General features: G+C 73.6%; 65 protein-coding genes and 1 pseudogene (1 of these 66 only partly in view). 36 read left to right on the plus strand and 30 right to left on the minus strand.

Going from position 1 to position 90,145, the window contains the following annotated elements; translation table 11 throughout:
- The 6 genes from ACFWZ2_RS07420 to ACFWZ2_RS07445 all read right to left on the minus strand — a co-directional run.
- Nucleotides 1-856 carry the 5' portion of a family 2B encapsulin nanocompartment shell protein gene (locus tag ACFWZ2_RS07420; protein WP_384543200.1) on the minus strand. Its footprint begins 557 nt before the window's first position, so only the first 856 of its 1,413 coding nucleotides appear in the window; it begins with the start codon at nt 854-856; its stop codon lies off the left edge, out of view.
- A gap of 197 nt (nt 857-1,053) precedes the next feature.
- A complete protein-coding gene (locus ACFWZ2_RS07425) occupies nt 1,054-2,103 on the minus strand; it encodes a MerR family transcriptional regulator (protein ID WP_384543202.1) in 1,050 nt (349 codons plus the stop codon).
- Between the two features lie 6 nt (nt 2,104-2,109).
- Entirely contained in the window at nt 2,110-2,781 is a 672-nt protein-coding gene (locus ACFWZ2_RS07430) for a HEAT repeat domain-containing protein (RefSeq protein WP_384543205.1), read from the minus strand.
- A 97-nt stretch (nt 2,782-2,878) separates the two neighbouring features.
- Complete coding sequence (locus tag ACFWZ2_RS07435; RefSeq protein ID WP_384543207.1) at nt 2,879-3,877, minus strand: DUF3048 domain-containing protein; 999 nt, start codon at nt 3,875-3,877, stop codon at nt 2,879-2,881.
- Between the two features lie 194 nt (nt 3,878-4,071).
- Nucleotides 4,072-4,557, minus strand: coding sequence for a MarR family winged helix-turn-helix transcriptional regulator (locus tag ACFWZ2_RS07440; protein ID WP_384543210.1), 486 nt, complete (start codon nt 4,555-4,557; stop codon nt 4,072-4,074).
- Between the two features lie 36 nt (nt 4,558-4,593).
- Nucleotides 4,594-4,755: a hypothetical protein gene (locus ACFWZ2_RS07445; RefSeq protein WP_384543213.1), complete on the minus strand. Its 162-nt coding sequence runs from the start codon at nt 4,753-4,755 to the stop codon at nt 4,594-4,596.
- A gap of 46 nt (nt 4,756-4,801) precedes the next feature.
- Between ACFWZ2_RS07445 and ACFWZ2_RS07450 the strand changes: the two genes are divergently transcribed.
- The 7 genes from ACFWZ2_RS07450 to ACFWZ2_RS07480 all read left to right on the plus strand — a co-directional run bounded on the left by ACFWZ2_RS07450 (nt 4,802) and on the right by ACFWZ2_RS07480 (nt 12,568).
- Nucleotides 4,802-5,758 carry an SDR family NAD(P)-dependent oxidoreductase gene (locus tag ACFWZ2_RS07450; RefSeq protein ID WP_384543216.1) on the plus strand — a complete coding sequence of 319 codons (957 nt, stop codon included), beginning with the start codon at nt 4,802-4,804 and terminating at the stop codon, nt 5,756-5,758.
- Nucleotides 5,759-5,784: 26 nt separating this feature from the next.
- A complete protein-coding gene (locus ACFWZ2_RS07455) occupies nt 5,785-6,654 on the plus strand; it encodes an amidohydrolase family protein (protein ID WP_384543218.1) in 870 nt (289 codons plus the stop codon).
- 10 nt (nt 6,655-6,664) lie between these two features.
- Complete coding sequence (menE, locus tag ACFWZ2_RS07460; protein WP_384543221.1) at nt 6,665-8,170, plus strand: o-succinylbenzoate--CoA ligase; 1,506 nt, start codon at nt 6,665-6,667, stop codon at nt 8,168-8,170.
- Between the two features lie 41 nt (nt 8,171-8,211).
- Nucleotides 8,212-8,676, plus strand: coding sequence for a MaoC family dehydratase (locus tag ACFWZ2_RS07465; RefSeq protein WP_384543224.1), 465 nt, complete (start codon nt 8,212-8,214; stop codon nt 8,674-8,676).
- Nucleotides 8,677-8,814: 138 nt separating this feature from the next.
- Nucleotides 8,815-10,194: an MFS transporter gene (locus ACFWZ2_RS07470; protein WP_384543226.1), complete on the plus strand. Its 1,380-nt coding sequence runs from the start codon at nt 8,815-8,817 to the stop codon at nt 10,192-10,194.
- Entirely contained in the window at nt 10,182-10,961 is a 780-nt protein-coding gene (locus tag ACFWZ2_RS07475) for a PTS sugar transporter subunit IIA (protein ID WP_384543229.1), read from the plus strand. The genes ACFWZ2_RS07470 and ACFWZ2_RS07475 overlap by 13 nt, the downstream gene beginning before the upstream one ends.
- Before the next feature lie 26 nt (nt 10,962-10,987).
- Complete coding sequence (locus ACFWZ2_RS07480; protein WP_384543232.1) at nt 10,988-12,568, plus strand: PTS ascorbate transporter subunit IIC; 1,581 nt, start codon at nt 10,988-10,990, stop codon at nt 12,566-12,568.
- A 25-nt stretch (nt 12,569-12,593) separates the two neighbouring features.
- Here ACFWZ2_RS07480 and ACFWZ2_RS07485 read toward each other — a convergent pair whose 3' ends face one another.
- The 9 genes from ACFWZ2_RS07485 to ACFWZ2_RS07525 all read right to left on the minus strand — a co-directional run bounded on the left by ACFWZ2_RS07485 (nt 12,594) and on the right by ACFWZ2_RS07525 (nt 23,426).
- Nucleotides 12,594-13,442: an endo alpha-1,4 polygalactosaminidase gene (locus ACFWZ2_RS07485; RefSeq protein WP_384543234.1), complete on the minus strand. Its 849-nt coding sequence runs from the start codon at nt 13,440-13,442 to the stop codon at nt 12,594-12,596.
- A 32-nt stretch (nt 13,443-13,474) separates the two neighbouring features.
- Entirely contained in the window at nt 13,475-14,350 is an 876-nt protein-coding gene (locus ACFWZ2_RS07490) for an SGNH/GDSL hydrolase family protein (protein WP_384543237.1), read from the minus strand.
- A 157-nt stretch (nt 14,351-14,507) separates the two neighbouring features.
- On the minus strand, nt 14,508-16,316 hold the full coding sequence (locus tag ACFWZ2_RS07495) for an ABC transporter ATP-binding protein (protein WP_384543239.1): 1,809 nt from the start codon (nt 16,314-16,316) through the stop codon (nt 14,508-14,510).
- A complete protein-coding gene (locus ACFWZ2_RS07500) occupies nt 16,309-18,174 on the minus strand; it encodes an ABC transporter ATP-binding protein (protein ID WP_384543241.1) in 1,866 nt (621 codons plus the stop codon). The genes ACFWZ2_RS07495 and ACFWZ2_RS07500 overlap by 8 nt, the downstream gene beginning before the upstream one ends.
- A gap of 5 nt (nt 18,175-18,179) precedes the next feature.
- On the minus strand, nt 18,180-19,373 hold the full coding sequence (locus ACFWZ2_RS07505) for a lanthionine synthetase LanC family protein (RefSeq protein ID WP_384543243.1): 1,194 nt from the start codon (nt 19,371-19,373) through the stop codon (nt 18,180-18,182).
- 219 nt (nt 19,374-19,592) lie between these two features.
- Complete coding sequence (locus tag ACFWZ2_RS07510) at nt 19,593-19,793, minus strand: hypothetical protein (RefSeq protein ID WP_384543245.1); 201 nt, start codon at nt 19,791-19,793, stop codon at nt 19,593-19,595.
- A gap of 28 nt (nt 19,794-19,821) precedes the next feature.
- On the minus strand, nt 19,822-20,007 hold the full coding sequence (locus ACFWZ2_RS07515) for a hypothetical protein (RefSeq protein WP_384543248.1): 186 nt from the start codon (nt 20,005-20,007) through the stop codon (nt 19,822-19,824).
- A 78-nt stretch (nt 20,008-20,085) separates the two neighbouring features.
- Nucleotides 20,086-22,515 (minus strand): lantibiotic dehydratase, encoded by a 2,430-nt coding sequence (locus tag ACFWZ2_RS07520; protein WP_384543251.1) that lies wholly within the window; start codon nt 22,513-22,515, stop codon nt 20,086-20,088.
- Complete coding sequence (locus ACFWZ2_RS07525) at nt 22,512-23,426, minus strand: thiopeptide-type bacteriocin biosynthesis protein (RefSeq protein WP_384543254.1); 915 nt, start codon at nt 23,424-23,426, stop codon at nt 22,512-22,514. Before ACFWZ2_RS07525 ends, ACFWZ2_RS07520 begins: the two co-directional genes overlap by 4 nt.
- Before the next feature lie 182 nt (nt 23,427-23,608).
- On the opposite strand from ACFWZ2_RS07525, the gene ACFWZ2_RS07530 reads away from it, so the two are divergent.
- Complete coding sequence (locus ACFWZ2_RS07530) at nt 23,609-24,385, plus strand: LuxR C-terminal-related transcriptional regulator (protein ID WP_384543374.1); 777 nt, start codon at nt 23,609-23,611, stop codon at nt 24,383-24,385.
- A 25-nt stretch (nt 24,386-24,410) separates the two neighbouring features.
- On the opposite strand, the gene ACFWZ2_RS07535 is transcribed toward ACFWZ2_RS07530, so the two are convergent.
- Nucleotides 24,411-25,319: an alpha/beta fold hydrolase gene (locus tag ACFWZ2_RS07535; RefSeq protein ID WP_384543256.1), complete on the minus strand. Its 909-nt coding sequence runs from the start codon at nt 25,317-25,319 to the stop codon at nt 24,411-24,413.
- Between the two features lie 151 nt (nt 25,320-25,470).
- Complete coding sequence (locus tag ACFWZ2_RS07540) at nt 25,471-27,567, minus strand: tetratricopeptide repeat protein (protein ID WP_384543259.1); 2,097 nt, start codon at nt 27,565-27,567, stop codon at nt 25,471-25,473.
- Between the two features lie 445 nt (nt 27,568-28,012).
- On the opposite strand from ACFWZ2_RS07540, the gene ACFWZ2_RS07545 reads away from it, so the two are divergent.
- Nucleotides 28,013-31,135, plus strand: a complete 3,123-nt coding sequence (locus ACFWZ2_RS07545; protein WP_384543261.1) for an AAA family ATPase — start codon at nt 28,013-28,015, stop codon at nt 31,133-31,135.
- A gap of 208 nt (nt 31,136-31,343) precedes the next feature.
- Nucleotides 31,344-32,111: an aminoglycoside adenylyltransferase family protein gene (locus ACFWZ2_RS07550; RefSeq protein WP_384543264.1), complete on the plus strand. Its 768-nt coding sequence runs from the start codon at nt 31,344-31,346 to the stop codon at nt 32,109-32,111.
- Here ACFWZ2_RS07550 and ACFWZ2_RS07555 read toward each other — a convergent pair.
- A complete protein-coding gene (locus tag ACFWZ2_RS07555; RefSeq protein WP_384543267.1) occupies nt 32,074-33,306 on the minus strand; it encodes an MFS transporter in 1,233 nt (410 codons plus the stop codon). The two genes, ACFWZ2_RS07550 and ACFWZ2_RS07555, sit on opposite strands and share 38 nt — an antisense overlap.
- A complete protein-coding gene (locus ACFWZ2_RS07560) occupies nt 33,303-33,818 on the minus strand; it encodes a GNAT family N-acetyltransferase (protein ID WP_384543269.1) in 516 nt (171 codons plus the stop codon). The genes ACFWZ2_RS07555 and ACFWZ2_RS07560 overlap by 4 nt, the downstream gene beginning before the upstream one ends.
- A gap of 26 nt (nt 33,819-33,844) precedes the next feature.
- On the opposite strand from ACFWZ2_RS07560, the gene ACFWZ2_RS07565 reads away from it, so the two are divergent.
- From ACFWZ2_RS07565 to secD, 10 genes are all read left to right on the plus strand, one after another.
- A complete protein-coding gene (locus tag ACFWZ2_RS07565) occupies nt 33,845-34,381 on the plus strand; it encodes a CGNR zinc finger domain-containing protein (RefSeq protein WP_384543272.1) in 537 nt (178 codons plus the stop codon).
- 107 nt (nt 34,382-34,488) lie between these two features.
- Nucleotides 34,489-35,775 carry an ABC transporter substrate-binding protein gene (locus ACFWZ2_RS07570; protein ID WP_384543275.1) on the plus strand — a complete coding sequence of 429 codons (1,287 nt, stop codon included), beginning with the start codon at nt 34,489-34,491 and terminating at the stop codon, nt 35,773-35,775.
- Nucleotides 35,772-36,752, plus strand: coding sequence for a carbohydrate ABC transporter permease (locus ACFWZ2_RS07575; RefSeq protein WP_384543277.1), 981 nt, complete (start codon nt 35,772-35,774; stop codon nt 36,750-36,752). The genes ACFWZ2_RS07570 and ACFWZ2_RS07575 overlap by 4 nt, the downstream gene beginning before the upstream one ends.
- 13 nt (nt 36,753-36,765) lie before the next feature.
- Nucleotides 36,766-37,578, plus strand: coding sequence for a carbohydrate ABC transporter permease (locus tag ACFWZ2_RS07580; protein WP_384543279.1), 813 nt, complete (start codon nt 36,766-36,768; stop codon nt 37,576-37,578).
- Between the two features lie 30 nt (nt 37,579-37,608).
- Nucleotides 37,609-40,794, plus strand: a complete 3,186-nt coding sequence (locus ACFWZ2_RS07585; RefSeq protein WP_384543281.1) for an alpha-mannosidase — start codon at nt 37,609-37,611, stop codon at nt 40,792-40,794.
- A gap of 75 nt (nt 40,795-40,869) precedes the next feature.
- Entirely contained in the window at nt 40,870-42,570 is a 1,701-nt protein-coding gene (locus ACFWZ2_RS07590; RefSeq protein WP_384543284.1) for a class I mannose-6-phosphate isomerase, read from the plus strand.
- Complete coding sequence (locus tag ACFWZ2_RS07595) at nt 42,567-43,421, plus strand: ROK family protein (protein ID WP_384543286.1); 855 nt, start codon at nt 42,567-42,569, stop codon at nt 43,419-43,421. Before ACFWZ2_RS07590 ends, ACFWZ2_RS07595 begins: the two co-directional genes overlap by 4 nt.
- Before the next feature lie 56 nt (nt 43,422-43,477).
- Complete coding sequence (locus tag ACFWZ2_RS07600; RefSeq protein ID WP_384543288.1) at nt 43,478-44,485, plus strand: LacI family DNA-binding transcriptional regulator; 1,008 nt, start codon at nt 43,478-43,480, stop codon at nt 44,483-44,485.
- A 137-nt stretch (nt 44,486-44,622) separates the two neighbouring features.
- Nucleotides 44,623-44,997, plus strand: coding sequence for a hypothetical protein (locus tag ACFWZ2_RS07605; RefSeq protein ID WP_384543291.1), 375 nt, complete (start codon nt 44,623-44,625; stop codon nt 44,995-44,997).
- 88 nt (nt 44,998-45,085) lie between these two features.
- The gene (secD, locus tag ACFWZ2_RS07610) at nt 45,086-47,419 is read left to right on the plus strand and encodes a protein translocase subunit SecD (RefSeq protein ID WP_384543293.1); all 2,334 of its coding nucleotides are present in this window, start codon (nt 45,086-45,088) and stop codon (nt 47,417-47,419) included.
- Nucleotides 47,420-47,466: 47 nt separating this feature from the next.
- Here the strand turns inward: secD and ACFWZ2_RS07615 are convergent, their stop codons facing one another.
- Nucleotides 47,467-48,309, minus strand: coding sequence for a DUF1206 domain-containing protein (locus ACFWZ2_RS07615; protein WP_384543296.1), 843 nt, complete (start codon nt 48,307-48,309; stop codon nt 47,467-47,469).
- Between the two features lie 145 nt (nt 48,310-48,454).
- Here ACFWZ2_RS07615 and ACFWZ2_RS07620 point away from each other — a divergent pair, with 145 nt between their 5' ends.
- Together ACFWZ2_RS07620 and ACFWZ2_RS07625 are read left to right on the plus strand one after the other, a co-directional pair.
- Nucleotides 48,455-49,279, plus strand: coding sequence for a MerR family transcriptional regulator (locus tag ACFWZ2_RS07620; protein WP_384543298.1), 825 nt, complete (start codon nt 48,455-48,457; stop codon nt 49,277-49,279).
- A 63-nt stretch (nt 49,280-49,342) separates the two neighbouring features.
- Nucleotides 49,343-50,293 carry a hypothetical protein gene (locus ACFWZ2_RS07625; RefSeq protein WP_384543300.1) on the plus strand — a complete coding sequence of 317 codons (951 nt, stop codon included), beginning with the start codon at nt 49,343-49,345 and terminating at the stop codon, nt 50,291-50,293.
- Nucleotides 50,294-50,328: 35 nt separating this feature from the next.
- Here ACFWZ2_RS07625 and ACFWZ2_RS07630 read toward each other — a convergent pair whose 3' ends face one another.
- Nucleotides 50,329-50,715 carry an STAS domain-containing protein gene (locus ACFWZ2_RS07630; protein WP_384543303.1) on the minus strand — a complete coding sequence of 129 codons (387 nt, stop codon included), beginning with the start codon at nt 50,713-50,715 and terminating at the stop codon, nt 50,329-50,331.
- A gap of 226 nt (nt 50,716-50,941) precedes the next feature.
- On the minus strand, nt 50,942-51,898 hold the full coding sequence (locus ACFWZ2_RS07635) for a GlxA family transcriptional regulator (RefSeq protein ID WP_384543306.1): 957 nt from the start codon (nt 51,896-51,898) through the stop codon (nt 50,942-50,944).
- A gap of 127 nt (nt 51,899-52,025) precedes the next feature.
- On the opposite strand from ACFWZ2_RS07635, the gene ACFWZ2_RS07640 reads away from it, so the two are divergent.
- Nucleotides 52,026-52,340, plus strand: coding sequence for a cupin domain-containing protein (locus ACFWZ2_RS07640; protein WP_384543377.1), 315 nt, complete (start codon nt 52,026-52,028; stop codon nt 52,338-52,340).
- Here ACFWZ2_RS07640 and ACFWZ2_RS07645 read toward each other — a convergent pair.
- Entirely contained in the window at nt 52,325-53,770 is a 1,446-nt protein-coding gene (locus tag ACFWZ2_RS07645) for a PLP-dependent aminotransferase family protein (RefSeq protein ID WP_384543309.1), read from the minus strand. The two genes, ACFWZ2_RS07640 and ACFWZ2_RS07645, sit on opposite strands and share 16 nt — an antisense overlap.
- A gap of 165 nt (nt 53,771-53,935) precedes the next feature.
- On the opposite strand from ACFWZ2_RS07645, the gene ACFWZ2_RS07650 reads away from it, so the two are divergent.
- Together ACFWZ2_RS07650 and ACFWZ2_RS07655 are read left to right on the plus strand one after the other, a co-directional pair.
- Nucleotides 53,936-55,189, plus strand: a complete 1,254-nt coding sequence (locus ACFWZ2_RS07650; protein ID WP_384543311.1) for a Tm-1-like ATP-binding domain-containing protein — start codon at nt 53,936-53,938, stop codon at nt 55,187-55,189.
- Nucleotides 55,190-55,248: 59 nt separating this feature from the next.
- Nucleotides 55,249-56,070, plus strand: coding sequence for a phosphoenolpyruvate hydrolase family protein (locus ACFWZ2_RS07655; protein WP_384543314.1), 822 nt, complete (start codon nt 55,249-55,251; stop codon nt 56,068-56,070).
- Between the two features lie 24 nt (nt 56,071-56,094).
- On the opposite strand, the gene ACFWZ2_RS07660 is transcribed toward ACFWZ2_RS07655, so the two are convergent.
- Entirely contained in the window at nt 56,095-56,748 is a 654-nt protein-coding gene (locus ACFWZ2_RS07660) for a M23 family metallopeptidase (protein WP_384543317.1), read from the minus strand.
- Between the two features lie 363 nt (nt 56,749-57,111).
- Between ACFWZ2_RS07660 and ACFWZ2_RS07665 the strand changes: the two genes are divergently transcribed.
- The gene (locus ACFWZ2_RS07665) at nt 57,112-58,209 is read left to right on the plus strand and encodes a hypothetical protein (RefSeq protein ID WP_384543319.1); all 1,098 of its coding nucleotides are present in this window, start codon (nt 57,112-57,114) and stop codon (nt 58,207-58,209) included.
- A gap of 13 nt (nt 58,210-58,222) precedes the next feature.
- Here ACFWZ2_RS07665 and ACFWZ2_RS07670 read toward each other — a convergent pair whose 3' ends face one another.
- Nucleotides 58,223-59,803, minus strand: a complete 1,581-nt coding sequence (locus ACFWZ2_RS07670) for a sigma-70 family RNA polymerase sigma factor (protein ID WP_384543322.1) — start codon at nt 59,801-59,803, stop codon at nt 58,223-58,225.
- A 164-nt stretch (nt 59,804-59,967) separates the two neighbouring features.
- Complete coding sequence (locus ACFWZ2_RS07675) at nt 59,968-61,164, minus strand: alpha/beta hydrolase family protein (protein WP_384543324.1); 1,197 nt, start codon at nt 61,162-61,164, stop codon at nt 59,968-59,970.
- 146 nt (nt 61,165-61,310) lie between these two features.
- On the opposite strand from ACFWZ2_RS07675, the gene ACFWZ2_RS07680 reads away from it, so the two are divergent.
- Entirely contained in the window at nt 61,311-61,487 is a 177-nt protein-coding gene (locus tag ACFWZ2_RS07680; protein ID WP_384543326.1) for a hypothetical protein, read from the plus strand.
- 221 nt (nt 61,488-61,708) lie between these two features.
- Complete coding sequence (locus ACFWZ2_RS07685) at nt 61,709-62,425, plus strand: MIP family channel protein (protein WP_384543328.1); 717 nt, start codon at nt 61,709-61,711, stop codon at nt 62,423-62,425.
- Between the two features lie 31 nt (nt 62,426-62,456).
- Here the strand turns inward: ACFWZ2_RS07685 and ACFWZ2_RS07690 are convergent, their stop codons facing one another.
- Together ACFWZ2_RS07690 and ACFWZ2_RS07695 are read right to left on the minus strand one after the other, a co-directional pair.
- Nucleotides 62,457-71,702, minus strand: coding sequence for an amino acid adenylation domain-containing protein (locus ACFWZ2_RS07690; RefSeq protein WP_384543380.1), 9,246 nt, complete (start codon nt 71,700-71,702; stop codon nt 62,457-62,459).
- Nucleotides 71,703-71,710: 8 nt separating this feature from the next.
- Complete coding sequence (locus tag ACFWZ2_RS07695; protein ID WP_384543331.1) at nt 71,711-75,700, minus strand: amino acid adenylation domain-containing protein; 3,990 nt, start codon at nt 75,698-75,700, stop codon at nt 71,711-71,713.
- Nucleotides 75,701-76,219: 519 nt separating this feature from the next.
- Here ACFWZ2_RS07695 and ACFWZ2_RS07700 point away from each other — a divergent pair.
- The 8 genes from ACFWZ2_RS07700 (at nt 76,220) to helR (ending at nt 88,927) form a co-directional block, all read left to right on the plus strand.
- On the plus strand, nt 76,220-77,209 hold the full coding sequence (locus ACFWZ2_RS07700) for an ArsR/SmtB family transcription factor (protein ID WP_384543383.1): 990 nt from the start codon (nt 76,220-76,222) through the stop codon (nt 77,207-77,209).
- A 211-nt stretch (nt 77,210-77,420) separates the two neighbouring features.
- Entirely contained in the window at nt 77,421-78,107 is a 687-nt protein-coding gene (locus tag ACFWZ2_RS07705; RefSeq protein WP_384543333.1) for a peptidoglycan-binding protein, read from the plus strand.
- A 96-nt stretch (nt 78,108-78,203) separates the two neighbouring features.
- Nucleotides 78,204-78,920, plus strand: a complete 717-nt coding sequence (locus ACFWZ2_RS07710; protein ID WP_384543336.1) for a C39 family peptidase — start codon at nt 78,204-78,206, stop codon at nt 78,918-78,920.
- A gap of 220 nt (nt 78,921-79,140) precedes the next feature.
- Nucleotides 79,141-80,232 carry a GNAT family N-acetyltransferase gene (locus ACFWZ2_RS07715; RefSeq protein ID WP_384543339.1) on the plus strand — a complete coding sequence of 364 codons (1,092 nt, stop codon included), beginning with the start codon at nt 79,141-79,143 and terminating at the stop codon, nt 80,230-80,232.
- A gap of 340 nt (nt 80,233-80,572) precedes the next feature.
- Entirely contained in the window at nt 80,573-81,103 is a 531-nt protein-coding gene (locus ACFWZ2_RS07720) for a TetR/AcrR family transcriptional regulator (RefSeq protein ID WP_384543342.1), read from the plus strand.
- 79 nt (nt 81,104-81,182) lie between these two features.
- Nucleotides 81,183-84,404 (plus strand): amidohydrolase family protein, encoded by a 3,222-nt coding sequence (locus ACFWZ2_RS07725; RefSeq protein WP_384543344.1) that lies wholly within the window; start codon nt 81,183-81,185, stop codon nt 84,402-84,404.
- Nucleotides 84,405-84,503: 99 nt separating this feature from the next.
- The gene (locus ACFWZ2_RS07730) at nt 84,504-86,570 is read left to right on the plus strand and encodes an ATP-binding protein (RefSeq protein ID WP_384543347.1); all 2,067 of its coding nucleotides are present in this window, start codon (nt 84,504-84,506) and stop codon (nt 86,568-86,570) included.
- Between the two features lie 179 nt (nt 86,571-86,749).
- Nucleotides 86,750-88,927: an RNA polymerase recycling motor ATPase HelR gene (helR, locus tag ACFWZ2_RS07735; RefSeq protein ID WP_384543350.1), complete on the plus strand. Its 2,178-nt coding sequence runs from the start codon at nt 86,750-86,752 to the stop codon at nt 88,925-88,927.
- Nucleotides 88,928-88,958: 31 nt separating this feature from the next.
- Here the strand turns inward: helR and ACFWZ2_RS07740 are convergent, their stop codons facing one another.
- The gene (locus ACFWZ2_RS07740; RefSeq protein WP_384543353.1) at nt 88,959-89,816 is read right to left on the minus strand and encodes a class I SAM-dependent methyltransferase; all 858 of its coding nucleotides are present in this window, start codon (nt 89,814-89,816) and stop codon (nt 88,959-88,961) included.
- Between the two features lie 67 nt (nt 89,817-89,883).
- A pseudogene (locus tag ACFWZ2_RS07745) lies at nt 89,884-89,997 on the minus strand (VOC family protein); the annotation flags it as partial.
- Nucleotides 89,998-90,145 lie beyond the last annotated feature (148 nt).

Raw genomic sequence — 90,145 nt, forward strand, 5'->3', positions numbered from 1 at the left:
TGAGTTGCTCCTCGGTCTGGTTCATCGGCCCGTTGTAGAGGTCGGCGACCCGGGTGTGGACACGCAGGATCGTCTGCGCGACGGAGAGTTCGTACTCCCGTGGGTGGAGTTCGTAGTCGACGAACGTGCCCGGCAGTTGGGCCTCGCCCGTGTGACCGGCCGACATGGCGATCTCTGCCTCGCCGTGCCGGGTCTGCCGGTTGCGGGAGAGCGAGCGGAACCGCTCCAGGTGGGCCTGGAGGCTCGGCGCCGTGGCCAGCACCGCGGCGAAGTCGGCGCGGGACAGGGTGAGCAGGGTGCCTGCCGTCTCCGCGGTGGCCGTGGAGTCCCATCGCGCGTCGGCGTCGAGCAGCGCGTGCTCGCCGAACTGGCCTCCGTCGGCGAGCACGGAGACGGCGACCTCGTCGCCGTACTTGCCGACGGAGCTCTGGTTGATCCGGCCGTGGGCGATCAGATGGATCTGCTCGGCGGGGGCGCCCCGCATGGCCAGGACCTCACCGGCGCGGAAGTCGCGCTGGGTGCAGCGGTCGGCGAGGGCGGTCAGGACGTCGACGTCGTCGAAGCCGCGCAGCAGGGCCAACTCGCCCAGCTCGCGCGGGATCACACGGACATCCGTACCGTCCTGGACGAAGTCGATGTGCCCGTCGCCGACGGTGTAGCTCAGCCGGCGGTTCACCCGGTAGGTGCCGCCCTTGGTCTCCACCCAGGGGAGGATCCGCAGCAGCCACCGGGAGGTGATCTCCTGCATCTGCGGGGCGGACTTGGTGGTGGTCGCGAGGTTGCGGGCAGCCGCAGTGCTGAGGCTGGACTGCCGAGACGGCTCCAGCCGCGGTTCCGGGCTGGTCTCAACGGTCATCGGGGCGAGATCTCCTTAGGTCCGACAGCGATCGATCCGTCCAGACCGGAACGCTAACGACCGGTGTGCCCCGCTCGCCCGGAGAGGCCGATGAGTTACCTCGATGTAGCGATCTTGCTCTCCGGCAGGTTTATCCGCACAGCCGACGGTCCGACTGTGCGATCGATCATGTGTCCGAGAGTCCTCGTGGAGATCTCTTATCGCGCGTCGTGCGCTGTCGCGTCGTGGCTCGCCGTGTCGTGCGTCGTCGCGTCGCGCATCGTCAGGAGGTACGTCGCCGTGACCGCGACGCCGCGGTCCCCGTCCCGTGTCAGATCGGCGAGGGCGCGGGACGCCGTGGTCCCCGGAATGTCCCCGAGCGCCTGCGTCAGCCGTCGTCGCGCCGACGCGTCGTCGGCGCTCGCGGCGAGGCGGTCGACGAGCCTGCGGGCGATCTGCTCCGCCGGAGCGGGGCTGTGTGCCAGCGCGCTCAACGCGTCGGCCGCATCGACGTCGTTCGTCGCCCCGGCGATCATGTCGACCAGCGTCGGGACCCCGTCGGGCACCCCGCGGGCCCCGAGTGCCAGCGCCGCACACCCGCGGACCACGGCGTCGGGGCCGGCGAGGGCGTCCCGCAGGACCGCGGTCGCCGCATCGTCGGGCATCTCGGCGATGGACTGCACGGCACGTTTGCGCACGTTGGCCGACGGTGAGCCGAGGCCCTCCGCGAGCAGCGCCAGTGCCTCCCCGCCCGACTGCGCAAGGGCCCAGCGGAGGGCTCCGGCGACATGCGGCTCCGCCTCGCTCAGCACCGCCTCGACCAGGGCCTCCACCGGCACGGGAGCCTCGTCGACCGAGGAGAGGGCCGCGCGCTGACGCTTCCCCGCGCTCTCCGACCTGAGCCCCTGGAGGAGCGCGACGGTCTGCAGGACGCTCTCCCAGCCGACCGGTTCCGCGGCGCCGATCCTGCGCAGCCGCGTGAGCAACTCCGTCTCGACTGCGATGCGTTCCTGCGTCTGACGGATGAGGTCGTCGACGAGCCCCGAGGGCGTGAAGCCCGGATCGTCGAGCGCGCGCCCGATGTCACGCAGCGAAAGCCCCAGCGACCGCAGACTCTCGATGTGGAAGATCCGCCGGATGTCCTCGTCGGAGTACTCGCGATAGCCCGCACCGGTACGACCCGTCGGCCGCACCAGGCCGAGCGACTCGTAGTGCCGGAGCATGCGGGCGCTGACCCCGGACCGTCGTGCCACATCACCGATCAACACGGCCCGTCACTCCTCCTTGTCCGCCGCCGTGCCGAGGGCCACGACGCGCTTCGCTTCCTCGATCGCGGCATCGAATCCGGCATCGGGGTCGCGCAACAACTGCTGTGTGGCGAGCGCGTGCTCACGTACGCGAGGGTCGGGATCCGCCGCCGCGGCACGCAGCCTGGGCAGGATCATCTCACCGAGCGCGATCAGCGACCGGCTGAGGCTCAGCCGCATCTCGCGGTCGCCGCGCCCGAGCTGGGTCGCCAGCACCCCTGCCAGCTCGGCCTCCTCCCCCTCGGGCACCAGGACGACCGCGGCGCGCCAGGCGCTCCGCGCCACCTCGTCGTCGGCGTCGGTCAGCAGGGCCCGGGTGATCGCCGGCCACGCCTGCCGGTCGCCGATCTTGGACAGGGTGTGCAACGCCTGGCTGCGCGCCTGCGCACGCTCCGAGCGGAGTTCGTCGAGCAGACCCGGGACCGTCATGGCTGCTGCATGGCGGGTGAGCGCCCACGTCAGCATTTCGCGGACAAAGAACTCGGGTTCGATCGCGCAGCGCTCGATGAGCTTGGCGACGAACCGCGGGTCGGGGGCCGAGCCGACCGCAAGGGCCGCCCGCAGCCGCACCGACCCGCGACTGTCCTCCAGCCACTGAAGGGTGCGCGTGGTGTCCGTCTCCTGTGCCGACATGGTCATGGGGACCACCTCCTTGGCCACAGTGAAGACCTTGTCACTGTGTCAAGGTCAACCAGAGGCACGCCGCCCTCGCCCCCCTCCGAGGCGCTGGACGCGGTCAGTGGCGGTCCGCGTAGACCATCCAGACCTGGCCGGGGGCGAACGGCATCGGCCTGCCGTCGGCGAGTGTGAAGGACGTGCCGCCGGTGACCGCCGACCGCTTCCAGCGGGTGGGGTAGCTCTTGCCGTCGCGCAGCACGAGTGCCTTGCCGCTGCCGACCGTCTCGATGTACGGCGTCACCGCGCCGTTGACGTCCTTGTAGCGGGAGGGGCGCATGGTGACGTACTGGATCACGATGGTCCGTGCCCCGAGCCGCGCCCCGGACGTGCTGCGGGCCGGGGCGCCGTCGAAGGACGCGAGCCAGCGGCCCTGCCGCGGCGCCCAGCGGAAGGTGTGGCTGGCCGAGGCGTAGCTGACGGTCCTGCGCTCGGTGGGGGTGCCGCCCGCGGGGGCGGGCCCGAAGCGGAAGCCGATGTCGGTGGGGCGGTCGGCCCGGGGCGCGGTGCGCATCAGCGCCTTGGGGCGCAGGAAGAGGTTGTGCGGGGCGGGCCGGTAGCCGTTGCGGAAGTAGGCGCCGGGGACGCGGCCGTGCGGGCGGGCGTAGAGCGGGGAGTTCCTGAGGACCTTCTGCAGCGAGCTGCGCACCCCGGAGTAAGAGAGGGCCGGGCGGCCGAACTGGCGCAGCAGCTCGATGTCGGACTCGCGCGCGCTGCGCACCGGCCCGACCGTCCTGGGCAGTCTGCTGGAGTACACGCCCATCAGGCGGCTCATCCCGCCCTCGACCTTCTCCACGTAGACGATGTCCGCCTGGTCGAGTCCGGTGTGCGGCCGGGCCCGTCGCGCGTTGTCGAACTTCACCGCGAGGACCTGGCCCTGAGGTGCCATCAGGCCGGTGAAGGGCGAGCGGGCGCGGGGCGGTGGGGCGTCCGCGCCCGCGGGGGCGGTCGCGTGGGAAGGGGCGCCCACGGCGAGCGCGGCCGTGGCGGTCAGCGCGAGTGCTGCGGCGCGGATGCGGGTGCGGGTGCTGCGGCGGGACCGGGCTGTCGTTGGTGCCATCGCGGCGTCTCCATTCGTGTCCGGGCACGGGTGTCCGTGCGGGGAACCTGTCGTCGCCGCGGCGCGGCAGGCGCAGTCCTACCTCGCGAAGGCACCGCACGAATCACCGCTGGGGCCATCCAACCGGCCACGTCACTCTTTCCGGGGGGCGCGCCGCGTGGCTCCGGCGGGGGAGAGCCGGCCGTACCGCGGCCCTAGGGGTGCGCGACCCGCAGCAGCAGGGCGTGCAGCGTCTCGCGTTCCTCCGCCGAGAGGGGCGCGGTGAGTTCGTCGGTGATCCGGTGGCTCATCTCGTCGCTGTCGCGCAGGTGGGCGCCGCCCTTGTCGGTGAGGACGACGATGCGGGTGCGGCGGTCGCCGGGGGCCGGGCGGCGTTCGACGAGGCCGAGGCGTTCGAGGTCGTCGACCAGGCCGACGATGGCGCTCGGGTCGTAGCCGAGCGCGGTGCTCAACTTCCGCTGCGGCGCGCCGTCGACGGTGGCGAGGTAGCGCAGCAGCGCGTAGTGGCGCAGCCGCATGCCCGACTCCTGGAGTGCGGAGTTGAAGAGCTGCCCGGAGCGCAGGCCGAGCCGGTAGAGGAGATAGCCGGTGTCGGCGTGCAGCTCGCGCATCCACGGCTCGTTCGCGTCGACGGGCTTGGCGGGTGACGTCGTGGAGTGCGGGCTCCTGGAAACGGTCATGGGTCCAGCATGCCTCACCATTAAGTGCGACGACAATCATTGACGACGACAATGATGTGTCTTAGCTTCCTTCCGGAGGCCGGTCCCGATCCCGGCCTCGATCACGGCTTCGGCCGGTCCGTACTGGTTCACGCCGGTCCGTTCCGGTCCATTCCGAGCTGCTTCTTTGCCGTTGAACTCCCTGTTCAGCGCTGCCATTTACCTGTCTGTACGCCGTTCTGCGCGTCCGCCGAAGGGAACCCCCATGCCTGATCCCGCCATCGATCTCACCGGCAAGGCCGCCGTCGTCACCGGCTCGGGCCGGGGTCTCGGCCTCGCCTACGCCACCGCGCTCGCCGCGTCCGGCGCCGCCGTCGTGGTCAACGACGTCGACCCCGAGGCCGCCGAGCGGGCCGCCGCCACCCTGCGCGGCCAGGGCGCACGCGCCGTCGCCGAGGCCGTCGCGGTGGGCACGTCCGAGGCCGCCGACCGTCTGGTCGCCCGCGCCGTGAGCGAGTTCGGGCGGCTCGACGTCCTGGTCACCAACGCGGGCATCCTGCGCGACCGCGTGCTGTGGAAGATGACCGACGAGGACTTCGACGCCGTCGTCGCCACCCACCTCAAGGGCACTTTCACCTGCGCGAGGGCCGCCGCCGTCCGCATGCGCGAGCAGGGCGAGGGCGGCAGCCTGATCCTGGTCGGCTCCCCCGCGGGGCAGCGCGGCAACTTCGGGCAGACCAACTACGCGGCCGCCAAGGCGGGCATCGCCGCGATGGCCCGCACCTGGTCGATGGAGCTGGCGAAGGCGGGCATCACCGTCAACGCGATCGTGCCGGTCGCCGCCACCGCCATGACCGAGACCATCCCCGCCTTCGCGCCCTACATCCAGGCGCTGCGCGAACGGGGCGAGGCGCTGCCCGACTTCCTGCGCAAGGGCGAGGGCTTCGGCACCCCCGAGGACTGCGCGGCCCTCGTCCCCTTCCTCGCCTCGGACGCGGCCCGCGACGTCACGGGCCAGTGCGTCGGCATCGGCGGGGACCGGATCACCCTGTGGTCGCATCCGCAGGAGGTCAACGCGGCGTACGCGGAGGGTGGTTGGCGCCCTGAGGCGATCGCCGCCGCCTGGCACACCGGCGTCGGCAGCGTCCCGCAGACCGTCGGGATCCCCGCGCCCAAGGTGCCGTCCGCGCAGACGCCCGCGACCGAGGCGCCGGCCGCGTGATGGGCGGCCCGACACCGTCCCCCGCGATGGACCTCGACCAGCTCGTCGCCATCGACGTCCACACGCACGCCGAGGTCTCCGCCAAGGGCACCGCCTCCCTCAGCGCCGAACTCGACTCCGCCTCCAGCGCGTACTTCAAGGTCGAGGGCGACCGGAAGCCCACCCTGCCCGAGATCGCGGCGTACTACCGCGAACGGAACATGGCCGCCGTCGTCTTCACCGTCGACGCCGAGTCCGCCACCGGCACCGAACCCGTCCCCAACGACGAGGTCGCCGAGGTCGCGGCCGCCCACCCCGACGTCCTCATCCCCTTCGCCTCCATCGACCCCTTCCGCGGCCGGGCAGGGGTGCGGCAGGCCCGGCGCCTGGTCACCGAGTACGGGGTGCGCGGCTTCAAGTTCCACCCGAGCATCCAGGGGTTCTTCCCCAACGACCGGGCGATCGCCTACGCGTTGTACGAGGTGATCGAGGAGACCGGCGCGATCGCGCTCTTCCACACCGGGCAGACCGGCATCGGCGCAGGCGTCCCCGGGGGCGGTGGGATCCGCCTCAAGTACTCGAATCCGCTGCACGTGGACGATGTCGCCGCCGACTTCCCGGACCTCAAGATAATCCTCGCCCATCCGTCCTTCCCCTGGCAGGACGAGGCCCTGGCCGTGGCGACCCACAAGCCGGGCGTCCACATCGACCTCTCCGGCTGGTCGCCCAAGTACTTCCCGCCGCAGCTGGTCCGGTACGCCAACACGCTCCTCAAGGACAAGGTCCTCTTCGGCTCCGACTACCCGATGCTCACGCCCGACCGCTGGCTGGCCGACTTCGCGCGGCTCGACATCAAGGACGAGGTCCGCCCCAAGATCCTCAAGGAGAACGCGGCCCGGCTGCTCGGGCTCAAGTAGGGAGGGCGCCATGCGTAACGAAGGAATCGGATCCTGGCCCGCACGCCGGGCCCGCAAGACCCCGCACCGCACGGCGTTCCAGCACGAGGGGGCCACCACCTCGTACGCCGAACTCCATACCCGCACCACACAACTGGCCCGCGCGCTACGGAAGTCGGGCGTGCGGCGAGGCGACAGGATCGCCTACCTCGGCCCCAACCACCCCGCCTTCCTGGAGACGTTCTTCGCCGCGGGCGTGCTCGGCGCGGTCTTCGTGCCGCTCAACACCCGCCTGGCCGTCCCCGAACTCGAGCACCAGCTCGACGACTCCGGTGCGGCCACCCTGATCCACGCCCCCGCCCACGCCGAGGCGGCCGAGCGGCTCACCGGGCTCGCGCCCGCCCTGCGCACCCGCGTCGAAGTGGGCCCGCGCTACCAGGAGTTGATCGCGTCGGCCGTCCCCGACCCGCTCGACGAGGCGGTGACCGGGGACGACGTCAGCATCATCATGTACACCTCGGGCACGACGGGCCGCCCCAAGGGCGCCATGCTCACCCATGCCAATCTCACCTGGAACGCCGTCAACGTCCTCGTCGACACCGACCTGACGGCCGACACCACCGCCCTCGTCACGGCCCCGCTGTTCCACACGGCGGGCCTGAACATGCTGACCCTGCCGACCCTCCTGAAGGGCGGCACCTGCGTCCTCGTCGAGTCCTTCGACCCCGAAGCGACACTCGGCCTCATCGAGCGGCACGCCGTCACCGCGATGTTCGGGGTGCCCACGATGTACGAGCAGATGGCGCGCCAACCCCGCTGGGACGTCACCGACTTGAGCACCCTCGCCGTCCTGATGTGCGGCGGCGCCCCCGTCCCGGCCCCGCTCATCGCCGCGTACGCCGAGCGCGGCCTCGCCTTCCAGCAGGGCTACGGCATGACCGAGACGTCACCCGGCGTGCTCTACCTGGACGCGGAACACGCCGTCAGCAAGGCGGGCTCGGCCGGGGTGCCGCACTTCTTCACGGACGTCCGCGTGGTCCGCCCCGATCTCACGGACGCGGAGGTGGGGGAGGCGGGCGAGGTCCTGGTGGACGGCCCGAACGTCATGTCCGGCTACTGGGGCCTCCCGCGGGAGAGCGCCGCCGCCTTCGCCGACGGGTGGCTGCGCACGGGGGACGCCGCGCGCCGGGACACCGACGGGTACATCACCGTCGCCGACCGACTCAAGGACATGATCATCTCGGGTGGCGAGAACATCTACCCGGCCGAGGTGGAGAGCGCCCTGCTCGCCCACCCCGACGTCGAGGAGTGCGCCGTGATCGGTGTGCCCGACGAGAAGTGGGGCGAGGTGCCGCGCGCGGTGATCGTCGCGCGCGAGGGAACGGCCCCCGACCTCGACGACGTGCTCGCCTCGCTGGCGGGGCGCCTCGCCAAGTACAAGATCCCGAAGTCCGCGGTACTCGCCGACGAGCTGCCGCGCACCGCCTCAGGGAAGCTCCTCAAACCCGCGCTGCGCCGCCGCTACGGCGCCTCCTGAACCGCACCCGCCTCCCTCAATCACGCCTGGAAGAAGGACACATGAGCACCACCACGACCACCGTCAACGGCCTCGACGAGCTCAAGAAGCTCGCCGGGAGCGACCTCGGCGCGAGCGACTGGATCGAGGTCACCCAGGAACGGATCGACACCTTCGCCGACGCCACCGGCGATCACCAGTGGATCCACACCGACCCGGCACGCGCGGCCGAAGGCCCCTTCGGCGCCCCGATCGCGCACGGCTACCTCACGCTCTCCCTCTTCATCCCCCTCTTCACCGATCTGCTCGACGTCCAGGGCGTCACGACGAAGGTCAACTACGGCCTGGACAAGGTGCGTTTCCCCGCACCCGTGAAGGTCGGATCGCGCATCCGGCTGCGCGCCGTGCTCGCCTCCGTGGACGAGGTGCGGGGCGGCGTGCAGATCGCCGTCGACGGCACCGTCGAGATCGAGGACGCCACCAAGCCCGCCTGCGTCCTGCGCAGTCTGTCCCGCTTCTACAACTAGGGCCTCCCCACAGCGTTGCCGCCCCCCTCCGCCGTGCATCTGCACGCATCAGACCCCGCCCACCAGCACCGAAGAGTGGGCGCCACCCGCACGCGGCCTGATCCGCCGGACAGGCCCTGGCCGCCACGAGGAGCAGTCATGCCCGACGCCCCACCGGCGCAGCGAAGTACCCCGCAGCTGCGCAGGGTCGCCCTGTCCGGTCTGCTCGGCACGGCCGTGGAGTTCTACGACTTCCTGGTGTACGGAACGGTCGCCGCCCTCGTCTTCGGCGACCTGTTCTTCCCCGAGGCCGACTCCGCGGTCGGCACCATCGCCGCGTTCGGCACCTTCGCCGCCGGGTACGTCGCCCGCCCGCTCGGCGGCATCGTCTTCGGACACTTCGGCGACCGCGTGGGCCGCAAGTCGATGATGCTCATGACCATGGTCATGATGGGCGCGGGCAGCTTCCTCATCGGCCTCCTGCCGACGTACGACGTCATCGGCGTCTGGGCGCCCGTCCTGCTCGTCCTGCTGCGCGTGGTGCAGGGCATCGCGATCGGCGGCGAGTGGGGCGGCGCGACGCTGATGGTCGCCGAGCACGCGGGGGAGCGGCCGCGCGGCCTGTGGACCAGCTTCACCCAGCTGGGCGCGCCGCTGGGCACCCTGCTCTCCACGGCCGTCGTCACCCTCGTCTCCACGCTGCCGGACGAGCAGTTCCGGGCGTGGGGATGGCGGGTGCCGTTCCTGCTCAGCCTGGTGCTGCTCGCCGCCGGGCTCTACATCCGCCTGAAGGTGGAGGAGAGCCCGCTCTTCGCGGCGGAGCGGCGGGAACGCGGCGAGCGGCCCCAACAAGGCACCGCACGGCCGCCGTTGCTCGAAGTGCTGCGCAGGCCCCGCTCCGTGCTGGTCGCCGCGTGCGTGGGCATCGGCCCGTTCACCGCGCAGTCCCTGCTGACCAGCTTCCTGATCTCGTACGCGGTCGACCACGGATACACGCGCTCGCAGGTCCTGACCGGAGTGACCGTGGCCTCCGCGACCGCACTGGTCATGATGCCGCTGGCCAGCATGGCCTCCGACCGCTTCGGGCGCAGGCCCGTCGTCTTCACCGGCGCGGCCCTCTCCGCCGCCACGGCCTTCCCGGTCCTCGCGCTCGTCGACTCCGGGCGGCCCGGCCTTCTCGTCCTGGCCTGCGTCATCGGCCACGGCATCGCCCAGTCCACGATGTACGGCCCGCTCGGCGCGCTGCTCACCGAGATGTTCGGCACCCGCGTGCGGTACACGGGCGCCTCCCTCGGCTACCAGACGGCGACCCTGCTCGGTGCCGGCTGCTCCCCGCTGGTCGCGAGCGGCCTGCTCGCCACGTACGACTCCAGCACCCCCGTCGCCCTCCTGATCACCGGCGGCGCGGCCATCACGGCGCTCACCGTCTGGCTGATGCGGGAGACGAAGGACGACACACTCGGTGCCCGGCCCCCGAACGGCGCCCAGGAGGTGCCGGGCCGCGCACGTCGGAGAGAATCATGGGCATGGCAGCGCTGAGTGAACTCCTCCCCGTGGCCGCCGTGGTCGTCGACGCCCCGGCGGCCGACTGGCGCGAGGCCGTGCGGCGCGCGGGTGACCTGTTGGTCGCGACGGGCGCCGCCACGGACACGTACACCGCCGAGATGATCGAGAACGTCGAGCAGAACGGGCCGTACATCGTCATCGCGCCCGGGCTCGCCTTCGCGCACGCCAGGCCCTCGCCCGCCGTCCTGGACACCGGCATGTCCTGGGTGCGCCTCGCCGAACCCGTCGCGTTCGGGCACGAGGCCAACGACCCCGTCGAACTGGTCGTGGGCCTCGCCGCCAAGGACGCCTCCGAACACACCGCGGCGATGGGAGCGCTCGCCCGGCTGCTCGCCGACCCCGACCAGGCGCGGGCACTGCGTGAGGCGCCCACCCCGCAGGCCGTGCACGCCCTGCTGAGCGGCGGTCGGCAGGACGAGGAGCCACGGAAGGCGGCGGCCCGCGGCGGCGGCGAGCTGCACAAGATCCTGACGGTGTGCGGCAACGGCGTCGGCACCAGCCTCTTCCTCAAACAGACCGTCGAGGGCGTCCTGGACCGCTGGGGCTGGAGCCGGTCCGTCACCGTCGAGGCGACCGACACCATCTCGGCCAAGGGCAAGGCGAACGAGGCCGTCGCCATCCTCACCTCGCGCGAGATCGCACGGACGCTCGGCGACGTCGGCGTCCCGGTCAAGGTCGTCGAGGACTTCACCAGCACGGCGGAGGCCGACCGCGTGCTCAGAGACACCTACGACGTCTGACGGCGCGGGCAAGGAGAACCACCACCATGGACTGGCTCGTGTCGATCGCGGAGTTTCTCGTCAACGAGATCCTCAGCCAACCCGCGTACCTCATCGGCCTCATCACCGCCGCGGGGCTGATCGCGCTCAAGAAGTCGGCGGGACAGGTCGTCGGCGGCGCCATCAAGGCGACCCTCGGCTTCCTCCTGATCGGGGCCGGCGCCACCCTCGTGGTCGGCGCCCTCGCCCCGCTCGGCGAGATGATCCAGGGCGCCACCGGGGCGCACGGCGTGATCCCCACCAACGAGGCGATCGTCGGCATCGCCCAGGAGAAGTACGGCGCCCGCGTCGCCTGGCTGATGATCCTCGGCTTCGCCATCAGCCTGCTCCTGGCCCGCTTCACACCCCTGCGCTATGTCTTCCTGACCGGCCACCACATGCTGTTCATGGCCACGCTGCTGACCATGGTCCTGGCCATCGCGGGCCAGCCGTCGTGGCTGGTCGTGGTGGTCGGCGGCGTCCTGCTCGGCATCATGCTGGTGGCGATGCCCGCCTTCGCGCACCCCTGGACGAAACGCGTCACTGGCAACGACTCCGTGGCGATCGGCCACTTCGGGACGGCCGGGTACATCGCGGCGGGCGCCACGGGGCAGCTGGTGGGGCGCCGCAGCCGCAGCACCGAGGAGATGAACCTCCCCGAAGGGCTGCGCTTCCTGCGCGACTCGATGGTCGCCACCGCCCTGTCCATGGTGCTGATCTACCTGATCATGTCGCTCGTCTTCCTCGGCAAGGTCGGCAAGGAAGCGGCGTTCAAGGCCTTCGGCGAGGACGGCGCCGCGGGCGCGAGCGGCGTCGGCGACTACGTCATGCAATCCGTCATGCAGGGCCTGCAGTTCGGCATCGCCGTCGCCGTCATCCTCTTCGGTGTCCGCACGATCCTCGGCGAACTCGTCCCCGCCTTCCAGGGCATCGCGCGCAAGCTCGTGCCCGGCGCCGTGCCGTCCCTCGACGCCCCGATCGTCTTCCCGTACGCGCAGAACGCCGTCCTCATCGGCTTCATCTCCAGCTTCATCGGCGGACTCATCAGCCTCGGACTGCTCGCCTGGGTCTTCCACCCGGCCTTCGGCCTCGCGCTCGTCCTGCCCGGCCTGGTCCCGCACTTCTTCACCGGCGGCGCCGCGGGCGTCTACGGCAACGCGACCGGCGGACGGCGCGGCGCGGCACTGGGCGCCTTCGTCAACGGCGTCCTGATCACGTTCTTCCCCGCGCTCCTCCTGAAGGTCCTCGGCGCCTTCGGCGAGGAGAACACCACCTTCGGGGACGCCGACTTCGGCTGGTTCGGCACGCTCATCGGCTACTCCGCCAAGGCGGGGGAGGCGGCGGGCATCGTCCTGATGCTGCTGATCGGCGCGGTCGTCCTGCTCGGGGCGATCGTCGTCCAGAAGCGGGTCGTGGAGACCGGCTGGGACCCCGGCGCCCGGCGCGACGCGCTGCTGCCGCCCGCCGAGACACCCGCACGGGCCGCCGCGAGCGGGGCGGGGGCGGGGTCCCCGGTGACGTACGCGAAGATCGCACCTCCGCGCGGGGCACCGGCACCGCCCCCGCCGCCGGACGACGGCAGGGGCTGAGCGCGGCCGCGGCGGCCGGTGCCGGTCAGCAGTGCCGGTACACGTAGCTGTCCTCGCCGGGGGTGCTGACGTCCCGGTCGCGCAGGGTGAGGGAGAGCTTCTTGCCCCAGGTGCGGCAGGCGGCGTCGAAGGCCTTCGTCTCGTACTCGATGTCGAAGACCTTGCCGTTGTACGCCTTCTCGTAGGCGCCGCACTCCTTGTACTGGGCGCACTCCTCGGTCACGGCGAAGTCGAAGCCGATCCTGCGGCGCTCGCCGATGAGATCGGTGGTGTTCTTCTGCGCGATGGCCAGCCCCCCGCGGTGCGCGCGCTCGGCGAGCAGGCGGGCGAAGGCCGCCGCGTCGTCCGCGGTGAGCAGTCCTTCGGAGCGTTCGTAGGAGTCGAGGTTGTCGGGCTCCACCGCGTCGAAGCCCGCGGTGCCGCAGCCGTCGATCCAGCGGCCGACGACCTCGGCGAGCGCCGCGCGCTTGTCCGCGGTGGAGATGTCGAGCAGCGGTTCCTTCCAGTCCTCGTCGACGACGGTCTCGCCGTCCTTGTCGCGCAGCACCAGGTCGGGGTGCTCGCGCTGCCACCAGCGCGCGGCCTTGGCACCCGGCTGGGCCTGGAAGGCGTTGACGTAGCAGATGTTGTAGCGGCCGGGTACGGGGTCCGCGGTGCGGTCGCGCGAGACGGCGCGCACCTTCGCGGGCGGCGGATAGGCGCCGCCCAGCTGGTAGTCGAAGGCGGCGTCGACCGGCGGCTGCCGGACGGTGTCCCCGGCCGGTTCGGCGGCGGAGCAGGCGGCGAGCAGGGTGAGCAGCAGCGCGCCGCCGACGCCTGCTCGAAGGGTCCGCGTGGAGCGGTTTGTGCGGGTACGCCACTTGATGCCGGTCACGGATCAAGGATCGCACCAGGGCTGGTGCGGGGTTACGGCAGGCCGAGGACCTTGGACGTGTGCTCGGCCATGCCCGCCTCGCCCGCGGCGTTCGGGTGCACGGGGACGTAGTCCGTGCCGAACAGGACGGGCTCGATCCAGCGCTGGTCCGCCGGGCGGCAGGCGTCGTGGGCGTCCGAGGCCGCCGCCATGTCGACGAACGTCGCGCCGCTCTCGCCCGCGGCCCGCTCGGCCGCGCCGTTCAAGTGGGCCTGGAGATCGCGGAGATAGGGCACGTCGCCCTCCGCGATCGGCATCTTCGCGAAGCAGCCGGGCACCGCCTGCGCGGGGGTGATCCACGGGTAGCCGAGGATCGCGACCTTCGCCTTCGGGGATCTGGTCTTGATCTCGTTGAGCGCGGCCTTGAGCGCCGGATAGGTCTTCGTGTCGATCTGGTCCTTGAAGGAGTTCCCGTAGAGGGTCTTGCAGGGGCTGCCCTGGCCGCCCGTGGCGATGCCCGCGCTGCCGCAGGCGAGGATCGCGCTGATGAATGTGTTGTTGTCGTTGCCGCCGATGGTGAGCGTCACCAGGTCGGTGTCTGCGCTCAGCGCGTCGAACTGCGGGGCCACACCCGGGTATGGGGACTGGGTGAAGTCCTTGGTCTGGGCGCCGCCGCAGGTCACGTCCTTGAGGGTGGCGCCGGTCGAGGCGGCGATGAGGTGCGGGTAGTTCTTCGAGGTGCGGGCGCAGATCAGGGGTGCGGCAGGGTCGAGGGGCAGGACGCCCGATCCGGCGCTGTAGCTGTCGCCGAGGGCCACGTACCGCAGGGGCGCGGTCGGCTCGGCGGCGGCCGGTGCCGCGCCGAGACCGAGGGCGGCGAACGAGGCGGCGGCGACGGCCGCCGCCGCGGTGCGATGCTGTGCGGGCATCCGCATGAGCGTTCTCCTCCGGGCGGGATCGGTGAGGGATCCGGGGCCCGGCAACGTAATTCACTTCTCGACCGCCCACTACGCCTGTGGATGCGCGTCCTGGTGAGGGGATTTGGCATCCGTGTGACAAGGGGGGCGGGGCGCGCCGCGCGGTGGATCAGGCGTTCCCGCGGGTGCCGAGCCGGTACAGCTCCGCGTAGAGGCCGCCGCGGGCCAGCAACTCCGCGTGCCCGCCCGTCTCGTGGACCCGGCCGCCGTCGAGCACCACGATGAGATCGGCCGTGCGCACCGTCGCGAAGCGGTGCGAGACGAGGACGGTGACGGGCGGCGTGGCCGAGGCGCGGGACGCGGCGGTGTAGCGGGCGAACAGCTCGTGCTCGGCGGCCGCGTCGAGGCTCGCGGCCGGCTCGTCGAGGATCAGCAGCGCGGGCCGCTCCCGCATCGTCGTACGGCTCATCGCGGTCTGCTGCCACTGGCCGGTGGAGAGGTCGACGCCACCGGGGAACGAGGGGCCGAGCTGGGTGTCGAGCCCGTGCGGCAACTGCCCGGGGAGCCCGGCGCCGCCGCCCCTGGCCAGCGCGTCCGTGACGGCTCCGGGGAGTTCGGCGCGGGGCAGGTCGCCGATGCCGACGGCCGTGCGCAGCGTCAGTTCGAAGCGCTGGAAGTCCTGGAAGCACGCCGTCAGGGCCGTCCGCCAGGCGTGCACGTCCAGGTCCGCGATGTTCTCTCCGGCGTACGAGATGGTCCCCGATGTCGGCTCGTACAGCCTGCACAGGAGCTTGACCAGAGTGGTCTTGCCCGCGCCGTTCTCGCCGACGAGCGCGAGGACGGTTCCGGCGGGGACGCGCAGGGACACGTCGTGCAGGACGGGGCGGCGCGCGCCCGGGTAGGTGAACGACACGCGGTCCAGGACGAGTTCGGCGCCGGGGGCCGGTGCGGCAAGGTCCGCCCCGGGGGCGGTGGGCGTGTGCTCCGCGCGCGCCGCGTGGTCGGTCAGCCAGAGGAAGTGGCCCGCGGCGCGCAGGGCGTGCTGCAGCCAGGAGCCGAGCGCGACCAGCCCCGAGACGGATCCCAGGAGTTGTGCGCCGAGGACCAGGGTCAGGACCACGTCGCCGGGGGTGCCGTCACCCCGCGCCACCGCGACGAGGGCCAGCAGGACGCCGCCGAGATACCCGGTGGCGAAGACCAGCCAGCCGCCGCCCGACCAGAGCGCGGCCGAGGTGTCGGCCCTGTCGCGGCCGCGGCGGACGGTGTCCTGGAGGGCGTCGTGGCGCCGGGTGAGCTCGTCGGCCAGGCCGTAGACGCGTATCTCGCGCGCCGCGGCGGGGGAGCAGGACAGTTCGAGGAGGGTGCGGCGCAGCCGGTCGGGCTCCGCCGTGTCCCGTTCGGCGCGGCCGACGAGGACGTTGCCGCGGTGGGCGGCGAAGACGGTGGGCAGGGCGAACAGCGGCAGGGCGAGCAGCGCGGGGTGGACGGTGCCGAGCAGGGCCAGCGTCGTGCCGAGGCCGAACAGCGCCCGCAGGTTCTCCACGAGGGCGCCGAAGGCCCCGCCGAGCTCGCCGCGATGGGTGCGCAGCAGCTCCATGCGGTCCAGGTAGTCGGGGTGTTCGTGGTGGGTCAGGGTGGGGATGCCGCCGGTCAGCTCCATCAGGCGCCGGTCCAGGAGCAGGCCGACGTGCTGCTGGAGGTGGATGCGCAGGCCGGACACGAACGCCCCCGCCGAGTACGTCGTGACGACCGCGGCGACGAGCAGCGCGGCCGCCGTCAGAGCGGCCCTGATGTCCTGGCGCAGCGCGGCGTCGGTGGCCTCGCGGATGGCGAGGCCGCTGAGGACCCCGCAGCCGCCGACGACCGGGGCGAGGACCAGGACGAGCAGTGCCCTGCGGGCGTCGGCGCGGAACGCGGTGGTGATCAGGAGGGCCGCGGCCCGCGACCTGGCGCGGGGTTCCCGCGGCGTGTCACGCATGGGTCCCCCCGGCGTATGCGGCGCTCTGCAGGGCGAACGCCCGGGCGTAGCGGCCCTCTTGGGCGATCAGCTCGTCGTGGCTGCCCTGTTCGACGACGCGGCCGCCCTCGACGTAGCAGATGCGGTCGGCGAGCCGTACGGTCGCGAACCGGTGGGAGATCAGGACGGTGGTCAGGCCCCTGGTGAGGTCGAGGAACCGTTCGTAGAGGTCGGCCTCGGCCCGCACGTCCAGGTGGGCGGTGGGCTCGTCGAGGACCAGGACGCGGGCGCCGTGCTCCACCGCGTACAGCGCGCGGGCCAGCGCGAGGCGCTGCCACTGCCCGCCCGACAGGTCCGTGCCGTCGGTGAAGCGGCGCGACAGCGGTGTGTCCCAGCCGTGCGGGAGCGCGGCGACGGCCGGGCCGATTCCGGCGAGGTGCGCGGCCCGCGCGAGGGCGTCGTCGTCGCGCGGCGCGCTCACCGCGCCGAAGCCGACGTTGTCCCGCGCGGGCAGTTCGTAGCGGACGAAGTCCTGGAATACCACCGCGAGTTGGTGGCGCCAGCTGTGTACGTCGAGGTCGCGCAGGTCCGTGCCGTCCACGGTGACGCGCCCTGCCGAGGGGTCGTGGAGCCGGGCGAGGAGCTTGACGAGGGTGGTCTTGCCCGCGCCGTTGGCGCCGACCACGGCGAGCGAACCGGCCGCGGGCAGCCAGAGGTCGAGCGCGTCGAACACCGGACGGCGCGCCCCGGGATAGCTGAACGCCACCCGCTCGAAACGGATCCCGGTCGCGGGCAGCCCGGCGGCGGGCAGCACTCCATTGACGACGGAGTCCCGCTCCGGGAGCGCGGCGACCTCGAGTGCGGGCGGCACGGCGGCACTTGCCCTGGCCAGCGTCCACTGCAGGTCGCCGAGCCAGCCGAGCGCCGCGGTGCCGACGACGGCCTGGAGGTACACGGTCGTGCGGGCCACCCCGATGCCGCCGTGGGCGGACTCGACGGCCAGCGGCACGAGGACGGCCGCGTGCGCCGCGACGAGGAGCAGGGCCGCGGCCACGTCCCTGGCCACCGCATCGCGCCGGTTCCCGCCGATCCTGCCCACCCCGGCGAGCCACGCCCGGGTGAACCGGTCCACCAGCCAGGGCGCGAGGCCGAAGACCCGGATCTCCTTGGCCGCGCCGCCGTCGAGCGCCACACCGCGCAGATACTCCGCCCGCCGCAGCTCGGTCGTCGCACCGGCCTGGACGTCCACCGCCCGACGGACCTCCCGGTCCCGCCAGCGGCCCGACACCGTCCACGCGGCGATCAGCGGCAGCGGCGCCCACCAGTGGAAGCCGAGCAGCAGCACGGCCGATGTCACCCCCGCGGCCCTGGCCGAGAACAGCGCGGGCAGCGCCGTCACCGCCCGCGCCACCGGCAGCATCCCGGTGCCCTGCCCCTGCGCGAGCGTCAGCCGGTCGGCCACCGCGGGATCGTCGAGGGCGGCGATCCCCGCGGGGCGCAGCGATCCGCGCAGGACGAGCCGCGCGGTGCGCGCGGTGACCTGCCTGCCGAGGCGCCCCGCGGTGGTCTCGACGGCAGGCTCCACCAGGACACTGGCCACATAGACGCCGCACAGCACGGCGAACGCCGTCAGGACACCGTGCCCCGCCGCCGAGCCGAGCCCGGCGCCCGCATCGGGCAGCCTGCCCATCAGGACCCCGACGCTCAGCATCAGCACGGGCGACAGGGCGGCATCGATCAGCGCGAGCGCGGCGAGCGCCGCGGTCAGCGGCAGCGACGCCTGGGGCAGCAGCCGCAGCAGGGCGCGCACCGGCGCGGCGGCGCGGCCGCGCCCTCGCGGGCGCGCGGGTCCCCACAGCAGGGCGCGGCGCGTCGGCATCCCTGTCACCGCAGCCCGAAGGCGGCCAGCCAGGTCCGGTCGCCGGACTCCAGGGTGAGCAGCGTGGCGCAGGCCCCGGTGGCGCCGGTCAGCAGCGTGCCGTCGTACGCCGCCAAGTCGGCGACCTCGTCGAGCCGTTCGACGAGGCTGCCGACGAGCCGGTCGCGCAGCGCCGCTGCCCCGGGAAGGTCCGTGTACCGGTCGAAGGCGTCGCACACCAGGGCCAGGCCCGGCAGCCCGTGGCAGATGCTCAGATCGGGCCGGTCCGCCGCCTCGTCGTAGCCGCGCAGGAACGAGTCGGCGGTGTGCAGCGCGAACTCCCGCAGCGGCGCGTCGTCGATGACCCGCCCGGTCTCCCACAGCGCCCAGGCGATCCCCGGCGTGCCGTAGCACCACGTCACGGGGCGCCCCGGCAGATGCGTCAGGTCCCCGGCGGGCGGCCAGGTGATGACGCCGCGCGGGCCCGCGTCGTAGCGCGTGAGATACCAGGACGCCAGGTGGTCCAGCGACCGGGCGATCTCATCGGTGAGGCCGGTCGCGTCCGCGGCCCTGCACAGCGCGGTGGCGACCCCGGCCGCGCCGTGCGCGACACCGGAGTTGACGCGGCCGTGGTTCCAGCCCCGCATCTCCTCGCCCTTGTACCGGCCCACCCGCAGCCCCGGCAGATCGGCGTGCGCGCACAGCGCGGTCAGATGACCCACCGCGTGCGTGACGTCGTCCCGGGTGCAGGCCGGGTCCGCGGCCAGGGCGAGGAGCGTGCCCGCCGTCCCGGTCACCAGGTCGTAGTCGCACCAGGCGAGCCCTTGCGTACGCCACCTTCCCGAGCAGGCCGCGAGTTCCCGGAAGGCGGTGCCCGCGAGCCCGCCGAGCCCGGGCCAGACGGCCGCCGCGCTGCGCAGGCCCAGCAGATAGCCGCCCAGGCCCCAGCCGAACAGGCCCGGGTGGGTGCAGCCCTGGCGCAGCTGCCGCAGCCAGGCCGCGACGGCGCGCGCCGCGGGCGCGGGCGGCGGCTGCCGGGGATCCGCGGCGGTCGCGGCGGCCGCGGTCAGGGCGGCGAGCACCGCGGGGCCGAAGTCGATGCTGTACTCCTCGCCCCGCGCGCCCAGCGGCGCGAGGTCCGCGAACGCCGTCAGGACGCGCGTCGACATCGGGCGCGGCAGGTCGGGGGCCGGGGGCGGGATCCGGTGGGTGGTGGTCATGGAGCGGCGGCCTTTCGCGGAGGAGGAGCGGCGGATGGAACGGCACGGAACGGGGGCCGCCGGTGCCGCGGGCATGGGCGGCTCCGGCGGCCCGTGGTGGGCGGGGTGGGGAGGTACGGACGGCCACTCCGGCGTGGGCCGACGGGTCACCCCGGCATGGATCGACAGGTCGTCCTGTCGCTACCTGGACAAGTCACCTTGTCCCTGGTGGAGGCGCCCCTACTGGGTGCAGGGGCAGGAGCCGGTGCACTTCGTGGCGGCGGTACACCCCTGGGTCGTGCCCATCGTGCCGACCTTGAGGAGCTGCGCCTCGTCGAACTGGATCTCCAGCTGATCGATGAGCGCGTCCACGTCGTCGACACTGTCGAGCCCTTCGAGCACGAAGCCCTCGGTGCCGTTCACGTCGTCCATTGCTGTCACCTCCCTCCTTCCGAGAGGAGCCATGTGCCTACTGAGTGCACGGACAACTGCCCGTGCAGCCGCCGACCTTGGTGCACCCCGAGGTCGTGCCCATCGTGCCGACCTTGAGGAGCTGCGCCTCGTCGAACTGGGCCTCCAGCTGCTCGATGAGCGCGTCCACGTCGTCGAGCCGTTCGACCAGGTACGCGTCGGGTGCGGTCATCTCACCGTCCATCGCCTTTCACCTCCCTTCACTGCGAGCGGAGTTGCACGGCTGCCACCCGTCATCGCGTGACAGCGATCGGGGCTCCGGTCAGGCGGAGCGGGCGATGCGGACCATCAGCTCCGCGGTCACGGGCCCGCCGGAGGGGTCGGAGAGGTCGGCGACGGTCAGCTCGACCGGGGAGGGGAGCATCTCCTCGGCCACCGCCACGCCGCCCGCCGCGAAGGCGAGGTCGCCCATGCGCTCAAGGACGGGCAGCGCCCCGAGGCTCTCCAGGTCGCACGGCAGCGGCGAGTCCGCGCCGGGCGCGGCCGACAGGAAGACCCAGCGGGGCAGCCCCAACCGGGCGCGCAGGGCGGTCAGTTGTCCGGCCCTGTCCAGTTCGGTGGCGCCCACCGTGGGCAGCGCGGTGACGGGAAGTCGCCACTGCGCCGCGGACAGCACGAGCGATCCCGCGACGGTGATCCGGGGCACGTGGTCCCGTTTGGGCAGGGCCGTCAGGGAGTGCCGGAGGCGGCGTCGGCGGGCGGCGTGCTGCGGCGAGTCGCGCAGCAGCAGCGAGGCCACCTGGTCCCAGGGGCGCGGCGCGTTGCGTGCCGAGTGGTAGAGCGGGCGTACGGGTCCCGTGCGGTCGCTGATCACGACCCGCCCGCCCGTCCAGCGGGCGGTCAGCTCGTCCAGCGGCACGAAGCGCGGACGGCCGCCGTACGTCTCCTCGCAGTACCCCGGCAGATCCGGGTCGCCGGTCCAGGAGCCGGTGTACAGCGGCCTGCGCACGGCGTTGGCGGCGAACCGCGACAGGGCGGGGAAGAGCAGCTCGACGGAGGGCACTCCGGTGTCGCGGTCCAGGCGCCGCAGGAAGTCGCGGTACGCCTCCACGTGCGGCAGCGGACCGTGCAGCAGCTCCAGGGCGCCGACGAACCGGGCGTCGTACACACCGGCGGGCGCGATGATGTCCAGGGCCCAACTCCGGTCGGGCAGCGGCCGTACGAGGCAGTCGAGCGGCCAGTCGGGGCGGACCTCGGGGGCGCCGAAGCGGTCGAGGACCTCCGTGCTGATGTCGACGGACCCGGTGCGCGGTGTGCCGTCGATCCGGCGGTCGAGCCAGTCGAGGAGCCGGGCGTACCCCGACCCCGGCGAGCGGGCCTCGGGCCATTCGGCGGCGGGGATGTGCGAGCTCACCGGTGTGTCGCCCTGCGCGGTGATCCGGTCGCGCAGGATGTCGAGGACCGGCCGGTCCCGCCCGTGCAGGAAGGGCGGCGCGGTGCCCGCGGGGCCCGTCGCGGCGTCCTCGTCGATCAGCGCGTGCAGACGCAGGGCCTGCCCGATCGACGCGCGCAGGACCGCCAGGTCCGCGGCGGGCAGGGACTGCGGGGCGCGGCGGTAGACGTCCAGATAGCCGCCGTCGACCCGCTCCACGGGCACCGCCGGATCGGGCGCCGGGCGCTGCCAGCCGTGCCTGCGCTGCGGAACGGGCTCCTGCAGCTGCAGCACCCCCAACTCGTGCAGACCCACCAGGAATTGGCGCAGCACGTCGCTGCGCGTCCCGGTGCCGGACGGCGGGGCGAGGACGGCCTCCAGCTCACCGAGCGGCAGCGCGCCGCCCCGCAGCAGTTCGTAGAGCCGGTTCACCAGCGGGGTGCGCCGGATGCGGACGGGGGTGAGCAGGATGTCGTCGCCCGCCTGCAGCGCCAGGGCCTCCAGGCGGTCGGGTGTGACGTGCAGGAACGGGTTGAAGGAGACACGGGTGGCGGCGGTCGGGGCGGCCGGGCCCCGCTCCTGGAGGTTCTCCCGCCAGTCCGTCGCCACTTCGTCGGTGAGCGTGAACGGACGGTCCGGCGCGGCCGGTCCGTCCGCCACGCCCACCACGGCCACATGGCCGAGCCAGCCGCGCGGGGTGACCTTCACCGCGCCACGGGCGATCATCCGCCACAGGTAGTCCGCGCGCTTGCGCATCTGACGGTCCGTCCAGGGACGTCCCGCGGCGAGTCGTTCGGCCACCTCGATGCCGACCGGCAGCGTGCCGTCCCGCAGGGCGCGCCGGCCGACGGGCGAGCGCATCAGCAACGCGTGGCCCGCCGGTGCCAGGCGGCGCTTCTCCTCCTCGTACCGCCGTGTCACGGCGGTCCGCACCTGCCTCAGCTGCGCCGCTGACGCGTGCGCGCCCAGGAGCACCTGGGCCAGCGGCCCTTCGGGGGACACGCGGCGTGCGACGGCGACGAGGCGCCGGTGGTCGGCGTCGGGGAGCGGCCTGCCGCGGTACAGGCGGCGCCGGGAGGAGAGCGCGAGTCGGCGCTCGGTGACCGTCAGCTGCGGGTGGGGGACCAGCGTCGTGCCGATGACGTCGGCGAGCCGGGCGCTCATCCGGGCGAAGTCGCCCTCGGTGCGCTCCAGTTCGGCGATCAGCCGGAACAGGCCGGGGGAGCCGCCGGCGCACCACAGCCGCATCGGCAGGCCCGCCGTGCGCAGCAGCACCGTGTCCTGGGGCGGCTCGGTCCCGTACGCCCCTCGCCCGGTCACCGGTGCTCCCCGCCGGGACGCGCCGTCAGCGCCTCCGCGATGAGCGTCTGGCGCAGGACCGAGAGGCCCGCCCTGTTCCAGTGGAAGACGATGACGAACGCGGCGGCCTCCCGCGGCCCGATGAGCGCGTTCCCCGCGGTGAAGTACGTCCGCAGCCACCGCTCACCGGCCCGCGCCACGGCCGCCCGGTACTCCTCGACCCGGCGCTCGGCACCGGCGGGCAGTGCGGCGGCCAGGGTTTCCTGGTCCGCCCACGCGGCGCGCAACGCGGCCTCGATCCTGGCGACCTGGGCGAGCGGGCCCGCGGCGCCCGCCGCGCGCAGGCCCGCCGCGTACCTGCGGCCCGTCTGCCGGCGCAGCCGGTCCCACACGTCGAGGTCCTCCCAGCCGACGATCTCCAGGGCGTCGAGGAGGGCGCGCACCATGAGGAGGGACATGGCCCACGCCGGGCGGACTCCCGCTCCCTCCCGCCCGGCGGGGCTGCCGTGCGGCTCGCCGTGGAAGCCGAGCCAGGCCAGTGAGTCGGCGGTGAAGACCCGGTGGACGCTGCGCATCGAGACCGGTCCGCCGAACAGATACTCCTCCGGCTCGTACACCCCGGCGTGCCACTCGTCGATCAGGCCCTCCTGCCGCCAGGTCACCAGGCGCTGGCGCAACAGACCGTCGACGGCGGCGCGTTGGGGCCTGGTCGTCTGCCAGCGCACCCGAAGGCCGGGGTGCTTGTGCAGGAAGAAGAACTCCTCGGCCCGGCCGTCGGCGAGCAACTCGCGCGTCAGGTCGTGCAGTTCGGCGTAGAGGACCCGGTGGCGGCCCCGGGCGGGCGCCACCCCGAAGTGCAGCCAGGCGCCCGGGTGGCGCCGTACGACCGGCGTCACGATGTCCGGCGTGCGCAGACAGCTGAACTCGTCCATGTCCCTCACCCCCGCGAGACGGAACGCGGCGCGCTTGCGGCCGCCCTGTCAGACTGCCGCCGGGCGGGCCGCGGGGGATATGCGTACCTCTGCGTAGCGGACGGCCCCTCCCGGTCCTTGACAGGGCCGGGCCGCCTCCTCTAATCCGGAGATGCGCAGGGAGGGGGCCCACCGTGACCTGCATGTCCGCCCGCGACTACCAGCGGGTGCTCGATCTCACCGTCGCCATCCTCAACAGCCGTCAGGCCACACTGCCCTGGCAGCTGGTCAGAGCGGAGCTCGGCGACGTCCTGGACAGCCCGGCGAAGGTGCTCTTCGCCTCGCGGGGCTGGCCGGACACGCCGGTGCCCTGCCCGCCGCCCACGGCCGCGGTCGACCCGAGGATGCGCGCCCTCGACGTGTCGCTGCACGAACATCCGCTGGTGAGCCACTACCGGCGCACGGGGGACCGGTCGCCGCTCACCGACTGCCAGTTGCACGGCGGACGGCCCTGGCCCGACGAGGCCGCGCAGCAGACGTTCGAGGGCGCCTTCCACGCGGACCACCAGCTGGCGCTGCCGCTGCCCGCGCCCGCCGGGGCCAGTCACCTGATCATGCTGGGCAGGCAGGGCGAGCTGTACGGCGAGCGCGACGTGGAGGTCGCCCGCCGGGTCCAGCCCCTGCTCGCGGCCGTCGTGGACCACATGTCCCACGCCCGCAAGCTGCCGCCGCCCGCGCCCGGCGACAGCCCCGAGGACACCCTGGACCGGGCCGCCGAGTACGGTCTCACGCCCCGCGAGACCGTGGTCCTGACGCTCCTGGCGCAGTCGTTGACCGCCGACACCATCGGCCGCAGGCTCGGCATCTCGCCGCGCACCGCGCACAAGCACCTGGAGAACGTGTACCGCAAGCTCGGCACGGCCGACCGCCTGGCCACTGTGCTGCACGCGCGCGACGTGGGGCTGCTGCCCGGTGTCTGAACGCGGCTTGGAGCGGTGTCACGTGTCAGACGCTCCCCGCCGCCAGGCCCCGTTCGGCGCGGTGGACGAGTGCGGCGATGCGGGTGGCCAGCTCGGGCCACAGCTCCCGGGGGAGGTGGTGGCCCATGCCCTCCAGGACGAGCAGTTCGGCGCCGGGAACGGCGGCTGCCGTGGCCCGGCCCCCGCCCGCGTCGCACACGACGTCGGCGGCGCCGTGGACCACCAGGGTGGGCACCTTCAGTGCCCGCAGCCGTTCGGTGCGGTCGCCCGTCGCCACGACGGCCAGGCCCTGTCGCTGCATGCCGAGCGCGTCGTACCCCCGGTCGAAGACCCGTCCGGCCAGCTCGGACGCGGCGGCCGTGTCGAAGGCGTATCCCGGGGACGCGGCCAGGCGCAGGGCGCGCACCTGCCAGTCGACGAAGGCGTCCCGGTCGCCGGGCGGTCCGCCCAGTTCGGCGAAGACCGTGAAGTCGGCCTCGCCCACGCCGGGTTCACCCGTCGTGGACATCATCGACGTCAGCGAGCGCACCCGGTCCGGATGCTCGACGGCGACCATCTGGGCGATCATGCCGCCCATCGAGGAGCCGACCAGATGGACGCCGGTGAGGCCGAGGGCGTCGAGCAGGCCGACGGTGTCGGCCGCCAGGTCGGAGAGCGTGTAGGACGCGGAGGACAGGTCACCGGCAAGGGCCGCGGGGAAGTCCGGCACGGGGGCGTCGTGGAGGTGCGTGGAGCGGCCGGAGTCGCGGGTGTCGAAGCGGATCAACTGCAGTCCGCGGTCCACCAGTTCACGGCAGAACCCGTCCGGCCAGCTGATCAACTGCGCGCCGGCGCCCATGACGAGGACGACCGGCGGCGCGTCGGGGGCGCCGATGCGTTCGTAGGCGATCTCGATGCCGGACGGGCCGACATTCCGTGCTTTTCGTTCTGCCATGGGCAAAACGCTAGCGGCTCCGGGGGCGGGGAGGATCGAGCCGTGGTCTGACGTTTTTCCCTTGCTCCGCGGGTTACGGTGGAAGTGGCCGAGGATGCCGCACCCCGCTTGCGGCGACGGCCCGCATGGTTCGCTCCACGCTTCTTTCCCCTCACCCGCATTCGTCGATCCGCGCCCGCAGCTCCGCCACGTCCGCGCCGGGCAGTGCGAGCGCCGCGGTGTAGTCGGCGCGGGCGGCGGCCGTGCGGCCGGCCTGCTGGTGGACGTAGCCGCGGTTGTACAGGAGGTCCGGGTCGGCGGGGTCGAGGGCGATGGCGTGGGTGAGGTCGGCGACGGCCGCGCGGTCGTCGCCCGCCGCATGGGCCAGAGTGGCGCGGCCCGCCAGCGCGCTCACCAGGAAGGGATCGACGGCCAGCGCCCGCGAGAAGTCCGCGCGTGCCGCCGCGTCCTCGCCCGAGCGCAGCGCGACGAGGCCCCGCGCGCACAACAGGTGCGCGTCGTCCGGGTGGTGGCGCAGCCCCTCGGCCACCTGGGCCCGTGAGCCCGGCAGGTCGCCGAGCCGGAGCAGCAGCACCACGAGGCTCGCCCGGACGTCCGCCCGTTCCGGTTCCAGCTCGACGGCGTGGCGCAGATCGGCGAGCGCCCCCGCGGTGTCGCCCGACTCCAGGCGCAGGTCGCCGCGGTTGACGTACGACTCCCAGTGCGGCGGGGCCAGTTCGATCGCCCGGTCGTAATCGGCGAGCGCACCGGCCGGGTCGCCGAGGCGCCGCCGCACGTCGGCGCGGTCGAAGTAGTGCTCGGGGTGGTGCGGATCCATCGCGACGACGGCGTCGTGGTCGGTGAGTGCCGCTTCGAGGTGGCCCAGGGCGGCCCGCACCTCGGCCCGGTTGTGCAGGAGCACGGAACGGTGCAACAGGTGTTTGTCGTCCGGGAGTTCCTTGCGCAGCCGGTCGAGCCCGCCCTCGACCAGACGCAGCGCCTCGGCCGGATTGCCCAGGCGCAGCTCCGTGAGGGCGAGACCGTTCTCCTGGAACGTGGTGTGAAAGGCGCGCTGCTCGGGGTCGGGCCAGTCGGTGGCCAGCGCGATGGTCCGCGTGAGCAGCGCCTTCGCCGTGCCGAGGTCGCGCCGCTCCGGCGGGTGGAAACGGGTGTGCAGCATGGCGAGGGCATAGCCGCTGAGCAGCTGCACCAGCGGGTCCGCGTGGCGCTCGCGCATCCGCAGGTGCAGCCGCTCCGCCTCCGCCGCCTGGCCCAGCAGGGTGAGCGCGGTGGTGACTTTGGTGTGCAGGGCGAGCCGGGTGCCGAGCGGCGCGTCGTCCGGTGTGACGGCCTGCGCGCGCCGCGCGAGGTCGAGCAGCGCGTCGTAGTAGCCCATCGCGAGGGTGTGCTCGGTGGCGGCGACGAGTACGCGCCGGGCCGCCGCGGGGTCGCTGCCGCGTTCCAGGTGGTACGGCAGGGCGCCGAGCCCGATGCTGAACTCGCCCTGCTCGTACAGTGCTTGGAGTTCGGCGGCCCGCGCGTCGTGCAGCCGTCCCCGGACGTGCGCGTCCTCCTTCTCGTACGCGGCGCGCTCGACGGGATCGGCCGAGGTGCCGTCGCCCGCCACGAAGGTCCGGGCGAGGGCGGACGGGGGCGGGCAGCAGCGGGGAGGAGCGGACGGCGGCACGGTCCTGCGGTGCGCGTACTGCTCCAGCGCCGACCTCAACTCGGCGGAAAGGCCCGCGTGTTCGCTGTCCCCGGCGCGTACGACGACGGTGATCCGCTCGGGTGCGGCGCGGCGCAGCAGCAGCGCCAGGAACTCCTGGTCGGTCGGATCGGCCGCGTCGACGCGCGCGAAGTCCAGGACCAGCGGCCGCGTCAGGCCGGGATCGGCGGCGTACGCGAGGAGCAGCTCCACCACGCCGTGCGCGAGCCGCCGCGTGCGCGTGCGCGGATGCAGCCGGGTCCGCTCGGCGGGGGCCGCACGGTCGGTGAGGGTGCGGGGCGGTGCGGCGACCAGAGCGCGCAGCTCGGGTGCGACGGCGTGGATCTCCACCCGGTGCCGGTCCGGCAACTCCGGGCGTACCGCCCGCATGGGAGGGACCAGGGCGCGCAGCAGGCTCCCTGTTCCCGTGTAGGGGCCGCGCAGCCGACGGTGGCAGTCGACCGCGACGTCCGGTTCCGGCAAGGGGTCCGGTGTCCCTCCGGCCGCGCCGTCCCCGTCCCCGTCCGGCCCGGTGAGCCACAGGTGCGTGCCAGTCGTGCTCATGCCGCTCGTCCCGTCCTGTCCGTGGGGCGGTCAGCGGAGCGGCAGGACGTACGCGGCGTACGAGGTGAGCCGGATCGTGCCGCCCGGGCGGTACGGAGTGATCAGTTTCATGGCGAGAATCCCCCTTTGTGGTACACGGACTTGTCCACGGATGCGCGCCCTTGACGCAGGGGCGCACGATGTCGTGGAGGCCTCCGTCAGGAGGCCGTTCGCCGCAACAGTGGTGGGGTGCAGGGGCGTACGACATGGGGGCCAGGCCCCCGCATTCCCCGGTTCACCCGGACCGTCGACTTCCAGCGACGGCCCCTGTCGGAGTTGCCGACGGATATTTCGGAACCGTTGAACGCGATGCCCGCGTCGCCCGTATCCACTGAAAGGCGTCCGGGCACGGATGCGGCTCGGACGAGGGTCGTACTTGCAGGGACACACGGGGGATCAGGACGCCATGGACACACACGACCGAACATCGATCATCGGACGGGAGCGAGAACTGGGGGCGCTGGACCGGGCGTTGACCGCTGCCCGGTCCCGCGCGGGACGGGCCGTCTTTCTGGCGGGCGAGGACGGGGTCGGCAAGTCGAGGCTGGCCGCGGAGGTCGCCGAGCGGGCGGCCGCCCGCGGGATGCGCGTCATGCGGGGGCGTGCCAGCGCGATCGGGCAGCGCGTGCCGTGCCGCCCGCTCATCGAGGCCCTGCTCGAACTCTCCCGCGACCGGCGGCTCGACCGCGACGCGGCGGGACTGTGCAGGACCGCGCTCGCCGGCCTCACCGCACGGCGCGAACCCGTCGCGCCGCACGACACCGCGGCCTGCGCGGGCTCGCTCGTCGTGCTCGGCGAGGCCGTGCTGCGCGCGGTCTCGGCGGCCGGACGCGACGGCGGCTGCCTGATGGTCCTGGAGGATCTGCACGACGCGGACCCCGGCACCCCGGCGCTCGTCGAGTTCCTCGCCGACAACATCGCGCACGAGCCCATCACCCTCCTGGTGACGCTGCGCGACGAGCCGTGCCCGGCCCTCGAACTGGCCCGCGCACTCGTGCGCCGCGGCGGCGGGACACTCCTCACCCTCGACCGGCTCGGCCGGTCCGACGTGCGCGGACTCGTCGCGGGACAGCTCTCCGCGGGGCCCGAAGAACTGCCCGAAGGGCTCGTCGACCACATCTGGGAACAGAGCGACGGAAACCCCTGGGCCGCCCAGGAACTGCTCACCCACCTGGTCGACGAGAACCTTCTCGTGTACGACACCGACGGCTGGCGCCTGTCCGGGCGCTCCTGTACGGCCGAGGTGCCCGACGCCCTGGTCGCCGGAGTCGCCCGGCGCGTGGACCGGCTCGGCACCCGTGGCCGGGAGCTGCTCGTGGCCGCGGCCGTCGTCGGCACCCGGTTTCCCGCGCCCGTGATCCAGGCGGCCACCGGCATGGCCGACGACGAGGCGCTCGGCCATCTGCACGCCGCCCTCGCCGGTGGGCTGATCGCCACCGACGAGCCCGCACCCGACTGGTTCGCGTTCCGGCACCCGCTCACCGCACGGGCCCTGCTGCGCACGCTCACCCCGAAGGAACGGGCCGGGGTCGCCCGGCACTGTGCGGAGGCGGTGGCGGACCTGCACCCCCAACTCCCCGCCGGATGGTGCCTGGTGGCGGCCCGGCTGCGGGAGGCGGCGGGGGAGCGGGACACCGCCGCGGGGCTGTACGCGCGGGCCGGGTCCCGCTCGCTGGCCAGGGGCGCCGCGGTCGACGCGTCCGACGCCCTCGACCGGGCCCGCTCCCTCCTCATGGGCCAGGACCCGACGGGCGTATCGGACCCGCGGCACTTCCCGCTGTACGCCCATGTCCTCGAGGCGCTCCTGACCGCGCTGACCGAGGCGGGCGAGAGCGAACGCGCCTGGGAGCTGGCCGCGGCGGTGGACGGGGTGTGCCCCGCCGCGGTCGGCGCGCCACGCGCCTCCGCACTGCACCTGCGCCTCGCCCGGGCCGCCGCGGGCACCGGAAGGACGGACGAGGCGCGGGCCCAACTCAGCGAGGCGCGCAGGCTGCTGGGGCCCGAAGGCGACACCGGCGGCGTCGTCGAGGCGGCCGCCGCCGTGGTCGCCCTCCAGTCGGGAACGGTGTCGGCGCAGGAGGAGGAGCGGGCGGCACGGGCCGCGGCGGCGGCCGAACGCGCCGGGAACCCGGAGGCGGCCTGCCAGGCCTGGGACGTGCTCGGCGTCCTTGCGAGGACATGGGACGTCGAGGAGGCGACCGCCTGCTTCGACCGGGTCCGCACCATCGCCGAACGGCACGGCATGCCGTTCTGGCGGCTGCGCGCGCTGTTCCGGCTCGGCGGCGACGACTGGCTCACCGAAGGGGACGTCGCACGCCTCGAACACGCGCGGCGCGAGGCGGTGCGCCTGGGCGCGGGCGACATCGGCGGCGCCGCCGAGGCGGACCTCGCCCTGTGGCTGGTGCTCAGCGGCAGGCCGGGGACCGCCGCGCAGCTCATCGACGCCTGCTGGACCCGGCAGGGCGGGCTCCGCGACGCCGACCGGGCCAGGCACCTCCTCGCCGCCGAGGCGGTGCTCGCCGCGCACCGCGGCAAGCGGGCGCGGATGGAACGGGCCGTCGCCGAGTTCCACCGCCGGGACGGCGACCGCTCGCCGCTCGCCGCCCTCATCACCGGCCTGGCCAGGACGTTCTGCGCGCTCCTCGAAGAGGACAGGACACGGGCCCACGAGGAACTGACCCGCCTCGCCGCACCGGGCGCGGTCCGCGCAGGACATGCGCTGGACGGACGGCACGGACTCCTGCGGCTGCTCGACGCGTTGGCGGGGGGCGGGGCGGCGGAGGCGGCGGAGGCGGCGGGTGGCTCGGCGGCATCGGGTGCGTCGGGTACATCGTGTGTGCCGGGCGCGTCAGGTACATCGCGTGTGCCGGGCGCGTCAGGTACGTCGCGTGTGCCGGATGCGTCAGGCGTGTCGGGCGTGTCAGGTGCGTCGGACGGAGCGGACGTACTGGAGGGAGCCCCCGAGAACGCCCCTCTCGCCCGCCTCCGCTGGAACCGGCACTTCACCCTGCTCGCCCGTGCGGTCCAGTACGGCAGGGCGGGGCGCGGGGAGGAGGCGGCGGCGGTCATGCGGGCGGCGCGGAACGCGGGTTCGCCGTTCCCCATGGCCTACCACCTGGGCCTGCGGCTCGTCGCGGAGGCCGCGCACCGGGACGGCTGGGGCGAGCCGACGGCCTGGCTGCACCGCGCCGAGGAGTACTTCCACCAGGCGTCGGTCCCGGCGGTGGCGGGCGCCTGCCGCGGGCTGCTGCGCAAGAACGGCGTGCCGGTCCAACAGCGGCGCAGGGGAGCGGAGTTGGTGCCGCGTCCGCTGCGGCAGCTGGGCGTGACGGTCCGGGAGTACGAGGTGTTCCGGCTGATGGCGCCGCGGCCCGCCAACCGGGACATCGCCGACCGCCTCTACATCTCGCCGCGCACCGTCGAGAAGCACGTGGCGAGCCTCATCCTCAAGACGGGTCGCCCCAGCCGCGCGGCGCTGAGCGAGCTGGCGTCGACCGTACTGCTCGACGACACGGCAGAGGAGGGGTGAAGGACGGGCCCGGGGCCGAACGCGCCTGACCCGCCGGACCGTTGAAGGTCCGGCGGGTCGGTGGTCGGCGGTCGGCGGTCGCGGGTCGGCGGGCCGGCCGGGCGAGGCGGCAGGTGCCTGTGTGTGGGGCCCACCTCGGGACCACCGACGAGGCCCGCACCTGAGAGACTTCTCGCTCCCGCCTGAGACGACCCGCAACGGAGGGGCAGTGACCCAGACCGACGACGTACTCCGCCTGGTCCGTGACGTGCTCGAACCGGCCGGCATCGTCGGCGCCTATGCCCATGGATCCGCCGTGCTCGGCGGCCTGCGTCCGCACAGCGACATCGACGTCCTGGTCGTCGTGCGGCGGCGCACGACCGCCGGGCAGCGCAGGGCCCTCACGGACGGCCTCCTCGTGGTCTCCGGCCACCCGGACCACGGCACGCCCCTGCGGCCCGTCGAACTGACCGTTGCTGTCCAGGGCGACCTCCGCCCCTGGTCGTATCCGCCCTGTTGTGAATTCCAGTACGGCGAATGGCTCCGCGACGCCTATCTGCGCGGCGAGACGCCCGAGCCGGGGCCGAGCCCCGACCTCGCGGTCCTGGTCACCATGGTGCGCGCGGGCCGGACGCCGCTGCTGGGGCCCGCGCCCGACGAGGTGCTCGCCCCCGTTCCGGCCGCCGACGTCACCCGCGCGATGACCGCCGGTGTCCCCGAACTGCTCGACGAACTCGCCACCGACACCCGCAACGTCCTGCTCACCCTCGCCCGCATCTGGACGACCCTGGCGACCGGGGACATCAAGTCCAAGGACGCGGCGGCCGATTGGGCGCTCGCTCGGCTGCCCGCCGAACACCGTCCCGTGCTCGCCCGCGCCCGCGCCGTCTACCTGGGCGAGGAGGAGGAACGCTGGGACGACCTGCTGCCCCGGGTGGAGCAGCACGCCGCGTACGTCGTCAAGGCGATCGGGGAACTCTCCCCATGCGGGCCGTGACCAGCAACGACGCCGCGGTCATCGAGGCCAGTAGGCCCCAGGCCGCATCGAAGCCGTGCGTGAGGTCCGTGAGCAGGCCGAGAGTGGGCGGCATCACGACGATGGCGATCTGGTTGACGGACATGGCGAGGCCGATGGCGAACCCCGTCCTGCCGGGCGGCGCCGATTCGGCGACCTGGGCGACCCAGGGGCCGTACCAGCCGTAGCCGAAGAAGCCGAGCCACACGAAGAGCAGGACGGCCGTCAGGGGTGACTGCCCGAGCGGCGTCATCAGCGCGGCCATGCCCACGAGCACGGCGGCCATGCAGACCGTGAGGGACGTCTGCCGCCCGGAGGTGCCGCGGTCGCTCCACGCCGCCAGACAGATGCGCCCGACGACACCCGCCGCCTGGGCCACCACCAGGACGAGCGCCGCCGATCCCGCGCTCAGGGACGTCGTGTCGTGCAGATGCAGGACGGTCAGGACGAGGACGCCGCACTGCACGGAGATCAGGCTCGTCCCCGACAGCGTGATCCGCACCATGGCCGGTTCGCGGAGCATCCCGAACCGGGCGGCGAGCCACGACCCGATCGAGCCGCCGGTGCCGGTGGGACCGGCGGCGGTCCCGGCGGGCGGCGGCCGGTACCAGCGCATGAAGACGACGCCGCCGAGCAGCGCGACGAGCCCGCCGGTCACGAGCGTCGCCCGCCAGCCGAACGCCCCGGCGACGGCGGGCAGCGAGGCCGCCGCGAGCGCGCCGCCGAGCGGCAGGCCCGCCTGCCGTATGCCCATCGCGAACCCGCGCCGGTTCGCCTCGAACCAGGACGCCACCGCCTTGCTGCCGCCGGGCTGCGCCGTGCTGTTGCCCGCGCCGACGATCAGCAGGACGAGCAGCAGCGACACATATCCGGGCGCCGCGCTGCCCGCGCCCAGGGCCACCGCGACCACGCAGGCCCCCGTGCCGACGACCCAGCGTTCGTCGAAGCGGTCGAGGAGTTCTCCCGCCACCACGAGGCCCACCAGCGGCGCCAGTTGGGCCGCCGAGAGCAGCAGGCCGAGCTGGGCCGCGCTCAGGTCCAGGTCGCGTTGCAGCTGGACGCCGAGCGCCCCGATGCCCTGCACGAAGAACCCGGAGGCGGTCTGGGCGAACGTGGCGATGCCGAGGATGATCCACCGGTACCGTGGCGCGGCGGGTGCGAGGGTGTCCGCGCTCACGGCGTCCCGCACAGCGCGGGGTCGGGGTGCGGGACGAAGCCGAGCGCGCGGTACAGCGGTTCGCCGTCGTGCGAGGCGTAGAGGTCGACCCGGGGCACCTCGCGCTCCCGGAACCAGTCGAGCAGCCCGTGCATGATCGCCCGGCTGTGGCCGCGCCGCCGGAACGCCGGATCGGTGACCACGCCGGTCACATGGCCGCCGAGCCCGTTGGGGCGGTTCGGGCCCGGCAGCCGCTGTTCGATGAAGCCGAATCCGCAGGCGGCCAGGCCCTCGTCGCCGTCGACGACGAGGATGTGTACGCAGTCCGCCGTGATCTGTTCCTTGAGGACCGTGGCGAGGGTGTCCCGCCAGTCGCCGCCCGTCGACGGGGTGGTGAAGAAGTCGCCGTCGAGCGTCTCGAAGAGCAGCGCCCGCAGGCGTACGAGTTCCGCCACATCGTCCGCCACGGCCGGTCGTACATCGGTGTGAAGTCCGGTGCGCCGCACGGATTTCTGCCCGTTGTGGTGTGTCATGCCGATCAGCCTGCTGTAATGGTCTTATGCACCTCAACCCTTACGGCGAGGACGCCGTGAATCTTGCCGCCGACCTCGCCAACCGGCCCCCGGCGGACGCCGCGGAACTCGCGGACCGCTGCCGCGTCGCGGGCCTGGCCCTTGAACACCCCGTCACCGAACGGGACGTGGTGCGTACGAGGACCGCCCTCGACGCCTGGGAGAAGGTCGTCGACGCCACCGACGAGTGTGAGCGGGCCGAACTGGTCAACGGCATGCTGGCCGAGGCCGCCGCCTACCCGCGCCTGACCGACCACATGGGCAGCGGCTGGCACCTGCACTACCGCGACGACCAACAGCCCCTGGGCGGCGTCCTGTTCTCGCTGATCTCCGTCGGCACCGCGCTGCACCTGGCAGGTCGCGGCATGCACCGGCTGCGGCGCTGCGACGTCACCGAGTGCACCACGATCTTCGCCGACACCTCCCGCACCGGACGGCAGCGCTACTGCTCCCAGCGGTGCGCCAACCGCGACGCGGTGCGCAGGCACCGCGCGAACCGGGGGAGTGCCAAGGCCTCGGCATAACGCCCTTTTCCCCGCGCCCCATTGACAACCCGCGCGAGCGACGTGAAGCTCCAAGACGCCCGTGGTAACGCTAACACCGGGCTGAGGCACACCTGAGGGAGTCATCCATGTCAGGTAGTCGTCACCCTGCGATGGACCGTCGCGCCCTGCTCGTGGCCGCCGCTGCCGGGGCGCTCGCCACGGCCTGCGGCACCGCCGAAGGGCTGCCCGCGGGCGAGGTCGCCGTGCTCGGTGACAGCACCGCGTGGGAGAAGCCCATGAACGCCGCGGGCGCGGCCATGAAGTCCGTCGCGTCGCTGCGGGTGGTGCCCCAGGTCAATCCGTCCCTGGAGTCGTTCGAGCAGATCGTGCGGTCCTCGCTGCGCACCAGGAAGACGCCGGACATGCTCAAGTACTGGTCGGGCTACCGGCTCCAGGACCTGGCCCGCACCGGCGGCATCGAGGACCTGACCGGCCAGTGGGACGACGCGGTCGCCAAGGGCTGGGTGGATCCGTCGCTGCGCGGGGCGTTCACCTACCGGCGGCGGGTCTACGGCCTGCCGATGAACCTCGCGTACTGGGTGATGTTCTACAACCCGCAGGTCTTCCGGGAGCACGGCATCGAGAAGCCCACGACCTGGCAGGACTTCCTCACCGCGTGCGCACGCCTGAAGAAGGCGGGCGTCGTACCGCTGCACGGCAGCACGGTCGACCGCTGGCCCTCCTTCATCTGGTTCCAGGAGATCCTCAGCCGCCAGGACCCGCGCTTCTACCAGGACTTGATGAATGGCCGCGGGCGGTACACCGACCCGCGCGCCGAACGCGCCCTGCGCACCATCGCGTCCTTCTTCGACAAGGACTGGTTCACGCCCCTGGACGTGAGCCACACCGACGCGGCCGCGGCCCTGGTGCGCGGCACGGTGGGCATGGTCGCCTGCGGCACCTGGCTCGGCTCGACACTGGCGGGCGCGGGCGGCAAACCGGGCCGGAGCGTGGGCGCGTTCGTGCTGCCGATGGCCGACCGGAAGGCCCGCCCCAGCGTCATCTTCGAGTCCAGCGCGCTCGTCGCCACCGTCCGGGGCCCCGACCGCGACGAGGCGCTGAAGGCCACCCGGGCCTGGCTGCACCCCGCGGTCATGCGGGCCTTCTCCGGCACCCTCCAGGACGGCTGCCCCAACCCGAAGGTCAAGGCCGCCAACCCCGTCATCGAGGGCCTCGCGCAGCAGGTGCGCGGCGACCGGCTGTGGCTGCTCAACCGCTTCTGGGAACAGGGCCCGCCCGAACTCGTCGAGGCGACCGTCGACGACCTCGCCGGTTTCCTCCTGAACCCCTCCTCGTACCGCGGCACCCTGCGCACCATGCAGGACCGCGCGGACGAGGCGTGGAAGGTGTGGCGGGAGGCGGAGGAGACATGACAGGGACCGCGACCCCGGCACACGGCGTCACCAAGCCGGCGCGCGTGCGGCGCAGGGTGCCCGTGCGCACCCCGCACCAGGCCGCGACGGCGGGCGGCGGCAGGCTCGGCGGCCCCCTCGCCGCCCTGCCCTGGGCGCTGCCCGCCTTCGCCTTCGTCGGCGTGCTGCTCGTCTATCCGTTCTTCCGCAGCGTGTACGGCAGCTTCTTCGAGGACAACGGCTTCACGAGCAGCTTCACCGGGTTCGACAACTACGCCCGGCTCGCCGACGACCCGATCTTCGGCCGTTCGCTGCTCAACACCCTGATGTGGGTGGTGGGGACGCTGCTGCTGCCCGTCGTCGCCGGACTCCTGATCGCGGTCGCCACCCACCGCATGCGGTTCGGCGGGATCGCGCAGCTGATCATCGTGCTGCCGTACGCGATCTCGGGCGCCGCCACCGCCGTCCTGTGGAACTTCATGCTGACGTCCGACGGCGCCGTCAACCAGGTGCTGCGCGGCGTCGGCCTCGACGGCTGGGCGCAGACCTGGCTCCTGGAGTGGCCGCAGAACACCCTCTCGATGATCGTCGCGAGCACCTGGCAGGCGACCGGCCTGAACGTCGTCCTCTTCGCGATCGGCCTGCGGGCCATCCCGCGCGAGACCGTCGAGGCCGCCGAACTGGACGGCGCGAGCGGCTGGCGGATGTTCCGGCACATCACGCTGCCCCAACTGCGGGCGGTGACGGTGGTGGTGGTCGGCATGGCCATCGTGAACAGCCTCAAGGCGTTCGACATGATCTGGGTCCTCACCAAGGGCGGCCCGTCCCGCTCATCGGAGACCCTCGCCCTGAGCATGTACCGGGAGACGTTCCGGCTGTTCCACATCGGCTACGGCTCGGCCATCGCGCTCGTCCTCTCGGTGATCGTCGTCGCCTCGTCCTGGATGTATCTGCGCCGCCAGATGCCCGACATCTCCGGTACCGCCGTGCGGAATTGAGGAGGGAACCGCCATGGGACGCACGGTGCGCCACCTCTTCGTCGCCGGATGCGTGCTGCTCTGGCTGATTCCGCTGTACCTGCTGGTGGTCAACGCGCTGACCCCGGCCGCCGAGTACGGGGGCAAGCCCGAGTGGACCGTCCAGGGCTTCGCGTTCCTGGACAACCTGGACACCGCCTGGGACCTGGCGGGCATCGGCGACAGCTTCCAGGCCTCGCTGCTCTACGCCGTCGTCTGCGGCCTGTGCGCGGTGCTCGTCGCGGCCCTGGCCGCGTTCGCCGTCGTCGTCCTGCCGATCCCCAAGCCCGCGTTCTGGTTCTGGCTGATCTACTCCGGCACGCTCTTCCCGCTCCAGATGTTCCTCGCACCGCTCTTCGGGATGTACGCGGACGCCAATCTGTACGACACCAGGATCGGCCTGATGCTGGTGTACACGGCCTGGGCCGTGCCCTTCGCGTTCTTCCTGATCCGCAACCAGATGACCACGATGCCACCGGAGTTGACGGAAGCGGCGCTGATCGACGGCGCCTCCTTCACGCGGATCTTCTGGCGCATCCACGTACCGCTGATGAAGGCGGGCCTCGGCGCGGCCTTCATCTTCCAGTTCACGGCCGTCTGGAACGACCTGCTGCTCGGCATCACCCTCAGCCGCAGCCCCGAGGTCCAGCCCGTCATGGCGGCCCTGACCACCCTCAACAACGCCTACTCGTCGGCGGGTCCGCCCGTCATCCTGGCCGGCGCCCTGATCGTCTCGGCGCCGACCCTCGTCCTCTTCCTGGTGTTCCGCGGCCTGTTCCTGCGCGGCGTCACCGCATCCGCCCGCTGACCGACCACACACCCCTCGGGAGAGATCCGCATGACGACACGGGCTCTGGTCCGCACCACCGACTGGGACAACGACCGGATACGCGACAGCCTGCGCTCCAGCGTGGTCGGCGCGGAAGGCAGCCTGTCCGACGGCACCGCCCTGCGGCTCACCGAGGAACCCCTCCTGCGGCACGCGGACGACGGCACCCTGCTCCAGTCCCTGCGCGTCGAGCCCGTCAACGGCACGTCACTTCCCGGCGAGTTGACCGTGCGTACGGAATCCGGGGCCGCCCTGCGCGCCGAACGCATCGCGGGGCCAGGGCGCAGCGTGCGGCTCCTGCTGCCCGCCGTCGAGACGGCCACCCGCGTCACCGTCGGCCTGCCGGACGGTGCGGGCGCCAAGAGCGACGACGGCATCGAGATCCGGCTGACCCCGCAGCGCCGGTGGACCCTGCACCTGGTGCACCACTCGCACCTCGACATCGGCTACACCGACCCCCAGGGCCAGGTCCTCGCCGAGCACCTCTCCTTCCTCGACTCCTGTCTCGAACTCACCAGGGCCACCGACGACTGGCCCGCCGAGTCCCGGTTCCGCTGGTGCGTCGAGTCGCTGTGGTCCTTCCGGCAGTGGGCCGACGCGCGCCCCGCCGAGCAGGTCGACGAGTTCGTACGACGGGTCCGCGAGGGCCGCATCGAGCTGACCGCGCTGCCGTTCAACCTGCACACCGAGACCTGCTCCACCGACGAACTGCACGAACTCCTGCGCCTGGCCCACGACATCCGCGCCGAACACGGCGTCGAGTTCACCGCCGCCATGCAGACCGACGTGCCCGGCGCCGTCGTCGGACTCGTCGACGCGCTCGCCGCGGCAGGCGTCAAGTACCTCTCCGTGGCGCACAACTGGGCCGGGCGCTCCGTGCCCCACCTCGTCGGCGGCGAGAAACTGCCGCGCCTGTTCCGCTGGCGCGCCCCGAGCGGCAACAGCGTCCTGGTGTGGGTCACCGACACCCCGCACGGCCTCGCCTACATGGAAGGCCCGCTGCTCGGCTTCGACACGGACTACGCGGACGTCGACGACCTGCTGCCCGCCTATCTGACCTCGCTCGCCACCAACCCCTACCCCTACGGCGGCGGCATCTTCGGCTGGGCCATGGACCACACGGAGATCAAACGCGAGCCCTACCCCTGGGACGTGCTCCATCTGCGCGTCCAGGGCAAGTTCGGCGACAACGCGCCGCCCCGGCGCATCATCGCCGACACCGTCCGCCGCTGGAACGACACCTGGGCCTACCCCCAGCTGCGGCTCTCCCGCAACGAGGACTTCTTCACCGACGCCGAGGCCAGGCTCGGCGACGAGATCCGCTCCTTCGAGGGCGACTGGACCGACTGGTGGGTCGACGGGGTCGGGTCGGGGGCACGTCCACTGTCCCTGGCCAGGACCGCCCAGTCCGTGGTCGCCGACGCCCAGACCATCGGCACGTTCGCCGCCCTCCTCGGCGCCACGGGGGCCGAGGACGACGGCAAGGACGCCGCCGGGGTCTATGAAGCGGTGTCGCTCTTCGACGAGCACACCTGGGGCGCCGGCGACCCGTGGACCCACGGCGACGAGGGCGGCCACTCCGGCGAGCACCAGTGGCACTGGAAGTACGGCCAGGCCATGCGCGCCCACGACGACGGCAACGCGCTGCTCGCCCGCGCGAGCGCCCGCCTCGGACAGCGGCTGGCCGTCCCGCCGGGAGTGGCCGCCACTTACCACGTCGTCAACACCTGCTCCTGGCCCCGCACCGACGTCGTCCGCGTCTTCCTGCCGGAGAGCACGGTGCCGCCGGCCCAGCCGGTGACCGTGACCGACGCGCGCGACGGACGCCGACTCGCCCACGAGGAGAGGGCGCAGACCAACGAAGACCACCGCGACGCCGGACGCTTCCTCCTCGTCCGCGTCGACGACGTGCCGCCCGCGGGATCGGTGCGCCTGGACATCACCGCCGTCGCCGCGCGGACCGGTGCCGGGGAGGGGGCCAGCACGGTCAAGGCCGCCACAGGGTGGAACCCGACCGGCGGCACCGAACGCGAGGACCCGGCGGAGACCGCCGCCGCGGCCCTCGCCCACCCCGACCCGACCCTCCTGGAGAACGAGCACATCGCCGTCCGCGTCGACCTGGCCCACGCCTGCGTGGCCTCGGTCGTCGACAAGGCGACCGGACGGGAACTCGTCCGCAAGGACGCCGTCGTCGGCTTCAACGGCTACGTGCACGACAGCTACACCACGGCGGGGGCCTTCAACCACAACTCCAGCCGTACGACGGGTTCCGAGCGCCTCGAACACCTCGGGGCCCGCGCCGTCGCCCCGCCCGCCGCACTGATCGCCCGCCGCTCCACGCCCACCGCCGAATCGCTCACCTACGAGACCCGCCCCGCGGGCGCCAACCGGCTGCGCACCACGCTCACCCTGCCGCACGGCGTGCCCCGCCTCGACATCGAGAACCGCCTCGACAAGGACGCCACGCTCGGCAAGGAGAGCGCCTACTTCGCGTTCCCCTTCGCCTTCGACGACCCGGTCGTCCGCATGGAGGCCTCCGGCGGCGCGACCGGCAGCGGCCTGCCGGTGGTGCCGGGATCCGCCCTGCACATGCGGGCCGTGCGGCGCTGGGTGACCCTGCACGACGACGGGCTCGCGGTGGCCTGGTCCACCCAGGACGCCCCGCTCGTGCAGTTCGGCAACATCGCCCTGCCGTACGCGCCGTTCCCGAAGACCATGGCCCACGACGAGCCCGCCACCGTCTTCTCCTGGATCCACAACAACCTCTGGGACACCAACTTCCCCAGCGAGCAGGGCTTCGAGTTCACCTACCGCTACAGCCTCGCCTGCGCCCCGTCCGCCGCAGGCCTCGGCCCGCGCACGGCCGCCGCCTTCAGCCGCCCGCTGCGGGCCGTGCGGGCCCGCGGCGCGGCGGGCGGCGCGGCGCCGGACCGGCACGCCTTCGCCGACATCGGCGACCCGCGCGTCCGGCTCGTCGGCGCCACCACACCGGTCCCCGGCCACGTCCTGCTGCGCCTGCAGTCGTTCGCCGAGGAACCGGTGGCCTGCCCGGTCCGCGCCCACTTCCCGGTCGCCGCCGCGCACCGCGCGACGTTCCTCGGCGCCGCCGGGCACGAACTGCCCTGCACGGACGGCGAGGTGACGGTGCACGTCCCGGCCCTCGGCACCACCGCGGTCCTCTTCGTACGCCCCTGAAGACCACCCCCGCCCGCCTGACCCGCCGCCCCGACCACGCCCCCCGTACCCGTACGTCCGCGCGAAGGAGAACGTGTGTACCGGCTCGACCCGCGCCACGCCCCCGCACCCTGGGCCGTCCTGGCCACCGGCTGGCGGGCCGTGGCCGCCCAACTGCCCAAAGGCCCGGTGACCGTCGCCGTGGACGGGCCGCCGACGGCCGACTGGGACGGCCTCGCCGCCCGGCTCGCCGAGGAGCTGACCGCGCACGGCACCACGCTCACCGCGCTCGACCTGCGCGCCCACCACGCACCGCCCGCCGAGGTGCGCCGCCGCACCGACGACACCGACGACCCCTACTACTGCAGGCTCGCCGAGAACGACCTGGGCGACCTCTTCGACGACCTGCCCCGGCCGCCCCGCCCCCGGCCCGGCGAACTGGTCCTCCTGTACGGGCCCGGCGCCTCGCTCCTGACGCACGACGTGCTCTGGTACGCCGACCTGCCCAAGCGGCACGCCGAGGCGGCGGTCACCGCGGGCACCGGACACAACCTCGGACTGCCGCACGAGACAGGCGACTTGAGGCGGCTCTTCTTCATCGACTGGCCGCTCCTCGACCGTCACCGCGACGCCCTCGCCCCCCACGTCGACGGCTGGCTCGACGTGCAGGACCCCGAACGGCCCACCTGGATCGACGGCTACGGCCTGCGCGCCACCCTCGCCGACCTGGCCCGCCGCCCGGTGCGGACCCGCCCCTACTTCAACTCCACCCCGTGGGGCGGGCATTGGGCCCAGCGGGAACTCGGCTTCAGCCCTGAGGCGCGCAACACCGCCCTCGGCTACGAACTCATCGCCCCCGAAGCGGGCGTCCTCATCGGCCCGCACCGGGGACAACAGGTCGAGATCCCCTTCCAGTTGCTGTGCGTCCTGCACCCCGACGCCCTGCTCGGCCCCGAGGTGCGGGCCCGCTTCGGTACCTCCTTCCCGATCCGCTTCGACTACCTCGACACCGTGGACGGCGGGGACCTCTCGGTGCACTGCCACCCCAAAGAGCCCTACATGCGGGAGCGGTTCGGCTGGCCCTACACCCAGCACGAGACGTACTACATGACCCTCGGCTCCCCGGACACCCGCGTCTTCCTCGGCCTGCGCGAGGACGCCGACCTCGACCTCTTCCGCAAGGAGATAGAGGAGGCCGCGCACGACGGGGTGCCGATGGACCCCGCCGACCACGTCCTGACCTTCCCCGCCGAACGGGGCAGACTCTTCATGATCCCGGCGGGCACCCCGCACGCCAGCGGCGCGGGCAATCTCGTCCTGGAGATCAGCGCCACCCCCTACCTCTACAGCCTGCGCTTCTACGACTGGCTGCGCCCCGACGCCGACGGCAACCCCCGCCAACTCCCCTACGAACACGGCCTGGCGAACCTGGAGACAGGGCGGCGCGGCGACGCCGTCACCCGCGACCTCGTCCAGGAACCCCGCACGCTGCGGACGGGCGAGGGCTGGCGCGAGGAACTCATCGGCGCCCTCGACGAGATGTTCTACGAGGTGCGGCGCCACGTCATCGGCGAGGAGGCGGAGGTCCCCGACGACACCGCGGGCCGCTTCCACGTCCTGAACGTCGTCGAGGGCGAGGGCGTGCTCCTGCGCACCGCCGCCGGGGACCGGTACACCCTCTCGTACGCCGAGACGCTCACGGTGCCCGCGGCCGTGGGCGCCTACCGGCTCACGGCGATCGGCGCGGCACCGGTCAAGGTCGTCAAGGCCCTGGTCCGACCCCACACCGACGCATGAGAGCGGTCCTCGAACTCGGCGGCACCCATGTCACGGCGGCCCTCGCCGACCCCGAGACCGCCACCGTCGAACGCAGCGTCCGGCGCCCGCTCGACGCCCGCGGCAGCGCCGAACGCATCCTCGGCGCGATGGTCCGCTGCGCCACCGACCTGGCGGCACCGGAAGGCCTGGTGTGGGGCGTCGCGGTGCCGGGTCCCTTCGACCACGACAAGGGCATCGCCCGCTTCGCGGGGGTCGGCAAGTTCGACGACCTGTACGGCATCGACGTACGCGCCGTACTCCTGGACGGGGTGTGGCCGCGCCCCGCGCACGCCGTCTTCCTCAACGACGCGCACGCCTTCCTGCTCGGTGAGTGGCGGGCGGGCGCCGCGCGCGGCCACGCGCGCTGCGCGGGCATCACCCTGGGCACCGGCGTCGGTTCGGCGTTCCTCGTCGACGGCGACATCCGCAGGGAAGGCCCCGGCATACCGCCGCAGGGCCGCATCGACCTCGTCCAGGTGGCGGGACGGTCCCTGGAGGAATCGGTGTCGCGCCGCGCGATCCTGGCGCGCTACGGCGACCACTCCGTGGACGTGAGCGACATCGCGGAGCGCGCGCGGGCGGGGGAGCGGCACGCACGGGACGTCCTGGACGGCGCGTTCACCACGCTCGGCGCGGTCCTCGCCCCGCGTCTGCAGGACTTCGCCGCCACCGTGCTCGTCGTGGGCGGTGCCATGGCCGCATCCTGGGACCTGCTGCGCCCCTCGCTCCGGGCGGGCCTGGGGGATACTCCCGTCACGCTGCGCGCCGCGGGGCTCGGTGAGCACGCGGCACTCGTCGGAGCGGCGGTGTACGCGGCCGCCGAGCGCTGAGGGGAGCGGCGGGCACGAGCGAGAGCACCGGACGGAACGGAAGGACACCACCCACCATGCCCGGACCGCATGCCGCCAGGGGCGGGCAGCCCACGCTCCGCGACGTCGCGGAGCGGGCCGGGGTCAGTGCGATGACCGCGTCACGGGTGCTGCGCGACGACCCGCAGGTGCTGCCCGCGACGCGCGAGCGGGTCCGCGCCGCGGCCGCCGAGCTCGGCTACCGGCCCAACGAGGTCGCCCGCAGCCTGCGCCTCGGCCGCGGCACGGGCCTGGTCGGACTCGTCGTCACCAACCTCGCCAACCCCTTCTACTCGCGCCTCGCCCTCGGCGTCGACTCCGTCGTCGCGCGCGACGGCCTCAAGACCGTCATCGGCAACACCGGACAGGACCCGGACGCCGAGCGGACGTTGGTGGCCGACCTGGTGGCCCGCCGCGTCGACGGCATCATCGCGGTGCCCGCGGGCACCGACCAGCGCCACCTCGCCCAGGCGGCGGCCGACGGGGTGCCGGTGGTGCTCGCCAGCAGGCCGCCCGAGGGCTTCGCCGCGGACTGCGTCCTGGTCGACGACTTCGGCGGCGCACGCGACGCCACGGAGCGTCTCCTGGACCGGGGGCACCGCCGGATCGGATTCCTCGGCTCGCCGCCCGCCGTCCACACCGGCACCGAACGCCTGCGCGGCTTCACCGCGGCCCTGGCCTCCGCGGGCCTCACCGCCGAGCCGCGCCACATACGCCAGGGCCAGACGGAACCCCACCAGGCCACCCGCGCCGCCGCCGAGATCCTCGCCCTGCCCGACCCGCCCACCGCGCTGTTCTGCTCCAACAACCGCAACACCATCGGGGCGTTCCGCGCCATCCGCTCCTCCGGCACGGACATCGCGCTCGCGGGCTTCGACGACTTCGAACTCGCCGACGCCCTCGGCCTCGCGCTCACCCTCGTCGCGTACGACAGCGACGAACTCGGCCGCGCGGCGGGCCGCCTCCTCCTCGACCGCCTGCACGACCCCAGACGCACCGCCCGCCAGATCGTGGTGCCGACCAGCCTGGTGGAGTACGGCGGTTGAGACCGGCGGCGCACCGCGGAACGGACCGGGCGCCCCGTACGTTGAGCGGGGCGGGGCCGCGCCGTGCGCGCCCACGGGAACACCCGGCGGTCCGGACGGACGAGGACCGGGGCAGCTGAAGGGGACGGGGGGCAGGCGTGTCGCAGCAGACCCGTTCCGCGCGCCTCGCCGCCTCCGCGCTCGCCCTCGTCGTCACCGTCCTCGCCTTCTTCGTCCCCGCCGCCACGACGGCGTACGGGACAGCGGACGAGGCACCCGGCCCCCACCACGTGGCCGTCGCCCACGACCGCAGCGCGGTCGCCCCCGACGACGTCCCCGCACTCCGCGTCGCCGCCGCCCACCGCGTCGACGCCCACATCCCGGGCCCGCAGCCCGCGGGCCCGCCGCGCACGGCCGTCGACACGGCGCCGCACGGCGCCCTCGGCGGCCCCGACGCCCGCCCGGCGGGTGTCCTGGCGCCGCCGCGCCACGCGGTCGCGGCCGCCGCACCGCGCGGCCCGCCCCTGCGATGAGCACGCAGTCCGTCCCCGACGCCTGACCAGGAAGCGCACAGCATCCCGGCCCGGTGTCCTTCCGTCCTGCCCTCATCGTGGAGCTCCCATGAAACGCGCGCCCTTGTGGCGGGCGATCGTCGCGCTCGCCGTCGTCGCCCTGTCCCTGTATGTCGCCCTCACCCAATCCGCCCGCCTCGGCCTCGATCTGCGCGGCGGCACCCAGATCGTCCTGGAGACCAAGAACTCACCCACCGTCAAGGCCGACGCGGCGTCCACCGACCGTGCCCTCGAGGTGCTCAGGCACCGCGTCGACGCACTCGGCGTCGCCGAACCCAGCATCGCCAGGTCCGGCGAGAAACGGATCATCGTCGAACTGCCCGGCGTGCAGGACCCGCGCAAGGCGGCCGAGGTCATCGGCCGCACCGCCCAGCTGACGGTCCACCCGGTGACGGGCGAGTCGCCGGACAAGGGCCGGGCCGAGCCCGCCGCCGACGGCTCGCGCACCCTGCCCGACCCGGACCGCCCCGGCAACCACCTCGTCCTCGGCCCCACCGCGCTCACCGGCGAGGGCGTCAAGAACGCCGAAGCGGTCCTCGACCAGCAGTCCATGTCGGGCTGGACCGTCTCGCTCGACTTCCGCAAGGCGGCGGGCGACACCTGGGCCCGCGTCACCGGCGAGGCGGCCTGCGCACCGCAGGGCGCACCCGAACGCCGCGTCGCCATCACCCTCGACGACAAGATCATCTCGGCGCCCGGCGTCAACGAAGGCGTCGCCTGCGGCACCGGCATCACCGGCGGCGCCACCCAGATCACCGGCGGCTTCAGCCAGTCCGAGGCCCGCGACCTCGCCGCCCTCGTCAAGGGCGGCGCCCTGCCGGTGCCCGTCGACGTCGTCGAGCAGCGCACCGTCGGCCCGACGCTCGGCGCCGACGCCATCGAGGCGAGCACCCAGGCCGCCGTCATCGGCATCGCGCTGACCGCCCTGTTCATCACCGTCGTCTACCGGCTCATGGGCGCGCTCGCCGCGCTCGCCCTCGCGCTGTACGGCCTCATCTCGTACGCCGCCCTGGTCGCACTCGGCGCCACCCTCACGCTGCCCGGGCTCGCCGGGTTCGTGCTCGCCATCGGCATGGCCGTCGACGCGAACGTCCTCGTCTTCGAACGTGCGCGGGAGGAGTATCTCGGCGCGCGCACCAAGGACCTGGCCAAGCCCGTCCGCACCGGATTCGCCAAGGCGTGGAGCGCGGTCGTCGACTCGAACGTCACGACGCTGCTCGCCGCCGGACTGCTGTTCTTCTTCGCCACGGGACCGGTCAAGGGCTTCGGCGTGACCCTGAGCATCGGCGTCCTCGCGTCGATGGTCACCGCGCTCGTCATCACCCGCGTCCTCGCCGACTTCGCCGTCGCCCGGCGCTTTGTGCGCAAGCGGCCCGACCTGACCGGCATCGCCTCCACGGGCCGCGTCCGCACCTGGCTGTCCCGCCGGAACCCGAACCTGGTGCGCCACCGGCGGCGCTGGCTCGGCGCGAGCGCGCTCCTGGTCGCCGTGGCCGTCGCGGGCATCGTGCTGCGCGGCCTCGACTTCGGCGTCGAGTTCACCGGCGGCCGCCTCGTCGAGTACAGCACCAGCAGGCCCGTCGACGCGGACACCGCCCGCACCGCAGTCTCCGACGCGGGGTTCCCGCGCGCGGTGGTGCAGGAGTCCGGGGAAGGGGACATCACCGTCCGCACGGAGAAGCTCACCGACGACGAACAGCAGCGCGTCAAGGCGGCCCTGGAGAAGCCGGGCGGCACCGTCACCGTCGAACGCGACGAACTGATCGGGCCGAGCCTCGGCAGCGAACTGCGGCAGAAGGCACTGATCGCCCTCGGTATCGCCGTCGCCGCCCAGCTGATCTATCTGAGCGTACGGTTCCGCTGGACCCTGGCGGCCGCCGCGGTGACGGCGATGGTGCACGACGTGCTGCTCGTGGTCGGCCTGTTCGCCTGGCTGGGCAAGCCGATCGACAGCGTCTTCCTCGCCGCGGTGCTCACCGTGATCGGCTACTCGGTCAACGACACGGTCGTCGTGTTCGACCGGGTGCGCGAAGGCCGCCGCCGTGATCCGCGCGGTGACCTGGAGTCCACGGCCAACCGGGCCGTCGTGCAGACGCTGCCGCGCACCGTGAACACGGGCATGGGCGCCCTGTTCATCCTGGCCGCGCTCGCCGTGCTCGGCGGCGACTCGCTGGCCGACTTCTCGCTGGCACTGATCGCCGGGGTCGTGGTCGGCATCGCGTCGACCGTGTTCACGGCGGTGCCGCTCGCGGTCGCCCTCGAACACCGCAACCCGGCGCCGCCGCCCGCGGGCCGTCCCGGCCGCGGGGCCGAAGTCCCCGACGGATACAGCCCGTTGGAGGCGCGCAGGAGGAGGGAGCGGGGGACAGGGGCGGTCGTCTGAGATCCACCGCGGGAAAGGGCCCGGCCGAGCAGTGCGGCCGGGCCCGCTCAGAGCCTGCGCCAGCGCGCCATCAGCCACGAGAAGGCACCGAAGGCGATGAGCCCGAGGCCGATGGCGGCAAGCAGCCAGGGGCCCGCCACGGTGGCGGAGAAGGACCGGAGCGTGTTGTCGAGGCCCTTGGCCGCGCCGGGCTCGTGCCGCAGCGCGGCGGCGACCGCGAAGCCGCCCGCGGTCGCGAAGACCGCGCCGCGTGCCGCCCCGCCGGTCACGCCCAGCACATCGGCCGCGCGACGCGTCCCGCGGGACATCCGCGACAGCGTCAGATGGCGGTGGAAGGTGCGCAGGCAGGCCCGGACGGCGATCCAGAGTCCCGCGCCGAGCACCACGGCCCCCGCGACGCCGACGATCCACTGCCCCGCGGGCCAGCCGAGCACCTCGGCGGTGACGTCCTTGGTCCGCCGGTCGCTCGACCCGCTGCCGCTGCCCGCGTCCCCGGCGGCGTAGGCCAGCACGGAGTAGGAGACGAATCCGTAGAAGAGGCAGCGCGCCGCGGCCATGGCCCGCTTGGCCGCCGTGCCGCCGTCCGGTCCCGCCGTGCCGGAGAACACTTCGGAGAGCCGCCACAGCGCCATCCCGGCGAGGGCGATCCCCAGGAGCCACAACAGGACGTTCCCGAACGGCTTCTGCGCGAGTTCGGCCACGGCGCCCCCACGGTCGGCCTGCCGTCGCCCGCCGTCGGAGAAGGCGATCCGCAGGGCGATGACCCCGACCAGGGCGTAGATCACCCCGCGTCCGACGAAGCCGACGCGCGCGCCCGCGGCGACCGCCTCGCCCGTCGCGGCACGGGAGGAACCGGCCGAAGCGCGCGGGACCGCCGGGAGAAGACGCATGGCTGCCCAGTGCCCCCAAAGCCCCGTGTCATGCGGGAACGTGACGGAGGCGGCCACCGGACGTACCGCGCCCGCGGTGACGGAACCTGGTGGACTTGACGGGCTTGACCCTCTCACCGTGTGAGGCCCTGGACTGGAAGGCGTCATGTTCACCATCGGAGACTTCGCCCAGCACGGCCGGGTGTCGGTCCGCATGCTGCGTCACTACGACGCCATCGGACTGCTGCGCCCCGCCCACGTCGACCTGTCCACCAACTACCGCTATTACGAGGCGGAACAGCTCGCCCGGCTCAACCGCGTCATCGCGCTGAAGGACCTCGGCTTCACGCTCCAGCAGATCCGCTCGATCCTCGACGACCGGGTGAGCGCCGAGGAACTGCGCGGCATGCTGCGGCTGCGACGGGCCGAACTGGAGGCGGTCGTGGCCGAGACGACGGCACGCCTCGCCCAGGTCGAGACGAGGCTCCGGACCATCGAGAGCGAGGGCCACATGCCCGGCGACGACATCGTCATGAAGTCCCTGCCACCCGTCCGCCTCGCCGAACTCACCGGCACCGCCGAGAGTTTCGACCCGCAGCACATCGGGCCGGTCGTCGGCCCGCTCTTCGACGAGCTCTGCCGCCGTCTGGACGCGGCAGGAGTGGCGCGGAACGGACCGGGCCTGGCCCGCTACGAGGAGGCCCCGCAGGAGGGGGCGATCATCGTGCACGCGGGCTTCCCGGTCGCCGTCGACTCCCTCGGCCTCGGGGACGTACGCCTCGTCGACCTGCCCGGCGTCGACCGCGCCGCCACCGTCGTGCACCGCGGCAGCATGGACGACGTGCTGCCCGCCGCCCAGCACCTGGCCCGCTGGATCGACGCCCACGGCCACCGTCCGGCGGGGCTTCCCCGCGAGCTGTCCCTCGCCTGCCCCGACGACCGGGCGCAGTGGGTGACCGAGATCCAGGCCCCGCTCGCCGCGGCCGACTGACCGTCCGCGCCCGCGTCCCGACCACCCGAACCCCCTCGACCCGCACAGAGGAGAAGGCCGCGCATGCTCTCGTACAACGGTTCAGGACCCTACTGCTACACCCACTCCCTGAGGATGATGATCGGGCCCGACGCGCCCCCGGCCGCGGTCGTCGAGACCTTGACCGGCGCGCCCTTCGGGGTCCAGCTCGTCGGCGGCACCCTGCCGTTCTTCGACCCCTACGGCTGGGATCCGGAGACCGGCCTCGACGAGGCCGTCGAACTGCTCGGCCTGCGCTGCGCGCGCAGCGCGGGCGGAACTCCCGCCGAGGCTCTGGGCCGGCTGCGTGCGGCCTGCGCCCACGGGCCCGTCCTTGCGGGCCCGGTGGACATGGGGCTGCTGCTCTACCGGCCCGGCACCCCCGTCGTCGACGGCGGCGACCACTACGTGGTGGTCCTCGCCGTCGAGGACGACATGGTGCTGCTCCACGATCCGGAGGGCCATCCGTACGCGACGCTGCCGACCGCGGACTTCGTCGCCGCGTGGCGGGCGGAGGCCATCGCCTACAGCGACATGCCGTTCGTCATGCGCACCGGCTTCGTCCGGGAGCGCGAGGTCACCGGGATCCAGGCGCTGCGGGCGTGTCCGCCCCGGGCGGTCGCGTGGCTGACGGGGCGCACCGACCTGCCGGTGCCGCCCGGCTCGCTCGGTGGCGCCGCGGCGGTCGAGGCACTCGCCGATCAGGTGGCCGAAGGACTCGCCCCGGACGTCCGTACGCTCCTGGACGCCTTCGTCGTACGCCTCGGGGCCCGTCGCCTGAACGACGCGGCCCACTGCCTCGCGCTGCTGGGCCTGGCCGACTGCGCGACGGTCGCGGCCGGGCAGTCCCGGATCGTGGGAGGCCTCCAACTCCCGCTCACCACCGGGGACGACCGGGCTCTGGAGGAGGGGCTGCGGCGTCTCGCCCCCACCTATGAGCGGCTGCGCACGGCGCTGGCCCGGGAGGCCGCGGAAATGCTTCAGCCGACGCCCTGAAGGTGGCGCGCGCCGCGCGGGCGCACGCCCTCAGGTCAGCGGAGCCCGCTCCTGGCCCCGGGGCGGGTCCCCGCGACCGGGTCGTGGCACGGGACGGAGAAGGCCCGGTCAAGGCCGGTGATGCACAGCACCCGCCAGTTGCGCGCGGTGCCGGGGACGAGCCACAACATGCCGTGGTTCGCGGCGACCTGCCGCCTGATGCGGACGAGGAGGCGCAGGCCGCCGGCGTCCAGGAACGTCACCTGTCGAAGGTCCGCGACGACCTGGAGGCCGGCGCGGTCGAGGAGTGCCGTCACACGCGGGGCGAGTACCTGGTCGGCCCAGGCATCCAGTTCGCCCCGGAACGCAAGGACATCTGTGCCGTTCACCACGTGGTGATGCAGGCCGAAGGTGAAGTCGGCGGTGCCCGATTCCCGGTCCACCAGGGTCGCGTCTCCTTACACAGAGTAGTCGAATGGGTGGTGGCGCGGCGTGCGTTGACCGGCGCCGGACGCCACCGGGGTCCTGGGCGGCACCGAAGTCATATGTGCATCGTTCCCGTTCAGAGCCATTCGTACCCTTGTATGGACAGTGGATTGAGGATCGACTGCGGATGGCCAGTGGTCAACTCGTCGATTACGGAGCGTAGTTGAAGGTTTCGGCGCCGCTTCAGTGCGGGCGCGGTGACGCGCGGAACGCCCGGCGGTAGCCGCCCGGCGTCGTGCCGGTGGCGCGCAGGAACCGCCTGCGCAGGTTGGTGGCCGACGAGAGCCCGGCGCGCCGGGCGACGGCGTCCAGGGGCAGGTCGGTCGATTCGAGCAACTCCCTGGCCAGGCCGATCCGTTGGGCCAGCAGCCACTGCCCGGGGCTGACGCCGAGCTGGTCGGCGAAGCGGCGCGCCAGCGTGCGCGCCGAGAGGCCCGCCCTGGCGGCCAGGTCCTCGACGCCGACCGGCTCGGCGAGCCGCTCCCCGGCCCAGGCGAGGAGCGGCGCGAGCGAGCCGTCGAACTGGTCGGGGTGGGCGGGCGCCGCGTACTGCAGCTGCCCGCCCTCGCGGTGCGGCGGCATGACCATGTTCCGGGCGACGTGCGCGGCGTACGCCGCGCCGTGGTCCGCGCGGACCACATGCAGGCAGAGGTCGACGCCCGCTCCGGCGCCCGCGCTGGTGGCCACGTCCCCGTGGTCCACGTACAGCACGTCCGGATCGACCCGAACACCCGGAAAGCGCGCGGTCAGCTGGTCCGCGAGCGCCCAGTGCGTGGTCGCCCGCCGCCCGTCGAGCAGCCCCGCGTACGCCAGCGCGAAGGCGCCGGAGCAGATGCTGAGCACCCGCGCGCCACGGCCGTGCGCGCGGCGCAGCGCCGCGAGGACCTCGTCGGACGGCGGCTCCTGAGGGGGCAGCCAGCCGGGGACGACGACGGTGTCCGCCGCGTCGAGCGCGTCCAGGCCGTCGCCCACGAGCATGTCGTACCCGGCGCGCGTGGCGACGGGACCGGGTCGCTCGGTGCACACGCCGAACGAGTACCGGGTCGCGAGGCCGCGCCGCTCGATCCCGAAGACCTCGGCCGCGCAGGCGAGTTCGAAGGTCGACTGGGGCTGATGAACGAGGGCGACCACACGATGCATGGCAGGAAAGTACCTCACCATGACTTTTCTGACACTGGGAGGACCGTCCACGGCCGGACAGGCTGAAGCCATGACGACGGAACATGCAGCACAGACGGCACAGATGAACGACGCGGACCAGAACGCCATGGCCGGTTACGTGTGGTCGGCCGTGGCCGACGCCCCGGTCCGTGAACTCTTCCCCGGCATCCGCGTACGCCCCCTGTGGCACGGCGAGAACGGCGCGAGCGCCAACGTCCTGGAGATGGATCCGCACTCCTGCTGGGAGGGCATCGACGTGCACGAACCGGGACCCGAGGAGGTCTTCGTGGTCTCCGGCGTCTTCAACGACGGCGAACGCGACTACCCGGCGGGCTCGTTCATCCACGCCCCCGCGGGCTCCTGGCACATTCCGCAGACCACCACCGGATGCACGCTGTTCGTCCTCTACCCCGAGGGCTGAGCCTTCTGCGACCGGCTGCGCTCCGCACACTCGAGGAGCGTCGGCAGCGCCCTTTCGAGGGCGTCGACGCCATGCGCGTACGGCAGCCGCAGCCGGTCACGGAACCCGTCCACCGCCGAGAACGCCGACCCCGGCACCACGGCCACCCCGCGCCGCCGCGCCAACTGGGCCATCGCCTCCGTGTCCGTGCCGGGGACGCGGACCCACAGCGCGGGCCCACCGGCAGGCCGGTCCCACTCCCAGTGCGGGGCCCGGGCCCGCAACAGCTTCTCCGCGCCCGCCCGTTGGTCCCGCAGCACCGCGCGCCGCGCCGCACGCGCCTGCGGAAGACGGCCGAGGAGCCGTGCCGCCACCAGCTGGTCCACCACCGAACAGGACAGGTCCACCGACGTCTTGATCTTCCCGAGGCGGGCCACGAGCAGCGGCGACGTCCGCACCCAGCCCACCCGGAGACCGCCCCAGAACAGCTTCGACAGCGTGCCCACGGTGATCGTGGAGGCCGCGGGCAGCCGGGCGGCCAGCGGCACGGGTGCCCCGTCGTCCGCGAGACCGAGCTCCGCGCACGCGGTGTCCTCGACCGTGACCACCTCCCGCTCGGCGAGCGCCGCCGCCCACGCCCGCAGCGCCGCGGCGTCCAGGCTGCGGCCCGTCGGATTGTGCACGGCGGGCTGGAGGTAGACGAGGCGCGGCCGCACCGTCGTACCGAACCGCCGCAGCGCCCCCGCATCGGCGCCTTCGCCGCCCGCGCCCGGCCGGTCGCCGCCGACCGGCACGAGCCGCGCCCCGCGGGAGCGCAGCGCCTCCAGGGCGCCCCGGTAGGTGGGGTTCTCCACGACCACCGTGTCGCCCGGGTCGACCAGGGCCTGTGCGACCAGCCACACCGCCTGCTGGGAGCCGGAGGTGACCAGGATCTGCTCGGGCCCGGTCGGCACCCCGGCCGCCCGGTAGTACGCGGCGATGCCCTCGCGCAGTTCGGGCAGGCCGTGCGGCAGATAGCCGTCGGCGCGCAGCAGCGGCGCGAGGTCGTCGGCCGTCAGCGCGCCCACCACGTCGCCCACCGTGCCGAGGCCGTCCAGGGCGCCGCTCGACAGGTCCGCCGTGCCGGTCCTGGCGTCGAAGCTGGCGAGCCGCCCCTCGCCCACGTCCCGCCCGACGGACCCCGAGCCGCGCAGCCGCGACCCGCTGCCGCGCCGGCTCTCCAGCCAGCCCTCGTCCTCCAGGAGGCTGTACGCCGCGGTCACCGTGGACCGGCTCACGCCGAGCACCAGCGCCAGCTCGCGCTGCGACGGCAGCGTCGAACCGGCCGGCACGTCGGCCCGCTCGGCGAGCTCCCGCAGCGCGTCCGCGAGCCGCCGGGGCAGCGGACCCGACCCTTCCGCGGACCAGCCGGTGAGCAGCCGGGACAGCCCGGCCGTCGGAATCTTCGCCATGCCCTCATCTTCCTCCACCCGCGGCACCGTTCGCCCCGCAGGCCCCGGCCCGCCCGCGACGACCAGGCAGGACGCGCAGGCCAATCGGCCCCGACTGGTCGTTGCCACGGCCCCGGGAGGGCCGCAGGATCGGCAGCACCGGGCACATGAAGGAGCGTGAGGGACATGGCGACCGTGGTCCTTGTCGGAACCTTGGACACCAAGGGCGAGGAGTACGCCTGGCTGCGTGAGCGCCTCAGGGAGTACGGCAGCGACGTCCTCCTCGTGGACACCGGCATCCACCCGCCGCCCGCCCACGCACCCACGCCCGACGTGCCCGCCGACGTCGTGGCGCGCGCCGCGGGGCAGGGCCTCAGCAAGCTGCGCACGGCGGGCGACCGGGGTGCCGCGGTCTCCGCGATGGCCGAGGGGCTCACCCGCGTCGTCCTCGACCTGCACCGCGAGGGGCGGCTGCACGCGGTGCTCGCCGCGGCCGGCAGCGGCGGCTCGGCGATCGCCGCGCAGGCCATGCGGGCGCTGCCCATCGGCGTACCGAAGGTCCTGGTCAGCACCATGGCGGGCGGCGACGTCGCGCCGTACGTGGACAGCAGCGACCTCACGATGATGTACAGCGTCGTCGACATCTCCGGCATCAACTCGGTCTCGCGCCAGGTCCTCGGCAACGCGGCGGCCGCCGCGGCCGGCATGGCACGGCGCAGGGAGCGCAACCACGAGGAACTCGCGGGGCCGCGCCGCAAGGTCGTCGCCGCCACCATGTTCGGCGTGACCACGCCCGCCGTCGACACGGCCCGCGCGCGCCTGGCCGAACTCGGCTACGAGGTCCTCGTCTTCCACGCCACCGGCGCGGGCGGCCGGGCCGTGGAGAAGCTCGCGGCCGACGGCATGCTGGACGGCGTGCTCGACCTGACCACCACCGAACTCGCCGACGAACTGGTCGGGGGAGTGCTCAGCGCGGGCCCCGACCGGCTCACCGCCGCGGGCGCCGCCGCCGTGCCGCAGGTCGTCGCGCCCGGCGCGCTCGACATGGTCAACTTCGGGCCCGCGGCGAGCGTGCCGGAGCGGTTCGCCGACCGGCGCCTGCTCGTGCACAACTCGACGGTGACGCTGATGCGGACGACCGCCGACGAGATGACCGAACTGGGCACCGTGCTCGGCCACAAGCTCGCCGCGGCCCGCGGCCCCGCCGAACTGTTCTGGCCCCTGCGCGGTCTGTCCGCCGTGGACGTGGCGGGCGGCCCCTTCGACGACGGGGTGGCCGACACGGCGGGCCTTGAGGCGCTGCGCGCCACGGTGCGCGGCAGCGGCGTACGGCTGCGGGAAATCGACGCCCACATCAACGACGCGTCCTTCGCCATCGCGATGGCCGACCGCCTGCACGAACTGATCACCGAGCGGTCCGCGGGTCCGGCAGGACGCTGACCCCGCCGCACGACCCGCCCCGGCGGTCCGGAGCCGCCCCGCACGTGAAGGAGAACACCATGAACCGCGAGGAAGCACTCGCCCGGCTGCGCGCCCAGGTGGCCGCGGGAAAGCCCGTGATCGGGGCGGGCGCGGGCACCGGCCTCTCCGCCAAGTGCGCGGAGGCGGGCGGCGTCGACCTGCTGATCATCTACAACTCCGGCCGCTACCGGATGGCGGGCCGCGGCTCCCTCGCCGGACTCCTGCCGTACGGCGACGCCAACGAGATCGTCACCGACATGGCCCGCGAGGTGCTGCCCGTCGTCAAGGACACCCCGGTGCTCGCCGGGGTGTGCGGCACCGACCCGTTCCGCCGCATGGACCTCTTCCTCGACCAGCTGAAGGCCATGGGCTTCAGCGGCGTCCAGAACTTCCCGACCGTCGGCCTGTACGACGGCACGTTCCGCGTCAACCTCGAAGAGACCGGCATGGGGTACGGCCTGGAGGTCGACATGGTCCGCGCCGCCCACGAGCGCGACCTGCTCACCGCCCCCTACGTCTTCGACCCCGAGCAGGCCACGGACATGGCCCGGGCCGGCGCCGACGTCCTCGTGCCGCACGTGGGCCTCACGACGAAGGGCTCGATCGGCGCGGGCACCGCACTCACCCTCGACCAGGCCGCGGCCGCCGTCCAGGAGATGCACGACGCGGCCAAGCGCGTGAACCCGGACGTGCTCGTCCTCTGCCACGGCGGCCCCATCGCCGAACCCGACGACGCGCGGTACGTCCTGGAGCACACCACCGGGGTCGTCGGCTTCTTCGGCGCCTCGTCGATCGAACGGCTGCCCACGGAACGGGCCATCGTCGAGCAGACCCGCGCCTTCAAGTCCCTGACGTCCTGAGGCGGGCGGGCCTCGGCACGCCCGTCACCAGAGGCGGGCGCCGCGCCGGGCCAGGTACCGCTGCGGATTGACGTCCGAGCCGTAGTGCCGTCGCGCCCGGATCTCCAGATGGAGATGGGGCCCGGTGGCACGCCCGGTGCTGCCGCTGCTCCCGATCCGGGCGCCGGTGCGGATGCGGGCGCCCTTGCGCACGCCGATACGGGACAGATGCGCGTACACCGCGTAGTGCCCGTCCGGCATCCGCACGGTGACGGCGTTGCCGTACGCCCCCGACCAGCGGGCAAGAACCACGACGCCGCCGCCCACCGCGTACACCGCGGTGCCGCGCGGGACCGCCAGGTCGATGCCGGTGTGGTAGCCGGCGAGCCAGTTGCCGCGCACGCCGTAGGGGGTGGTGATGCGGTAGTGCCGCCGCAGCGGCAGCGCGCACCGGCCCGGTGGCCCGTACTCCGCGAGTCCGCGGTCCTCGTCGTCGGGTATCTCCTCGTCGCCGAGGGCGAGCGCCGACTCGAACTCGGCGTCGTAGTGGGCCGCGCAGGAGTCGTCGGACCCGGCGGCGGACGCCGGTGCGGCCGCCCGCACGGAGAGGGCGCCGCCGGCCAGCAGCACCGCGGCCATCCCCAGTGCGTCACGTCGTGTGGTGCCCGCCTGACGCGGGCTGTCTATGTCGTCTCCCATCTCAGCCAGCAGACCGGTCGGCGCCCGCGAGCGCACGCCGACTGCGCCATCCGGTGTACCCGGGCAGAGGTGCGCGGGGTGCCCGCCGGGAGAAGTTCCTTCACATCTTCACGGCCCGCCGACGCCCGCACCCGCGGCCCGGCGGGAGCGGGCCCGAGAGGTCGGCCGCGTCCTCCAACTGATGGACGCCGAAAGACAGTTCACTCCGTACGATGACCTGGCGGACCCCGGCGGACGCTCCTGCCGAAGTGATCGTCCCCGGTGCCGGGGCGGCAGTTGTTCGTACAGACCGTCTGTCCGGTTGTCGTGCCCGGCGCAAACAGCGGATACGGTGCTGACGTGGTGATCGATAGGGAGGGGCCGGTGGCCGGAACTGCGCTGCTCGTTGCGGCGGCCCCCGTGGGCAAGGGCCGTCTCGTGGACGCGGCCTCCGTACTTCCCGTGCTCGCGGCGGTGTCACCGGCGGCCCTCGCCGGAACCCCGACCGCGAGCGTCGTGGAACTGGCCGATCCGCTGGACCCGCAGACGGTCCTGACCCGGCTGCGCGCCGCGGCGATGGCCCACGGGCCGCTGACCGTCTACCTGGTCGGACAGGTCCATCTCGACCGGCGCCAGCGGCAGTTGCACATGGCGCTCGCCAGGACCACCCCGGCAACGATGCGGTACACCGGATTCCCCTGGCACTGGTTCACCCAGGAACTCCGGCTGCGCCCCGCGGGCAGCACCACGATCGTCGCCGATCTGCACACCGACCCGGAGAGCTGGCAGACCCTGACCGGGCATCCGCTCGACGCGGGCCCCGGCGTCGCCCTGTACGGACGCGTCGCACCGCCCGCCCGGCGCCGCACCGTCGAGACTCCGTCGTACATGAAGGCGCTCGCCACCGTCCTGCGCAGCGGCCACCGGCCGCCCCTGCCCCAGCTCCACCAGCAGGCCGCGGCCCAGTCCCTGCCCGAGGGCGCACGGGACCTGCTGCTGGCCTCCACCGGTGCCGCGCCGGTGCCGCAGCAGACGCCGCCGTCGTCGTCCGGCATGGACCCGCACGCGGCGATCACCGCGGCCGTCGAGGCGGGACGGCACGGCGAGGCGGCGGCCATGGCCGCCGCCTGGGAGCAGACGGCGCTGCGCATGCACGGTCCCGGCTCCGGCGAGGTCATCCACTGGATGGAGGTCAGGGCCGATCTGGCGCGGTTCGCCGGGGAACCGGCGCGCAGCTGCGAGACCTGGCTCGCGGTCGCCGCCGCCCGGCTCACCGCGGGGCAGGCCCCGGACTCGGCCGACGTGGAGGCGGCGGCGGACCGGGCCCACCACCTGTGGGACCGGGTGCGCGACCCGGAGGCCGTCCGTGCGCTCGGCCCCGCCCTGGTCGCCCTGCGGCGCCAGGTGCCCGGCCGTCAGCGCGGCACGCTGCTGCTCGCCCAGCGGCGGCTCGAACAGTTCCACACGCAGCAGGTCGGCTGACGGTCCGGGCCGGTCAGAGCGCCGTGCCGAAGGCCTGCGTCCACCACGGTCCTCCGGAGCCGTTGTGGATGCCCACGCCCAGCTCCTTGAAGTCGCAGTTGAGGATGTTGGCGCGGTGGCCGGGGCTGTTCATCCACGAGTCCATCACCGAGGCCGGGGTCTGCTGGCCGCGCGCGATGTTCTCGCCGTACGTGCTCCAGCGGTAGCCCGCCGCCGTGATGCGGTCGCCGGGGTCGGTGCCGTCCGGGCTGGTGTGGTCGAAGTAGTCACGGGCGGCCATGTCGGCGGAGTGCTTCTGGGCCGCCGACGCCAGCTCGGCGTTGGACCGGACGGGGCCGCAACCCGCCTTGGAACGCTCGGTGTTGACCAGGGCGACGACCTGCTCCGCGGTGCCGCTCGGCGTCGCGGGCGCCGGATCGGGCGTCTCGGGCTTCGGCTTCGGGGCGGGCGCGGTCCTGGTCCTGCCGGGCGTCGGTGACGGCTTCTTCTTCGGCTTCGCCTTCGTCTTGCCGGGGCTCGGCGAGGCCGAACGCGTGGGGGAGGCCGAGGGGGAGGGGCTCTTCGACGCCGAGGGCGATGCGGTACGGGAGGCCGGTGCGGCGGCCGTCGCGGGTGAACTCTCGTCCGCGTCGGGCTCGGTGAGCAGATGCACCGCGGCGCCGCCGGCGACGAGAGCGACGACCGCGGCCGCCACCCCGGCGGTGCGGCGCTGCCGCTTGGCCCGCTCGCGACGGGCCAGCGTCCGCGCGGAGACGGGCGCCTGGCCGGTCAGCGGCGAGGCGGCGCCCACATGGACGAGGTCGGGCGGCGCGAGCCGCCCGGCGAGCGCGGCCCCCACCGGGACGAGACCGAGCGCCACCAGGAGACCCTCGGCGGGCACCAGGTTGCTCCAGTGGTTCTCGCAGACCGAGCAGCCCCGGGCGTGCCGGGCGATCCGCTTGCGCCACAGCGCCGACGGCGCACCGTCCCAGGACGCGGCGATCTGCTCAAGACCCGTACAGCGGGGCTCGGCGGACAGCGCACGGACCACCACACGGGCCGTCTCCAGCTGGGCCTTCATCCGCTGGACCCGCACCGCCGCGTGCTGCGGCGCCAGTTCGAGCGCGGCGGCGACCTCGGCCCGGGTGAGCTCGCCCGCCGACTCCAGCCACCACAGCGAGAGCAGCGCCCGGTCGTCCTCGTCCAGCCACCGGGTGGCCTCCGCGGTCTCACGGCGCTGGCCGGAGAGCCCGAGCCGGGTGATGGTCAGATCCACGAAGTCCGCGCCGGGGTCCACGACGTCGTACCCGTCCCCGAGATGGCCACCGGTGGGTATCGCGCCCGTGGCGCGCTCCCGCCAGTGGCCCCGTATCTGGTTCATGGTGATGGCCACCAGCCAGCTGCGGAACGTCTCGGGGCTGCGCAGCCCGTCCAGGCCGCCGAGGACGCGCAGCATGGTCTCCTGCACCACGTCGTCCACGTCCGCGTGCCCGTTCAGGGCCCGGCCGACGATGTTGTAGACCAGCGGAAGATACTCCGCCACGAGCGCGTCCTGCGCCTGCTGGTTCCCGTCCTGCGCTGCCCTGACCATCGCGGCTTGGCGTTCGCTGCTCACGCTGTGTCCACTTCCTCTGTGGGGGGTCCGTCTGCTCCGACACAGGGGAGACGCCCGGCGCCCGCCCCGATAACAGAAACCGGGCAGCCGGTGTCGGCACGGAGATCCCCGCACGCTATCCCGGCCCGCGGAACGCCCCGCAGGGGGTCAGGGGCCGGTGCGGTTCAGTGGTGCCGGAAGGCCACCTCGGGGTTGCCCGGAGTCGGACCGTCGAGCAGCGGCCGGTGGACGCCGCGCAGCTGCTCGTCGAAGAACGCCCCGACGTACGCACGGGGGATCTGCGCGGAGCGCTCGCCCGAGAGCGGCACCGCGGGATCGCTCACCCCGGCCTGCCCCGTGATGACCGGCACGTCGGTGAAGCTGAAGTGGCCCGAGCCCTTGACCGTGAGCCAGCGCTTCCAGCCGTCGAGGCCCTGCCAGGTGCTGTCCCAGTTCTTGCCGTCGCCCTGTCCCGGGGTGTGGTCGAGCTCGGAGCCCAGCATCAGGAAGGGGCGCCCGCCGAGCCCGGCCGGGTCCGTGTGGAAGTGGCCGTCCATGTTCACGCCCGCGCGCACCCGACGGTCGGTGGTCATCGTGGCGAGCGCGGCGGCCCCGCCGATGGAGTGCCCGCCCACCCCGACGCGCCGGGGGTCGATCAGCCGCGCATGGCGCCAGGTCGCGTCGCGCCCGGTCAGCCGGTCGATGACGTACGAGAGGTCCTTGGCGCGCCCCTCGGTGGCGACCTTGGCCATCCCGGGCTCGGCGACCGGATCGCACGCCTGGCAGGTGAGGATCCGGCCGCCGGGGAACGCCGTGCCGACGGACTCGTAGGCGTGGTCGACGGTGGCGACGACGTACCCGCGGCTCGCGAGGTCCTCGGCGAGGTGCGTCAGCGTGGCGCGCGGCGCGGTGAAGCCGGGGGAGAGCACGACCAGCGGGAACCGGCCGGGGGCGGGCCGCGCACCGGCCCGCGCGTACGTACGGGTCCCGCTGTACGCGGCGGCGGAGATCTGCTTGTCCAGGCCGCCCGACTCCAGGAGCAGCCGGGCCTCCTCCTTGCTCGTGTAGGCGGTGGCGTGCCCCGATCCGGGCCGCGCGGGGTAGTACACCGAGGTCATCAGCTCCCGTGCGCCCGCCGATGGCACCCAGGGGTCGCGGCGGCTCTTGTCGACGAGGTGCAGGGTGTCGCGGCCCACCGCGAACGGGCCGGTGGGGCGCGGCAGTTCCAGGGGCGCGACCGCCTTGTCCGCCGCCGCGGTGCCGTCGGCGGCGGGCGAGGGCACGGCGTGCGCGCCCGCCGCGCCCACGGCGGGCAGCGCGAGCGCAAGCGCGAGGACGGTGACAACGGCACGCCCCCGCAGGGCAGTTCGGGTTCCAGTCATGCTCAAGGACGCTAGGCGGAACGGCCGGGACGGCACGTCGCCCCCCGGTCTGATCCGCACCAGACCCTGGAGGTACGCGGGCGTCAACTCCCGGGAGGAGACTTGATGTGGCCACGGTGGCGCGTTCGACGACTCAGGAGGTTCGGATGTCTTCGGAGGAGAAGCCCGGAGAGGTGGGGTGCACCGGCACCGAGGAGGAGGGCGGCGAGGCACCCTGCGCGCTCAACCGGGTGTGCCCGGAGTGCGGCCGCCTGAGCGGGACGGCGGGCGCGCGCCACTGCGACCGGTGCGGCGGCGAACTCCCGGAGAGCGCGGGGTACTGATGGGGGAGGGGCAGCTCACCGGCCCCCGTCACCCGAATGGGCGTACATGACGCATTCCGCCCGAGCTGCCAAGGGCGCGCCCGTGTGCCACAGGCGCGACGTCCACAGCCGCCACGGGTCCCGGCGCGCGCCGCCTCGCCCCATGTCGCCCGAACAGGCGCGTGCGTGCGCCCGGGCGGAGGATGGCCGGACAGTCCGGCCGAGCCTGCGAGGTGGTTGCTGTGCAGATGAGAGCTGTGGTGGCGGAATTCCTGGGGACGTTGCTCCTCGTCTTCTTCGCGGTGGGGTCGGCCGTGCTCGGCGCCGAATACATCGGCACCCTCGGCATCGCGCTGGCCTTCGGCTTCACACTCCTCGCCCTGGCGTACGCCCTCGGCCCGATCTCGGGCTGCCACGTCAACCCGGCGGTGACCCTGGGCATGCTCTGCGCGCGCCGCATCGACATCCGCACCGCCGCCACCTACTGGATCGCCCAGCTCGCCGGCGGCATCGCGGGCGCGGCCCTGCTCTTCCTGCTGGCCAAGCAGGTGCCCGGGCTGAAGACGAGCGGAGCCTTCGGCAGCAACGGCTACGACGACCGCTCCGCGGTCGGCATCAACCTCGGTGGCGCCTTCCTCGCCGAGGTGGTCCTGACCTTCCTGCTCGTCTTCGTGGTCCTCGGGGTCACGCACCGGGTGGCGGTGACCGGCTTCGACGGACTGCCGATCGGCATCGCGCTCGCCGTCATCCACCTGGTCGGCATCCCGCTGACCGGCACATCGGTCAACCCGGCGCGGAGCCTGGGACCCGCCCTGTTCGCCGGGGGAGCGGCGCTCTCCCAGCTGTGGCTGTTCCTCGTGGCCCCGCTGGTGGGCGGGGTCGTCGCGGCGCTCGTGCACCAGGTGACGCACCCGGCGGGGGAGCAGCGCGTCATCGCCGACAAGGCGTCCGCGGCCTGACGGGGCCGCCGCCCACCGCGGACGCCCGCGGTCAGCGGGGCCCGGCGGGCGGCCGGAACGCCGCGTCGACGGCGTCGGCCACCGTCCTCGCCCACGGCGCCCTGACGATGTCGTAATGCGTGGCATCGATCTGGTGGCAGTCCTGGAGCGCGGTCAACCGCTCCTGCCACAGCCGCTGTTGGTGATCGGGCGAGCCGTGCGCGGGAAGCCCCGCCACCGGTCGGCGGGCGAGCCACAGCCAGGTGGGCGTGCCGGTGAGGTGCGGCGGTTCGTGGTGCGCCATGCCGGTCAGATTGGCCCGGCAGCAGTGCGCGAGCCGCTCGGCGTACGCCTGCGCCTGCGGGCCTGCCGGTGCCCCGGAGCCCGCCTGGCTCAGCTCGTGGGCGAAGACCGCCTCGATCCGGCTCTCGTCGTACGCCTGGAAGCGCGGTGCGGCGTCCGGCGGCGGCGGGTCGAGCAGATGGAGCCCCGCGACGGGACGGCCCGCGCTCTGCGCGTCGGCCGCCATGGCCTGCGCGACCCAGGCGCCGAAGGACCAGCCCATGAGGTGGGTGCGCCACTCCCCGTGCGGGAACCGCGCCCGCAGCGCGCCGTGGTAGCGCCGGGCCCGCTCCGCGAGCGACCAGGCGGGAAGGTCGGGCCTGCGCAGCGCCGGGTCGGGGATCAGACAGACCGTGAGGCGCGGGTCGAGCTCCGAGACCAGCGTGCGGTACGCCTGGATGTCCCCGCCGACCGGGTGGACCAGGCACACCAGATCGCGCCCTGTGCCCTCCTGCCACACCTCCAGGGCGACCGGGTCGGACGGGTCCGGTTCCTGGGGCGCCGCCTCGGCGATACGGGCGAGGACTTCGTTGAGGCTCACCCGGTGGCTGAGCCGGGAGAGTTCGATGCCGACGCCGTGGTGCTGCTCGATCTCCGCGATCAGGTCGAGCAGGGTCAGGGAATCGGCGCCGTAGTCGTACAGGGAGGCGTCCGGGTCGAGTTCGTCGAGTCCCAGCAGGCCGCACAGCAGGGCGGTGAGCCCGGCGTCGGGTGAGGCGGTCGGCTCGACCGACCGGGTAGCTGGCGACGGTGCGTCCGCCGACGGGGCGTCCGCCGACGGTGCGTAGAACTCCCGCGCCCGCTCGATGTCGGTGGTGGAGACGAGCAGGTGCGGCAGTTGGAGCCGCAGTGCCCGCGAGAACAGGCGGCGTCCTTCCTTCACCGCGAGGCCGACGGAGAGGTGGGCCTGGTGGCGGGCGTCGGAGTGGAGGGCGTCCCGCGCCATGCCGACCTCGCTCCACACGTCCCAGTCGACGGCGATGCGCAGGGTCGTCTCGGCCGGTCCCGAGCGGTGCCGGGCGAAGCCGTCGAGGAGGCCGTTCGCCGCGGCGTAGTCGAACTGGCCGATGCCGCCGAACAGCGCGGCCATCGACGAGCAGTACACCGCGAACGCGGGCGCGTGCCGCTCGATCAGCCGCTCGACGAGGAGCGCGCCGCGCGCCTTGGCGTCCGTCACCCGGCGCAGCGCGGCGGCGTCACGACGGGCGAGCAGGGCGCCGCCCGCCACACCCGCGGCGTGCACCACACCGTCGACGCGCCGCGTGCGGTCCTCGATACGGGCCAGGACCGCGTCGGTCGGCTCTGCGGCCAGGTCGGCCGCGATCAGGTCGACACGGTCCGCCCACTGCGCCAGATCGGCGGGCAGCCGCGGCTGACGGGAGATCAGGACGACCCGGCAGTCGGACTGCGCGAGGAGCCAGGCCGCGACGGAGCAGCCGATGCCGCCGGTGCCGCCGAGCACCAGATACGTCGCCGGTCCCGCGGGCAGTGCGGTCGGCGCCGTCGGGGCGGGAGCGGGCACCGGCAGCAGCGCCTGGTGCCACCAGTAGCCCTGGCGCAGCGCGAGGCGTCGGGGCAGCGCGGGGAAGGCGTCGGTCCCCGCAAGGAGCGCCGTCACGGACGACGCCCAGTCGGCAGGGTCGCCGGTGGGCAGGTCGAGCCAGTGCCCGTCGACCCCGCACTCTTGCGGCGCGACCTCGCCCGCGCCCGCGAGCAGGCCCGACTCGGGCCGCGTGACGGCGCCTTCGACCGGCTGGGCCCCGTACGAGAGCCACCAGGGCCGCAGCCGCACCGACGACGGCAGGCCTTCCGCCGCACGCAGCAGCGCGGACGGCGTGTCCAGGCAGGCCCAGCGGGCGAGTTCGAGGGAGTCGTCGCCCACCGGTCCCGTCACCGCGAGCGGCAGCGCGTGCAGCCAGTCGACCCCGGCCGGGCCCGCGTCGGCGAGCGCGTCGACGAGGTGGCGCAGCGAGCCGGGGTCGGCCGGGTCCACTTCGTAGACGTCGTCCGCGAGCCGGGCGAAGGCGGCGGCCGCGGTGACCTGTACGACCCGGTCGTACGCCTCCTCGAAGGAGCGGACCGCGGCCGGATCCAGCGGCTCCGCCGTCAGCGCGACCAGGACCCCCGGGACCCGGGGCGCACCGGTGGCGGCGCGGCCGAGGCGTACCCAGTGCGGCTGGTGCAGCCAGTCCGACTCGGGGAGCCGTTGCGGCAGGCCGCCGTCGGCCGGGGCGGGCCGGGCGTTCGCGGGTGCGGCGTGCTCGATGTCGTACTCGGCCAACGCGAAGGCGGGCGGCGGGAAGTCCCAGGGGGCCTGGGCGGGACCGGCCGGCCAGTGGACCGCCCGGCCGGACAGCCAGGCGTCGGCCACCTCGTCGGCGGTGCGGCCTTCGGCGGCCAGTGCTGCCGCGTCCGGCGTCACCTCGCCCGGCGTCACCTCGTCCGGCGTCACCTCGGCGCCCGCCACCGTACGCAGCCACGCCACGGCCGCGGCCGCGTCGGCGCAGACTCCGGCCACCCGCAGGCGGCGTGGGGTCCGGCCCGCCTGCAGATGGCGCAGCACCTGGTCGTACCCCGTCGGCCGGGCCTCCAGGTAGTCGGCGATCCGGGCGGCGTCGGCCCGCAGGGCGGATGCGCTGCTGCTGGAGAGCAACACGCAGGGGAGGGAGGTGAGGTGAGCCCCATCCGCCTCTGCGGGGCAGGCTTCGAGCACCAGATGGGCGTTGGTCCCGCCGATGCCGAAGCTGCTCACCGCGGCGACGCGGGGCCGCCCGTCCGGCCAGGGGAGCGCCTCGGTCGGTACGTAGAACGGCGCGGCGTCGGCGCCGATCTGCGGGTTGAGCCGGTGGAAGTCGACATTGGGCGGGATCACGCCGTGGTGGACCGCCAGTGCGGCGCGGACGAGACCGACGACGCCCGCGGCCGCGCCCAGGTGCCCGATCTGGCTCTTCACCGAGGCCAGCGCGCACCGGTCGGCGCCGTCCAGGTCGAAGGCCTGGCGCAGCGCGCCGACCTCGACGGGGTCGCCGAGCCGGGTGCCGGTGCCGTGCGCCTCGACATAGCCGAGGTCGGCGCCGGCGCGGCCGCTGCGGCGCAGCGCGGAGCGGATCACCTCGCGCTGGCCGGACAGCGAGGGAGCGCTGTAACTGAGCTTCGCGGAGCCGTCGTTGTTGAGGGCGGAGCCGGTCACCACGGCGTACACGGTGTCGCCGTCGCGCCGCGCGAGGCGCAGCGGCTTGAGCACCACCACGCCGACGCCGCTGGCGCCGACGGTCCCGCCCGCGTCGTCGCTGAACGGCCTGCAGTGCCCGTCGGCGGAGAAGATGTGCTGCGGACGGTAGGCGTAGCCGTCGGTGAGCAGCCGGTCGACGAGGACCCCGCCCGCCAGCATCACATCGGCGTCGCCCTGGCGCAGCAGCCCCGCCGCGACGTGCACCGCGACCAGCGAACTCGCGCAGGCCGCCTGGACGGTGAACGCCGGGCCCGACAGGTCGAGGTGGTAGGCGACCTTGGTGGTGAGGAAGTCCTTCTCGTGGTGGAGGGCCAGCTGGAAGCCGTCGGGCAGCCGCTGCGGGTCGGTGGTGCGCAGCATCGACTGGAAGTACGTGTTCTCGCCGCAGCCCGCGACGAGCCCGATGCGCGGGCCCGAAGGGTCGGCGATACCGGCATGCGCCAGCGCCTGCACGGAACTCATCAGGAGATGGCGCTGCTGCGGGTCCATCAGCCGCGCCTCCTGGCGGCTGATGCCGAAGTGCTCGGGGTCGAAGGAGAGGAGCCCCGACATCTGGCTGCGGGCGCCGACCAGGCCGTCGGCCGCCTCGAAGTGCTCCACGCCGCGGCCGCCGCCGCGCACCATCTCCCAGAAGGCGGCCAGATCGTCGGCGCCGGGCAGCCGGACCGCCATGCCGATGACGGCGACGGGCTCGTCGGCAGGGGCGGGCGCCGCCGCGGGGGGCGCCACCGCGGCGGGCTCGCGGACGGCCGTGGCGCTTCGGCCGTCCAGGAACCCGGCGAGGCTCCGGATGGTGACGTGCTCGAACAGATCGGGGATCGTGAAGTCCAGTCCGGGCTCCGCGGTGCAGCGCAGCTGGAAGCGCATCAGGTCGAGGCTGGCGGCGCCCGCGTCGAAGAAGCGCTCATCGGGCCCGATGGACCTGCCGACCACCGACTCGAACAGCTCGGTGAGCCGGGCCTCGCGCGCCGAGCGCACCGGCGCGACGGCCGCCCGGGTGCCCAGCTCGTCGCCGGGGGCGGTCGCGGCCGCGCGGCGGTCCAGCTTGCCGCTCGGTGTGAGCGGCAGCCGCGTCAGTCGCCGGAAGCGGTCGATCCGTACGTACGACGGCAGCAGCGGCGCCAGATGCCGGGCCAGCTCGTCCGGGTCCGGGTCGGGAGCGTTGTCGCCGCACTGCAGGCAGGCCACGAGGCGTGAACCGTCGCGTACGACCACAGCGTTGACGACGGCAGGGTGCCGCAGCAGGGCCGCCTCGACCTGGCCCAGTTCGAGGCGGTGGCCGCTGAGCTTGATCTGCTGGTCGTCGCGGCCCCGGAAGTGCAGCAGGCCGTCCGTGTCGAAGCGGGCCAGGTCGCCGCTGCGGTAGAAGGTGCCGAGGCCGGGCAGTTCGACGAACCGGTCCTCGTTGAGGCCGGGATCGCCCAGGTAGCAGGGCGCGGCCATCGGACCGCCGATGAGCAGCCGCCCCGTGCGGCCGGGCGGCAGGGGCTCGTCGGCCTCGTCGACCACCCGAAGCCGGGCGCCCGCGACCGGCGTGCCGATGGCGGGACGCTCGGGCCAGTCGGCCGGGTCGCCGGCCAGGCGGAGGGCGCTGACCACATGGGTCTCGGTCGGGCCGTAGTGGTTGAAGAGACTCGCGCCGGGCAGCCCCGCGAACCAGCGGCGGATGGCGTCCGTGCACAACAACTGCTCGCCCGCGGTGACCACTTCGCGCAGCCGCGAGGGATGGCGGCCGAGCCGTACGCCGTGTTCGGCGAGCAACTGCAGCGCGACGTAGGGCAGGAACAGGCGCTCGATGCCCGCCGCTTCGAGCTGGTCGAGCAGCGCGGGCACGTCCTGCCGCCACTCGGGACGCACCAGATGCAGCAGGCCCCCGCCGCACAGCGTGCCGAAGATCTCCTGGAAGGAGACGTCGAACGACAGCATCGAGAACTGCTGGGTGGCCGCGGGTGCCCCGAGCCCGCCGGACTCGCCCTGCCACTGGATCAGATCGCACAGCGTACGGTCGGGCACCCGCACCCCCTTGGGCGTGCCGGTGGAGCCCGAGGTGAACAGCGTGTACAGCGGCCGCCGCCCGTCGTGCGGCACCGGATCGGGGGCGTCGCCCACCACCGGCGGATGCTCCGGCAGGGCGACCGGGTGCCGCGGCGGTCCGCCCGGGGCGATCGCGTCGAGCGCGGGCGCGCCGTCCGGCGGCACCAGGACGCACAGCGGTTCCACCTGGGCCAGGATCTGCCGCAGCAGTTCGGGCGGGTAGGAGGGGTCGAGCGGCACGATGGTCAGGTTCAGCCGGGCCAGCGCGAGCAGCGCCACCACGTGCTCGGCCGACGGCTGGAAGTACAGCGCGACACTCCGTGGCCCGGTGTCGTCCGGCGCCGACGGGTGCAGCCGTCGCAGCTCGGCGGCCAACGCGGCGGCGTGCGCGTCCAGTTCGGCATACGAGAGCGTGCGGTCCTCGGCGACGAGCGCCGGTGCGTCGGGCGTGCGGCGGACCGTGCGCGCGAAGCCCTCGGCGACCGTCCTGAAGGCGGGCGGCACCGCGGCGGCGTGCCCGGGCTCGGGCAGCGCGCGCCGGTAGGGCGCCACCAGCTCGGCGGGGGTGACGTCCGCGCCCTCGGCCAGCAGGTCGAGACCGCGCAGGAAAAGACCCGCCAGCGCCGCCACGTCGTCGGCGTCGAAGTGCCGGGCGTCGTACTCCCAGAGGCAGTCGAAGCCCGCGCCGCGCTCGACGACCGACAGGGTCAGCGGGCACTTCGCGTCGGCAGGCGGCCGCCACCGCGGGTGGACGGTGCAGCCGGGCAGCTCCAGCGCGTCGAAGTCGGTGTTCTCCAGGACGAACAGGAAGTCGAACGGCGTCCCGTGGTCCCCGCGGTCGGCCAGGACGTCGCCGAGTGCCACGTCCTGCCGGTCGAGCACCGCCTGCACGGCGGCGCCGTACCGCCGCAGCTGGCTGCGCAGCTGTTCGCGCGGCGCCAGGTCGAGCGGGAGCAGCACGGTGTTGGCGAACATGCCGACACCGGCCTCGAATTCCTGCACGGGACGGCCCGCCACGGGGCTCGCGACGCGCGGCCGGGTCTGGCCCGTCACTCCGTACAGGCTCCAGGCGTAGACGCCGAGGAGCAGCTGGAAGCGGGTGAGGCCGAGGTCGGCGCAGAGCCGGTCGAGGGCGGTGCGGCGCCCCGGGTCCAGCGAGGTGCGCAGCAGGCGCCCCGCCCCGCCGTCCACCGCCCGGACCGGGTCGAGCGGTTCGTCCCGTGCCTCCAACGCCCCGTACGCGTCGGCCAGTTCGGCGCGCTGGGTGCGGTAGGCGTCGCGGGAGAACCACTCGCGCTGCCAGCCCGCGAAGTCCAGCGGGGTGGGCGCGGGCGACGGTGGTGCTGTGTGCTCCTGCTCGGTCTCGCCGCGCAGGGCGGCGGCGTAGGCGGCCGAGAACTCGCCGAACAGCACGTTGAGCGACCAGCCGTCGACGGCGATGTGGTGCAGCCGCAGCAGCAACTCGCCGCCACCGCCGTCGGGTTGAGGCAGCCACTGGGCGCGGAGCAGCCGGGGCCGGGCCAAGTCGAAGCGGCCTGCGAAGAATTCGTCGTACGGAGTGTCCTCGAAGGGCTCGGTCCAGGGGTCGTACGGTTCCGCCACCACCTGTCGCAGTCCGTCGGGTGTGGACTCGTAGGCGGTGCGCAGCGCCGGGTGGCGGGCCACCAGGCACCGCAGCGCGTGCCGCAGCGCGGCGGTGTCGACGGCGCCGTCGATGCGGAAGACCAGCGGAACGTCGTACGCGCGGGAGTCGGGCGCCTGCTGCTGCAGGAGCCACAGCCGCTCCTGCTCGGCCGTCGCGGGTGCCGAGCGGGCGTCCGTCGGGTCGGCCGGGGTCGGATAGGGCGAGCCGGTCCGGGCCGCCGCCGCGGCCAGCTCCGCGAAGTCGCCCCGCAGGATCAGCGCCTGCGGCACCTCGCGGCCCCAGCGCCGACGGGCCTCGAAGCGCAGCCGCAGCGCCTTGAGCGAGTCACCGCCGACCGTGATCCACCGGTCGGCGAGGCGCAGCCCGGCCACGCCCAGGACCTCTTCGGCCAGCTCGAGCACCTCGCGCTGCCACGGCGTGACGTCCGCGTCCCCGGCCGTGTCGCGCCGCCAGGGCGCGTCGTCCCGTGCGAGGAGCGCTGCCATGTCGACCTTGCCGTTGGCGTTGAGCGGCAACTCGTCGACCAGATGGGTGCGGTGCGGACGCATGTACGCGGGCAGTGCGGCCGCCAGATGCCGCTCGAAGTCGTCGAAGGACAGCTCGGCGCCGAGCACCAGGTAGGCGAGCAGTTCGTTGACGCCGCTCGCGTCGCGGCGGGTGCACACATAGGCCTGGCGCACCGCGGGATGCGTCACGATCTGCCGTTCGAGCTCGCCCGGTTCGACGCGGAAGCCGCGGACCTTGACCTGCCGGTCCGCGCGCCCGACGTATTCGACGCGGCCTTCCGTGTCGAGCCGGACCAGGTCGCCGGTGCGGTAGTGCCGTGCGGTGCCGCCGTCCGGCAGGGGGAGGGTGACGAAGCGGCGCCCGGTCTCTTCGGGGAGGTTGCGGTATCCGGCCGCCAACGCCTCGCCCGCCAGGCACAGTTCGCCCACCTCGCCGGGCTGTGCGATCCGGTCGCCGTCGGCCATCACCAGCATGTCGGTGCCCGGCAGCACGCCCCCGATCGGCACCACCTCGCCGTCGAAGTCCCGGGGAATCGGATGGACCAGCGCGAAGGTGGTCGCCTCGGTGGGGCCGTACACGTTGTGGAGCCGGGTGGCGCTCCCGGGGTTGTCGCGGTACCAGCGCCGGATCAGCCGGGCGTTCAGCTGCTCGCCGCCCACCAGGACGTGACCGACCCCGGCGAAGCAGTGCGGCGCCTTGTCGACCACCGCGTTGAACAGCGCCACGGTCATGAACAGGACGTCGACGCGCAGCCGTTCCAGCTCGGCCGTGAGCACGTCCGGCGTCTGCACCGTCTCGTCGCCGAGGATCACACAGCAGCCGCCGGTCAGGAGCGGGACCCAGACCTCGAAGCTGAGGGCGTCGAAGGCGGGGTTGGACAGGCAGGCGTACCGTGCGCCCTCCGCCACCGGGAGCGGTCCTGGCCGGGCCAGGCGCAGGATCCCGGCGTCGCGCACCTCGACGCCCTTGGGGCGGCCGGTCGTACCCGAGGTGTAGAAGACGAAGGAGACCTGCGCGTCGTCGCCCGCCGACTCCGTCGCCACGGCGTCGGCCACCGCGGGGGAGTCGTCCGCGAGCAGCGCGGCCACCGGCAACGGCCGTACGCCCGGCGGCAGCGCGTCCGGTTCCGGTCCGGTGTGGAGGACCGCCACGCAGGCCGCGTCGATGAGGATGTGGCGTCGGCGCCCGGCCGGGCTCTGGGCGTCGAGCGGCACGACCACCGCGCCGACGCGCAGGATGCCGAGCATGGCGCAGACCAGCTGCCAGGAGCGCGGCAGACAGACCGCGACCGCCTGGCCCGGGCGTACGCCGTGGCGGCGCAGCGCGTTCGCGACGGACGCGGCGGCCGCGTCGAGGGCCCCGTAGTCCATGCGGTGCGCGCCGTCGACGACCGCGGGCGCGGACGGGTGGCGGCGCGCCCGGTCGAGCACGGCCCGGGCGAGGGCGGCGGCCGGCGCGCGGCCGTCGGCCGGGGTGGAGCCGTCGGCCGGGGCGGGGCCACCTGCCGGGGAGTGGGAGTGGGACGACGGGTGTGACATGGGCTCCATCAGTTCTCCCGCGCCGGGGCCGCACCGGCCTCCGGGGCGGACGGCGGCGCGCCGGAAGCCGTGAGACGGTCCAGTTCGGCGGTGATCGTCGCGGCCACCCGGAGCACCTCGTCGGACTCCAGCATCTCCCAGTGGTCGCAGGCCACCGGCTCCACCTGGTAGTCGCCTGCGGTGCGGCGGCGCCAGAAGTCCCGTACCTCGCGCAGCAGTTCGTCCGTCGCGTTCTCACCGGCCTGCATCAGGACCGTGCGCGCCGAGGTCGACCCGGTGACGTGGGCGGCGGCGGTGCGCAGGTTGTGGTTGTAGATGTGGTGGTACTGCTCGATCTGCCGGTCGTCGATGCCGGGATACATGCCGTTGAACCTGACCAGCTTGTCGCGGAACTCGGCCAGGTCCACCGGCGTGCCGCCCACGCGCAGGGCCGGGTCGTCCGAGCCCTGGGTGTCGAGCAGCACCACGCTCAGGTCCGTGCGGCCCGCGGCGGCCAGACGGCGCCCCATCTCGTGGGCGACCAGACCGCCGTACGAGAGACCGGTGAGGACCAGCGGCCCGTCCGGCAGCGGCTCGATGAGCTGCAGATACGCCTCCGCCATGGCCTCGACCGTGGGCAGGAAGGACTCGCCGGGGTTGACGCCAGGCGACTGGATGCCCTGGACGCCCACGGCATCCGGCAGGGCCTTGGCCAGCGACAGATAGCAGAACGCGGTGCCGCCCGCCGGGTGGACGCAGACCACCCGCGCACGGCCTTCGCCCGCGCGGAACTCCAGGAGGTTGCTCGGCGGGGTCCCCGGGGCGCCGCTGCGCAGCCGCTCGCCCAGCGCCTCGATGGTCGGGTGCAGCATGATGTCGCGGACCAGCAGGCTCTCGCCGAACTCCGCGCGGATCGCGTGCGCCAGTTTGATGGCCGAGATCGAGGTGCCCCCGACGTCGAAGAAGCTGTCGCTGATGCCGATCTCGGACTGCAGCAGCAGCCGCTGCCATATCTGGTACAGGGCAAGCTCGACGTGGTCGCGCGGACTTGCCTGGTTGACCTGGTCGGACCGGCCGGTGCGCGCGCGTTCCAGGAGCATCGCGCGGTCGAGCTTGCCGTTGGTGGTCTGCGGCAGCCGCGGCAGATGGACGAAGTGCGCCGGGATCATGTGCCCCGGCAGGCGCCGGGCGAGCGCGGCACGCCATTCGGCGGCGGGCCGCGGCTCCGCGTCGCCCACGCCGACGGCGGCCACGAGGAACTGGTCGCCCGCGGCGTCCCGGTCGGCGATGACCGCGGCCTCCAGGACGCCCGGCTGGTCCAGCAACGCCGCCTCGATCTCGCCCAGTTCGATGCGGAAGCCGCGCAGCTTCACCTGGTGGTCGCCGCGGCCCACGTACATCAGGTCGCCGTCGGGCAGCCTGCGCATCAGGTCACCGCTGCGGTACATGCGCTCGCCGGGCGCGAAGGGGTCGGCCACGAAGCGTTCGGCGGTCAGGCCCCGGCGGCCCAGATAGCCGCGCGCCACGCCCGCGCCCCCGATGTACAGCTCGCCCACGACACCGATCGGCACCGGCTGGAGCCGTTCGTCGAGCACATAGGCGCGCATGTTGGAGACGGGCGAGCCGATCGGTGCCTGGCGCGCCACCGGCCGCCGGCCGACGTACCAGGTGCAGTACAGGGCGGTCTCGGTGGGCCCGTAGCCGTAGAGGATGCGCAGTCCCGGCAGGGCCTGCTCCATCGTGTGGAGATGCTCGTCGGTGAGGGGTTCGAGTCCGGTGTGGACGGCGCGGAGCGCGAGCCCGGCCAGGCGCTCGGCGGGTGCCTCGCAGACCCACTTGATGAACGCGGGCGGCAGGAACACCTCGACGATGCGCCGCTCCCGCAGCCAGCCGACGAGGGCCTCGGGGTCGGTGCGGACGTCCGCGGGCACCAGCTCCAGGGTGCCTCCCGAGGTGAGGGGCACCAGGAACTCCTGCACCGAGGCGTCGAAGGCGAAGTTCGGCCACATCGCCGAGGGCAGCCCGGGCGTCGCGCCGAACTCGCCGAGCCAGAAGTCGAGGAGGTTGAGGATGCCCCGGTGGGTGGCGGCCACCCCCTTGGGGCGGCCCGTCGAGCCCGAGGTGTAGATGACGTACGCCAGGTCGTCCGGCCGGAAACCGACACCGGGCGCGTCCTTTCGGGACCCCTCGGCCTCGATCTCGGTCAGGGCGGGCCAGTCGTCCGGCGGCGCGGCGGCGTCGCTGAGGACCAGCGTGGCGTCGGCGTCCGCCACCATGCCCGTCAGGCGCTCCGCGGGCAGCGCGGGATCGAGCGGCAGATAGGCGCCGCCCGCCTTGAGGATGCCCAGCATGCCCACGACCAGGTCCACGGAGAGGCGCAGGTGCAGACCGACCACGTGATCCGTGCCCACACCGCGCGCGATCAGGGCGTGGGCCAGGCGGTTGGCGCGCCGGTCCAGGGTGGCGAAGTCGAGCCGCTCGCCGTCGTGCACGACGGCGGTCTGTCCCGGCCGCTCGCGCACCTGCGTCTCGAACCGTTCGACCAGACCGGTCGGATCGCAGGGGCGGCGGGTGTCGTTGAAGTCCGTCAGGATCCGTCGGCGCTCCTGCTTGTCGAGCAGCGTCAGCGCGGCGGCGGGCCGGTCGGGGTCCTCGGTCAGCTGCCGCAGCGCGTGCTGGAGATGGCGGCCGAAGCGCTCGGCGGTCGCCGCGTCGAACAGCGCGGCGGCGTAGTCCAGACCGCCCACGACGCGGCCGTCGTCCTCCGCGAGGGACAGCGCCACATCGAACTGGGCGACGGTGTACGGCGAAGGGAGCGGCGTCGCCTCGACGCCCGGCAGCGTGAACTCGCCCTCCTCGGCGCTCCGCCAGGCGAAGTGCGCCTGGAACAGCGGCGTGTGGGCGAGGGTCCTCTCCGGATTCACCGCCTCGACGACCTGCTCGAACGGGAGATCCTGGTGGCGCAGGGCCTGGCGGGACACCTCGCGCACGTGCTGGACCAGTTCGGCCACCGTCGGGTCCGCGGAGAGGTCGACCCGCAGGGCCAGCGTGTTCTCGAAGAGGCCGATGAGGCCTTCGAGTTCGGTGCGCGGGCGAGGGTCGGCGGGCGTGCCGATCACCACATCGGTCTGCCCGGACAGGCGCGAGAGGACGAGCGCCCAGGCCGCGAGGACGGTCATGGACACCGTGGTGTCGTGGCGTCGCGCGAAGTCCCCGAGCGCGGTGGTGAGTTCCTCGTCGAGGCGGAGCGGCACCCGGCCGCCGCGATGGTCCTGCTCGGCGGGGCGCGGCCGGTCGGCGGGCAGCTCCAGGAGCGCGGGGGCATCCGCGAGCGCCTTGCGCCAGTAGGCGCGCTGCTCGTCCGCCGCGCCCTCGGACAGCCATGCGCGCTGCCAGGCGGCGTAGTCGGCGTACTGCACGGACAGGGGCGGCAGCGGATCGGCCGCGCCCTCGGCGAACGCGGCGTAGAGCACGCCGAGTTCCCGGGTGAGGACGCCCGTCGACCAGCTGTCCGAGGCGCTGTGGTGGAGCGTCAGGAGCAGGACGTGCCGGTCGGCGCCGAGCGTCACCAGACGGCCGCGGGCCAGCGGATCGCGCGCCAGGTCGAACGGCTCGGTGGCCTCCTGCTCCTGGAGGAGGGCGAGTTGCTCGTCGGCGTCGGGCCGGTCGGTGAGGTCCTGGAGGGTGAGCGGGAATCCCGCGTCGGCCGGGCCGATCTCCTGGAAGGGGGCGCCCGCCACGGTGACCAGCCGCGTCCGCAGCACCTCGTGGCGGGCGGCCAGGGCGTCCAGGGCCCGGCCGAGCGCCGCACGGTCCAGGCCGCCCTTCAGCTCCACGGCCAGGGGCGTGTGGTGCGCCTCGCTCGCGCCCCGCATCTGCGTCAGGAACCACAACCGCTGCTGCGCGTACGACAACTCCAAAGGCGCGCCGCGGTCCACGGGCAAAAGGACGGAGGGCTGCTTCAGCGCCGCGGCCGAATGTTCTGGGGCGGAATTGCGGAACTCCTGGTTCGCGGGCAAGGCTGACTCTCCACTCCGAGGGATACCTATTCACGGTGGTGACGGGATATCGCCCGGCGGGGTCTGCCGAGCCCAAAAGCGGCACCGCAACGCGTGATTGCGGTGCCGTAATGCACGATGCCGACCTGCAAATGCGATGATTGATCAGCACTTCGGAAACTGTCAATGGTCAACTGCATGAGCCCCTTCCGTTCGCCGCCCCGCGCGCGCCGCCTGTCCGAACGGGCAAGGAGCAATGCCCGAAAGGGCATTGGGGGCGGCCGGGGCAATGCCTTTCCCGGGCCGGTGCCCGATAACGAGGAAAACCGGGAAAGGCGTAACCTGAGACCGGCCGTCTTGCCGGTACCCGGTCATCTTGCCGACATCCCGGCCGTCAAGACGCCGCCCCGCCGCCCCGGCGCCTTGACGCCGCGTCGGCGTCTTGACAGCACCCGCCCCACGGCGATCGCCTGGAACCCGCCGCGGCGCGGAGCCGCGGCCGCCATGGCGTCGAGCACGGGCACGGGGGAGCAACAGGCCATGCTACGGGTGCACTTCACGGCCGAGGACCTGGCGCGGGTGCGGGTCGCGTCGGGACCCGACCACCTGTGGGAGATCAGCAACAGCGTCCAGACGCTGCAACGGCGGGACGGCGTACGGGTGTTCGGCGCTTGGCGACGGTGGGCGCGGCCACGGCTCTCGGAGAGCAGCCGACTCCTGTCGCCCCTCCTGCCGCCGCACGGCAACTCGCCGGACTTCCTCACCCCTTCGTCCGGCGACCGCGCGACCCTGGAGGGCGCGGTGGAAGAGCTGGTGCGCACACCTCGTCCGCGCCTGCGCGCCGATCTGCAGCGGGTGGCCGCGTCCCGTCGGCTCCCCGGCTGGACGGAGGCGCTCGCGGGAGGCGACGGGGCCGCGCTGAGGCGGCTCGGGCAGGCACTCCACACGTACCACCTGGAGGCGCTCGCACCGTTCTGGCGGCGCGTGCACGCCCACGTCGACGCGGATCGCGTCCTGCGTCTGCGCAGCCTCATGGAGGGCGGCACCGAGGGGCTGCTCTCCGGGCTCGGGCCTCAAGTGCGGTGGAAAACACCGGTGTTGGAGGTGGACTATCCCGTGGATCACGAGCTGCGCCTCGACGGCCGCGGGCTCACCCTCCAGCCGTCGTTCTTCTGCTGGCCCACCCCCATCACGCTCGCCGACGCGGAGCTGCCGCCCGTCCTGGTGTACCCCATCGACCACGCGGTGGACTGGACCCGCCCGGCGGTCGAGGGCCGTCCCGACGGCGGTGCGCTGGGCGGGCTCATCGGGCATACCCGCGCGGCCGTGCTCACGGCGGTCCGCACCGGCGCGAGCACGGTGGAGCTCGCCCGGCAGCTGGAGGTGACCCACCCCGCCGTGAGCCAGCACATGAAGGTGCTGCGCGCCGCGGGCCTGGTGACCACGGTCCGCAGGTCCGGCCGGTCCTTGCACGTCGCGACCGCGGAAGGGCGCGCGCTGCTGCGCAGTTGTGAGCGCGGCGGCGCGTAGGCGGCTCGGAGGGCCGGGGACGTAAGCCTGGGCTTTCATCGGTTGCATCTGGCATGAGCATGCAAGGAAGCTGGCCGGGCTGTGCTACGCGCGTCCCCCACCGCCCGTGACGCAACAGCCCCCGCTGTGCGCGCAGTTGGCGTACGCACCCCGAAGGAACCGCAGCGCACGGGCGCCGGGGACGCATCGACGATCCGACGAAGGAGTGCCGATGCACACCACCCGTACCCGAACTCTGTTGCGCCCGGCGGCCGTTGCCGCCACGCTCGCCGCCGTCGGCGCCCTGTTCGCGGCGCCCGCGGCGGCCCACCCCGGCGCCCCCGCCACCGCGGCGGAGGCCACGTCGGGACACGGCCTGAAGTGGTTCCAGGCCCGGCACGGGCTGCCCAGGACCGGCACGGTCGACCGGGCGACCGCCAGAGCCCTGCGGGACGCCTCCGACACCGAACTGCACCGCACCTTCCGGACCGCCGCCGACCTCGGCCCGGAGGAACTCGCCAACGCCCGCACCGTCATCGGCGTCGGCAAGGGCGCCCAGATCCCCGAACAGGGCCAGGTCATCGCGCTGATGACCGCCATGCAGGAGTCGAAGTTCGTCAACTACCTGACCCCGGTGGACCACGACTCGCTCGGCATCTTCCAGCAGCGCCCCAGCACCGGATGGGGCACACCCGAACAGATCACCGACGTCCCCACCTCCTCCAAGTCCTTCTACGGAGTGGCTCCCTTCGGCAGCAACCCGGGCCTGATCCAGATCGAGGGCTGGCAGACGATGCCGCCCGGCGACGTCTGCCAGGCGGTCCAGGTCTCCGCCTACCCCGACCGCTACGCGCAGTGGGAGCAGTTCGCCCGCGACCTGCTCGCCCAGGAAGGCCCCACCGTCCCGCCGATCCCCTGACCCGCCCCCCGGCGCGCCGGACCCTTCCGCCTCGTACGCCCCGCACACCCCATCCCGCACATCCCGCACACCCCACCCCTCACAGCAGGAGCCCGTATGCGCAAGAGACTTCTCTCCACCGCGATCGCCGCAGCCGCGGTGGGCGCCCTCGTGACCCCGGCCGTCGCCCAGGCCGACCCCGCGCACCCGCACCCGGGCGGCACCTCGGTGCTCGGCCACGGTTCACGGGCGGGCACCGCGGTCGTCAGCGGACACAACGAGCCCGGCACCCGGCTGCGCGTGGACGGCGCGCGCACCAGGAGCGCCCACACGCTGCCCGTCGACTACCAGGTCCAGGAGACCGGCTACTGGTGCGGCCCCGCCGCCACCCGCATCGCCCTGTCCGCCCGCATCGCCCCGCCGAGCCAGGGCGACCTGGCCGCGCAGCTCGGCACCACCGAGGCGGGCACCGACCACATCGGCCAGGTCACCCGCGTCCTCAACGCCGACCTCGGCACCGGCTGGTACGAGACCAAGGAGATGCCGGACGACCCGCCCACACAGGCCCAGAAGGACCTGCTGTGGAACGACATCGTCCTGGACATCGACAACAACTACCCGCTGGTGGCCAACATCGTCGCCCCGCCGGGCAACCAGCCGCCCGGCTACCCCTCGGACCAGACGATCTACCACTACTTCACGGTCATCGGATACGACGACGCGAACCGCACGGTCCTGATCGCCGACCCCGCCTCCTTCAGCGGCAACCAGATCTACTGGCTCTCCTTCGACCAGCTGGCCAGCCTGGTCCCGCCGAAGGGGTATGCGGCCTGAACGACCGTGCGGGTCCGCCCTCTTGACACATCTGTACGGTTTGGCGACCTTTGAGCCGCGCCACGCAGTGCGCTCCCGAAGGAGCGGCGGGGCGCGGACAATGCGTCACGGGGGGAGTGGTCATCCATGCGATCAACGAGCTGCCGTCCACACACGGCACCGGTCCGCGCCACGACCGGCGGGTCCGCGACGGAACCCGTGGAGAGGCGGTCGGTCTGAGATGGACCTCTCCCTCCACGGACCCGACGAGCTGAGTGCCGCGCTGCGGCAGGCCTGGCACCGGACGATGGACATGTCGCCGCAGTACGCCAACCCGTTCCTCGCACCGGAGTTCGCGGCCGGTGTGGCCAGGCACCGCCGCGGGGCGCGGGTGGCGGTGCTGCACGAGAGCGGCGAGCCCGTCGGCTTCCTGCCGTTCGAACGCAACGCCCTCGGCGTCGGGCGCGCCATCGGCCTCGGCCTCTCCGACTGCCAGGCCCTCGTGCACCGCCCCGGGGTCACCTGGGACACCAGGGACCTCCTGCGGGGCTGCGGCCTCTCCGTCTTCGAGTTCGACCACCTCGTCGAGGAGCAGCAGCCCTTCGCCGCCTCCGTCACCGGGACGTTCGCCTCACCGGTGCTCGACCTGAAGGTGGGCGAGGAGAGCTACCCGGAGTGGCTGCGGGGCGCCTACCCGGGCCTCGCCAAGACGACGTTGAAGAAGGAACGCCGCCTGGGGCGCGACCTCGGCGAGGTGCGGTTCGTCTACGACGAGCGGGACCCCGCGGTGCTGCGCACGCTGATGCGGTGGAAGTCCGCCCAGTACCGCAGGACAGGACGGATGGACCGGTTCGCCAAGCCGTGGATCGTCGACCTGGTCGACGACCTGTTCCAGGTCCGTGAGGAGCACTTCACCGGCGTCCTCTCGGTGGTGTACGCCGGGGACCGGCCGGTGGCCGCACACTTCGGGCCGACGTCCAGCACGGTCTTCGCGGCCTGGTTCACCGCGTACGACCCGGAACTCGGCTACTACTCGCCCGGCCTGATGATGCACTTGCGGATGGCCGAGTCGGCGGGCCGGGACGGAGTGCGCGTGATGGACATGGGGCGGGGCGAGAAGGAGTACAAGGACTGGCTCAAGACCCGCGACCTGCGCGTGGGCGAAGGCTTCGCGACCCGCACCCACCCGGTGGCGACCGCCCACCGGATGTGGCGCAGACCCGTGCGCGGACTGCGGAACACGGTCCTGGCCCATCCCGCGCTGCGCGACCCTGCCGACCGGCTCCTGAAGACCGTCGGCACGCTGCGTACCTCGCGGCGGGGTTCCTGCTGACCGTACGGGTCCCGCGGTGCGCGGAACCCGACGAGTGGGGCGGCCCACCTGGAGGGAGGGGCTCGCCAGGGGGCCCTTCGCCCCACTCGCCGGCCGGCTCCCGGCGGCGGTCGGGCGGCCGATGTCTCCCGCGGTGGCCGCCTAGCCGGTTGGTGCTGCACACCGGGAGCCTGTGGTGGTCCGGGTGGTGGGAGTCGCCGGGGGAGACAGACGGGTCTGTCTTCCGGACCGGTGCCTTCACGATGGCAGCGGGCGGAGGCCCTGTCCAGGACTAATCTGGAGGATTATGGACAGCGGCCCGCCGTCTGAGACGCCCCGACTCCCGCCGCGGGAAAGGATATTGAGCGCCGCGTACGCCCTCTTCTCCAGACGCGGTGTCCGTGACGTGGGCGTGGACGAGGTCATCGCCCGCTCCGGGGTCGCCAAGGCGACGCTCTACCGGCACTTCCCCTCGAAGGACGACCTGGTCCTCGCCTTCCTCGCCCGCAGGGAACGGCAGTGGACGCTGGGGATGATCGTGGCGGGGGCCCGGGAGCGGGGCCGCACGCCGGAGGAGCGGCTGCTCGCCATCTTCGACGTCTTCGACGACTGGTTCCGCAGCGACGACTTCGACTCGTGCGCGTTCATCAACGTCCTGCTGGAGATGGGCGGGGAACACCCGCTGGGGCGCGCGAGCATCTCGTATCTGGCGAATATCCGCTGCCTGGTGTGTGCGATGGCCGAGGAGGCCGGGCTGCGCGACGCCGAAGGGTTCGCCAGGTCACTGCACATCCTGATGAAGGGATCGATCATCTCGGCGGCGGAGGGGGACACCGACGCGGCCCGCCGGGCCCGGGCGATGGCGTGCGCCCTGATCGAGCGGCACCGGTGACCGGATCGGCCGACGGGTGGCTCGCCCTCGCCCCCGGGGTGTTGCCCCTGGCACGCGCGATGCGCGAGTGTGCTCTGTCATGGACCGTGAGCGGAACAACGCCGCCTTGCCCCTGTCCCGTCGTCAACTGCTCGTCGCCGCGGGCGCCACCGGCGCCGCGGGAGCGATGACCGCCCTGGGCGCCACCCCGGTACTCGCCCGGCAGGATTCCGAAGTCGCCCTCTCCTTCACCCGGGGCACCAACGCGGCCGCGACCCTCGCGCCCGCCGGTGACCGCCTCGTCGCCGAGGCGCAGGCAACACTGTGGTCGGTGCCGCTCGACGGCGGAAAGGCGGTGCCTCTCACCCCCGCCGGACTCGAACCGAACCGTCCCGTGCACGCCCCCGACGGGGAACTCGTCGCGTTCTGCGCGTATCAGGGCGGCGGCTTCCACCTCTGGACGGTGCGCCCGGACGGGACGCGGCTGCGGCAGCGCACGGACGGGCCCTGGGACGACCGGGGCCCCGCCTGGTCGCCGGACGGCACCCGCGTCGCCTTCGCCTCCGAGCGGGGCGGCGACCCCGTGAAGGGCAGCCCGTACCGCATCCATGTCCTCCACCTCGACAGCGGCCGACTGACCCGCGTCACCGGGCTTCCCGGGCAGGACGGGCCGCTGCAGGACGGGCCGTGGGAGGACTTCGACCCCACCTGGTCCCCGGACGGCGAGCGGATCCTCTTCGTCCGCGGCACACCCGTCACCACACCGCAGGGGACGTCCCTCGACTCCCGCACCGTCGCCGCGGTCGACGCCGGGGGAGCGGGCCCCGTCACCGTCGTACGCACCGAGACCACCGCCGCGCAGGTGATGACCCCGGCCCTGTCCCGGCACGGCGACCGCCTCGCCCACCTGCGCACCACGCCGTCGCCGAACGGCTCCTGCACCCTGGTCGTGGACGGCGAGGCCGTCGCCGTCGACGGGGACATCGCGCCCGTGCCGCCGCGCTGGACCCAGGACGGCCGCCTGCTCCTCACCGTCGACGGCCGCTTCACCCTCGTACGCCCGGACAGGCCGAAGGCGACGCAGACCATCCCGTTCGACGCCACCCTGCCCGTGGACCGGCCCCGCTACCGCGTCAAGGAGTACGACCTCGGCCAGGGCCGGGCCCGTCCGGTGCGCGGCATCCACCTGCCCGCACTCTCGCCCGACGGACGGCACATCGCCTTCGCGGCCCTCAACTCGCTGTGGCTCGCGGACACATCGGGCGGCCGCCCGCCCCGGCGGCTGCGCACGGCGGCCGCCACCCAGTACCTCCTCGGACCCGCCTGGGCGCGCGACGGCAAGTCCCTCGTGTACGCCGACGACCGTGACGGGCTGCTCGGCGTCCACCGGCACGATCCCGCCACCGGCAAGGAGACCGCGCTCGCCACGGGCGGCCGCGTGCACCCCGCGCTGTCGCCCGACGGCAAGCGCCTCGCCTGCCTCGACATGACGGGACAGCTCGTCGTGCGCGACCTCGACACGGGCACGGAACGCGTCCTCGCGACGCCGCTCGGCGGCGGCGGGCTGCCCGGCAGACCCAGCTGGTCGCCCGACGGCCGACACGTCGCCCTGTGCGACCGCAACCGGCTCAACCTCCGCTTCCGCGAGGGCTACAACCTCATCCGCGTCGTCGACACCGAGACCGGCGCCGACCGGCTGCACGCCGCCGCACCCCACACCTCGCTCTCCGACCGGTACGACTCCGGGCCCGTCTGGTCGCCCGACGGGCGATGGCTCGCCGTGATCGTCGAGTCCGCGCTCTGCCTGCTGCCCGTCGCGGCCGACGGCACCCCGCGCGGCGAACTGCGCACGCTCACCCGCGAACCGGCCGACCACCCCTCCTGGTCGGGGGACTCCAGGACCCTCCTCTACCTCTCCGGCACCCGGCTGCGCCTGATCGGCGTCGACGGCGGCGCCGCCCGCACCGTCCGCGTCCCGCTCGACGCGCGCAGGCCCACACCCGCCGACACGGTCGTGCACGCGGGACGGCTGTGGGACGGCACCGGCGACAGCGTGCGCGACGACGTGGACATCGTGGTGCGCGCCGGACGCGTCAGCGCCGTCGAACCCCACAGGCCCGGGCGCCACGCGGCCGCGACACGCAGCATCGACGCATCGGACCGCACCGTCGTCCCCGGACTCTGGGACACGCACACCCACCCCTGGCAGAGCACCTACGGCGGGCGGCAGACGGTCGGCCAGCTCACCTACGGCATTACCACGGCGGTCTCGCTCGGCGGCTTCGCCCACGAACAGGCCCGCATCCGCGAGGCGGTGGCGGCCGGACAGCTCGCCGGGCCACGGCTCCTGACCACGGGCGAACTCCTCGACGGCGCCCGGGTCGCGTACAGCATGGGCCGCGCGCACACCACCCGAGCGGGCCTGCGCCGATCTCTGGAACGGGGCGAGGCCCTCGACTGGGACTTCGTCAAAACCTATGTACGCGCCCCGGGTTGGGTCATGGCGGAAGCCGCCGAGTTCGCCCACCAGCGGCTCGGCGTGCGCACCGGAGGCCATCTGCTCTCGCCCGGCATCCAGCTCGGCCAGGACGTGACGAGCCATCTGCAGGCCACCCAGCGCGCCGAGTTCGGCCATGCGATCACCGCGACGGGCCGGGCCTACGACGACGTGCTGGAGATCTACAGCGCACCGGGCGCCCGCTTCTCCCTGATCGCCACCCCGTTCACCTCCGGGCCGCTCATCGGCGCGGACCCGGGCCTCGCCGACGACCCGAGGGTCACCGCCGTCATGGCGCCCTGGGACGCCGCGTCGGTCAAGAAGTCGGCGCAGGTGCCGCCCACCGAGGCCCAACTGGCCACGCTGCGCACGGAGACCGACATCTACCGCCGCGTCCTCGCCGCGGGCGGCCTCGTCGCGCTCGGCACCGACCAGCCCATCGTGCCGATCGGCCTCGCCCTCCACCTGGGACTGCGCGCGCTGCACCGCGGCGGCCTCACCCCGGCGCAGGCCCTGCGCACCGCGACCGTGCTGCCCGCCCGGCTGTTCGGCGTCGAACGCGAACTGGGCACCGTGGAGCCGGGCAAGCTCGCCGACCTCACCGTCGTCGACGGCGACCCGTTCACGGACTTCCGGACGATGGTGCGGACCGTCGCGGTGCTGCGCGGCGGAACCCCGTACAGCACAAAGGAGTTGGTGGGCGCGTTCGAGCCGTCCGCCCGGCGCATGGGCGCACGGCGCGACGCGGGCCCGGGCGACGGCGCGGCCACCCGGGACGACTGGCTGGCGGTCGCGGAGCAGATGCGCAAGGACGGTTGCTGCTGAGCACTCCGGCACCGGCGTCAACACGGCGCCCCCCACCCACATGGGCGGCTTCCTCGGCGTCCGCGCCTGCGCCTGTGCCGGTGCATCAGACTGCTGCCCATGGAAGGAAAGGTTCCTGAGGAGAAGACCAGTTTTGTGGGGCGCGAGGCGGACCTGCGGCGGCTGAGCGAAGCCCTCGCGGCGCACCGCCTCGTGACCCTGACCGGGATGGGCGGCGTGGGCAAGACCCGGCTCGCCCTGCGCGGAGCCCTCCAGGGCAGGGCCGGGTACCGCGACGGGGTGTGCTGGGCCGACCTGTCCCCGCTGATGGACGCCCATCTGCTGACCGCGACGGTCTGCGACGCCGTGGGCCTCGCCGACCACACGCCCCGCATACCGGTGGACGCGCTGCGGTCCTGGCTGCGCGACAAGCGCCTGCTCCTCGTCCTCGACTCCTGCGAGCATCTGACGGACCAGTGCCGCCTGTTGATCGCCGACCTGCTCGGCGTCGCCCCCGGCCTGACCGTCCTCACGACGAGCCGCCAGCCCTTACTCCTGCCCGGCGAGTGCGTCCTGGACGTGGAGCCGCTGCCGGTCGGACGGGCGGCGGCGGGCCGCTCCGACGCGCTGCGGCTCTTCACCGACCGGGCCGCCCGCATCGTCCCCCGCGCGACGCTCGCGTCCCCGGGCTGGGCCGCCGACGCCGCCGAGGTGTGCGAGCGGCTCGAAGGCATCCCGCTCGCCCTGGAGTTGGCCGGGGTGCAGCTGCGCCACCGCAGCGTACGGAGCCTCGCCGACGGGCTCGGCTCCCGGCTCGCCGAACTCACCGGGTCACCGCGGATGCGCCCCGCCCGGCACCAGAGCCTGCGCACGACGATCGGCTGGAGCCACGAGCTGTGCACCCCCGCCGAACGGCTGCTGTGGGCGCGCCTCTCGGTGCTGCGGGGCCCGTTCGACCTCGGCGTCGCCCAAGCGGTGTGCGTGGGCGGGCCGTTGACGCGCAGGACCGTCGCGCGGGCCCTCGCCGGTCTGGTGCGCCAGTCGGTGGTCGGCCGTGACGGGCCCCGCTACCACATGCTCGACACCCTCAAGGAGTACGGCCGCATGTGGCTCGCGGAGCTGGGCGAGGAGGACCTCGTCGCCGACCGGCACGCGGCGTGCTTCCTGAACCTCGCGCGGCGCGCCGACACCGAGTGGCTCGGCCCCCGGCAGGCCCACTGGTACCGGCGCGTCGCCGAGACCCACGCTGACCTCTGCGCCGCCCTGCACCACCTGCTGGACCGGGCCCCCGCCGAGGGTCTCGAACTGGTCAGCCGCGTGGCCTTCTTCTGGAGCTGCTGCGGCCATCTGCACGAGGCCCGCACCTACTTGGAGCGCGGCCTAGCCCGGCACCACGAACCGGGCCCGCTGCGCACCCGCGCCCAGTGGGCACTCGGCGTCGCCGCGCTCCTCCAGGGCCAGCACGAGACCGCCGAACGGCTCGGCGAGCACTGCGCGCGCGAGGCCGCACGGGACGGCGACGGCCAAGGCGTGCTCGCCGCCGCGTACTTGAGGGGCATCACCTATCTGCTCACCGGACGCCCCCTGGTCGCCCGCACGCTGGCCCTGCGCGCCCTGGACGACATGCCGGGCGAGGACCTGGCGTCGGCCTCCCGGCTGCGCTGCCGCCTGGTCGCCGTCTTCGCGCAGACCGCGCTCGGCGCCCTCGACGAGGCCCTGGAGGCGGCCAGGGAACTGCGCGCGGCCTGCGAGCGGATCGGCGAGCACTGGACCCGGTCCTACCTCGACTACCAGCTCTCCCTCATCGCCCTCTTCCAGGACCGGCCGCGTGAGGCGGCCGACCACGCCCGCGCCATGCTCCTCGGCAAGCAGCGCATCGGCGACAGCTTCGGCATCGCCATCGGCCTCGACCTCCTCGCGGCCGCGTCGGCGGCACAGGGCAGGGCCGAGCAGGCCGCGCTGCTCTCCGGCACCGGACACGCGTACTGGCGCAATGTGGGACACCCCCAGCGCGGCACACCGGAGCTGGCCCCGCTGCGCGCGCGGACCGAACAGCTGGCCCGCGCCGGCATCGGACCGAAGGCGTACGCACTCGCCCTGCGCAGAGGGGAACGCGACACCGGCACCGGCCTCGCGCTGGCCCTCGGCGAGTACACGCTCCGAGGAGGGCATGCCAAGGGCGGCTGAAACCGGGAGAGGGAGAGGCGGCAACGGGGAGAGGGAGAGAGGCGATCAAGGGAAAGAAGGCGTACCCACTCCTTTCCACTTTCAACTTATAGCTGACAGGGGGGCTTGCGGCAAGGCCCCTCCCATGCCGCAGAATCTCTCGCCGAGGCCAGAACTTGCGGAAATGGGAGATTCATCAAGTGCGTTCGTATTCGTCGGTCGATGGGGCATTCGACCTTCCCGAGCACCTCGCGCCCAAGGCGCAGGCGCAGCTGATCGACGCCGACGAGCGGCACTTCGCCGCGGTCGCGGAGAGCCTGGAGCAGACGATCGCCGATGTGTCCCACGCCCTCGACACCGTGCGCAGGGCGCCCGGCGGCATCGGCAGGGAGGCGATGGACCGGGACACGGAGATCCACCGGCTCACCGGCCGGCTGCGCGCCCTGCGCCGCTTCGGCCTCGACCTGTGCCTCGGACGGGTCGTCGGCGCCGCCGACGCCGAGCCCGTGTACATCGGACGGCTCGGCCTCACCGACAGCTCGGGGCGGCGCCTCCTGATCGACTGGCGCTCGCCCGCGGCCGAGCCGTTCTTCGCGGCGACCCACGCCAACCCGATGGGCCTCGTGAGCCGCCGCAGGTACCGCTGGACCCGCGGCAGGATCAGCGACTACTGGGACGAGGTGTTCACCGCCGAGGGGCTCGAAGGCCATGCCGCGCTCGACGACCAGTCCGCGTTCATCGCGAGCCTCGGCGGCAACCGGTCGGACCGGATGCGGGACGTGCTCGGCACCATCCAGGCCGACCAGGACGCCATCATCCGCGCCGGATCCCGTGGCGCCCTCGTCGTCGACGGCGGTCCCGGCACGGGCAAGACGGTCGTCGCGCTGCACCGCACCGCGCACCTCCTGTACTCCGACCCGCGCCTCGGGCACCGCAAGGGCGGCGTGCTGTTCGTCGGTCCGCACCAGCCCTACCTGGCGTACGTCGAGGACGTCCTGCCCAGCCTGGGCGAGGAGGGCGTGCAGACCTGCACGGTGCGGGACCTCGTCACCGAGGGGGCCGCGGCAGGGGAGGAGACCGACCCGGAGGCGGCCCGCCTGAAGTCGACCGCGGGCATGGTGCGGGCGATCGAGAAGGCCGTCAGGTTCTACGAGGAGCCGCCGGCCGAGGGCATGACCGTCTCGACCGACTGGGCGGACATCTGGCTGAGCGCCGAGGACTGGGCCGAGGCGTTCGAGGCGCCGGGACCCGGCACCCCGCACAACGAGGGGCGCGAGCAGGTCTGGGAGGAACTGGTCGCGATCCTCCGGGACAAGCTCGACGACGACGTGCCCGAGGAACTCTTCCAGCGGTCGCTGCGGCACGACGAGGAACTCGTCACGGCCCTCCACCGCGCCTGGCCGCTGCTCGAAGCGGCCGACCTGGTGTCGGACCTGTGGACGGTCCCCGCCTATCTGCGGATGTGCGCGCCCTGGCTGAGCCCTGACGAGGTGCGGACGCTGCTGCGCAAGGATGCTCCCCAGGCCTGGACGGTGTCCGACCTGCCGCTCCTGGACGCGGCACGGCAGCGGCTCGGCGACCCGGAGGCGGCCCGGCGCAGGCGCAGGCACGAGGCGATCCTGGCCGCGCAGCGCGAGCGCATGGCGCAGGTCGTCGACAACCTGATCGACGCCGCGGCCGACTCCGGCGCCGACGGCGACGACGGCGAGGGCCTGGTGCGCATGCTGCGCGGCCAGGACGCCAAGGTCAGCCTGGTCGACGAGGCCGAACTGCCGCCCGGCGACCCGGATCTGCTCGCGGGGCCGTTCGCGCACATCGTGGTGGACGAGGCCCAGGAACTCACCGACGCGGAGTGGCAGATGCTGCTGCTGCGCTGCCCGTCCCGGTCCTTCACCATCGTCGGGGACCGGGCCCAGGCCCGGCACGGGTTCACGGAGTCGTGGCAGGAGCGGCTCAAGCGGATCGGGCTCGACCGGATCGACGTGGCGTCCCTGAGCATCAACTACCGCACGCCGGAAGAGGTCATGACGGAGGCCGAGCCGGTCATCCGCGCCGCGCTCCCGGACGCCAACGTGCCGACCTCGATCCGCAGCAGCGGCATCCCCGTCGTGCACGGCTCCGTCGCGGACCTCGGCCAGGTCCTCGACACCTGGCTCGCCGCGAACGCCGACGGGATCGCCTGCGTCATCGGCGATCCCACGTTCCACGCGACGCCCCGCGTCCGGTCGTTGCCGCCGGAGCTGACGAAGGGACTCGAGTTCGACCTGGTCGTCCTCGTCGACCCCGAAGAATTCGGTACGGGCATCGAAGGCGCGGTCGACCGCTATGTCGCGATGACCCGCGCGACCCAGCGACTCGTCGTCCTCACGAGCTCCTGACGCGAGGAGGGACGCCCGGAGGCGGTCGGCGTCAGGTGGTGGCCACCAGGATGTCCTCCCCGGTCGACGGGCGCAGGCCATCGGTCCGGTCGGCGAAGTAGCGTGCGGCGAGGGCCGTTCCCGGCACATGCCGGGCCTGCGCGAAACCCGCGTCGCGGGCCAGCGCGAGGATCTCCTTCGGGGTGTAGAAGCTGCGGAACGGTGTCCCCGCCGCCTTCGCCCGTGGCCTGATCGCATCGATCGCGGGGCGGTCGGCCGCGTCGATGAGCTCGGCGGGCAGCATGAACGTCATGGCGAGCGTCGAGCCGGGCGCGAGCCCGGCGAGACGGCGCAGGTTCGCCACGTTGGCGTCATGGGTGAGGTACATGCTGACGCCCGCGCAGACGACGACAGCGGGCCGGTCGGCATCGAAGCCCGCCGCGGCCAGCCGCTCCCACCAGTCGGCGCCCGCCTCGAAGTCGACCGGCACCAGGCGCAGCGAGTCGGGGACCCCGAGGCCGAGTTCCACGAGCCGTCGGCGCTTCCAGTCCTGGGTGCCCGGCTGGTCGATCTCGAACACCCTCAGCCGGGCGGCCGACTCCGGCCTGCGCTGCGTGAAGGTGTCAAGTCCCGCTCCCAGTACGACGTACTGGGCGACGCCGAGTCCGCACTGCTCGGCAACCAGGTCCTCTATGAACCTGGCCCGTCCCACGATGGCCGCACGGAACCCGCTGGTGCCGTGCGGGTCCATGTCGGGGCGCTGCCGCCAGCCCTCATCGGGGGCCGCGAGGCGCAGTCCGACCTCGTCCTCGAACACATGGGGCGGCGCGTCGATCTGCACATGCATCGCCCGCCAGAGCGCCACCCGCACCGCGGTGCTGTCCGGCACCTCGGCCTGCTCGTCAGCCACGAATGTCCCTACTTCCACGCGGTCGGTCCCGGCGACGAGCCTAGGGGAGCCGCGGGGGAGCCGGGTCCTACTTGCTGTCCAGGAGCTGGATCAGATTGCCGCATGTGTCGTCCAGGACCGCGGTGGTGACCTGGCCCATCTCCGAGCGGGAGCCAACACCAGGCGCACGCGCAAAGGAGGCGCTTGCAATAGTGCGCGTCTGCAAGTAATGTCCTCGCATGTAAGACGCGCTTGCATCTGGATGCGGCGCTCACGCGGGGCCGCTCCGGCCCCTCCCCCCCATTACTTTCTACGTAGCCCCGCAACGGGGTTACCGGCCTTCGGAGTTG

Origin of the sequence: Streptomyces sp. NPDC059002 (assembly GCF_042740435.1) — a bacterium.
In the GTDB taxonomy this organism is placed as follows: domain Bacteria; phylum Actinomycetota; class Actinomycetes; order Streptomycetales; family Streptomycetaceae; genus Streptomyces.

Bases quoted from the DNA above. Each gene is read 5' to 3' on its own strand.
- ACFWZ2_RS07445 (WP_384543213.1), bottom strand. From the start codon at position 4,755: ATGGCAGCGCTGAACAGGGAGTTCAACGGCAAAGAAGCAGCTCGGAAT.
- ACFWZ2_RS07615 (WP_384543296.1), bottom strand. From the start codon at position 48,309: ATGCGTCTTCTCCCGGCGGTCCCGCGCGCTTCGGCCGGTTCCTCCCGT.
- ACFWZ2_RS07655 (WP_384543314.1), top strand. From the start codon at position 55,249: ATGAACCGCGAGGAAGCACTCGCCCGGCTGCGCGCCCAGGTGGCCGCG.
- ACFWZ2_RS07435 (WP_384543207.1), bottom strand. From the start codon at position 3,877: ATGGCACCAACGACAGCCCGGTCCCGCCGCAGCACCCGCACCCGCATC.
- ACFWZ2_RS07575 (WP_384543277.1), top strand. From the start codon at position 35,772: ATGACAGGGACCGCGACCCCGGCACACGGCGTCACCAAGCCGGCGCGC.
- ACFWZ2_RS07490 (WP_384543237.1), bottom strand. From the start codon at position 14,350: ATGCCCGCACAGCATCGCACCGCGGCGGCGGCCGTCGCCGCCGCCTCG.
- ACFWZ2_RS07705 (WP_384543333.1), top strand. From the start codon at position 77,421: ATGCACACCACCCGTACCCGAACTCTGTTGCGCCCGGCGGCCGTTGCC.
- ACFWZ2_RS07585 (WP_384543281.1), top strand. From the start codon at position 37,609: ATGACGACACGGGCTCTGGTCCGCACCACCGACTGGGACAACGACCGG.
- ACFWZ2_RS07535 (WP_384543256.1), bottom strand. From the start codon at position 25,319: ATGGCAGAACGAAAAGCACGGAATGTCGGCCCGTCCGGCATCGAGATC.
- ACFWZ2_RS07595 (WP_384543286.1), top strand. From the start codon at position 42,567: ATGAGAGCGGTCCTCGAACTCGGCGGCACCCATGTCACGGCGGCCCTC.
- ACFWZ2_RS07660 (WP_384543317.1), bottom strand. From the start codon at position 56,748: ATGGGAGACGACATAGACAGCCCGCGTCAGGCGGGCACCACACGACGT.
- ACFWZ2_RS07455 (WP_384543218.1), top strand. From the start codon at position 5,785: ATGGACCTCGACCAGCTCGTCGCCATCGACGTCCACACGCACGCCGAG.
- ACFWZ2_RS07645 (WP_384543309.1), bottom strand. From the start codon at position 53,770: ATGGCGAAGATTCCGACGGCCGGGCTGTCCCGGCTGCTCACCGGCTGG.
- ACFWZ2_RS07530 (WP_384543374.1), top strand. From the start codon at position 23,609: ATGTCCGCCCGCGACTACCAGCGGGTGCTCGATCTCACCGTCGCCATC.
- secD (WP_384543293.1), top strand. From the start codon at position 45,086: ATGAAACGCGCGCCCTTGTGGCGGGCGATCGTCGCGCTCGCCGTCGTC.
- ACFWZ2_RS07440 (WP_384543210.1), bottom strand. From the start codon at position 4,557: ATGACCGTTTCCAGGAGCCCGCACTCCACGACGTCACCCGCCAAGCCC.
- ACFWZ2_RS07540 (WP_384543259.1), bottom strand. From the start codon at position 27,567: ATGAGCACGACTGGCACGCACCTGTGGCTCACCGGGCCGGACGGGGAC.
- ACFWZ2_RS07675 (WP_384543324.1), bottom strand. From the start codon at position 61,164: ATGACTGGAACCCGAACTGCCCTGCGGGGGCGTGCCGTTGTCACCGTC.
- ACFWZ2_RS07545 (WP_384543261.1), top strand. From the start codon at position 28,013: ATGGACACACACGACCGAACATCGATCATCGGACGGGAGCGAGAACTG.
- ACFWZ2_RS07505 (WP_384543243.1), bottom strand. From the start codon at position 19,373: ATGACCACCACCCACCGGATCCCGCCCCCGGCCCCCGACCTGCCGCGC.
- ACFWZ2_RS07620 (WP_384543298.1), top strand. From the start codon at position 48,455: ATGTTCACCATCGGAGACTTCGCCCAGCACGGCCGGGTGTCGGTCCGC.
- ACFWZ2_RS07570 (WP_384543275.1), top strand. From the start codon at position 34,489: ATGTCAGGTAGTCGTCACCCTGCGATGGACCGTCGCGCCCTGCTCGTG.
- ACFWZ2_RS07715 (WP_384543339.1), top strand. From the start codon at position 79,141: ATGGACCTCTCCCTCCACGGACCCGACGAGCTGAGTGCCGCGCTGCGG.
- ACFWZ2_RS07480 (WP_384543232.1), top strand. From the start codon at position 10,988: ATGGACTGGCTCGTGTCGATCGCGGAGTTTCTCGTCAACGAGATCCTC.
- ACFWZ2_RS07470 (WP_384543226.1), top strand. From the start codon at position 8,815: ATGCCCGACGCCCCACCGGCGCAGCGAAGTACCCCGCAGCTGCGCAGG.
- ACFWZ2_RS07465 (WP_384543224.1), top strand. From the start codon at position 8,212: ATGAGCACCACCACGACCACCGTCAACGGCCTCGACGAGCTCAAGAAG.
- ACFWZ2_RS07730 (WP_384543347.1), top strand. From the start codon at position 84,504: ATGGAAGGAAAGGTTCCTGAGGAGAAGACCAGTTTTGTGGGGCGCGAG.
- ACFWZ2_RS07700 (WP_384543383.1), top strand. From the start codon at position 76,220: ATGCTACGGGTGCACTTCACGGCCGAGGACCTGGCGCGGGTGCGGGTC.
- ACFWZ2_RS07450 (WP_384543216.1), top strand. From the start codon at position 4,802: ATGCCTGATCCCGCCATCGATCTCACCGGCAAGGCCGCCGTCGTCACC.
- ACFWZ2_RS07495 (WP_384543239.1), bottom strand. From the start codon at position 16,316: ATGCGTGACACGCCGCGGGAACCCCGCGCCAGGTCGCGGGCCGCGGCC.
- ACFWZ2_RS07600 (WP_384543288.1), top strand. From the start codon at position 43,478: ATGCCCGGACCGCATGCCGCCAGGGGCGGGCAGCCCACGCTCCGCGAC.
- ACFWZ2_RS07635 (WP_384543306.1), bottom strand. From the start codon at position 51,898: ATGCATCGTGTGGTCGCCCTCGTTCATCAGCCCCAGTCGACCTTCGAA.
- ACFWZ2_RS07475 (WP_384543229.1), top strand. From the start codon at position 10,182: ATGGCAGCGCTGAGTGAACTCCTCCCCGTGGCCGCCGTGGTCGTCGAC.
- ACFWZ2_RS07430 (WP_384543205.1), bottom strand. From the start codon at position 2,781: ATGACCATGTCGGCACAGGAGACGGACACCACGCGCACCCTTCAGTGG.
- ACFWZ2_RS07625 (WP_384543300.1), top strand. From the start codon at position 49,343: ATGCTCTCGTACAACGGTTCAGGACCCTACTGCTACACCCACTCCCTG.
- ACFWZ2_RS07565 (WP_384543272.1), top strand. From the start codon at position 33,845: ATGCACCTCAACCCTTACGGCGAGGACGCCGTGAATCTTGCCGCCGAC.
- ACFWZ2_RS07580 (WP_384543279.1), top strand. From the start codon at position 36,766: ATGGGACGCACGGTGCGCCACCTCTTCGTCGCCGGATGCGTGCTGCTC.
- menE (WP_384543221.1), top strand. From the start codon at position 6,665: ATGCGTAACGAAGGAATCGGATCCTGGCCCGCACGCCGGGCCCGCAAG.
- ACFWZ2_RS07515 (WP_384543248.1), bottom strand. From the start codon at position 20,007: ATGGACGGTGAGATGACCGCACCCGACGCGTACCTGGTCGAACGGCTC.
- ACFWZ2_RS07525 (WP_384543254.1), bottom strand. From the start codon at position 23,426: ATGGACGAGTTCAGCTGTCTGCGCACGCCGGACATCGTGACGCCGGTC.
- ACFWZ2_RS07710 (WP_384543336.1), top strand. From the start codon at position 78,204: ATGCGCAAGAGACTTCTCTCCACCGCGATCGCCGCAGCCGCGGTGGGC.
- ACFWZ2_RS07690 (WP_384543380.1), bottom strand. From the start codon at position 71,702: ATGTCACACCCGTCGTCCCACTCCCACTCCCCGGCAGGTGGCCCCGCC.
- ACFWZ2_RS07560 (WP_384543269.1), bottom strand. From the start codon at position 33,818: ATGACACACCACAACGGGCAGAAATCCGTGCGGCGCACCGGACTTCAC.
- ACFWZ2_RS07500 (WP_384543241.1), bottom strand. From the start codon at position 18,174: ATGCCGACGCGCCGCGCCCTGCTGTGGGGACCCGCGCGCCCGCGAGGG.
- ACFWZ2_RS07725 (WP_384543344.1), top strand. From the start codon at position 81,183: ATGGACCGTGAGCGGAACAACGCCGCCTTGCCCCTGTCCCGTCGTCAA.
- ACFWZ2_RS07640 (WP_384543377.1), top strand. From the start codon at position 52,026: ATGGCCGGTTACGTGTGGTCGGCCGTGGCCGACGCCCCGGTCCGTGAA.
- ACFWZ2_RS07680 (WP_384543326.1), top strand. From the start codon at position 61,311: ATGTCTTCGGAGGAGAAGCCCGGAGAGGTGGGGTGCACCGGCACCGAG.
- ACFWZ2_RS07650 (WP_384543311.1), top strand. From the start codon at position 53,936: ATGGCGACCGTGGTCCTTGTCGGAACCTTGGACACCAAGGGCGAGGAG.